Here is a 115,343-nt window from a genome sequence, read left to right on the forward strand (position 1 = left end):
CGTGATGGTTTGGTCGACGCGGTAGTTGATGGCATACATATCGGAGAGATAACCGTCGGGCGCTACGGAAATACGGGCAATGTGAAGATGGATATCCGGGTCGCCCTGAATAGACTTTTGGAAGTAGTCCGCATATGAATGGACATCCGTTTCTTCTGTCAATACCCGATAAACCTCGTCTTCCGTCAAAGTCAGCGTGACATCCAAAATGATTCCGAACAGCCCGTATCCGCCCAATGCCAGCGGGAATAAATCGGCATTTTCGGTACGGCTGACCTGTCGAATTTGGCCGTCTGCGGTAAGCAGCCGGAACGACTCGACGCTTTTGATCAACGAACCGTTGCGGATATCCCGACCGTGAGCGTTAATGCTGATGGAGCCGCCTACAGTGAAAATGTTTTGCGATTGCATCGTTTTCACGGATAAGCCGTACGGGTTAACGGCATCCTGAACATCCTTCCAGGTCGCCCCTGCCTGCACTCGTACCTTTCTCGCTGCCGGGTCGACGGACAAAATTTTATTAAAAGAAGTCATGTCGACGACAATGCCGTCTTTATAGTAAGTATGGCCGCCTTGGCTGTGCCGCTGTCCTGCGATCGAGACGGTCAATTTCCTTGCCTTTGCTTCATGCAGCAGAGCAATCAGCTGCTTCTCTTCCCTGCCCCTGACGATTTTCTCTACCTTAACCGGATGGAGCCGGCTGTAATCCGTGATTAGAAAAGGATCCTGGTCGGGGGTAGAATGCAGTATATATTGCAACAGGCACAAAGCGGCGAGCAGCATGATGGCGATTCCCTTTTTCATATCGGGTTCTCCATTCATTCGTTCATTGGAATTCAAGTCGCTTCCATCTTAACAAACGGTTAAGTTACTGTCCGCAACCTTCTTTTTCCACTGCCAAAAATCTCCCGCAATATAATCAATATCTTGTCACATCCAATAATCCCCTGTGTTCCTTGAAACAGAAATCAATAGAATGGAGCCGCTTCCTCAGCTTAGAGTAAGCGGCTCGTTGCTGCACTGACGTCATGCAAATATAGAGCAGACGCCCAAACTCCGCGCAGCGTCGGCACATCAAAAGATGATTATGACCGAGGATTCGTACAATTCGCGCGTGTGTCTCTCTTAATCACTAAAAAATAATGCCAATTAATACAAACATGATATTCATCAAGAAATGCATCATAATTGTAGGCAATAAACCTTGAGCCCTTATCGCAACTCCACCCATAATCATGCCGAAAATTGAAAAAAGCGCACAGACTAACCAAGGAATTCCTAATGAGTAATGATAAAAACCAAATCCTACACTCGTAATAATAAGTCCATATTTCTCACCAAAATGGCTTACAATTCTACTAAGTATATACCCTCTCCATAATATTTCTTCCAATATGGAATTGACTACTGAAAACATTACTGCACACATGAGCAATAAAATAAGGTCCGGTTGATTAAAATCAATGACAAAACTAAATGAAATTATAATAATACTTGAAGAAATAATGAGAAATCTCCAAATCGGATCCTTGAACAACCCCTTCCAAATGAAAGGAAAGTAAATCGTGTTACGAAACGACCCAACCGACAGATAATTAATTTCGGTTCTATTCAATTTATTCATGATGAAGAATGGCAGGATAAATCCAATAAGACTCATTCTTGATAAAATCACTCTCCACTCTGTGGACAAGGCAGAATCTAAAACTACCGAACTTAAATAATCTGAAATCCAAAATCCATTTATGTACATCATACATGTGATATAAATATTATGAGTTCGGAATGATTTATTCAAAAAAAGGAGCAAAATAAATATACCTAATAGAACAGCAAGAAGCGATGGAATAACTTGAATTAATATAACAATTGCAATAAAAGGAATACCTAATGCGTGTTTTTGAAAAGATTTAATTGAAGGAAACAATAAATATTCTCCTTAAATAATATTTGTTTGGTAATACGAACGCTTTAACAGATCTTTAATTTTCAGAAGCTTCTCATAGAAATGATAAATTGCCGTTTTTTCATTCGATCTATAATCTATATTTCTATAATCCCTTTCCGGATGATGTCATCCAATTGTGTTTTCATACTTTATGGTATCACCTCCTTTCGAAGGGATCCCACGGCCACCCAAGATTCAATTATCTTTAACTATTGTACCATCATCTACCAATATGATGAAAAGGCAAGGCCCACCATCTTAAATTGGAGATGTTTGTGCCTTGCCTGAAATGTTAATCAATTTAATTTAACAACGCTGTCCGAGATTGCTTTTTGTTCAGCAGCCGTTAACAGCCCAAGACGCCAGAAGGCGACGCCTTTTAAACCGTAACGTTTCGCTAAACCGATCTTCGCGGTGATCGTATTTTCCGTCTCGCTATGTACAGAGACACCAAGTATAAGTTTACTTTTAGGGACACCCAGACCAAGCATCATCCGAACGGCCTCATCGACTTTATCGTTCGGCTCGGGGCCGTCCGGCACATACTCGTAAGCCATAAGAATAAGTTTGTCGGCAATACGCGAAAGCGAAGTGTAGTCGTAGCCCTTATAAGCCCCATTCGGAGGCGGAACGGCAATTGATAACTGGACGCCTTTCGGCAGCTGGTCGTTAAGCAGCTTAACATAGCCGTTCAGCAATTTTTTTTGCTCTTCTGCCCCTTCCTTCCAACCAAGTCCCTCGTAGTCAATGACGACACCTTGAAACCCTTTTTCTTGAACGGTATTAACGATCGAAGTTATCGATGCGTTGCGCAAGGACGTGTCGCTGAGCATCTTCGTCAATTCACGTTTGCTGTCGCCGGAATAGACCATTAAATATGGAGAGGTGTTCCCTATCGCCGTATTCTGCACTATGGATTCTGGAGTAATTTCTCCCGCCGGCTGCGGCCATTTGTATTCTTTCCCGCTTGTCGTCCATACTCCGTCATCATTGATGCGGCTCCAACCGAAAGCGACTTCATTGAACTGAGGGATCAAAGAACGTTGATCGAAAGAAGAAAGCGCATAAAAAGCGAGCAGCTCTATCTTCTTCAGCGGCGACGCAATGACAACGGTACGGTTCAATCCGTCCCAGCTCACCTTTGCGCCGAATTGCTTTCCGAAGAATGCGAGCGGGATAAGAACTCTTCCTCCTTGAAAAATAGGCGGTCCGCTTAGCGCTGCTTTCCGGCCGTTTACGACTGCGGTTTTGCTGCCGATCCTTAACTCCACATCAATCTTATGACCGCTTCCATCCGTTCCTAACGCACGCATGGTTTGATTTGCGGCGTTCCATGTCACATTGATGCCCAGCGCTTCAGCTATGGCCCGAAACGGAACCAAAGTAACACCTTTCTCAATTCTCGGCTCGCTGTCAAATGGAAGAGGTACGTCGTCAAGCAGGATTGATACCGGTTTCGGCTGATTTAACGCACTAGCGCTCCCTTCCCCTATTCCACCAAATGTCAAAAGACCGGCTAATATGAGCATACTTGTGTTCTTCCAATACTTTTTCATTGTTTCTCCCAATCTATAACTAAATTAATATAAATAGAATTATAGCAAAAAAGATGTCGTAAAAACATAGAAAGAGTTTTTTTCTTTGTTTTACAATAAGTGGTATACGAAAGAGAGGTAATTTAAAGATATTCCAAATTTCTTCCACAGCGTTTGCGACATAATTTACTGAATTGCGGGAGATTGGTCACTGAAAAAAAGAGCTCCATCGGTCCAGCAATCGTTTGTCGTTTATAGCGCCGCGAGAGATGAATTAACCGACTGTTTTCATTGATCCTGACCCGTTACTAATAGACATGAATTTAAGAGCCTGGCGGCACTATCCCTTTTACTCAGGAAGATACTGTACTGTATGAAACCTTTATTCAAATGGGAGGAATCTATTCCAAGCGTTATCCTGAGCGAGCGGGATAGTATCCAAAAGATCGCAAACGTAAGTGTTGTTTCGCGGGAGTACCGGCACAAAGCAAATAAGAAAAACCCGGCTTTGGATTTCCCGTAAACCAAAAGGTTCGAGAAATCGGCACACGGCCAAACAAAGGGTAGCCAAAACCCATCAAAAAGTAGCGAGGCAACGAGTAGCGAGGCAACGAAAAGATTTTCTACATAAGCAGTCATACCGCATGGTTCGCGACCATGATCTGATCGCGGTGGAAAACCTGAAAGTCAGAAATAGGGTACGAAATCGCCGTCTGGCCAAAAGTATCTCCTCTGCCGGATGGAGACGGTTCATGACGTACTTAGGTTATAAAGCCGAAAAACAGGGAAAGCGATTCGTCCAAGTGCCCGCCCACGGCACATCGCAGACCTGCCTATGCGGCGCAGATGTTTCGAAATCACTAGCGGTCCGCATCCATGAATGCCGCACATGTGGACTTATTCAAGACCGGGACATCGTCTCGGCCAAGCTCATTTTGCAGAGGGCCTTGGAAATGTCAGCTTGAAAGACCGAACACCGTAGGGAGGGTTTGCCCCGAACGGGATGCGAAAGCATCGAACGCTTGTGGAGATCATGTAAGACCTTTCCCCATGGAAAGGCAGCGATCGTAGAAGCAAGAAGCCCCCGCCTCTCTGGTTTAGGTGGAGGGAGCATTCACTGATCGATTTCATAGATCGGGAAGGTTGCCCGATTTGGTTCCCACCCGGAACGGTGTCGTAATTCCCTCATAGTTCAACATCATGCTCATCCCCATCGAGGCGTGTCCGAGATTATGGCAGTGCGCCATCCATAAGCCGGGATTATTAGCCTCCAGGTACACCTCGTAGATTTCGTCTTTCTTCGTCAGAAGAGTATCCAGATAGACGGGGCTGCCCTTTAACGGAATACCGTTTTTGCTGAGCACGCGAAAGGTGTGGCCATGAAAGTGGAACGGATGATCGCCTCCTCCTTCATTGACGAGAGTAATGAGTACACTCTCACCCTCCTTCACGGTCATCGAAGGTATTTCGTGGAAAGAACGGCCGTTAATCGTATTGACGAAGAGAGATTGGCCGAGTTTTAGCTCGAAGCTTCTGTCAGGCTTGAGCTTTCGTAGCGGGTCGTCTTGCATCGGGGTGCCATAATCGACGAACGAGAACATCTCTCCGCCATTCGATGGTTCCGGATCGCTGCCGCTTCCGAGTGTAATCGGCAAGCTCTTGGCCGATTGGTTTCTTACGACCACTTTGCCCGATTCGGGGAGCCGGATGAGCAGATCGTAGCGTTGGCCGGCTCCAATCGGAATGAGAACGCCGTCCAAGAGGCCGGGTTCATGCACATCATGACCGTCCATCGCAAAAACTTGGAACGGAGCCCCGTCGACCGAGAAATTAATCGTTTCGTTGCCTCCATTTGTCAGCCTAAGTCTGACTTGATCACCAGCGTCACCCTGCACATTCAGTCCCTTGGTGCTGCCATTCAACAGAAAGGTTGAACCCAACTGCTGATAGAGGGCGGATACGTCTTTAACTGAAGAGAGCTGAGCGGACGGTTCCTTGGGTTCGACGATAATCGTTCCGAGAAGCCCTTTTTTCGCCTGAATCGAACTCATCTGATGAGAATGGTACCAATAAGTACCTGGAGCTGACGCGACAAAAGTATACGTAAACTGTTCCCCGGGCTGTACGGCGTTCTGCGTCACCCCCGCAATGCCATCCTGCGAACAAGGTACATTGATCCCGTGCCAATGAATCGTAACGCCGTCCTCGATGTCCTTGTTGCGAAGCATCACGACGACTCGATCGCCTTCCTTGACGCGAAGCTCCGGACCCGGTGAAGAGCCGTTGAAAGTCCACGCATCGGCCGTCTTGCCGTTGTCCAGCTGCAGAACGGTGCGTGCGGCCGTCAGATCGAACTGGCGGACCGGCCCCGAAGTCTCCCCGGCTACGATCGCCTCGCAGGGAACAGCTGTCGCGGAGTGATCATGCATTCCCGTTGCTGAGACAGCGCCTGAGCTATGCAGATGGTCGGCCATATTGATCTCTTGCGGTTTCTGAAGCCGTATTTGCCAGAAATAAACGCTAATCGTGATGCCGATCAGAAGTAAGAACAGCAATGGAACGCCGAATTTGAACAGACGTTTAGAACTTTTCTTCTTGGTCATGAGCGATTACCTCTTTTCCGCTTGATTATTGATCAATCGATAACTCGCCTTGATAAGGAAGGCCGAACAACCGTGAGGACAATAATCGCCCCTATCAAGGCGAAGGCGGCCGCCCCAAGGAATACCCACGCGAAGCCTCCGGTCAGCGCTTGCGGCTCGGTCATTCCTTCACCCAATAAATTTTTTGTTCGGGTTGATGATAAGGTGGATAATACGGCAAGCCCGATTGCTCCTCCGATTTGCTGGCTCGTATTGACAAGGCCGCTGCCATCCCCGCTTCGCTGTCAGCCACTCCATGGACCGCCAATTCCGTCCCGGCGACGAAAGCCCCTCCCAATCCGATTCCAATTGCGACACTGGGTCCAAGCAGATGTAAGGCAAAAGATGCATCGCTCGGAGCAAAAGACAGCCAGATCAACCCTGCGGCTAACAAGAATAACGAAGCGGCAACTGTCCGCCCTGTTCCGAGTTTCTTGATTACCGCCGGCGCCGCTCCCGCTATCGCGACAAGCGCTCCAGCCAATGGAAGCTGGGTAAGCCCCGCCTTCATGGCGTCATAGTGAAGCACCTGCTGCATATAGACCGAAAGCGCGAAGAACAGACCTGTGGTCGCTCCCCCGATGAGAAACATCGCCAGATTGCCTCCTAAGATCGACTTGTTGCGAAATACGCCCAGCGGCATAAGAGGATTTGTGACGCGTCGTTCGATGGAGACGAACGCGGCGATCAGTATGGTGGAGACGCCGACAAGCGTCAACGTCAGCGGAGATGTCCATCCGACTCGTTCGATTTCGGAGAGCGCGGCCACTAGCGTCGCAATGCCGGCCGTAACTGCGGCTGCTCCAGGCATATCCAGACTTGTTCGTTCGCCCGGCTTATCTTTGGCGATAAGAAACGGAGTCACCGTAATAACCAATAAGCCTATGGGAACATTCACATAGAACACCGACGGCCATCCGAAGGAAGAAGTTAACACTCCTCCGAGCAGAACGCCCGCGACGCTCCCTACGCCGGCGACCGCACCCCAGATGCCAAGCGCCTTTGCCCGGTCGCGCGGATCCGAGAACAGCCTTGTGACCAGAGCAAGAGCCGCCGGAGCGAGTAGCGCGGCCGCGGCGCCTTGTACCGCTCTAGCCGTCAATAGCCACGTTCCCGTACTCGCGAATCCTGCTGCCGCCGAAGCGACAGCGAATCCGGCGACCCCGGCAATGAACAACCGTCGATGTCCGTACCGGTCGGACAGTCTCCCGCCGAGGAGCAGCAGCCCTCCGAAAGGAAGCACGTAAGCCGTTATCACCCAACTGAGCGTATTCGTATCCAGATGAAGTTCCGCTCCCAGGGATGGAAGCGCGATGTTGACGATGGAGGCATCCAGAACGACGAGGAATTGGGCCAGCGCAAGTGCGATGAGCGCCCACCAGCGATATGGATTAACGCGCAATGACGTCGATATCTGACCCGTCGGTATCTGATGTGCGATGGAATTCATGATTCATTTCTCCTTTTTTAAGTTTAGTGATTGATGAATTAATTACTGGTGTTCCGCCGCTCCGTCCAGAATCGCGCGACTAAAACTTCTTTTTCTTGAATGTGTGTAGATAATCAGATGCTTCATTTCCTGTCCTCATCAATTTAGGGATTGATTGATCAATTACTATTAACCACTAAAAGAGAGTCCTTTTTTCTTTGCAGCGCGCGAACCGTAACGGTTAATCCTTCTTCAAATGCCGTCGCCCGTACCGGTCCGATCAAGCGCTCGTATTTGTCCCCGCTCAATACAAGCGGCTCTTCGGTTAAATAGAGCATCTCTACGACCTCCTTCATGACCGGCACGGCCATGCCGAGCAAAGATAACCCGCCTCTTCCGAGCGGAATGACCGGTTTGGTGCTTCCGCTTGCTTGCCGGGCTATTCGTACGATCTCCTTGCCCGAGATTAAGCCTGCGCCCGGAATATGCCAGTTCTCTCCATATGCCTCGTCCCGGCCAGCGAGCTCCGCAATCATGAACGCCGCATCCGGCAAGTAGACGAATTCCCGGGGGACTCGCATATTGCCAATGAAAAAAGCCATTTTCCCGGCCGCAATCGCTTCAAGCGTAGAGCCCAGATAAGAAGCTTCATTCGCCGTTGGGCCGAAATAATCCGGCAAGCGGACGATCATAACCTTGGCCCGGTTCCACCGGTTGTCGAACAGCATTTTCTCGTAAGCGAGCCTCGTCTTGCCCTTCCGTGTATGCGGCTCCTTCGGATGGTCTTCGGTTACCCGCTCCATCTGTCTTCTTCCATAGGGATAGATGCCGTCGATCACAACCACCTTCAAGCTCAGACGCTGGGCGGCTTCCATCACCGATTCGCCCAAAGGAATTAGCTTATTCACCATTTCGTGATACGGCACGTTCGCGCAGTGGAACAAGACGTCAGCGCCTACCGAAGCCAAGACGATGTCATCCGGACGAAAAGCGTCACCTACTGCAATCGATAAATGCTCCGGATTATCCAGACTAGCTCTAAGCTTCTCCAGCTTCTCGCGCGATCGCCCGAAAGCCACCGTTTGAATCCCCCGCTTGACTAGCTCCTCCGTAACCGAAGCGCCGGTGCCGCCAGTTGCTCCTACCACAATCGCTTTTTTCAATGGGATCACCTCATATAAAATTTGTAATTGGTCAATCACTAACTTGATTACAATGTACCATGTTGTGATTGATTAGTCAATCACAATTTTTAAAAAGTTTATCCTCCGCCTCCTACTTCAGACTAATCGGGCATCGTCAGCGCTGCCGAAATGTTGTATAGCGAAAGATATATCGGAACATGCTCTTATCTCATGCCAATGATCGAGATGTTCCGATCTATCGATAGCGCTGTTTTTTTCTTCTATCTCCTCTTTCCCATCATGCTTCTTCCTGCTTTTCCAAAGTGAGTCTTGTAAATAAGCTCTCAGGAACACGATTATTAAGTCATTAAGTTAAAGCTTTGGATAATCGACAACGACGACATTGTCCAATATCCCATTTAACGATTGAACGAACTGCTGGTGCACCGGGTGTGTAGCGTATTCGCGGAGCGATTGCTGATTCTCGAACGTAATGCGCAGCCCAAATGTATAATTATCTCCAGCAAATCGCACAAAAGTATACGACTCCTACCCGAACAGGATTGATTTTTGCTCTCGAACCGCTGTTTGCCGCATTGTTCGCATACTGGTTTGCGCATGAAATTTTGCCGCTTAGGTTTGCAAACTTTATCCACGATTTGGTTTGCCGGTCAGCCCGATTTCATCATCGTATGCGTCGAATATTTTGCGGGCGATCGGCGCCGCTCCCCAACCGCCGAAGCCGCCTTCCGGAACGACCACCGCTACGGCAAGTACCGGATTTTCCGCCGGTGCTGCCGCGATAAAGACGGCATTGTTTACTTTTTTTCCCGCGACACTTTGCTCGGAAGTGCCGGTTTTGCGCAAAAAGCGGTATGGAAATCCGTCAAATCCCTGTACGCCAACCTGCTGCATCCCCGTTTCAATTTCCTGCCAATAGCTTTGGGGAAAATCGACCGTATTAAGGATTTCCGGTTTGTAACTTTGGATCAGATCCCCGTTTGAATGACGGATTTCATTTACGAATTGCGGCTTCATCCGTTTTCCCCGGCTTGCGAGCGTCGCCGCATATTGAGCCAGCTGGAGTGTCGTATAGCGTCCCATCTGGCCAAACGAGGCGCGAACCAAGGCGGATTGGGCACTTGCATCTTCGGCTTCGTGGAAGTAGTCGACAACTCCGGCCGATTCACCGATTAATCCGCTTCCTGTCAAGACGCCCAGACCAAATTGATTCATATATCGATCCCAGACGTTGACGCCTTCGTCCCCTCTATACTTCATATACAATTTATTCCCAACCATAGCCGACATAAAAGGATTGGAAGACCGTGCAATTGCTTTTGCCGGATCCAATAATCCGTACGCATGTCCCCCCGCATTGCCAATACGAACACGACTTGTCCCCTCCCGGCCAAAATAGAACGCTCCGGTATCGTTGTATGTCGATGTTGTCGAAAATAATTTCTCGTTTAAGCCTACCAAAATGGAAAGCGGCTTTTGCGTCGATCCCAAGTAGACTAAAGAGGACGGATGTTTTCTTCTTTCACGGTCTTCTTTGTATGGCGGTTGAACGCCATTGATCGCCCCGTTTGGAATAAAATAAAAATTTTCAGCCCATTCCTGAGGTGAAATACTGCCTCCCGACCAGACATTCGGATCGTAATCCGGCATACTGGCCATCGCAATCACTTTGCCGGTCTTAACTTCCATAGCTACGGCATAGCCCGTACTGGCATTCCTTCCGTCTTTTTCCGCCGGATTGCCGGAAGAACGCAGATGGCGTATTTGATCCATGATCGCTTGCTCGGTCTTCAGCTGGACATTTTCGTTAATGGTCAAATACAAATCGCTTCCCTGCTCCGGTTTCGTAATTTGAGCGGGGCCGACAACCCGCCCGGATGCGTTAATCGGGTACGTCTTCAAGCCGTTCTTGCCGCGAAGGATGTCTTGATACATATATTCCAAGCCGTCGAACCCTACTTCTTCATCGTCCAAATATTGCAGCTTTAGATCGTCCTCTTCTGCTTTTTTCTTATAATAATCCAGGTCTTGCGCACCTTTATATTTCTTCAAGTATCCGATCAGCTGCGCGGCGACAGAACTAGTATCATATTGGCGGATGCTCTCCTCGACAATGTCGATTCCCTGGAACAAGTCACGGTTTTCGGAAAAATAGGCGATTTCCTTATTCGTCAACCCGGACTTGATCCGCCGCGGAACGGAGATGGTGTTTTGCCTGAACTCCAAATCCATATTGTCGATTATTTCATCAATGGTTAGCGCCTCTTTCGGATTGCCGTACTTAATGAAGACATCCTTTAACCGCTCTGCAAGCGCCTGTGCCTCCGAATTGTTAAACCCGGGTTCAATCGTAAAATAAAGCGACTGCGTCGAAGTCGAGTACGCGATCGGTTTACCCGTGGAATCATAAATATTGCCCCGGATCGGCGGTGTCTTCACGTTTCGCGAGCTGATCCTTTCCTGCACGCCGGCTAATGTCGGTCCTTCGACAAACTGCAATACCGCAAGTCGTATGATCAAAACGCTGAACAAGACAAACGTACCCACGAAAAACAAGTTAAGCCGGAACAGAAACTGCCTTCGGTTGATCATTTTCTTTTCTTGCTGATCATCCTGTTCTTTTTTTGGTAGTAGTTGCAAGCATGATAACCTCCTTAAGGTTTTGCCGGAGGCAAAACCACATCGTAAGCATAGGCTTATGGCGCACATCTCTATCCTACTGCCTATATTATACCAATTTTGAGAGAATGAAGGGGTTGTGAAGCTAAAATATGACTCCGGCGGTATGAACTATTCTATGAATTATTTCCGTGGGATACGCCTTAAAGAAAGTTGGCAGATAGGATGGCTTGAATCGGATGAAATCGCGGAGCGGCACTGATGCGGCTTTAATATAGGTACTTTTTGGTGCCTATATACCCAAAAGGTTTCTATGACACTTGAAAGTACGTACTTACCAAGAACGTCTTTATGACTTTATAATAACACTCGTGAACCGAAAGTAAAGTCCGGTGCAAATTCAAATTCAATGTTATCAGGAGGATTATGATGAGCCAATCAATTGGACAATCCGCGTCTCAACATAAAGTGACGCCAAAATCAGGAACCTGGGCACTGCTTGCCCTCGCGATCAGCGCATTCGGTATCGGAACGACGGAGTTTGTTCCAGTAGGTTTGCTGGCAGCCATCGCCGGCGACTTGAAAATCAGCATTACGTTAGCCGGCCTTCTTATTTCAGGTTATGCGATCGGTGTTGCAGTCGGAGCCCCAATCTTAACCGCACTCACTAATCGCATGAGCCGCAAATCATTGCTTATGTCGCTGATGATTGTATTTATCATCGGCAACGTTGTCGCCGCACTTTCCCCTTCATTTGAACTGTTGCTTATCGCACGATTCATTACCGCATTTTCACACGGCGTCTTTTTCTCCATTGGGGCAACCATCGCGGTTCAGCTAGTATCTCCGGAAAAAAAGGCCAGCGCCATCGCGCTCATGTTCACCGGACTTACGATTGCAATTGTGACAGGCGTTCCTTTAGGCACATTCATCGGGCAAGCATTCGGCTGGAGAGCGACTTTTTGGGGTGTTGCCCTGCTGGGTATCATTGCGATCATTTCCAGCGCCGCACTCATTCCGAATTATTTGAAGCAATCACCTCCGGCTAAATTTGCGGATATGTTCCGCCTGCTTACAAACAGCCGGCTGCTTCTTGGATTTCTTATCACTGCGCTCGGTTACGGCGGAACATTTGTAGCCTTCACTTTTTTGACCCCGCTCCTGCACGATGTTACCGGATTCAGTGAAGGCGCGGTTAACATTATCTTGATCGTCTATGGCATTGCTGTAGCATTCGGTAACTCTTTCGGAGGAAAATGGGCCAACAAAAATCCGATACGCGCACTGCTGATGATGTTTATTTTACAAGCCGCTGTTCTCATTCTTTTATCGTTCCTCATTCCATTTAAAGTGGCTGGACTGATTGGTGTAATATTAATGGGACTGTTCGCATTCATGAATGTACCGGGTCTCCAATTGTATGTCGTCCAGCTGGCTGAAAAATACGTTCCAACAGCAGTAGACGTTGCTTCGGCACTCAATATTGCAGCGTTCAACATCGGGATCGCAGTCGGCGCATTTATCGGCGGGGTTGTTGTCGATTCGATGGGACTCGTGCATACGGCTTGGGTCGGATCGATCATGGTTATCGTTGCGATCATTCTAACCGGCATTTCGGCCAAACTTGAACGGAATTAACCGTGATAAGAAAAAGAACCTTCATCCACTACTGTGGTTTTGAAGGTTCTTTTGCGATGAAGTTAAATGATTTTTTTTAAAGCTTCAATCATCATTTTTACATTTGGCAAGTTTCGATTCTTTGTTTTAACCGCGATATATAAATCATTCGTTACGATATAAGGCTCACATATTATTTTTACTTTATTGGTTTGCAAGGCGTTAGCCAACATGTAAGTAGGCAATAAACTTATACCGGCGCCATGCTCGATCGCAGACAAAATAATATGCAGATCTGGCAATACGTGCTGAGGTTTCATTTGAGGACGTTTTTGAAAGTTCTTCCTCCAAAACCTGCGAATAATAGGCAATTCAAGACCGTAACTAAGCCAAGCTTGTGAACATAGCCACGCTTCAAGTTGTTTCGGGTTATCGAAGTCAGGAATATCAAAGTCGTAAGGTGCCACGATTACAAACTCTTCTTCTACATAATGAACATATTCGATACCGGGCGCTGAATATTTTTGTGAGGTTACGATAATGTCGACCTTTTCTTCCGTTAATAATTCTAAAATATACGATGCAAAGCCGTAATAAGCGTTCACACGCATATTAAAGTCTCCGAGAGACGGAGCAATTTTTTCTCTGAAAAACTCATATGCTGAGCCGATTTTTATAATCGGAAGCGTGGGAGATGAGACCGCTTTTAAATTTAGCGTTGTCTCCTCCAATGACTCAATGAGAGGTACCAATTGCGAATACAGCTCTTTCCCCCTTTCGGTCGGAACCATCTTCCTTGATGTTCTTGTAAACAACGGTTCGCCAACCTCCGCTTCTAATGAAGCCAAATGCTGACTCATCGCCGGTTGCGTCATGATCCGTGTTTTGGCAGCTTCCGATACGGAACTATGTTTATAAATACTGATAAAGCTTCGGTACCATTCAAAATTGGCCATGAACAAATTCCTCTCGTACAAACCTAATGAACGACTTCTTGTAATCGATAGACCTGCCTTGTCTCAATAAGGGCTTCCGTATGATGGCGGTATTGCTTGTAATGGTCTGTTTCAATATGGAGATTTATTGATTCCTCATCTTTCCACGTTTCATAAAATACAAAAATTGCTTCATTTTCGACAGATTGATGAAGGATGTAGTTCAAGCAACCCTTTTCCGCTCTGGAGGGGGTCACTACTTTCAACAGCTCTTGCCGCAGAAGCTGCTCTTTGCCTGGTTTAGCTTGAAGAATTGCAGTTATCGAAATCGCGCCCATTTTCATCATTCCTTATTCTCTTTTATTTATTATATCTCCTAAATTTACTTAACCCAATCAGAGTCGCAATGTCATTTGCCGTCGGGTCCATAAGCGATCAGCGTCAAGCCTCCATCGACTCCGATTACCTGGCCGGTAATAAAGCTCGCTGCGTCGCTTGCCAAAAACAAAGCAAGCCCCGCCACATCTTCCGGCTGAGTAAGCCGCTGGAGCGGAGTGCGGCTGATGACGTTTGTTTTGAACGTCTCGAATGCATCCTTGGCATAGAATCGAACCGAGTCGGTTTCCACGACTCCAGGGGAAATCGTGTTGCTTGTAATGCCTTTGGGCCCGAGCTCGGTTGCCAAATAACGCGTCAGCGATTCTAAAGCCGCCTTGGCGGATCCGATATTCGAATAGAAGGGAAGCGTGAACTGGCTCCCCAAGCTGGATATCGTTATGATGCGCCCGTTTCTTCCTTCCATTAGCGGTACGGCGCGCTGAACGGCATGCAGAACGCTTTTGATGACGACCTGGTACGTTCTGTCAATATGATAATCTTTCGTCTCCATAGCCGGTTTAAATGCAGTAGCCGCAGCGTTGGCCATAAAGACGTCGAGCGCTCCCCATTCCGTTGTGATCGTATCGAACATCTCGTCGATCTCAGCTGGAGATTCCAGCTCGGCTTTGCAAATTAAAGCCTGTACGCCAAACTTGCGCACTTCTTCGGCCGCTGCGATTGCGGCCTCCTCATCTCTGCGGTAGTGAATCACTACATCCGCGCCCTCTTTTGCGAAAGCCAATGCAGTGGCACGTCCGATTCCGCGCGAGCTGCCGGTAATAAGCACTTTTTTTCCTTTTAACGATTGAGACAACGATATCGCATCCTTTCACAAAGAAGATAAGATTAGACGCCGGCAGCAAGTTCGTAAGCCTGGCGGATGGCCCGCGCGGCGTTCAGCTCCGAAGCATCGCTGGCCCCGCCTATTAAATCGGCATGAAGCTGTTCTTTCATGAATTCCGCCATTTCCGTCCGCGATCGCTGGCCCGTGCAAAGCACAACCTGATCAGCTTTCAAAAACCGTTTTTCCGAATCGTTCTCTACCCAGACGCCCTCCGAAGTTATAGCAGTGCAGCGGTAGCCTTTCACGATTTGAACCCCGCTTCGCTTCAGCTCTGCAAGGAGCACCCATCTGGAAGTTGGACCGACGCCCTTGGCTACTTTCTCCGAACGAGAAACGAGCGTAATAGTTACCGTCTCATGATGTTCAGATCCATAACCCCGTTCCGCAAAAAAAGTCTGCACATGTGGCTGAAGCTTCATTTTTTCGACAATGTAGTGGGCTACATCGCTGCCGATTCCCCCTCCGCCTACGATGACGATTTGCCGCCCCAAAGGCCTCGTTCCTGACAAAATATCGGCATACGTGCATACATGCGGTAAATCGACGCCTTCGAGTGTTTCAGGGATGTACGGCTGAACGCCGGTCGCCATAATGACGCGATCGAACGGGTTCAACTCTTGCATGGAAGGGGACGTGTTCAGCCGAATGGTTACACCCAGCCGTTCCAATGAAACCCGGAAATACCGGATCGTTTCACGAAAAATATCTTTGCCGGGAATATGCGAAGCGAGTCTGAATTGCCCGCCAAGCCGATTGTCAGCTTCGAATAACGTCACATGATGACCGCGTTCCGCAGCCGTCTTAGCCGCTTGCAGCCCGGCAACGCCCCCGCCAACGACGGCGATGGCAAGCGGCTTGTCCGCCGGCGGGATGGTTACGGCCTCTTTGCCCGCACGCGGATTTACCAAACAGCTGACCGGCTTCGGCGGATGTCCCAATGTATGGTCCAAGCATGCCTGGTTGCAAGATAAGCACAGATTTAAGCCGTCGCGGTCCGATTCGATGATTTTTTGCGCAAATGCAGGATCGGCCAGCCACGGACGTGCAGGGGCGACAAAATCAATGTCTCCCCGGGCGAGCAATTGCTCGGCCGTTTCGGGTGTATGGATGCGATTCGCCCCGATAACCGGAATCGAGACTGCTGCCCGGATGGAAGCGGCAATATGGGCGAACGCACCCGGCGGCACGATCGCTCCTACCGTCGGCAAGGACGATTCGTGCCAGCCGATCCCGACATTAAGCGCATCGACACCGCTCTGCTCCAATCGGCGGGCGAATTCCAGCGTTTCTTCCCGGGTCGTGCTTCCTTCCATAAAGTCGTCACCCGAGATGCGGTAAATGATAGGAGGATCGTTTCCGGCTTGCTTGCGGATTTCCTCCACGATCTCCAGGCATAATCTCATCCGCCCGTCCAAACTTTGACCGTATCCGTCGGTGCGTTTGTTCGTCAGCGGAGACACGAATTGGTTCAGCAAATATCCTTCGGAACCCATAATTTCGATGGCGTCAAAACCGGCGGAAGCGGCAAACGTTGCGCCTGCGGCGAACGCTTTCTTCAATTTTGCGATATCTGCGAGCGTCATTTCGGCCGGCGTTTCCTTCGTTAGCCGCGAAGCGATCGGGCTCGGAGCCCAAGGAGTACGCCCTGTCTCCGAACTTTTCGCATACCGCCCCCAGTGGGTGAGCTGCAGTGCCATTTTTCCCCCGGCGTTGTGAACGGCTTTGATCAATTCCGTCAGCTGGGCGAGATGATCCGCTTCGGTCAGGCAAAACATGCCGTGGCCCCCTCCCTCAGGGAGAACGGCGACATTGCCAGAAATGATCATCGCCGCTCCGCCTCGTACCCGTTCTTCATAGAACGCTTTGAGCTGGGGGAGCGAATCGCGCTGTCCCTCGATCCCAAGGTGCATGGCCCCCATCAAGATGCGGTGATTAAGATCTAGCGATCCGATGCGGCCCGGTCTGAACAATAAACTTTCTCCCATCGTCTGCTTCACTCTCCCGCCAACACATGCTTGGCGATAACTGCTTTTTGAATCTCGGCCGTTCCTTCTTCGAATTTTTGCGCCCGCGCATCGCGGTAAATCCGTTCGATTTCGTATCCCTTGAAGTAACCGATGCCGCCCCAGATTTGCTGCGATTTGTCTGTAACGCGCTGCAGCATCTCGAGCGCATACAGCTTCGCCATCGAAGCCGGCGGCGGCGTCAAAGCGCCTTCGTCCTTCAACCTTCCCGCATACATCACGAGCTGCCGGGCAGCTTCAATGTCGGTTGCCATTTCCGCGATCCAAGATTGCACCACTTGACGCTGGCTGAGCGATTTGCCGAACGTCACGCGTTCGCGGCTCCGCTGAACAGCCAAATCGAAAGCGCGTTGAGCCAAGCCGACGCAGGTCATGCCGACGCAAATCCGGCTCGGATCCAGAAAGCCGTTTAATGCACCGGCAAGGCCTTGTCCTACTTCGCCCAGCAAATTGCCCGCCGGAACCCGCGCGTCTTTAAGAACGATGTGAGCATGGCCGGTTCCCGTAAGACCAAGGGTTGGAGGCATCACATTGATCTCGACGCCGTCCGCCGTTCTGGGAACGAGCAGTGCGATAGTGCCTTCGTAGCCCCGGGTACCTTCCATACGCGCGTACAGCAGCAGATAATCGACCGTATCACCGAAAGTGATGAGCCATTTTACCCCGTTCAATATGTACTCATCGCCTTGTTTGCGCGCCGATGTCTGGATATCGGCTCCTGAACCCGCATTCGGTTCGGTCAGGGCAAAGGCCGCGGTGATCTCGCCGCGCACCAGCGGCTTCACGAACCGTTCCCGCTGCTCCTCGCTTGCCAAAAAGTCGATCGGGCGCCAAATGCCATTGATAACGTGCACGACCATGCGGATGGAGCCGTGCGACTGGGAAAACAGTTCGAGAATTTGCAGATATTGAGAAAAGCTGAGACCATATCCGCCGTATTCCGTCGGAGCAGCCAAGCGCAGGTAACCATGCTCCCTCAGCTCCTGCCAAATGTCCGATCCGCACTGTCCGGTTTCTTCGATCCGCTCGGAAAGCTCCCGCAGCCGGCCGTTTACATACGTTTTCACTTCATCTTTCAATTTCAGAAAGTCAGCTTCGTTCATCCCTGGATCTCCTCGCTCAATTAGTAGGATTAGTCTCGTTATGATCATCGATTATAGCAGCCGGGCATAAACGACTCCGACTCGTCATGATAACTTAATTGGAGCCCAGCTTATTCGCAATCATTTCTCTCAGAACATATTTCTGAATTTTCCCCGTTGTCGTACGGGGCATCTCCTCAATGCTTTCAAGCCGTTCTGGCCAATAAATTTTGGTGACGCCTTTTGCATGCAAATAAGAGGTCACATCGCTCAAAGTGATTGTATCTTGCGGATTTTTTAACGATACATAGGCACAAATACGCTCGTTCAACCGCGGATCGGGCATGCCGACTACCGCGACGTCCCGCAGCGCCTCAAATTGGTAAAGCAGATTTTCAATCTCGGAAACCGGAATCTTTACTCCGCCGCGGTTGATGATGTCTTTTATCCGGCCCGTCAATCGCACATTGCCCTGCTCGTCGATGACCGCCATATCCCCCGTATTGAAAAAGCCGACGGCATCGACAGCCGCTTCGTACCATTCCGGATGATCCAAGTATGCGGTAAACATCGCCGGAGTTTTAACTTTGAACAAGCCTTCCTGTCCAGGGGGAAGCGTGCGGCCGTCTTCACCCGTAACTTTCATTTCCCGGCCCGCAATAACCTGACCATCCGTATTCCAGGATGATTCCATATAACACGTTACGGATCCGACGCTGATCATGCAGGTTTCGGTCGAGCCCCAGCCACCCGCGACTTTGCATTTCAACCGGTCGCTTGCTTCCTGCGCCAGCTTGCGCGGTACCGGAGCGCCGGTGGCAATAAATATCCGAAGCCCTTTCGGCGGATGTTCTTCACGGGTTAAATCCGCAAGAAAAGGCATTGCCGCCTGAACAAACGAAACGCCGTGCTCTTCAATGGCGGTTCGAGCCGTTTCAACGCTCCATACCGCTTGGCCCACATGTTTGGCTCCAAGATAAAACGCCATTGACATGCCGTAGAGGAAACCCGTTTGGTGCGCCATAGGGGACGGAACCCAAATCGTATCCTCTGCAGTCAGTCCGAGCGTCTGCACATGAGCGGAAACGCCATGGCCAAGCGAACCGTGAGTATGAATGACTCCTTTCGGTTCGCCTGTTGTACCCGATGTGAACAGCAGCTGCGACGGACAACTGGAATCCGGCCGGCGGCGTCCGATTTCTTCCAGATCCGCTTCCTTAGAGGCCAGTCCGCCAAGTCCATCCTTTAAATCCCCGGGGTCTCTCGACTGGATTGTAATTACAGACCTCAGTTCCGGCAAGTCGGAGCGGATGCTTTCGATCATGGGGCCGTAATGAAAATTGCGGAACTCCGAAGGGATAATTAACAGCTTGCTTTTGGATCTGCTCATTATAAACAGAATTTCTCTCTCCCTTAAAGCCGGGAGCATAGGACAGGCAACCGCGCCGGCTTTCCAGATGGCAAGAGTCAGCACTGCAAATTCCCAGTAGTTAGGAAGCAAGTAAGCGACATTTTCACCTTTTTCCACCCCTAACTCGATAAGCCCTTGCGCGGCGCGATTCGCAAGTGCATTCAGTTCGCCGTAGCTTAAGGTGATTGGAGTCGGTCCGCTCAAGTCAACGATCGCATCTTTGTTGGGGTCGGCATGATCTATTTTGTTCAGAATCAACAATTCACTTTCTATGCGATTAGTCGTAATCATACACGCATAATCTCCTCTGCCAACGAGTTTCTCTTCAGCTGGGCTGTTTCCAGCCCGGAATTCCTGAGCACGTCCAGATGATCGAAAAATTCCGGATAAGAGATACGATAAGCGTTCGGAAAGGTCAATTGGCTGGCCTTATCTGCCGCCCTCATTGCGGCGATTGTGAACGCCATTTGGACGCGGTGGTCATTGTATGTTGAAATCGAGGCACCCGTCAGTCGTTCAACCCCTTTGATAATCAAGTCGTCGCCGATCTCCTGAATTTTGGCTCCCATTTTGTTTAACTGAAGCATGGCTTTGACCCGGTTGGACTCTTTCATGCGGCCCGGACCGATGTTTTTGAGAACCGTCGTCCCTTGAGATAGTGCAGCCAGTACGGACAACGCCGGGATCAAGTCCGGGATATGGCGCATGTCGATCTCGCGACCGCCGACCGGACGGAAGAATGGGTGGCTGATTCGAGCCCCGTTGATTTGTTTGTCGTACTTCAGCGAAACGCCAAACTCTTCTATTATATCCAGTATTTTGTTTTCCGGATGTGTTCCAACTCCCTCTAGACCCTGCAGTACGATATCCGAAGGATATAACGCGCTAAGAACCAGCAGGAACGCAGCGGAAGATAAATCCGGCTCGATATGTATTTCTGTCGGTTGATACTTCTGGCCGGCTGGTACTCTCCACTTTGTTCCGGATGGATCCTCTTCAATGTGGATGCCGAATTTCCTTTGCATCTCAATCGTCAATTGGACATATGTGAACTCGTTATGAGGGGGAAGGGCTTCAATAATCGTATCTTTCTCAGCAAATGGCGCGAGAATAAGCAGTCCCGATATCCATTGGCTTAGCGTTCCGGGGATTTGAATATGACCGCCTTTAGGTCTGCCGGGTTGAATTGTAACCGGCATTTTGTAGTTGTTTGCCTGCCACTCAACGCCCATGGCACCCAACGCTTCGAGCAGCGGGCCGATGGGTCTTTCCCTCAGCGCCTTGTGCCCATTGTATGTCGGCGCCACCCCTTCGGAGAGACTGCCCAAGCCGAGCATAAACTGCAGCGTCGAACCGGAGCTTCCGACTCGAATTTTACCGTTCGACGGATTGTACGTTCCTCCGCGGACTGCATAACCGTTATGCAAATGTTGCACATCAACACCGAAGTCACTGAGGGAATTCAGCGTATCACGGATATGAAGAGCGCCTGATTTTCCGTGGATGGTCGTTTCACCGTCGGCTAGCGATCCAAAAATTAAAGCACGATGCAAATGATACTTGGATGGCGGTACCTGAACCACCCCGTTGATCGAGCCGTAATGAGGATAAACTGTTATCTTGGACATCTACCCCACTCCACTTCTATAAATATTTTTATATCCAAACCTTCTTGCCGGCTTGCCATCACAGCCGGTTCGAATGGTTATGGGTGCTATTATAGATCTGCCTAATATTAATGATAAGTACGCACTTTCTTGTGATATAGTAACTTTTTCGTAATATAGGCACATAAATGTAACTATTTTTTGACAATGTTTGGGTTGTTATTAGGCTAATAAATGGAGTGTCGAAAGCAAATGGCTGTTTTGTTAAGGCTCTATCTCAACTTCACAACGTTAACAATGGTAAATCGTGGAGGTTAGTCTAGAATATGCGGGTAGCTGCAGAAAATTTCTTAGATTGTACTAAAAAAACATTCTTCCTTTCTTCCTCAAATCCTTCTTTTGAGAACGATAACATACCCCGATCCGTCCCGCCATTTGAAAAAAAAGAAATTGGCAACCTTGGCCCGTAACAAACGCGGGCGATGGTTGCCAATAAAAAAAAGATTATCAAGCTTGCAGCTTGGCAATGATTTCTTTTGCCACGCTAAGTGTCGATTGAGGGTTTTGACCCGTTATTAAATTTCCGTCAACTTCATAATGGTCCGACCAATCAGCCGCCGTAACGAAGATCGGGCCGGCTTCACGAAGCTTGGACTCCAAAAGAAACGGCATGTATTGATCCAAACCGGCCGCTTTTTCTTCCGAATCCGTAAAGGCTGTAATCCGTTTGCCTTCCACGAGATATTTGCCGTTCGATAATTTTGCATTTACTAAACCGGCAGGTCCATGGCATACCGCGGCTACGATTTTGTCGTTTTCATAGAATTGGCTCAGCAAGGATTGAAGCTTCTCGTTGTCCGGCAAATCAAACATCGTTCCGTGGCCGCCCGGCAAGAAAATAACATCGTAATCCGAAGCGATAATTTCATCCAGTTTAATCGTATTCGCAAGGTACTTCTGAGCGTCTACGATTTCTTGAGGCAAATCGGCGCTCAAGCTGTTTTGATCAACAGGAGTTTTTCCGCCCAAAGGACTTGCTACCGTAATATTATATCCTTCTTTGGTAAACTCAATATACGGCTCAGCAAACTCCGACAGCCAAAGTCCTGTAGACTTTTCACTGTTTATTTGATTGGCGGATGTTACGACCATTAAGATTTTTTTTGACATTTTTGATTCCTCTCCTCTGTTTGTTATTTGTTGTTGCAGTCCTATTGTATATTCACTTTTGCTATAAAACAAATTAGATTATTATCGGTTATATATAAATATATTTATATCAAATCTTATTCTCTGCTCAGAACGATTTTGCCTCTTGATCTCCCTGTTTGATTGGAAAGGTGCGCCTTTGCTACGCCATCAACCGTAAGCGGATAAACTTCGGTTACAATCGGCCTCACTTTCTGAGATTCCACCAGCTCCCGAATATGGTTCATATTTCTTCCGTCCGGACGGGTAAAAACAAACTTTATGGTCAACTGAAGCTCATCTTCCATGGCATCGACATAATCGGGACGTACGGCATCCCGCGCGCTAATGATTGTCGCCACGGTTGCATTCGGCTTCATCAATTTCAATGCATCGCCGTATGCCGCACCTCCAAGCGTATCCAGCATAAAGTCAAATTTCGTCGTTGTCTCGATGCGGCCCAAATCATAAACAAGAACTTCATCCGCACCCAAATCACGTACAAAATCTTGATTTTTCAAGCTTGTTGTCGCCGCCACATAGGCACCTCTTGCTTTCGCCAATTGAACGGCAAAAGAGCCGATTCCGCCGCTTCCCGCTAAAATGAGAACGTTATCCCCAGGCTGAATATTTCCTGCTTCTACAAGCGCCTGCCAAACCGTTAACCCCACCAATGGAAGCGAAGCAGCTTCAACGTAGGTCAAACCGCGAGGCATCGGGGCGACAAGATGTGCCGGAACGACGATTTCATCAGCGTACGTACCGTGTTTTTCCATTTCCGGTCTGAAAAAGACATCGTCGCCGACTTGAAATTGCTTTACGTCCGATCCGACAGCAGCCACTTTCCCTGCTCCATCCCAGCCTAAAATTAGAGGAAGCTGATATGGGAAATCTTGTTTTAAAAGTCCATCCCTTACTTTCCAGTCGACGGGGTTTACCCCGCTAGCTTTTATCGAGATCAATAGATCGTTCAGACCCACTTGTTCGGTTGGAACGCTGATCGTCTTTATTTGATGTTCATCTCCGTATTGTTCAATGCCAATTCCGATCAATTGTATACACCCTCCTAATTGAATCATTTGTATGAAGCCGAACTTCCGTATTCCAGTCCCGGCTGTATTTGCTGCTTGGGGAAATTATATATTTATACGATCGAAATAGTAAGTACGTACTTATAAGTGTCATAGGCACAAAAAAGTAATGGCTGCCGATCGTTCCTTTGGCAGCCTGATAAAAGTTATTATTTACCCGCAAAATTCAACATATTATAGCTTTTCAGTTACATTTAACCAAATAATTTATAATAGTAAACCGTCGAATGCAGCTCTCCGTTTGCAGATTTCGCATAATTGGGAATTCGTCCGGCCTCCTGATAACCGATCGAAAGATAGAGGTCATTCGAAGGATCTCCTTCGCGGGTGTCGAGAACGACCAGAGATCTCCCCTCCTGCTTCGCTCTTTCTTCAGCCTTGTGCATAAGGGAACGACCGATACCATTGCGCCGATAATGAGGATGGGTTATCAACTTAGCGATTTCTGCTCTATGGCCGCCGTTCTGCTTCGTACACAAATGCAGTTGAACCGTTCCGACGATCTGATCATTGATTAAAGCGACGAATAAAATCACTTCAGGGGATAACACATGTTCCCAATATTTTGCCGCCTCCAAAGGGCTTAATGGCGGTAAAAAACCAATCGACGCTCCATCTCCAACGACCTCAATCATAAGTTCCGAAAGATCATCAACATGCTCTGCAATGGATATTGATTGTTCGATTTTCACAACATCAACCATAAAATTCCCTCCAATATCGTAGTTGCCTTTAATGATCAACGGCTACCCATTCGGTATAGTGAAATATTAACTGAGCGTGTATAATTTGTATAACGAATTTTATGTATTACAATAATCAATTTTTCAAATCGTTGAGGTGTATGTTATGGACTTATCTCAATTAGAAGCTTTTTTAACCGTATGCAGAATTCGAAATTTTACAAAAGCCGCCGAGCACCTGCATATTTCACAGTCTGCAGTTACAGCTCGAATAAAAGCTTTGGAAAGCTCTATTGGCAAGGTGCTGTTTCTTCGTGATAACCGCAATGTAAACTTAACCCCGTCAGGTATCGCTTTTCTTCCTTATGCCGAGAGGATGCTGCGTTTGTTTGAAGAGAGCAAGGTTACCTTATCGGAGGATTTGGAGAATTATATTATACTTAGCGGGCCGGGATCCGTCTGGCATTATTATTACTTGCAGCACATCCTTTCGTTTAGGCGGAACCACCCGAAGGTTGCGATTAAATTCCTAAGCTATGTCGATCCCAGCTATATGGTACGCGATCTCTTGCTTGATGGAATTGTGCAAGTCGCGATTCGATACGACCCGCCGGATCATCCCAAAGTTACAAAAGAATTTCTATTTGAGGACGAAATAATACTTGTATCCGCTAAAAAAAGGGAATCCATCATAAGCAGGGCAGATTTCTTTTCCCAGGAGTATTGTCATATTGAGTGGGGTCCCCCGTTCCCAGACTGGTTCTCCAGTATTGTCGGTGCAGGATATGTCCCAACGCTTCAAACCGATCACTCCACCATCATGCTCACGATGCTTTTGCAAGGGGCCGGTTTTGGATTTTTACCCCGATCCATTGCACAGCCTTTTCTCGATTCCAAGAAGCTGTTTGAGCTTCGATCTGAGATGAATACGCCGATTACAAGAGCTTTTGCCCTTTACTTGACGGAGAATCGCGAACACATCAGTGTAAAACTAGGTTTAAAACTGCTTGGCATCCATTAATTGGATACTGCGTTTTAATAACAAAGATATAGCCCTCCATGAAGGAGGGCAATAATTACATTTAATGAAATTTTCTTTTGATATCCATTAGATACTTTAGAACAACTGCGACACCGCCAACGAAATAAAAAATGACAAGAATCCACCGAGTAGGGTCAATTGGACTCATGGATATAATAACGTTCAATGGCAGGACATAGTACAGGACATCCTTCAAATAACCTAATACAAATGTTGGATTGAAAGAGCCTTCCCAAAATAACCGGAAAAAGGCAATTAAGAAATCAATTATCATCAGCCCAAAAATGGCCCACATTGTGTAGATCATACAGTCTGCAAGAGATAAATGCATTTATCATCACCACCCTGCTACATACTATGCCAGGAATGCTGACAGGTGCGGATGTAGTTCAATTCAAGCCTAATATTGAGGCCGAATCAATCCTTACTGGTCTGAAGAGGAATGGAAAAAAATGCTTCATGAGCATCTGAAGCTTCTCAGCAGCGAAGTAGCCTCCCGTCTGGCCGGGAATTATGCGGAGAACGTCGCTATAAGCGACCGTATCGAAGAACAGGCGCTTGGAATGGCCGATGTGATGACGTCCGGCATCGTCCAGCAGTTCCCGAGAGCTTTTGCCAATTAGTTGAAAGTGATATGTAAGTTGCGAAGCAAAATGGAGTAATGTTCAATATACGAAAGCAGTTCGAGACTACATTCAATCCTCGACTGCTCTTACGGCAAAATGGACAAGCACCTGTTTCTGATTAAAATGTCCTAAATTCAGCTGCTCCATACCATCTTGCCTATCCCCCATCCATATCTGTACAACAAAAAACCGCGCTTTGCGCGGCTCAAGATAAAAATAAATATATTCCGTTACCAGAAACACGAATCTTATCCCTTTTCGGCCCCGGCCGTCAATCCGTCCACGAGGAAACGCTGCATCAGGATGAACAAAACGGTGATCGGAACCGCGACGAGCACGCAGCCGGCGGCAAAGGTGGTGAACTCGGTCGAGAACGGGTCGGTGATCATATCGAACAGTCCGACGGCGAGCGTCTTTTTCTCCGGCGTGCGCAGCACCAGCTTGGCGAAAATAAAGTCGGTGAACGCGCCGGTAAACGTCATGAGCGACGTGAACACGATCAGCGGCGTCGACAGCGGCATAATGATCCGGAAGAAAATGGTCAGATGCCCCGCTCCGTCAATGCGCGCCGCCTCGACCAGGCTTTTCGGAATCGTGTCGAAGTAGCTCTTCGAGAACAGGAAAAACAGCGGCGCCCCGGCGGCATAGACGATAATGATCGCCAAATGCGTATTGAGCAGGTTCATTTGGTTGAGCAAAATATAGATGGCGATCATGCTCATAAAGCCGGGAAAGAGGCCGAGCACGAGCAGCAGGCTCATCAGATTTTTGCGGCCGGCAAAGCGGAACATCGAGAAGGCGTATCCGGTCAGCAGCGTCAGAACCGTCCCGATGATCATGCTGGCGACCGAAATTTTCAGCGTGTTGACGTACCACCCGGCGAACAGATATTTGTCGAACAGGTTCGTGTAGTGCTCCAGCGTCAAGGCGGACGGAATGATCGTATCGCTGTAGAGCGCGTCTCCGACGCGCAGCGACGACATCGTCACCCACAGCGCAGGGTAAACGCAGAAGACTCCGATGATCGCGAGCAGCACGTAACTGAATGATAGCCACAGCGTCGTTTTGGCTTTGCGTGTCATAGTTAAGCATCCTCCTCTTTGAACGCTTTCGTACGGCGCACGTTCCAGATCGCGAAGACGGACAGCACGATAAAGATGAAGATTCCGATCACCGATGCGAAGTTGTACTGCCCCTGCTCCATCGACAGCTTGAACAGCCACGTAATCAGAATGTCCGTATCTCCCGCGAACTGAAAGTCCCCGTTAACCGGTTTGCCGTTGGTCAGCAAGTAAACGATGTTGAAGTTGTTGATGTTGCCGACAAACTGCATAATGACGAGCGGAGCCATCGCATGCATGACCGACGGGAACGTGATCAGGGCAATTTTCTGGAAGGCGCTTGCGCCGTCGATGTCCGCCGCTTCGTACATATCTTTCGGGATCGTCGTCAAGATCCCGATGATCATCAGCATCGAAACCGGGAAGGTTAACCAGAAGTTCGCCAGCACGAGCGTAAATTTCGCCCACATCGGATCGGTCAGCCACGGCATCTTATCGAACCCGAGCAGGCTCAAATATTGGTTGAGCGGCCCGAACTGCCCGTTGAAGATGTTGCGGAGGATGAGCGTCGACACAAACATCGGGATCGCAAACGGCAAAATGAAAAGCGTCCGCCAAAACGATTTGAACCGGATTCCTTTCTGCTGCACGAGCAGCGCGACGGCGAATCCGCCGAAATAACCGGTCAGCGTCGCCAGTACGGCCCAAACGAACGTCCACAAGGTAACGCTGTAGAAGGTGTGGCTCCACGCTTTAATCCGGAAAATATCCCGGAACGTTTCGAAGCCGTGCCAATCGATCAGATGCGCCGGCGGCATGTTCTCCCGGGTGAAGTTCGTAAAGGCAACCAAAATCATAAAGACGATCGGCATAACCGTAAAGAAAAAGACGCCGATCATCGGAATCGTCAGCACGATATGCGGGAAGCGGTAGGAAGCGACATAGCTCATCGTCTGGCGGAACGTATTCGGCTTCCCGCCTTCTTCCCGCAGCTTGCCGGTATGGTAGGCGTCTTTAACGGCGATGACGTACAGCCAGACGAACACGATCATAATAAAGACGGTGATCAGACCTTCGATCAGCAAAAAGATTGAATGGTCGCCCATCACCTGCTTGTACAATTTGCCGACCTTTCTCAGCTTCGTTTCCGTTTCGCCCAGCGTCACGATGCCCCAAAGCGCATGAGGCAGCCGGGTAACGGCCGTATAGATCCCGAAGCCGTAAAAGGCGAGCATCAGTAACCCTTTCATATATTGCCGGTTATAAAGCTGGCCCAGTCCCATCGCAAGCACAGACAGCAGGGCGGCTGTCCGGCTGTAACGTTTTGTATTGGGCGATCCGCTTCTCTCCATGGCGAGCTGCTGCATCACTCTCCACTCCTTTTCAATGAAATGCGATCACCCGCCGGGTGATCGCCTGTTATGCAACGCTGTTGTTTTTGTACTATTTTTGGTTTTCGATGTTCGATTTAATATTTGCGGCCGCTTTGTCCAGCGTTGTCTTGACATCGGCGCCGTTCCAGATCGCATCTACAGCAGGATCCAGGCTTTGCCATACGTATTGGGTTTCAGGCACGTTCGGCACGCGATGGCTGTTTTTGATTTGTTTCAAAAAACCTTGCGTCATTTCATCTTTGCGGATCCCTTCAACCGATTCGACATCTTTGGCTGCCGGGATGGCGCCGGTCAATTCATTAATTTTAACCTGCATTTCTTTTGTCGTGATGAAATGGGCAAGCAGCTTCGCCGCATTCGGATATTTCGAATATGCGCTGACGAAATACGATGTGTGGCCGGCAAGCGGCTTCGCGTTCTCTCCGCCCGGCAATGTCGGCATTGGCAGAACGCCCACTTCAAACGGAAGCTTGCTGTTGGCGCCAATTGCCCAGCTACCATCCAAATTGATCGCCAATTTGCCTTGCTGCCATAGCCCTGATTTAACGTCGCCTGTCATATCCGTCAATTTCATCGGCAAAATTTCCTTAAGCGATTGGAAAAACTGCAATCCTTTTACGGAGCCTTCATTATTCAGGCCGATATCGGTCGTGTCGGTTTCGTTATTGCCAAAGATATAACCGCCATATCCTGTCATAAATGCAAGATCGAAGAATGACTGCCTTCCTTCAAACATAAAGCCGAATTTGTTATTTTTGACGTCATTGAATTTTTTCGAGAACGCGATGATGTCGTCCCAAGTGTCAAACTTGGCGTCTTTCACGAGATCTTTATTGTAGTAAAGCGAAGTTGTATATACGTTCCACGGATACCCGTACAAAATGCCTTCATAAGTAGCTGCGCCGATCGCTTCGTCACGGTTGATCTGTTTCGTATCTTCTTCAAAATAGTCGTTCGGAATGACGAGGCCGCCTTTCACGGCTTGTGAAAGACCTTCGTTCTGAAGCCCGAACACGTCGGCGCCCGTTCCGGCCGGTCCGTCCGTCGACATACGAGCCACACTATCCCAGTAGGCCACATTTTCAACCTTCACTTTGATATTGTATTTCTTCTCAAATTCCTGCACGGCATATTCGTAGTACGGTTTCTGGTCTTCTAACGTCCACCATACCAGTGTAGCGCCTTCTTCCGGCTTCAGTTCCTCGTTCGCCGCTGCTTCGTTTTGCTGATTGGTTCCATTGCTTGCTTCATTGCCCGAATTGGCAGAATCCGTTTTGCCGCCGCATGCGGCGAGGGACATCGTCATAACGCTGGAAAGTGCAAGAAGAGCCAGTTTCTTTTTCATTGATTTTAACCCCCTTTAGTTAAATTTAGTCTTCAATGATGCAGTTGATTGAAACAAGCGAAAAACAGGAAGAAGCGGATTAAAGCGATACTTTTATGCAACTCCCCCTTATAATAATTTCATGCGGCAGAATTTTTGCTTCAGGAGCATAGTCTTCTTTTTGCCGGATTTGCTTGAGCAGCATTTGCGCCGCCTGAACGCCGAGTTCGTAGACCGGCTGGCGTACCGTCGTGAAGCCCGGCAAGTACGATTTGGCTATCGGGATATCGTCAAATCCCATGACCGAAATATCTTCAGGCACCCGCAGCCCGCTGTCATCCGCCGCCCGAATCGCCCCAATGGCCACCATATCGCTGATGCAGAAGACGGCAGTGGGCTTGTCATTCTGTCGGAACAACTTCATCCCGCTTTCATAACCGGATTCGATGGTGTAGTCCAGCGGATAATACAGTTTCTCATCGTACTCAATTCCGTGATCGGTGAGCGCCTGCTTATATCCTTCCAAGCGCCGAATGACCTGAACATACATCCGAGGCCCTCCGAAAAAAGCGATTCGACGATGTCCCAATTGAATCAAATACCGGGTTGCATCGTACGCAGCCTTGTAATCATCGATATTAATACTTGAAAATCGCCTCTGTTTGTCGGTATGGCTTGCAAAAACAACCGGAACGGCGTTGTTCTCAAAAAACTCGATATGTTTCGGTTTGGGAGCTGATGTTAGCAGCACAACTCCATCGACATATTTTTCCCTCAGCAATTTTAAATAATGTAGCTCGATATCCGTGTCACGTTTCGTATTGCATAGCAGCGTCGTATAATTGTGTTTGAAAAATTCCTCTTCAATAGCCTGTACAAAAATCGAAATGTACGTATTTTCAATACCTGGAATCAAAACCCCGATTAATTTGCTTTCCTTCATAATGAGACTGCGCGCAACCGAATTGGGATTAAAGTTGAGCTCGCCCACAACTTTCAGCACTCTTTCCCGCACAGCTTTGCTGACAGGCTTGCTCTGATTAAGTACACGCGAAACAGTAGCAATCGATACATTCGCTTTAAGGGCAACATCTTTTATCGTGATATCCATTCTCGTAAATCCTTTCCCAACATTAGGAAAACCTTTTCCTATACCATGAAAGTTAAGCTGATTTCTGTCTCCTAATAATAGGAAAACCTTTTCCGGACCAGAAAAAATAAAGTCAGGAGGTGCTTTTCAAAGAGAATGAACAAATGAAGACCCTATTATAACCGATATTCTGACAATGTGCACGATGAATCCTCGCTCATTGCAATTCAACATGCTTCGTTATAGCGAATGCCGATCTCTTGAATCCACTATATATTCCATCACACAATACGGTCAATAAAGTTAACGTCTAATTGTTAAACTCCATAAAATTAAACGTTGTTTCTATGCATCATGCACTGATTGTTCAGCATAAGTTGGTTATCATCTCGATTTCCGATGAATAATGTGTCACATTAATGTTATGTTTGGTCCCCCATCCCCCGTCACTTTAAGCCGGGCATGCCGCAAAGACTGCTCAATGGACTATGATATTTGCTAATTATTACCGGTTATCAAGCCTGCGGAAGATTTACCATGAAGAGTCATGACCCCTTTGTACAGGCGAAGCGTGCTGCGATAAGCGCGTCGGATCCTGACGCTTGCGAGTTGAGCGGAACCCGCCGATGCTCTTCTAACGGTCATTTTTTGACGGCAGCAAAAAAACTCAAGCATTGTCTCAGCTTGAGTTTCACCAATACGTTCAAATTGTCTGCTTTCCTTATGATGAACATGACGAGCCGCACGATGAACTGCTGCATGACGAGGATGACCCATCGCTGCCGGAAGATGAACCCGAACCGGAATCGTGAGATTCGCTGCTGCACGAAGAATCGCGGGTACTTTTACCGCCGTCATCATTAAAGAGGTTCCAAAACAGGATTGTGTTAAGCACGTCGCTGCCGGAACTATCCGATGTATTAGAAGCTCCGGCACGACGGCGTTCCGACTTGCTGCGGTTTTGAGGACGATTTTTAGCGGTTCTAAATTGTTCTATGATCTGACTAACCGTATCGGCTGCTGCCGCCTCAAACTCGCGGATTAAATTCGTCTTGAAATAATTGTCGAGAAGAAAAGCGCGATCGCAAGACAAAACGCGATTCAAAAATTTGGGATCGAGCTTATGAACGTTAAACTTGCCGAGCAGCGTTATATTCTCGTCGAACACTTCAAAAATGGTGGAATAAACGAGCTCAAACAACGCCCGATCGTGTTTCCCGGGTTTTACCGCATTTCCGACATGCGGGGCATGATGAACCATGGAGCCAAGCAGATCCTCACAAAACGTTTGGTATTGCTGCGTGAACATAAGGGCGGCATGCCAAACCTCATCGACGGAGGAACTGTACATCCCTACCTTCTTCAACAAAATGTTCATACCAAGAAAACGTTTAAATTCAAACAGCAGCCACGAGTACGTTTTCTCGGACATCCCCGGATGCTCTGCGAACAGCCGGTCTTTCACATTTTCCCAGTAACTCTCGTGCTTGCGGAATACTTGTTCAAAACGGACCTCTATTTGCCGCAGAGATTCGGCTTCGCGAAACTTCAAGCCTTCAGGTGCGAAGGTCGAAAACGATTTGCCTGAACGGGTCCGAAACGACTTTGCGGGTACCGGCGATATTCCAAATAACCTTTTTAGCAATTTCATTGAAAAAATCTCCTTATTTCGGTTGTATCAGAGAAACCGCCAACTTTCGCTTATTATTGCTAAATGGGGCATAAGACGGGACCGCAGAAATCAGTCCTGTTTCATTGAAAGACTTTGCGTTGAAGTGTCGGCCTATGTATGACAACCGCCACTGCCAAGTCTTTCTTTATTATGATCCAGTACCGGGTCCCTTTAGGATAACGCTTAAAAAAGTTGGGCAACCATTGTGGTCATTCGGTTGTTACTTCTTCTTTTTCGATTTAGCTTTTTCCATGTTGCTTGCAACTCTGTATTTAACGATTCGGCTTATAATTTCATATGGCAGCGGCTTACCGGTGGGGAATTGTATTGTCCCTTTCGATTTGTGATATTCCTTTAACTCCTCTTTGAATTCTTCGATTCCGCTCGGAGTCGGATTTTTGAAAGCCGCAAAATGCACTAAATTTCCATGGAGCTCGAATGTAGGCATCTGGTAGCTGATCTTCTCCTTTGCACCCGGCGCCGACTCTTTGATGACTTGCCTTAACGTTTGAAGAATATCCTGAATCTCCGGAGAAAACGTTGCAATATATTCGTCAATCGACCCATAAGTGATTTTGTTGTCTTTCATGGGAACGATTCTCCTTTCATGGGACAGGCTTTCATTCCCATTATAGCAGGTTGATCGGGCTGTTCCCTCAACCATTACGCTCCAAACCGCTGGCGATACCCGCATCTTCTGCATAATTCCTCAACAGCCTCCCTGCGGGAAAATCCTTCGACGATATTATTCGCCCGCTCGCCATTCACAATGTCAGAAAACGATGTCTGATTAATATTGCCCAGATTGATTACCCCTTCCCCATCTAGACAGCATGGTACGACAGTCCCGTTCTCGAGAATTGCCGCCTGGCTGCGAAGTGCATGGCAAAAGCCTTTGCCTTCATCCTCGGGCGCTGTCAAACTAGGCCACTGGAATTCAACATCTTGGTTCAAATAGACGCGGCTTGCGATTCTCACTCCGCTGCCCGGCACTACCTTTTCTTCGATCTTGTAATCAAGGCCAAATTCTTTTTCCACGATTTCGAGAGTCTGGCGATTTCTGCTTTTTTGAAGGTTTGTTGTGTTGTTCTGCGTCAAATTCCATAGTCGAAATGAAAAAATGATATTATGCTCTTCCGCTTCACGGACGAACGAGAGGATTTCCCGTAAATATCCTTCGCGGTCGGTTGATCCCTCATGCCCGTCAAAGCTGTGGAGTGAAAAGTTCATCTGTCTGAGGGCCGGCTTCCCCAGCAATTTATGCCGATTTTTCGCGATCAGTGTTCCATTCGTTGTAATATTGACCTTAAAGCCTTTCTCGTGGCTGATATCCAGCAGCTCATCGATCTTGGGGTGAAGAAGCGGCTCCCCCTTGACGTGCAAATAAATATAATTGGTGAACGGTTTGATCTCATCCAACCTTTTCGAGAAGTCGTCCATCTTAATAAAACTTGCCTTGCGCTCCGTTGGCGGGCAAAAGGAACAGGCGAGATTGCAAATACTCGTAATTTCGATATAAACCTTTTTAAATGTTCTCAACATTTTTCCCCGTTCCAGATGTCTGTGATTGTATGATGTTCACTAAATCTTCTCCCATATAGTAACATAGGAGGCCTGTTACAGGTAACGGTATATTATAGACAAAGATAAGCTGCGAGAAGGAAACTTAATAATTCCATCGAATATTAATTGTAAATTTTTATATAGAAAGGGATTTGGATATGAATATTATCAGAGAGATGACGATTAACGATTACGAACAAATGATTGAATTGTGGAACGGCATTGAGGGGTTAGCGTTAAGTGATGCTGATTCCAAGGAAAACATTGATATGTATTTAAACAGAAACAAAGGATTAAGTTACGTATGTGAACATGACAGTAAAATTGTCGGGACGATATTGTGCGGGCATGATGGAAGACGAGGTTTCATTTACCATTTGGCTGTACATCCGGACTACAGAAAACAAAAAATTGGCAACAAACTCGTGCAAATAAGTTTAGAAAAATTAAACAGAGAAGGAATTGATAAGTGTCACATATTTGTGATTGAAGATAATAGGGTTGGAAATGGCTTTTGGACTTCGATTGGTTGGGAGAAAAGAAGCGGTTTTTTTGTGTATTCAAAAAACACCTAACACATCCATTTTATCCGATCCGTTAGCTGGTAAATACAAAGGAAGGGGCTAAAACTCATCCCCTTCCTTTCTCTCTTGCCTGTGCAAGTATCGATCCGGAGCGGTTTTATTTTACGAACGAAATGATCTTACCTACCTAATTACCTCATTAACAGTGAAAATGTTACCTCCAACAACTCGATAAACTTCTTCATAGCGCTTGTCATAAACATGTCCCTGCGATAAATGAAACAAACTTTTACTTTCCGGTATTTTTCCGGAATTGGGTAACAATGAAGAGCGCCTTCCTCCACCAGTTTTTTGACCGACGATTTTGGCTGCACAGAGACTCCCAAACCACACGATACGCCTTTAATGATGGCATCCAGACTTCCAAATTCCATGATATTGGTCGAAGTCACATTTTCCTCTTTTAGCCACTGCACCATTCTTTCCCGGTGAATGCAACGAGGCCCGAAAAACAGAAACGGCTTGTTCAACAGTTGACGAGGTTCGGCCTCAACAGGCTCGGAAATCAAGACCAACTCCTCTTCGAGAACTAGTATTTGCTGCAAATCGGGATGATTCACCGGATCGTTTATAAAAGCCGCGTCTAAATGGTAATTCAATACCTTGTTCATCAGATCGTTGGAATAACCCGAAATCAGCGAAAGCTTTACATCCGGATAACTTTTGAGATAAGGCTTAAGCAGATCGGGCAGATGGGCCGCTGCCGTCGAATCTGTCGCACCAAGCGTGAGCGGTCCATTGGGATGCTCTGAATATCGGGTTGATATGAAGGCCTCATCCAACTGGCTGAGAATCCGGTCGGCATAGACTGCCAGATTTTTTCCCGCAGAAGTTAAACTTATTCCCCGATTCAAGCGGTAAAAGAGCGGTATCTGCAGTTTTTCTTCAAGCTGCCTGATACGGGCTGTCACATTGGATTGCACATATCCTAGTTGAGCAGCCGCCTTCGTAATGCTCCCTTCCCGGACGACCGCCTGAAAAATTTTCAAATCTCCGCTTTCCAATCTCACCTGCTCCTTTCAAATTGATATCATTTTTTCTAATGCGAAGCATCTTTTTTGTTCATTTTACATGATGCCTCTCGTTCTGTAAAATTCAGGTTAAAGTCAATCGATGCGAGGGAAAATCAATGAAAAATTCAATGTTTGCCGTACTGATCCTGTTTAATACACTGGTTGCCGGTTTGAACTTTCCCATTGGAAAAATGGGCCTTGAATTTGCGTCTCCGTTGCTGTTATTGGGTCTTAGATTCATCGCCGCCGGACTGCTGATGCTGCCTTTTGTCGTAAAGAGACCCCATCCGCACGAACCGGTTCGCTGGCTGCAAATCGGCATGATCGGGCTATTTCAGTCGGCGCTTGTTTTGGGTTTCATTTACTTGAGCATGAAAACGATCCCGTCAAGCACCTCTTCCATTCTTAGCTCAACAAATCCGATTTGGTTTATCATCTTCAGTACCCTGTTTCTCGGGATTCATTACAGGACGGTTCAATGGACGGGTGCGGTCCTCGGGTTCATTGGGGTTGTGGTGACGACGCAAGGATTTTCTTTTCAGTTTCACATTGGTGCCTTGTTGGCGCTGTTTGCAGGTATGACATGGGCAATGGCCACTCTCCTGACCAGCCGCTGGGGAAAGCATTTCGATACTTTGGTGATGACGACCTACCAAATGCTCATCGGAGGTGCGATCCTTCTGATCGCAAGCGTCTTTTTTGAACAACCATGGTTCGCACTTGACAAAACTCAATTGGCGAAAGAATTATTCGTTCTTGCATGGCTTGTGCTGATGAGCTCGATCGGCCAATTTGTCTCCTGGTTTTATATACTGAAAATAAGCGACCCCGGAAAAGCCAGCGCCTTCTTGTTCTTAGTTCCATTGTTTGGAGTGCTGTCAGGATGGTTGATATTGGGGGAAGAACTCCATTGGTATGTGTGGGCGGGTGCAGCGAGCATCGGGTTCGGCATTTATTTGATCAATAAGCCCCGGCAGACTCCCGTCTCTTCTATTTCTGCCGATTTAACTGTCCTTCCGCACCAACAGTGAGCAGCACTCCACATGAGTAGACGGAGTATGCATTATGAAGGGAAATACGATAACTCCCCACAAAGCCTACGCCGCAAATCAAAACGGCTGCCCTCTTCATGGCAGCCGTTTCTCTTTCCAGTCGGAGACCCGCTGCGTCCGGCGTAATCAAGTTAGTTTCCGAAATCGACTATTCGGTTCGGTATAACTGACCGCATGCCGCATTAATGTCCGATCCGAATTGAGTTCGGACCGTAACGTTCACACCATTTATCTTCAACGTCCGAACGAACGTTTTGACCCTATCGGGGTCAGACGGCAAGTAGCTTTGAGGCGTCACTTCTGTCGAATTGTAGGGAATTAGGTTCACGTGGTAGAGATGTTCCCAAGATCCCCTTCCCCTCAACAGAGCGGCAACCGCTTTCGCATGCTCCGTCGAGTCGTTGAACCCTCGAAGAAGAATATACGCGATATACACCTTTCTCCCCGTATGCCGGATATGGCAATCCAATGCATTCAGCACGTCGCGGAGCGGAAACTTCTTATTGATCGGCATCAGTTCGCTCCGTTGATCATCGAATGGCGAATGCAGCGAGAAGGTTAGATTAATCTGCGGAAACTCCCGCGTCAACCTATCGATTCCCGGCAACAGGCCGATGGTGGAAATCGTAATTCTTCGATGTCCTAAACCGAAGAGATGAGGGTTGGTCAAAATCGCCAGCGCATCGAAAAGGTGCGGGTTGGCGAGCGCCTCCCCCATGCCCATGAAGGACACGCTGTCCAAGGCGTGGCCGTTCATGTGAAAGTGAAGCAATTGGTCGGTAATTTCGTCGGCGGTCAGATTTCGTTTCAAGCCGATGGTACCAGTGGCGCAAAAGCGGCACCCGAACCCGCAGCCGCACTGAGTGGAAATACAATACGATTTCCACCCCCGTTCATAGGTAAGTCGTACGGCCTCTACGCGTTCGCCACCCCCGATGGCAAACAGCACCTTGCTGACCTGCTGCGATGTGAGTTCCTTTACTGGAATAACACTGGAGACGTGCGGACCCAGCGTCCGGGCCAACTCTTCCCGCAAAAATTTAGGCAGTATGGTGATCCGTTCGTATTCAGCAATTTTTTGTTTAAAAATAGCGTCCATAATTTGCTCATACCGGTACGCAGGCTGCTTGAAGTCGGACAAGATCTGCCCAATCGTTTCATATTTCGAGGTTGGTTTCATGTGTTCTCCTTACCGCCGGAGAAAATGCAAAAAAGCAACCGTCATCCGGCGCTTTAATGCGTCATTAACCAACTACGCAGGAAAAAACACGATGCGCTTGCGGACGTAATCGCTACGTGCATCTGTCGATAGATTGGTAAACCTCCGGCAACAGATTCGTTTTTTTGTGAACCGCTTCACCTAACAGGAACCGGTTCACATAATCATCTACAACCTCAATGTCCATCGCTTTCATCCTCCTAGAGTGGGTTAAACTTTCAGTTCCACAATTTTTGTTGCGATATGTTTGCAAAACTCGCTGTCGTGCTCTACAAAAAGGATAGTCGGCGAATGCTCCAGCAGCAGCTCTTCGATTTGCATCCTGGAAATGACGTCGACAAAATTGAGCGGTTCGTCCCAAACATGCAAATGAGCGCGTTCGCAGAGGCTTTTCGCGATCAGAACCTTCTTCTTCTGACCGCCGCTAAAAGAAGCGATGTCCTTTTCGAATTGCAAGCGCGAAAAATCGAGTTTTCTCAAAATCGCTTTGAACAAGCTTTCGTCAATCCCGCTGGATCTGGCGAATTCCGTCAAATTGCCCCGCAACTGCGAGGTGTCTTGTGAAACGTAGGAAATTTTCATCTGGCTCCCTCTTCGAAACGTGCCGGAATAAGGAATTTCCTCGCCGCAAATCAATTTGAGCAAGCTGGATTTGCCTGAGCCGTTCGGACCGGAGAGTACGATGCGGTCCCCTTGCTCGACAGTAAAGCTGATGTCGCGGCAAACGTTTTTCTCGCCATAATGAATCGAAACGCGGTCAAGCTCGAGCAATTGGTGTTTATGATAAGTCATCTGCGATATTTTCAGGCTTTCCGAGCTGTCGACGTTTTTTAGAAGCTGGGATCTTTCCTCGATCGCGGATTGCTGTCTTTGCTCGATCGACTTGGACCGCTTCATCATTTTGGCGGCCTTGTGACCGATGTACCCTTTGTCGACCTTTGAGCCGGAGTTACGGGTGCCGTTTTTCGTTTTTTCCACTTCGTTCGACCAGTTGCTCGTTCGCTTGGCCGCTTCGGACAGCCGCTTAATGTCCTTCCTCAGCTTATCGTTCTCGGCCAGTTCGAAATTGTCCTGTCGCTGTTTATTCTCCCACCAGTCTGAAAAATTTCCTTTCTGGATTTCGATATTGGTCTTGTTGATCGAAAGAACGTGGTCCACGCAGTTGTCGAGAAACGCCCGGTCGTGCGACACCAAGATAAACCCGCTCTTGTCGTTCAAATAATCGCTGACCAGCTTCCGGGCATGCAGGTCCAGATGGTTGGTCGGCTCGTCAATGAGCAAAAATCGGTCTTCCTTCAAAAACAGGGCCGCCAGCAGCACCTTCGTTTGTTCTCCGCTCGACAATGATTCGAACGGTCGGTACAACACATCTTCTGACAACTTCAGCAGCGAAAACTCGCGCATGAGTTGCCAGTGCTCATAGTCCGGATAGATGTCGGCGACCACATCGAATGTATGGTTCTCCTTGTGCTTGACGTGGAACGGGAAATACTCGAAACTGACGTTAGAGGAAATCGTTCCGCTGTATTCATACCTGCCGAGCAGCAGATTGAGAAACGTAGTCTTGCCCCGGCCGTTCCTCCCCGTAAAGCCCAATTTCCAGTTGGTATCGATTTGTAAACTTACATGTTCAAAAATGTTGTCGTAACTGCCGTCATAGGCAAACGTCAGGTTCGTTACCTTGATCAATGACATGTGTCGGCAACCTCCTTTGTCAAAATAAAAAAGAGCTACAAGAAAGTTACCTTTCTTGTAGCTCAAAAAATACGGCACATCCAACCCGGTGCAGGGTATGAAAAGGATATATTTTTTGAGTGAAAAGAATAAGGTAACTTTCTTGCCAATAAAGAATAAAACAAATGCTGCTTTATTCTTTAAAAAAGTGGCAAGAAATATTACATTATCCTCTTCAACTCCAATCGTTAAGTGTCAGCACGATCTTAACATACCCGCTTCTACATTGCAACCGGTAATGGTGGACTCCCACGACTACATAAACGGAGAAGCGGGAACATCGTTTGGCGCATGATTATCTATCCGCATGCAGCGACTTTGCGAGTTACTTCACCCGTCGCCTGAACACGTACGGATCTAATACCTCCTCTAGCGAACACTGACGCTATTCCATGCGGCTTCGATAAGACGTTTGATTTCTTCGTCCGATAGCGTAAACTTGCCATGCAGATTTCCTTTTATTACGTATACGAAAGAGCCGTAATGCATTTGAGCCATGAGCGACGGATCCATTTCAATGAACAACTTCTCCTGAATCGCCTGCGCATACAGCTTTTCCAAAGGGCCGCACCATCCGCCATCATACGCCTCTTTTTTAACGTCGTCGTGAATGTACGGCGAGAAAGAATATTGTTCAATAAACCGAAATCCTTGCGGATATTGAAGGGACAATCGAATCAAATTCTCCCAAGCGCGCTCTATGCGGACTCGTATAGGTTCGTCGGTGTAAAAGCCGTAAAGCACTTTTTCTCCATTAAACTCGACGATCGCTTTGTATAGTTCATTAATAATCGATTCTTTGCTATCGAAATAGTGATAGATGTTTCCTGTTGAAACACCTGCTTCTTTGGCAATCAATGACATGGAAGTCGCCTGAAGCTCCTTCTCGATAATGAGGGACAATGTAGTCTCCAGAACCGCCTTCTGGACTTTATGATATTTATCGAACACCGTTGATTTCCTCCAATAAAAATGATACTTCGTCCCATAAAACGAATGTTCATTCATGATTTTAGGCATTGATTTTGGATTTGTCAACTAAAGAGGGCCCGATCGTTAGTGCGGTAATAAGATCCGTTCCAGACGCCCGAACTGCGTTACATATAATTCTTTGCGATTGTCTCCAAATATTCTTCGATCGGCACGGAGTTTCTAAGAGCCATTAGATCGTTGCCTGCTGCTCCGATGACGGTACGGAATTTCTTGCTTTCTCCCGTTGCCAAAGCGCTAATAGCATCAACGATTATCTGAGGATCATCCAAGAGTCCGCTGGTTTGAGAGGTATTCATTAAATTTTGCACTTTTGTCATCAGATCATCGTAATCTTTAATGTTTTCATCTCTGTTCCAAGTAATACTTTCCCTAAAATTATTTCCTGAAGAGCCGCCCTGCTCGATCAATCTAAGCTCGATATTCAACGGTTTCAGTTCATAATAAAGTCCTTCCGTCAACCCTTCCAAAGCGAATTTAGACATGTTGTAAAGCGATCCGAGCGGCACCGCTGTCGTGATCCCCATGAAGGAGCTCACATTGATAAACATGCCTCCGCCATTGGCTCTATAATGCGGTAAAAATTTTCGAATGACATTGATCGGCCCCCGAGTATTAACGGCGAACTGCCAATCGATCGCTTCCTCCTTGGCTAATTCCAACGCACCGTAAGTGCCCATACCTGCATTATTGACGACGACGTCAATCTTCCCGAAAGCGGCTATGGCTTGATCCACGGCAGTTTGAACCTGCTCCACTTTTGTGACGTCCAGTTTGAAAATGTTAATATTGTCATAAGCCGTAAGTTCCGTTTCTTTCTCGGGCGTACGCATGGTGGCCGCTACGTTCCAGCCCATTTGAGCAAAACGTATCGCCGTTAGTTTTCCCAATCCTGAACTTGTTCCCGTAATAAAGACTGATTTACTCATGCTAAAACCTCCAGTTTTAAATTGAACGTTCAATCTAATTTTTTAGAAAAAAATAAAGATCGAACGTTCATTCTAATTATATTTGATGTGCAATTTATCTGTCAAATGGAACTTCAAACCGGGCAAAAATGCGACATTTTCATGCATTTCTGCCCAAGAGCGTTGAACTCATTTTCGAACCATCAATATGACCGACTCCACATGTGAGGTATGCGGGAACATATCAACCGGCTGCACCCATTCGAGACGGTAGCCGCTGCCGAGCAGCACCTGGCAATCTTTGGCCAGGGTGGCCGGGTTGCACGATACGTAAACGAGCCGTGCCGGCAGGGCTTGCGTGAGAGCGTTCAGCAGCGGGCGGTCGCAACCCGTGCGCGGCGGGTCGACGACGACGACGTCTGGTCGGATGCCGCGCGAAACCCACTCGGGCAGCAGTTGCTCAGCACGGCCCTCAAAAAAGCGGGCGTTCTCGACCCCGCTCGAGCGCGCATTGTCACGAGCATCCTGCACCGCCTCGGGGATAATCTCGATGCCCCGCACCTCCCGGGCATGCGGAGCAAGCCACAAGCCAATTGTGCCTGTGCCGCAGTAAGCGTCGACGACCAGTTCCGAGCCGTTAAGCGAGGCGGCTTCCCGTACGGCGTTATACAGTTTCACGGTCTGCTCCGGATTGAGCTGGAAGAACGCGCGCGGGGATAATGAGAAGCGGACATCGCCAAGCGTTTCCTCCAGCCGGTCCTCTCCCCAGAGCACAACAGTCTTCTCACCGAAAATAAGCGGCGATTTGCCCTTATGGATATTTTGGGCGATTGTGGTGACCATAGGCAATGCTTCACGGATTCGCTGCACTAACCGCCTGGAATCCGGCAGTCGGTCGTTAGCGGTGATAAGTGTCAGCTGTACATTTCCCGAAGCTTGACCGACCCGGGCGACGACGGTACGGACAACCCCTTCGCAAGTACGCTCCTCGTAGACAGGGATCCGCAGCTCCGCTAAAATCGCCTTCACCTGATCGATTACGCGATTAACAACAGGGTGCTGAACGGCACAACCGCTTATATCAAGCAAGCGATGCGATCCTGTCGCATAAAGTCCCGTTATGATCTCCTCACCTTTACGCCCGACTTGCAGCTGAGCTTTGTTGCGGTATCCCCATGGGTCGCTCATCCCAAAAATCGGGCGCAGCGGCAGCTCTTGAAGACCGGCGTAGCGCTGAAACGATTCACGTACGATCTCCTCCTTCGCCTTCAGCTGCGCCGAATATGTCATATGCTGCAGCTGGCAGCCTCCGCACGATTCATAGACGGGACAGGGCGGCTTCTGGCGGTCGCGCGACCGCTTCTCCAGCTCGATAATTTCCGCGCTCAGGTAACTCGGCTCCACCTTTGTTATTTTTGCTTTAACGACTTCACCGGTCAGCGCTCCACCGATAAATACGGCCTTGCGCCTGTAGTAGCCGACTCCTTCACCGTTTATACCAATCCGTTTGATCGTTATAATAATCCGGTCTCCCACTCGAACTTCCTCGGCTGAGGTTGCTGTTCCCGGTTGACCGGCTGGCTTCCGGGTCGTATTCTTCGGCTTATTGGCCTCGTGCGGTTTGTTCCCTTTGTGGGATTGAGCCGCCTTGTTCCCTGCCGAATTGACTGCTCCCGCTGCATTGTAACGCTTGTCCGGTCCGCTATTAGGCTTACGTTCCCGTTGCTGCGGCTTATTCACATCCTGCGCCATGTTTTGCTCGCTCCGTTTCCACTATAATTACTTCCACTATACCATAGTAGAATAGTTATCCCAATCGATAAGGATGACGATAAAAAACGAGGCAGCGCCGCAATGGCCTGCCCCGTTTATATTAAGCTTATGATTCCCATTCATTCATTAAGTGCTCTTCCGGGAAACAGCTTCGCTACAGTTTAGTCGGAATCCTCCGAATCATTTTCGGACTCTGCCGGCTGCTGTGCAGGAGCTGCCTGGGCATATGAATCGATAAATACACCGGGTTTTACTTCAGGAGGCTCAGGCCGGCTACGGCCATACAGCCGCATATAAATCTCCTCGATCTCTTCGCCGATCAGATCGCCCCGCTTCAGCAGCTCTTCCGCAATCGTATGAACGAAATCCGTATGTTCCAGTACAAGCGTCTTCACCTGAAGCATCTGGTCCTTCAGCAGCTCGTTGATCTTTGGCCGGAGCGCCTTGAGCGCATCGGGCCGCGAGCCTAACGCGAGCCAGCTGAACAGCTCATCGCCCATGCCGACCATACCAAGGTAGGCTCCGGCCAACTCAGTAGCCTGCTGCAGATCGGAGGTAACACCATTTAATTTTTTCCCGAGAAACTCTTCTTCCACCGCCCGGGCCGCCAGACAAACTTGGATCTCCGCCAAGATCTCGCTGTCGCTCCGGTTATACCGCTCATGCGTCGGTTTTGTTGCAGCTAGGCCGAGAGCTCCGCCGCGCCGGATGATCGTCACTTTCCAAACCCGGTCGTGAGGTTTCAACAGATACTGGACTACTGCATGGCCGGCTTCGTGGTAAGCGACATTGCGCTTCTCATCATCCTTCATGGAGCGGAGCGGCTGTTGGACACCCCACTCGTAAGTTTCCATAGCGGCCCGGAAGTCCTCGTAACTGGTTGCCTGAACGCCCCGCTGGTGGGCGATGACGACCGATTCGTTGACGATGTGCTTAATCTGTGCCGGACTGTAACCGATCGTGTCGAGCGCCGCACGCTCAGCAGTTAATGAAGAGTCACGCCGTACCTTCTGCAGGTAGTAGTCAAAGACATCTACCCGTCCGTCATAGTCTGGCCGATCGACCCAGAGCTGCCGATCGAAGCGTCCTGGACGAAGCAGCGCGGGGTCGAGCACGTCGGGCAGGTTGGTCGCTCCGACGGTAAGCACCGCCGGCCGTTCCGCTTTCTTGCGTCTCAGCCCGAGTGAACGAAGCAGCTTGACAAACCGGGAGTTGTCGATGTTCGGCGGGTCCATCTGCAGAAGCAGTTCGTTAAGCAGGCCCGCACCGCCCATGCCGAACATCCCTCCTCCGCCTTGACCGCCGCCGCTCATTCGGCTCATGCCGATCGCGTCGATCTCGTCGATAAAGATAATACAGGCTCCGTACACTTTCGCCAGCTTCCGGGCCTTCTTGTAAAGGCTCATCACCTTTAGGTTGCCGACGCCGAAGAACATGTTTTGAAAGCTTGGGGCCGAAGCGTAAGCAAAAGGCACCTGTGCTTCGTTTGCGATAACTTGGGCCAGATAGGACTTGCCGGTCCCGGGAGGCCCGCAGAGCAGCAACCCCCGGATCGCCTCGCCGCCCATCTCCTTGAACTCTTTGACACTCTTGAGCAGGGTGACAATCCGTTTAGCATTCTCAACGATTTCGGGGTTGCCCCTGTAATCGCTCCATGTAGCGCCGGTCTCCCCGGGCAAAATCCAGTATGTGCGTCCCCTAGCCAGAAACCAGAATAGGGCTGCGAATTGAATGATGATGAAAACTACGGCGAAGAGCAGCTGCATCAACAGGCTGACAATGCTCAACGCGATTCCCCAAGCTGTGGGCCCTCCTGCCCACAACAGCACGCCGATGATGACGAGGGCTGCTAGCCAGAGGAGGAATTTACGCCACTTTATCCATCGATATCTCCTCATGGCTTCACTTCCTTTTCGAACGGTTTGGATTATTCTATGAGTCGGTAACGTTAGAAATGCCTCGTATCCAAGCCGTCAAGCCGTAATGTATACGAGCAGGCCATGGCAGTCCTTTGTGATGAACCGTTGGGACATTGGAAAACATGCGTTTCTTAAGTATTATGAAACCATCTTGGAAGTTGATCAAGCCGTCTCCGGACTTGATATCCTTGCACAGTATCTGCATGTTTTATTGCATTGCAATGCGGACTTCTGTATTGCTTGCGATGTGCATGAACTGATTCTTGGACGGTATGTAGTCTCCTGGTCAAAAGAACTAATGGAAGGCGGATTCGGTCATCTGAACACCTCCTAAAGTTAGTTTCTTACATTATACCACGAAAAAGACAATTTCTCCTTCATTTAAGACTTAAGACGCACCGACCGGTTCGAAACCCCGCAACTGCTGTTTTATTGCGGAGATACTTCAAAGCCGACGATATGATCATTTAGTTAACCTGTACGGCGATTTATGAATCTGTGAAATCGGATTGCCGAATTGAGCAATGCGAAAAAACCGCCGGAGCGGCGGTTTTTTACACACTGGTAAAAACAAAGGGAATGCAACGTTGCCCTCAATAGATTTATACTACTATTCTGACAATTCTAGAGGCAAGAATTACATGATTCCCGAATATCCCAGCCGATTTTTAAGAAACGGGTTGGGAATCGCAGCTTGTTTGATGGTGTTCTCTGATTTTGAATTAGAGCTTAATTGTTCGGAAAGCTCCTTAAACCACGATTCATCTCGTGTTGACAACGCAAGGTCGATAAAATTTTGCAGGGCCCCCGCATCATCCAATGAACTTTCAGGAAGCAGTTTCAGCCACTGTTCACGCACGGCGACCTCTTTGCCGACTGCTTCTTCGTTATCGGAGCTAACGACATACACCTTTACGATTCCATGCATGTCAGCTTCCGCTTCAACAAATCCGTGAAATAACTCGCCATTGTTCGTTTTGCCTTTCACCCAATCGCTAATTTGAACTGTCATTGTTTATTCACCGCCTGCTCCAAAGTTTTTAACTGTAATCAATGTGGTTACATTTAGGTTTAAAAAATTGACGATCCGCCCGTACCCCCTGCTCATCGTCTTCTAATTTAAACTTGTTACTGTAATAATATTAGATACAGTTAAAAATGTCAAGCTTTGCTTCAATCTTCCCCCACATGAAACGCTCTTTCATCAAAATACAAAATACGCCAAGCCGTCAACCAACATAGGCTTAGCGTATTTTCACCGTTCACAGCCAATCGATTCAAATAAATATAGCGACTTGAGTTATAACAATTTAATGTTGTCCCTCTGTGTAAATTTGGAAGGTAACACCGTACTTATCCGTAACAATGCCGTATGATGGGCTAAAATGAGTTTCTTGCAGAGGCAAACCCACTTGGCCGTCCTGCTGCAACACTTCAAAAATTTGTTTTGATTTTTCCTTGTCGTCCGTTGAAATACAAATGGTGACCTGATTTCCCGATTGGTGAGGTTGTCCCGGGAATGCATCGGAAAACATAAGCTCCGACTCGCCAACTTTTAACGTTGCGTGTGCCACAAGATCCTTAGCTTCTGCCGGTAAAGGAAAGTCGGGGTTTTCCGGCATCTCTCCGAAAGTTTGGCTAAAAAGTAGTGTGGCATCCAATGCTTTTTCGTAAAAATCAATCGCTTCCTTAGCATTTCCGTTCAATACTAAATAAGGAATTAAACGCAGCGTCATCTTCACACAGCTCCTCGGTCCTATTATTTTCCTTACAACCACAACTTGATTATAATATATAGAACATATGTTTGCAAATTTTAATTTTTTATTAACGTTTAAACGAACGTGGAGGATTGGCCATTCGTACAGCGTGGAGCAAATGAACCTTCTCTACACATACTTGACGAGTATTGCATTGCTGATTTGTCGGCCGGGAGCCGTTATATATTTGCCGTCATAGTAGAGTCCGCTGGACGCGCCGCCGTCAAGATTCATGGCCTGAAAGGCGCCCGCTTGTTTCATAATGGAAGCCAGCTGTGGGATCGTAGCACCACTTGAGGTCAAAAGGATCAGCTTATGGTCACGGGTAATCCCGAGAGCGCTTCTGGCACCGCCGCCCGTCAAAATTTTGGGATCTCTAAACCCTTCTTGTTTCACATTCAGGTCAACTTTACCGTCGAGCAGGAGCCTCGGCCCTGCCTGCAGCGCCCCGTCAATCGTCCCCTTCCGGAAGCGGCCGGGGAAGTCGGCACCGGCAATAAGCTCAGCAAAGTTGTTCCTGTCATATAAGAAAATGGTTCGAAGATCACCGGAGCTTTTATGAAGCATCTTTCCGCTGTTTACAAGATATCCGTACGGATTTTTGTTTTCGGACGTTGTATAGGCATCGAAGAAGGTTCCGTTAATCGCCAGAATGGCTCCATTACGGCTCGCAATGCTTTTCAGCTCTTCTACTTTTCCGATTTCATTGCCAGCCAACGCAATGTCAAGATCAATGCGGGGATCTAACAACGAAACGGTTACCATATGGACCGGAACCGTTTTATTGCCTACTTTAAAGGTCCGCTGTTCAGCAATGATCGGATTCGCATCTTCCTGAATGGATCCTCGTTTGATAACCGGAAGCTGCATGGATTGACCATTCCACGTCATGAGCACGGCTGATATGTTCGCCTTCCATTCGAGCTGGATCCCGAGAGCAAAACTCACAAATTTCAAAGGCACATACGTAATCCCATCCTTCGTAAAAGGCGGACTTTCGAGCATGACAGCGGCACCGTTTATACTTGCTTTCATTTCACCGACAACAATTGTTACATTTTTATCGGCATTTACAATGTCGATCCGCTTCTCCTCTTCATTCCATGTTACTTTTGCGCCGGCATAGTCGCTTAGTAACCGAATCGGCACGAACGTTCGATTCGTTTGAGGATCGGTATAACCTAATTGTTTTTCCTTTGCGAAGCAAAGGCCCGCCCCCGTCAAGGAAAGTAAGACAGCAAGCAGATAGACAATGATCTTTTTCATGTAAATAAGACTCCTTTGCTCACATTCATCATTTCCTATGTAGTATCGGCTCGTTTAGTTGTTATTCGTATATTTTTCTCATCAAAAATTTTAATTTTTTCCTGCTGCAGGCATCATTAATGCGACAATCGCTTTGATCAAGCCGCACCGCGAATAGCGCACAGTGAAGAGAAAGATTTGTCTTGAAATGATGATGAGAAAACCACTCGTATGGCTTGCGAACCGAGTCATCGTTATTTGTGCATATTGAACCTCTTCCAAGCTCTAACGAATCGTAGCGCCACTATTCTATTCCTATCGACTCGGTTGGCTTGTTTTTTGATGAAATAATGATTGCAGGGTTCGTTATCGCTCTAGAGAGTCGAATGATTCCTGAAATAACGGTATTACGATTCTTTATAAAAAAAGCCTTCCCGGACTAAAAATCCGGAAAGGCTTGCTTACGGCTGTTTGCCGTTCATGCGTTCAGTTTGAGCTGTATCCCGTTACAATACTTTCGCGAGAAAATCTCGCGTACGGGGGTGTGACGGATTGCCGAACACCTGCTCAGGCGTGCCCTCCTCGACGATCAGGCCGTTATCCATGAAAATGATTCGATCCCCTACTTCGCGGGCAAAACCCATTTCATGCGTCACGATGATCATCGTCATTCCGCCTTCCGCAAGCTTCTTCATGACATCCAGCACTTCCCCGACCATCTCGGGATCAAGCGCCGATGTCGGCTCGTCAAACAGCATCACATGAGGCTGCATGGCCAAAGCGCGGGCGATCGCGATGCGCTGCTTCTGGCCGCCCGATAGCTGGTTCGGATAGACATCCCGTTTATCGGCCAAGCCTACCGTCTGGAGCAAATCAAGAGCGATCTTCTCGGCTTCCTTCGGCGACTTGCCTTTTACTTGAACCGGTGCAAGCGTTAAATTTTGCAGTACGGTCTTATGCGGAAAAAGATTAAAATGCTGGAACACCATTCCCATCTTCTCCCGGGTTGCGTTGATATTATGGCCGCGAGCCGTGATCGGTTCATTTTCAAATAAAATATCCCCGCCAGTAGGCTCCTCCAACAAATTGAGACAGCGCAGGAATGTGCTTTTCCCCGAACCGCTGGGGCCGATGACAACGACAACCTCGCCTTTGGCGATCGTAATGTCGAGCCCTTTCAGAATTTCATTCTTGCCGAACGATTTGCGCAGCTGTTTAACGGCGATCATGAACGGAGAGCCTCCTTTCCCAGACTCCAAGCAGCTTGGACAGAATGAATGTCAACATAAAATACATGGCCGCCGCGATCAAAAAAGGACTGAGTCCCTTGTACGTAATATTTTTGACGACCTGTGCCTGATACATAATATCGACCATGCCGATGACGGAAATGATCGACGATTCTTTGATAATGGTCACAAATTCGTTGCCGATGGCCGGCAGCACAGACTTGAATGCCTGCGGTAAAATGACAAGCCTCATCGCTTTGCCGCGGGTCATGCCTAGCGAGCGGGCGGCTTCCATCTGGCCGCGGTCGACACCTTGAATGCCGGCACGGAATATTTCCGCCAAATAAGCCGAGCTGTTCAAGGACAAGGTGATGATACCGGACTGCAGCGGCGAAAAATTAATATCGAGCGTTAACGCCAATCCGTAATGGATAATCATAAGCTGGACAAGCATCGGCGTTCCGCGAAGCAGCTCGACATATGCCGATCCGAGCCACTGTAAAACTTTAATTCCCGTCATTCGCAGCAAGCAAATCAGCAAGCCGATGACAAATCCGAACAATACCCCAAGCGCGGACAACAGCAGCGTGTAGCCGAGTCCAGCCGCATAGTAATTTCGATACTGCCAGAAGATGCTAAAAATGTTGTCAGAAGGAGGCACTCTATCCGCTGACAGAAGACTGGCTTCCGTAACCATCTTGTCAATGCTGCCGTCATTTTTCAATCGGCTTAACGTTTCATTTACTTTGCCGAGCAGCTCCGTATTGCCTTTACGGATTCCGATCGCCGCTTGAACGGGCGCTTCATCCGGAGTTGCCGCCGCAAGCGCCAGCGCCCCGTCCGACAAGTAACCTTTGGCGACGGTGTCTTCAATCACGACCGCGTTCACCCGTTGCGTCTGAAGCTGAAGCGCCAAATCTGAAATTTTGTCCAGAGAAGTGAGAACGGCATCCGGGATATTCTGTGCAATTTCTTCCTGGATGGATCCTTTTTGGACGCCGATCTTCTCCCCTTTCAAGCTGTCCATCGTCGGGTACTTGTCTGTATCCTCCGAACGGACCATGATGACCTGGTTGGATTGATAATAGCTGTCGGAGAAGTCGATACTCTTCTTCCGCTCCTCCGTTGGAGTCATACCTGATATGACAAGGTCCACTCTCCCGCTTTGCAGGGCGGGCAATAAGGCATCGAAGCTCATATCCTGAATGACAAGCTTTGCGTCCAGATCGTCTGCGATCTGCTTCGCGATTTCAATATCGAAACCGACAATTTTGTCCTCGCCGTCAATTGTCTTATGAAATTCATACGGCGCAAAGTCGGCGCTTGTTCCGAGTACTAACGTTTTCTGCGATTGGCTTTCCGCCCCGTAGGCGTTCAAGACCGGAAATCCCGCCACCGCCAGCAAAGCCAGTGACAGAAGAAAAGCCGTAATACGAAAGGCTTGTTTCAAAACTGTTTCTCTCCTTATTTCTTCATGTTCATATTTTGCATCGTGATTGCGAAAGTACATCGCATCAGCTGTGACAATCTGAACATTTTATTGCAGTTATCATTATAAGTCAAATAAAAAAAGATTGAAATTGGTATTTTTACAACTTCAAGTTTATTGCCAATCACGTTTATCCACGCAGCAAATAGGCGATAAATGTTCATATTGAAGGGAGGATGCTTATGACGAAAGCAACCGGCAGCTTTGCAGCGGGAACAGCAATATTGGCGGGCGGAGTTCTGTTTTTGCTGGCTACGGTGATGCATCCGCTTGTAACGGACCCATGGCTTGGCTTGAAAGTACTTCCGCATATCGCCCATTCGCCAGTCTACTGGCAATTCGATCATATTTTAATGCTTACAGCGATCCTGTTATTGTTCAGCGGGTTAGCGGCAGGAGCAAACGCTGTTGCAGACGAGGCTAAACCGGCCCGAATAACATTCGGTCTATTCATTGTCTCGATGACAATTTGGATCCTTATTCTCGTCATGGAACTGACGATAATCCCACATCTTGCTGAGAATTGGAGCGAAACGCAGTCACAAGAAACCGGCGTTATATTTACCGGACTGTTTGCATACGGCATCTTAGCAGGCGATATCGCGATGATGCTGGCCTGGATCGGTATCGCGCTGCTTGGAAACGCATTACTCAGGAGCAATGAAATGACCCGCACCCTCGCTTCAACCGGCATCCTTTTCGGCGCACTAGGCGCTCTTGGCATCGTTGCCATGCTGTTCGTATCGGATTGGAGCATCGTTATTTTGGCAGCAACATCAGGTCCCGTGTTCTTCTGGGTATTATATTTCGGTTGGCGCATGCTTCGTAAGGAAACTGAGCGTTGAGAGACATTCGAATATATCCCCGGATGTTTAACCGACCTTCGCTTTGTTTCGGGCGGCCGGGGAATTTTCCCAGCTTTCGATGTTTTCAAGTCCTTCGATGCTGTCCTTATAAAAGACCGGATCCTTCCCTGCTTTTTTCTGCGCTGCATAATCTTTCAATGCCAGAAATGCAATTTTGGACAGCAATGTGATCGCCACTAAGTTGACGACAACCATTAAGCCCATAAACAAGTCCGCCATATCCCATACAAGCTGAACTTTGGCCACCGAGCCGAACAATACGATTGCGAGCACGCTGATCCGGTAAATAAACAGCCACGTTTTATTGGTGTTGATAAATTCGATATTGGTTTCGCCGTAAAAATAATTGCCGATCAATGTGCTGAATGCAAACAAAAAAATCATGACCGCCAGGCAGGCCGATGCCCAGGAACCGATATGCTGGCTTAATGCAGCCTGCGTAAGTTCAATACCGCTAAGACCCGGCTGTTGATAGGTATTGGAAAGCAGGACGATAAAAGCGGTGCTTGTACAAATAATGAGTGTATCCGACAGTACGCCGAACGCTTGCACCAAACCTTGCTTTACCGGATGGGACGTGATCGCTGTCGCAGCGGCATTCGGAGCGCTCCCCATTCCCGCTTCGTTCGAGAACAGCCCGCGTTTGATTCCGTTCATCAATGCGGCGCCCAACGAGCCGCCGATGGCTTGTTCGATGCCAAAAGCGTTTTTCACGATTAAAGCAAGCACTTCCGGCATCCGGACGATGTTTGTCAAAACGATGTATAAAGCGACACCGATGTACATCACGGCCAGAACGATGACGATGTACTCCGACATTTTCGCAATCCGCTTCACTCCGCCGAATATGATTCCGGCTAACAGAATGGTGATCGCAATGCCGGCCGTTAAACGGTCCGTGCCGAAAGAATTTTCAAAGGCGACGGTAATCGTATTGGATTGCACCGCATTAAACACAAGCCCGAAAGAAAGTGTAATCAATACGGCGAACAGCGCGCCCAGCCAGCGCTTCTTCAGGCCTTGTTCCATATAATAAGCCGGACCGCCCCGGAACCCGCCTTTATCTTTTATTTTATAGATTTGGGCCAGTGTGCTTTCAACAAAACCGGATGCAGAGCTGATAATGGCAATAATCCACATCCAAAAGACCGCTCCGGGGCCACCCAATGAAATCGCAATTGCAACCCCGGTAATATTGCCGGTTCCGACGCGGGCCGCCATACTGATACAGAACGCTTGAAAAGGCGAAATCCCGTTACCCCCGCTCGTCCTTCCTTCTTTTAAAACACGAAACATCTCTCTTAACATTCGGATTTGCAGAAATCTGGACTTGAATGTAAAGAAAAGACCGATTCCGACGAGCAAAATAATGATGAGATACGACCATAAAAAATCATTGATTTGAAGAACAACATTTGATAACAGCTCTTGCATTACAGCACCTCTCCGATTAATGTTATTGCTTATCCCGCATCGACGCTTGAAGATTAGCCAATTTTCATAACATGGTGTTAAGATCTTAAATGGACACCTACTAAAATCTACAAAAACAGACTTCAAAAAATAAATCAGTGTCATCTTATGTGACGCATGCCTTCCGCAGCACTGTTTCATGAGATCCGCAAATGCTGTTGCTAGAGGCAAAGTTTGACGCTTTATTTCATTTCGAATATTGTTTTTAATCCTTGAAATTCCGTATAATAAAAATCCAATCTGAGATGCGAATCCTTAGTTGTGAAATCTTGACGCCACAGTGGAAGTTGGGAAGTGTACAATTGTTGAAAGCGAATACAGCTGCGTTAATTCTTATGCTGTTTGCCGTACCTGTTGCCGGAGAAATCAATTTCCATCCTTTTCAAGACCCATTCAGGTTCAGTCTGGCCACATCGGTATTTTTGTTTTTTTTATTATGGATTCAAAGGGTTCCCCCCTTATTATCCGGTCTTCTGGTCGGCATCGATGTGGTTGCGTTTCGCATCGGCTGGCAGTTCATTTACACGGGAGATGTTTCGTTTGCGGAGCTTTTTCAACTGCATTATCCAGCCTTTTTTTATTACCTGACTTACGCTGCTTTGTTTCAGTTCATGAAATTGAATCAGCTCCCGTACCGGCCGCTGCGGGTCGGAGTTCTCAGCATCGTCTCCGAATTTATCGCAAATGGGGTCGAGCTCTCTTTCCGCCAGTCCTTCAGTTTGAACACGCCGGAGCTCTATGCCATCGGTACGCTGCTATTAACCGCGGTCATCCGAACCTTTTTTGTTCTCGGTTTTTTTAATATCATTCAATTGCGCCAGTCGATCGTGAACGAAGAACTGCAGCGGAAAGAAAAAGAACGCATCCTTCTGCTCGTTTCAGATTTATACGAAGAGTCCGTACAGCTGCAAAAAACGCTGCGAGATTCGGAAGAAATAACGAGAGAATGCTATGATTTGTACCGCGGCCTGCAAAATGCCGGCTCATCCGACGAAATTGAACATTTTGCCCAGAAAGCGCTGCGAATTTCCGGACAAGTCCATGATATAAAAAAAGATAATCAGCGTATTTTGGCGGGACTATCGAAAATGATCGCCGAACAGAGCTCTGCGGACTATATGAATCCGAAAGATGTCGGGCATCTGATTGTCCGAACGAATGAAAAATATGCTGCCGTCTTGGGCAAACAGCTCCAGATTAATTTGCATGTGGAAGAGGCGCTGCCTCCCGTGCATGTATATACGATGCTGTCCTTGTTGAACAATTTGGTCGCCAATGCGGTAGAAGCGATCCGCTGCGACGGGACAATCAACATCTCTGTCCGCCGCTTGAACGAAATGATTGAATTTCGCGTCAGCGACAACGGACCCGGCATCCCCCTCAAGAAACGGAAGCTTATTTTCGCGCCGGGATATACTTCAAAGTATGATGATTCAGGACAACCTTCTACCGGAATGGGATTGTATTACATTCAGGAGGTCGTGAAAAGCCTTCAAGGGCAATTTGAATTACAGGATGACGGCGAAACCGGCGAAACGGTCTTTATGATCCAACTGCCTGTCGATAAGATTGTCGGGAAGGGATGAGAACAGATGCGGTTTTTTATTGTCGATGACGATCAAGGAGTCCGTTCCATGATCGCGGATATTATTGAAGAGGAAGGTCTCGGGAAAGTTGTCGGGGAAACGGATGACGGTTCTAATATAAACGGAGATCTGCTGGAGCTGAAAAAAGTCGATATTCTGCTGATCGATATGCTGATGCCGGTTCGGGACGGAATTCAGACCGTGCGGGCATTAGGATCGCGGTTTCAAGGAAAAATTATTATGATCTCCCAGATCGAATCGAAAAATATGATTGGCGAAGCCTACTCGCTCGGAATCGAGTATTATATTACGAAACCCGTCAACCGGCTTGAGATTTTGGCGGTCATTCGCAAGGTAGAAGAACGATTGAGGCTGCAAAAATCGATCTCCATTATTCAGCAGACGTTACAAGGAATTCAAATCGAGAAGCCGCAGGAGAGCCAGGAGCCGCCGGTTACGGAAAATAAAATCGTTACGTCCGGTCATTTTCTTTTGTCTGAGCTTGGGATGATCGGGGAAGCGGGCAGCAATGATTTCTTGGATATGCTGGCTTATCTGCACCAAAAAGAATCCGAATCGGTTGAATTTCCGGCGGCCTTCCCTTCCCTGAAGGAAATATTTATCAATATCGCCGCAAAAAAGCTGGGAAGCTCCGCAGCAGCCGCGGAACTGAACAAGGAGATCAAAGCGTCGGAGCAGCGGGTACGCAGGGCCATTTTTCAAACGATAACGCACGTTGCATCTCTAGGCCTTACCGATTATTCCCATCCAAAGTTTGAAAATTACGCTTCGAAATTTTTCGACTTCACCGAAATTCGCAAACGGATGCTGGAATTGCAAAACGATCTGGAGCCGTCGCAATCCCAGGTTCGGATCAATACGAAAAAATTTGTACAGGTGCTTTATTTGGAAGCGAAACGAGGATAAGACTTGCTCGAAACGATCATCCCTGTTTGCTTCGATTTACAACCAAATGACCGGAGACCCGCTCTCTTTCCCGCCCGAACTGGAAGTAATAAAACACCAGAATGGCGACATGCAGTGCAGCAAGGACGAAATAAATATTGCTGAATACAACACCGCCCGTGTAGAAGTATACCGGGTTCAAGCGGAAATCGGAACCGAGATCCACCATCCTGCTGTACAGGCCGGCAGCCATTGCGGACGAAATGAAATTCAGCAGCGAGAATATCCCCATGCCGACTCCTGTGTGTTCCTTCGGCAATGTCGTCGAAATCGATTTGGACATTGCAATGAGCATGGAGGATTGACCGACATTGCCGAAGATCAGAAATACAGCAATGATAAAGGGTGAAATGGCGGTAAAGGTTGAAAGCAGCCCAAAACTGGCGATTAACGATCCCGACGCCAAATAAAATACATAAACGTGCCCCCGCGAGTCGGCCATTGTGCCGGTTGTCTTCCCGAGTAAGGCCATCGCGATCGCTGCCGGAACCATGGCAAAGCCGATTCGTTCGGGCGGCAGTTCATGGACTTGGGCGAGAAGCTGCGGAGTAAGGAATACTAGCGAGAACCCGATTCCGCTTACGAGAAAAACGATCGATAAACCGAGCGTATACCTTCTGTTCCTGAAAAGCCGGGGCTCGATGAACGGTTCGTCCGCGGAGCGAGTGCGGGCGATGAATAACGCCAGTGTCAGCAAGCCGCAGGCCGCAAACGACCACGTTCCGTTTGTCACACTAAGCAGCAGCATGGCCACCGTTACAGCTAACAACCCTCCGCCAATCCAGTCCATTTTAACGGGCCGGCCTTGTTCGTCATCCAAATACTTTCGGTAAAAAGGCAGTGTAAGCAAAATAAGAAGCGGCAGAGCAAATAACCAGCGCCAATTTGTGACACTGACGACAAAAGCTGCGATAACGGGAGCAAGAGCATTGCCAAGAGCCATGCCTACCGTTGCGGTGCCGATCGCGGCGCCTCTGCGCTCCGGAGCGAAGTAACGCACGGGAATGAGCATGGCGGTTGCGGGGACTACGGCCGCCCCCATAGCCTGCAAGCACCTGCCGAATAGAACCATTCCAAAGGTTTGAGAGAACAAACCGATCAGTGAACCGAAAGCAAAGAGCAGCAGCCCGAACGTAAGCAGGTTCTTAAGCCTGTAACGATCCGCCAGCTTCCCGTACGTCACGCTACCGATCGCGTAGATCAGCGTATAAGCGGAAGACATCCAACTGACCTCCGATGTCGTCAGATCAAATTCGTCCCGAATCTGGGGAAGTACAATATTGAACATAAATGCGCTGATCACGGACAGTGTGAGCGTCATCATCAGGATTCGAATCAGCTTCTCTCCGTTTTGCTGCCGGATTTCCTCTTCCATCCTTATCGCGTCCTTTCAATAAATGTATGCAAGTAATTACTTGCATGGAGGTGGTAAAAAAACTAGGGCGTTAATGCCCTAGCAAACAGCCGCACGCTCTCTTCAATAAAGTCTTCCATCGGCACGCCCGGAAATGTTTCGTCGGCACCCAGGCTGCTTACGAATGCGCCGTAATTCATCCACATGAAGGACAACGCCTGCAGTTCCGGGTTCGTCCGGATCAATCTTCCTTTCTCAACCATCGCTGTAAAATATGCCGTCAGCAATGTTTTCAATTGCTGCGGCCCCCGTCTTGCCCGCTCATGAAATCCGGGGAGGTTGTTGCCTTCCTTAATGCCGATCTGGATCATCTTCCGATTGCGGTTCATGATGTCGTGATACGTGCGGCTGATCAGAAGTAAATCCGTATGCAGCTCCCACTCGAGCTTCTCGTTAAATAGCTTGATCATCTCTTCCGTGTAATGATAGCGTTCAAATGCAGCTTCAAGAAGCTTCTGCTTGCTGCCGAATTGACGAAACAGCGTCACTTCGTTCAGCCCGGCTGCGGCCGCGATTTCTCTGGTCGTAACGCCGTGATAGCCTTTTTCCGCCATCAGTTCGATCGCCGCCGACAGCAGCTTATCGCTGCTGCTCAATTGGTTAATAACGATAATTGATCCTCCTTCCAAATTGAATGCAAGTACTTGCTTTCATTTTAATCCATCATATTCCAGCTTACCCGAATACGTCAAGGGGATAGATGTGCGATATTCACAAGCCGTTTAATCCCTTCCCGCAATTGCCCTTCATTGACAAAGGAATAACATAAACGGAGGGAAGATTGCATCTCCATAAGCGGATCACAGATGGCACCTGGCACGAAGGAGACGGATTGCCGAATGCTCTCCGCCAGCAGCGCTTTCATATCAATCGTTTTGGGCAAATGAACCCACAGGTTAAGACCGCCTTTGGGACTGACCCAATTCCATCCGGCAGCGGCCAATTCCTCCTCCATAATGTCTTTGCGAATTTGCAGAGCGATGCGCAGCTTATCCAAGTGCTGCTGCATCCGTGCCGATTCAAAGTAATGCAAAAAGATTTTTTGATTAACGAGCGGCGTACCGTTGTCCGTTAACGATTTGGCGGTTACGAGCGGCTCGATTACGGACCGCCGGCCTGCAACGGCGCAAATCCGCAATCCGGGCGCCATATATTTGCTGAAGCTTCTGAGGTACACGACCCACCCCTCGGAATCGTAACTAAATAAAGGTTGCGGAGGCGGCTCTTCGAAATACATCTCGTGGAACGCATCGTCTTCAATCAAGAGACACCGGTACTCCTCGGCCAATTCGACCAGCCGCTTGCGCTGCGAAGAAGGAACGGTATAACCGGTCGGATTATGAAAGGTAGGATTCATATAAAAGAAGCGCGGCTTGAACTGTTTCATTAACATTTCGACCCTTTCGAGGTCATAACCGTCCGGATGAATCTCAACCGGAAGAATCCGGCAGCCCTGCTGCCGGAAATTGTCCAGCGCCGCACTATACGTCGGCCGTTCCACCAATATAACATCGAGCGGCCTGATAAACGTGCGGGAAAGCAAGTCGATCGCCTGTGTCGCCCCGGTCGTAATCAGCATCTCGCCCTCCGTCAGCTGAATTCGGGAATGCTTCGCCAAGTACCGGCAAAGAACTTGGCGAAGCTCCTCATCCCCCTCTACGGGAGAGTAGCTTCCCATTAATTTCGGGTAGGTATCGAATACCTTCTTGACATATTCGGACAGATATAGATTCGGCAACAGGTTCGGATCAATCAGCGCTTGCGAAAATTGATAAACGACCGGCAGCCGCTGGATTTCGGACAAATCGTTTTTCAGCAGAACAGAAGCGGCAATCGGACGGCTCCCCGCATACTCCGGCGCTTCCTCTTTCGGATCGCCGGGGCTTACGTAATAACCCGCTTTCTCTTTTACATAGGCTTTTCCGTCCTGTTTCAACATTTGATAGGCCCGAAAAACCGTCAGCCGATGAATTTGAAATTGATCGGCAAGCTGACGAATAGAGGGGAGTTTATGATGGGCTTTCCACTCTCCGCGCTCGATTCCGGTAAGGATGTACTCGTATACTTGCCTGAATAGATGGCCGGAATCCCTGGATGTCATCGGTGCATTTTTCACAGCTGGACCTCCTTTTACCGTTAATTGTACACGAAGCTGTTTTCACCTGTTCTATCTCTTTCCATCTGTTCTATTCTCTACCTTGTATGATACATAAATAAAGGGGGAATCAGCTATGATTATTTTTAATTACTTGCTTGTATGCACCATTTTCGGCACAACCTTCCTGGCCATTAAGATCGGTGTCGATGCCTCCGCACCGCCATTCTTCTCGGCAGGGATACGATTTTTCATCGCCGGGCTGCTTCTGTTTGTTTGGTCGGTGTGGAGAAAAAAAGCCGCCTTCGCTTTACTGCTGCGCAAAGAAATGCTGCTTACCGGAATCGGGCTGACGTTTGGCACGTTCTCGGCTTTATACTTTGCCGAACAATATGTTTCCTCCGGCATCGCCGCCGTGTTATCGGCAACGGGACCGCTCATCATTCTGATTTTGCAGAGCGTTGTGCTGCGGCAGCAATCAACGGTTACCTCCGCCATCGGCTGCATCATCGGATTTGCAGGCGTTATATTGCTGCTGCTTCCCACTCTTACCGTTGCAGCCGGCGGATGGCAGGTCGTCGGAAGCATCGCGATTCTGATCGGCGAGCTTTTCTATGCTTCAGGCGCTTTATACTCCAAAAAGGTGATTCAACGCTACCCTCAGTCATCGCCGATCGCGTTGAATGCCACCCAAATGATGTACGGAGGGCTGCTGCTGCTCCTTCTGTCGGCGTTTACTGAACACGTGCAGATGACGAGCTTGCTCTCGACGAGCGCGCTCGGTTCGCTTCTTTATTTAATCGTCATCGGCTCCATGATCGGCCACAGCCTCTTTTATTGGCTCATCTCGAAAACAAATCCCGTCTTTCCGTCGACCTGGCTCTACGTTTCGCCGCTTATTGCCCTTGTGATCGGAGTGCTGTTTTACCGCGAAACGGTCACCTGGGTGATGGCGCTCGGAGCTGCAACGATTATCGCCGGAACGATATTGGCGAACCTGGACAGCCTGAAGCAGCTGGTCCGCAAGCCAAGAGCGACCGTTTCCAGCGCTGCTAAAGGATCGTTTTCTCTTCACAAACGGTAAACCGGCCCGAACAAAAAACCAGTCCAAAACGCGGCAGCGTTTTAGACTGGTTTTTTGTTCGTAGCGACAAGGATAGTTTTGACAGGACACCAAAATCCGACGATTTGAAGATCACGGCATCACTGTTCCCATTAAGCATGCCAGCAACAGTGCAGCGGCGATCCAGTATCCCGAAATGCATCTGGATATGATTCGGGCTGGCATCGCCCTATATAGGCTTTATCCATCTCCCGTCATTCGGCATCCAATAATCAATTCGATTATCCAAGGGATAAATCGGTCTGTTAATCCTCTTATAATCGACGGTTGACAGTTTGCCTGTGGTCAATCCAGGTGAATCAACCGTAATAATCTCCTTTGCAACGGACTCATAATAAGCCCGGAAATGATTGGCGGACTTTAACGCAACGATCTTATATTTTGTTACATCAATTCCATGCAAGAGGAAAACCTGCTCATCAAAAGTTTGCATTTTGATTGAACAAACGATGATATCGACATTGCCTACTTGAAGTCTGGCTGATTTCCCTAAATTATGTTTGAGGCCTTGCCACATAGGTGATGATTGGATAATTTTTCCATCTGAGAGACATTTAACGTAGCCTTTAATTAACAAAGGTTCGCCATGCAAGGAATCCGTTTTTCCTCCCAGTTTCACATCAATAGTAGAACCGATACCTGCTTTATGAGCCTTGTCCGCCACTTCCGGGTCGCAAATAAAACCGAAGCAGGTATTTGGAGCATTTTGTTCAATCATTGCCTTCAACAGGTGTGTACCGTCCCCAGGACCTCCTCCACCGGGATTATCCGAATATTCATTAATGACAATCGGACGTCCCTCAAGCGTTAATGCCTGTTTAATCCCTTGTTCCGGTGTCGGATAGACGGATTGAAATTCATCCCTTTTTCTCCATATGATTCGAGCAACATGCTCACTTACTTGTTTGGCCAAGTCCAGATTATCATTTGAGATCGTCAAAACAGAAACGCCCGCATCCGGTACATCAGAACGAGAAAACCCATGGAAGAAAGTACAATCTATAATATCCGGCGCCTTCTCCCATTCCCAACAAATTTCATTGATATCTTTAGCCGGGGATTTATAAGTCGTAGTTGCGGGAATCAACAAAGGCAATTTAACCAGGTTCATTACGGGATGAACCGTGCCCTGAATGATTTGTACAAGTAAGCTGATCGCTTCGATAGCCCTATCATAAGAATCCGTATGGGGATAATAATTATCGCCAATAAGGGCGTTCGATTCCTGAATCATTTTCTGTGTAACATTCGCATGAAGATCCAGGGTTGCGACAATAGGAATCTCATATCCCACAACCTCACGTATGGCTTCCAATAGACTTCCTTCTACATCGTCAATACCTTCAGCGATCCCAGCTCCATGCAAGTAAAAACATATTCCATCAAGTTCGCCCGCATTTTGTATGCTGGCAACAAGTTCATTTTTCAATATTTCATACGTTTCTTTCGTAATAATACCTGAGGGTTGAGCAAAAGCCGAAAAGGCAGGTACTATTTCAACCCCTAGTTGGTTGCATTGATCTATCATCCCGCCTAGAAAGTCTTTCACACCAAGATGCCTTTCAATGATCTGTTGACCCTGGTCCCATTCATGAAAATGATTAACCGTAGTTTTTACGTTTGAAAAAGTATTCGTTTCATGTTCAATTTGACCAATTGCAACTCTCATTTTCATTCTCCTCGCACCTTCATCAGATATTCTCCGGGAACCTCAACCATGTTCAACCCCCTTTACCAGTATCGATACACGAGTCAAGGATGCTTGGGAGAGAAGATAGCAGCGTTCGAGTATAAAGATGATTCGGATTTTCGAACAATGATCGGGAAGGACCTGTTTCCACAATCTCCCCTCTGGACATGACAGCCACCCGATCGCACATATAACGGATGACGGCCATATTATGGGAAATGAATAAATAGGTTAAATTCCGTTCTTTTTTTAATTCTTTGAGCAAATTTAACACTTGGGCTTGAACCGAGACGTCAAGAGCCGAAGTAGGTTCGTCTAGAACGATAAAAGAAGGATCCGTAATGAGCGCGCGGGCGATCGCAATCCGTTGTCTTTGACCGCCGCTGAATTCATGCGGGTATCGCGAGAGGTGTTCTTCTTTCAATCCAACCCGTTTCATCAAGGAATGAAGCCTGGACGGCCCCCCCCTTGCTTGGCGTTCGCTTCGGGAAAGTGCGTACAATGGCTCAAGAATAATATCTCTTACCGTCATTCTAGGGTCAAGTGAAGATTGCGGGTCTTGGAAAACGATCTGAATTTCTCCGGCGCGCGGATTTTGAAATCGCCCTTTTTTCCATAAAGGGCTGCCTAGATAAGAGATGTTTCCGCTTGTCGGATCTTCCAGGCCGATCAGCATCTTGCCGATCGTGCTTTTCCCGGAACCGGATTCTCCCACGAGTCCGAACGCTTCTCCTTGAAGGATGCTCAGATTGGCCTCCTGAACGGCTGTTACCGTCTTCTTCCCTTTGCCATACCTCTTTTGGACTTGCTGAATTTGTATAAGCTCATTCATGGCTTCCTTCCCTTTCCAACCAACATGCGACCGACTGATCGGCCGTTCGCCGTTCCAATATAGGCTTTTGAACCCGGCACCTATCAACGGCCTGAATGCAACGCGACGCGAAGCTGCAGCCCTTCGGACGATTGCGCAAATCGGGCACCTCTCCGCCAATGGCGAGCAAAGGCTCGTCCGGATCTGCCAAATCTGGAAGGGCGCTCAGCAATGCCCTTGTATATGGATGCTTCGGGGAGCGAAGAACCTCCGATGTGATACCTGTCTCCACGACTTCTCCCGCATACATGACCACAATACGATGGCACATTCGGGAGACGACGCCTAAATCATGCGTAATGAACAGAATCGATGTTCCGCGTTTATCTGAGAGTTCTTTCATCATCTTCAGAATCTCGTGTTGAATCGTGACATCTAAAGCTGTGGTCGACTCGTCGGCAATGAGCAGATTAGGTGGAGCCGCCATCGCAAGCGCAATCACCACCCGCTGTCTCATCCCGCCGCTTAATTCAAACGGATATTTGCGGGCCACGACCTCCGGGGCGTGGATATGGACTTCTTCCAAAGCCTCTACGGCTTTCCGGTACGCCTCTTTCCTGGACAAGCCCCGATGTCTCTTGATGACTTCCGCCAATTGGCTACCCACCGTCATCGTAGGATGAAGGGCTGTCATCGGTTCCTGAAAGACCATGCCGATCTCTTTCCCCCGAAGCGCCTGTATTTCCTTTTTGTTGAGGGTAAGGACGTTTCTTCCGGCATATCTGATTTCGCCGCCCGTGATCGTAGCGTTCTTCTCCAGCAGGCCAAGAATCGATAATGCCGTAACCGATTTCCCGGAACCCGACTCCCCCACGACGCCGACGATTTCGCCTTTTTGAATGGAATAGCTAACGTTTTGCAATGCCTTGACCGTACCCCGGATTCCTTGAAATTCCACAGAAAGATTGTTGATTTCGAGCAGCATCTTTTCTCCTCCTATCGAGCGGATTTGGGATCGAGAATATCCCGAATGCCATCCCCAATCAGATTCAACGCACCGGATGCCAAAAAAAGAAATAAACCGGGGAATGTCGCATACCACCAATAATCCAGCAAGTATTTCCAGCCAATGCTAATCATCGCCCCCCACTCCGGGGTCGGCGGTTGCGCACCCAAGCCGAGAAAACCAAGCGTTGCGACCAACAGGATCGTATCCCCGACATCAAGCGTAAGCTGAATCACAATAGGAGAGACGACATTGGGGACGATGTGACGGGCAATAATCCGCCATGGTTTGATCCCGAACGTAAGAGCCGCTTTGACGAACAGCTTCTCCCGCAAGGCAAGCGTTTCTCCCCTTGCCAAACGGACGTAAACGGGTATTTTCACAATCGCGATCGCGATCATGGCGTTTTGCAGGCTCGGTCCGAGCGAGGCCGCTAATGCCATGGCCAAAATAAGAGTAGGGAAAGCAAGAATCATATCCATAATCCGCATCAGGATTTGATCGATTTTGCCTCCGAAATAACCGGCAACGGTGCCGATAACCGTACCGCAAGCAGCGGCGACAACTACCGAAACGATCCCTATGCCTAAAGAAAGACGCGCACCGTATAAGATACGTGAAAAAATGTCCCGGCCCACTTCATCCGTCCCAAACCAATGTTTCATCGTCGGCTCTTGAAAACGGTCGAGAATATTGATTTTGTTCGGATCGTAGGAAGTGAGCAGCGGGGCTGCCAACGATAGCAGGATAATGACCCCCATAACGGAAAGGCCGATCAGCGTCATCGGATTTTTCTTCAGCTTATACCAGAGCGGATTGACCTCTTTAACGGGGAAGTTGACTTCATTCGTTTGAATTTGCAACGCGAATCCCCCCTATTGTTTAATTTGCGGATCCAGGATGTAATAGATCAAATCGATCAGCAGATTAATGAGCGAATACCCGATTGATATGACCAAGGTAAACCCCATAATCGCCGGAAAATCCAGATTCGCAATGGAGTCAACGACGTATTTGCCCATTCCCGGCCATCCGAAAATGGTTTCGGTTACAACCGCTCCGCCGAGCAGGGACCCGAAGGACAATCCGACCACCGTAACGGTCGGGATAAGCGCATTTCGCAACGCGTATCGGAAAAGAAGAAATGCGCCGCTGATCCCGTTGGCGAGCGCCGTACGGATATACTCCTGTCCCAACACTTCCAGCATGCTGGCCCTTACCTGACGGGTAATGATCGCCAGCTGTGCGTACGAGAGCGTGATCGCCGGAAGCAGGATGTGCCATAAACTGTTTTTAAACGCCGGCCAATTCCCCGTCAGCAGGCTGTCTATCAGGTACAACCCTGTTATTTTCGAAGGAGAGGTTGTCGTTAAATCCAATCGTCCGCCGGAAGGAAACCAGCCCAGATAGCCATAAAAGATGAGGATGACGACCAATCCGCTCCAGAAGACGGGTGTGGATACGCCGGCGATCGAAAAAACACGCGCCCCGTGATCCCATCCGGTATCTTTTTTCACTGCGGACAGGACCCCAAGCGGTATGCCAACGAGAATCGCAATCAAAAAGGCAACCAAAGCAAGTTCAATCGTTGCCGGAAAAAATACGAGCAAATCATGAACGACCGGCTGCTGCGTACGTATCGAATTTCCAAGATCGCCCGTTAATAGTCCTTTTAGATACATCCAATATTGGACCCAGACCGGTTGGTCCAGGCCCAATTGATGGCGGACTAGGTTTAAGGTCTCCTCATTCGCTTTCTCGCCGACCAACATTCTCGCGGGATCGCCCGGAATAATGTGGGAAAGCAGAAAGGTCAGCAGGGTGACGCCAAAAACCACGAGCAGAAGCATGGAGACCCGTTTAGTAATCATCCGCTCCATGTGAAAACAACTCCCGTCCAACTCCTATTTTGACATCTCTTGCAGATTATAAATCCCATTCAGCATCGGATTGTCAATATATCCTTTTACGTTTTTATTCATCGGAAGGAGAAAATCCCTTTGATAAAGATACAAATACGGCGCCTCGTCAATGACGATTGTTTGAGCTTCTTTGTAGAGTTGCTCTCTCTCCGCTCTATCGTTGCTCATTGCGGCCTTGCGAACGAGTTCATCCACCTTGTCGTTCTTGTAAAAGGCGCGGTTTCCGGACAAACCGAAATTGTTGGAATCAAACCAATAGTTCATGTACATGAACGGATCGGCAAAATCCGGGCTCCAAACTCCGAGAGCCAGATCAAAATTGCCTTTGTCGATCATTTCGCGTTGGGTAGCGTAGGCCACTTTTTTCAACTCGACTTTGATCCCGACATCTGACAAGAACGCCTGAATGGCCAACGCTTCTGTCTCCCACCAAGGCCATCTGTCAGAATAGAGAAGGCTTAAGTTAAGATTACCTGCTCCGGCTTCGGACAGCAGCGACTTGGACTTGGCGGCATCGAGCTGATATTGTTTAGCCTGATCGTCATGGCCCCATATTCCTTTCGCAATGGGTCCGCGCATTTGTGTGGCGTAGCCTTGCTGCACCGTCTTCGTAAGGCTTCCGTAATCGATTGCGTAGCTGATCGCTTGCCGTATCTTCGGATTTTGCAGGGCAGGGTTGCCTTTGCTGGAATTGATGTAAACATAGTCTACAAATAAGCTTGGTTTTTGAACGATCTGTACGTTTTCAAACGCTTTTACCGCGCTTAACTGTTCAACCGGTATCCCTTCGGCGATATCGATCTCGCCTTTCTCCAACTGTAAGCGTTGGGCGGATGAATCGGCAACAATTTTGAAATAAACCGTTTTGATCGCAGGCTTTGCGGAATAGTTTGGGTTCGTTTCAAGCTTCAGATACTCTCCCTTTTTCCATTCCGTCAGTTGGTAAGGTCCGCTCCCCATCGTATGGTTTGCCATATAGTTTTGGCCTAGGTCTCCGTTTTCTTCATGATCCATAACTTTAGGGTTTACAATTCCTCCATAGTTTGCTGCCAATGTGGATAAAAAGGGAGGGAAGCTATTTTTCAAAGTGAAGACAACGGTATTGGAGTCTAGAACTTTAATTTCTTGAATGACTCCAAATACATCCACAGGTCCTTTAGCTATTTTCAGAGTTCGGTCAAAGGTGAACTTGACTGCATTCGCATCTACCGGCGTTCCGTCCGTGAATTGATGGCCCTCGTTCAAAGTAAACGTCCACGTTAACCCGTCAGGGCTTACCGTCCATTCTTTAGCCAGCCCCGGCTTCACTTCCGTCGACTCTCCGTCGTAATCAACGAGCCTTTCGTAGGTCGGATACGTTATTTTCCAAGCGGCGTTATCCACCGTTACGGCCGGATCAAGGGTTCCCTCATCCGCCGTCATGGCAACGATTAAAGTGTCTTTCCCGCTCGTATTCGTTCCTGACGGCGAGCTCGCAGGCGTCGTTGTGGAAGCCGGCTGAGAGGAGTTATTGCTGCAAGCGGATAAGGCAATGACCAGACTTACGGTTAACATGATCGAGAAAATCTTGTTTTTCAATTTCATAGTTTCTCTCCACCCCAATGTATTTTTGTTTAATTCAATTACTTCACTTGGATTGCATAATTTTTTGATTTTTCCGAAAATTAATCGAAATCCTTCCCCATATTCAAATTCATTTCGTTTTCAGGACAGAAAGCATTTCAAAATCTTTGGATCATCGTCTTCAACTGCTCATAGAGGGCTCTTGCAACAGGACCGGGTTCACCGCTGTTGATTTCTTCGTCATTAATACGGACCACCGGCATAATCTCGCTTGTTGTACTCGTAATAAAAACTTCATCCGCCCGGAGCATGTCCTCCGGAGTAAAATAGGCTTCAACAAATGGAATGTGAAGCTCCCCGGCTATTTGTTTGACTGCCATTCTCGTAATTCCGGGTAAAATACGGTTGGAAAGCGGCGTTGTAAGGATGGAACCATCTTTCACCATGTATACATTGGAGCTTGTCCCTTCGGTAACTTTACCGTCTCGCACCAGAATAGCTTCAAAACATCCTTTTTCATAAGCGGCTTGTTTGGCTAATATGTTGGGCAGCAGATTGAGTGATTTAATATAGCAATTTTCCCAGCGCTCATCAGGATGCAGCATAACGCTTACGCCGTTTTCCCTTGCCTCAGCCGGAGGTTCCCGGAAAGGTTTAGCGGTCATCGAGACGGAAACGGGACAATCCGGAAACAGATGATCTCTCGATGCGATCCCTCTCGTCACTTGTAAATAAATAACAAGGTTCGTTAAACCGCTTTTGTCCATCAATTCCGAGATCGTATGTTTCAATGATTCCCGGTCTTGCTGCAGAGGCAGCTTAATAGCGGTAGCGCTCTGATATAATCGATCCAAATGTTCATCCAACATAAAAGGTACGCCGTTATAAATTCTCATAACCTCATACACGCCGTCTCCGAACTGATGACCTCTCTCCTCAATAGGGAGGGCAGGTTCATCCGATTCAATAAAATTTCCATTGAAATAAGCCACACTCATGAGAAGCCCTCCTTATCCAGTGACTTTTTGCCATGTTGGAACCTCTCTTAAGTTCATCATTAGGCAAACAGCTTGATCGTTGATGTTGCCAATATCGCAACGCCATCTTGCAAAGACGCAAGATTAAACGCCATTTTCGGATGATGCAGCCCTGGCTTCAGGTCTGACCCCAATCCGACCATCGTCGCGGCGATATGCCCTCTCTCTGCCATGTAAAAATGGAAGTCTTCCCCACCCGGGGTGACCGGCGGCGGACTGACTGCCGAAGGCCCGAGTACTTCGCCGATTGCTTCGCCGACTATTCGCTCCATAAAAGCATTCGGAATAGCGGCAGCTGTCCGGGACGCCGTTTCTACTTCCACCTGAGCGCCGTTTGCTCCGCCAGCGTACAATACGGCCTTCGTCACTTTATCGATCAAATCGGTCATTGCTTCATTTGTCTGCGCGCGCAGGTCAATGCCAAAATGGGCCTCATCAGGGATAATATTCAGATTGCCGCCCCCCGCCTGCGCTTTCGTCACTTTAGCGGACATCGGGACGGTCGGATCCACCTTGACAGCATTGACCGCATGAATGATGGCTGCTAACGAATCGACTGCATTAATCCCGAGATTCGGCCTAGCCGCGTGAGCCTGTTCTCCCCGGATTTTCCCGGTCAGTTGCACTGTTGCGCCGTGATAAATCGCAGCAGAAGCCATCCCATAAGGCATCTCCTGAACGGGTCGAAGATGAATGCCCAGCAAGTAATCCACATCATCGACTACACCTTTTTCTATGAGCAACTTGGCTCCTTGACCCGTCTCCTCGGCTGGTTGGAAAATGAATTTAAGGCGTCCTTTAGGAGTAAACCCGATCTCCTTCAAACAACGCATCGTGAGCAGCAGCATCGTCATATGAGCATCATGACCGCATGAATGGTTGGCCTTCCATTCCCCGTCTACATGTTGATACAAAGCGTCGATGTCCGCGCGCAAGGCGACCGTCGGCCCTTCCAGCTTTTCATCCCACACCGCAGCTACTCCTGTTTGATCCGTTATCGTCTTATAGGAAAACCCCATCTTGCCGATTTCCTGACAAAGAAATGCCGTTGTCTGCTTTTCCTTCCAGCTTACCTCGGCCAAATCGTGCAGTTTGCGGTAAAGATCTATGAAATGTTCGTTATTTTCCTTTATCCACGCCTCTATCGTTTCCAACATCGCCCCGTTGCTCCCCCCTTCTCATCAATAAGTGCTAATCAAGTGCTATTAGACCGGTTCCTCATTTTCAAGAACATAGTAATTCACAGGCCCATCCTCGCGTAATAAACCTACAACAAAGTATCCTTGGGAAAGCGCCCGCTCCATATGGTTGCGGATATGAAAACGCCAAGAGCGGACCAGTTCAAAATCCGTCTGCTTCATGTCATGAATCGCCTTCGGAACCACGAGGAGATAACCTTTGCCGCCATCCGGGGAGCGCTCCTTGTCCGGATGCGGGAAATTTCCCTCCAGCTTCCAGTCGTACAATTTCTCGTACGTTTTCCAATCGTCCGTCTCCAGCGTCTTGCCGGCGAGCGCCTTTTCGACACGGGACGAATTCAGCTTCCATTCGAGAAGCAGCCGATCCGAAGGAAGACCTTTGTTGATCAGATCGTTCATCTCGCCGTAGTAAGAAGGGATGTATGTTTTTACATATCCCCCCAGCTTGCAAAGGTTCAAGAAGGCGTTCCGGCTTTCCAGCGGATCGAACGTCCAGACGATTTTGCCGTATCCATAACCGACCGCCCACTCCCGTTGTTTTTCTTTCAAGCTTTTCCCTAATCCCGCATTGCGAAATTCAGGAACCACCGCCGCCATTTGTGAGACGATATAAACTTCTCCGCCGTCAAATCCGGGAAATCCGTAACAAAAACCGACGATTTTATCCCCATGCAAGGCTGCGATAACCGCCCCCCCATGATGAATAGCCGCAATCAAGTGCGGCATTGGGGTAATCGATCCCGCACCCCATACCACTTGTTGAAGTTCGATAATCCCTGGCAATTCTTCGGGTTTTGTGATATTTTTGTACGTTATTTCGGTGTCCATAAGATCCCTCTCCGCCTTTATCTCGACGTCCATTCAGCTTCACGCACCACATAGTTGCGGACATTCCGCTCATTGACTTCGTAGCCGATACCGTCACCGGCGGGCACGGCCAACATTCCCGGCGCAATGAACGCCACGCTCGGCTCAACGATATCTTGCTCCCAATAACGGCTGGAAGCCGACGTATCTCCCGGTATCGTAAAATTGCTAAGCGATGTGAGAGCAATGTTATGAGCGCGTCCGACGCCCATTTCCAACATGCCTCCGCACCAAACCGGAATGCCGTGCCGCTCGCATACATCGTGGATTTTTTTAGATTCCGCATGCCCACCGACACGGCCTAATTTAATATTGATAATTTTGCAGCTTCCAAGCTCGATCGCCTTTCTGGCGTCTTCTGCGGAATGGATGCTTTCATCGAGACAAATCGGGGTTTTTAACTGTTTTTGCAGTTTGGCGTGATCGATGATGTCGTCATGCGCAAGCGGCTGTTCAATCATCATCAGGCCATATGAATCCAGTTCTTTCAACAAATCGGCTTGTTCCAGCGTGTACGCCGAATTGGCATCCGCCATAAGCGGAACATCGGAGCCAAACCGCTTGCGAATCGCTTCGATCACTTGAATATCAAAGCCCGGCTTTATCTTTACTTTGATCTTTTTGTACCCTTCAGCCAAAAAACGCTCCACATTTTGCAAAACCTGCTCTACCGTCGCCTCGATTCCGATGCTGACCCCGACATCAATCGTTTGTTTGACCCCACCTAAACGGGAGGCCAGAGAAATCCCTTGCTGTTTGCAATGCAAATCCCAGACTGCTTCCTCAATGGCCGCTTTGGCCATGTAATTGCGGCGAATAGGGGCAAATAATCGCGAGACGTCCTCGGGTTCCGTCACATCGCTTGCAAACAGTTTCGGGATCAGGAAGTTCTCCAGCATGTACCATACGGTACCGCTTGTTTCCTCATTATAAACGGGATGGGACATCGCTACGCTTTCCCCGTACCCGATAGCACCATCGCCATATACGCTCACCAAAATAAAATCTTTTTCCTCCGACCGGCCGAAGCTCGTTTCAAACGGCGCCTTATACGCCACTTTCAATTGCTGCAACCGCACACGCTCGATTATCATCAACTTATCTTTCCTTTCCGTGAATTATTCGACGAATACATGATGTTTTGCATAAAATTGTTCCATACTTTGATGACGGGCCCGAATTCGCTCTTGATCTTTCAAGTTGACGCCAATCATAACCGCATGCAATAAACTGATCACAGAAGAAGTGGAACCTATCCCAGTATCTGCATCCATGTTGACGTCGGTAAGAAGCGTAATGTCTGATATGCGCCCAATCGGAGAAAGTAGTCGGTCGGTAACAGCGATGATCGTTGCTCCCTGACTTTTTGCATGTTCAGTTACCATAAGAGTATCCCTGGAATATCGGGGAAAGGAAATCGCCACAACTGCGGACTGATCCGTAAGATAGAACAGTTTTTCGTTGTTTCCTCCGACAGAAGGACATAAATGAACATTTTCGCGCATCTTGCCAAGCATAAAGGAAAACCAGTACGCTTCCGTATACGCAGCTCGGTTTCCGACAATTACAACTTGATCGGCTTTATGAATGGCGTCCGCCATTTTACAAATTTCCGCTACATCCAGTTGATGAAGCGCTTGTTTTAAAATAGCAATCTCATTTTCTACGACTCTGGCGAACATGTTACTTTCATTTACAGGAATATCTTTCCTTTCATATTCCACAGAATCATTTGCGCTTTGCAGAATCTTTTGCTTAATTGTTTGCTGCATGGCGGAGAAACTGGAAAATCCAAGAGCATAGGACAATCGAATAACAGTTGTTTCGCTTACTTCTACTTCGCGCGCGATTTGAACAGCCGTGCTAAGCGCGGCCCTTTCCAGGTTTTCCAGAATATATTCGGCCACCTTTTTTTGCGATACTGACAGCTCATTAAATTTTTCTTTGGCGAGATTCTCAAATGCTGACGTTTGCATAACATCCTCCTATCGGAAAAACCGAAGAATTATATCCTTCATTATAAGATATGAATGAATTAAATACAACTGTTTTATGTCACGTTATATAACAAGTCGTTAAGTAAACTTAAAGACTAAATTGTAAATGTATATTAATATGACATTCAAGTAACGCCATTCCGAGTATTTTCAACCATGAGGTCGTAACCAAAGTACGCAAAGGAATTATTGAAGCTGCCATCCTAACCGGTGTTGCACGGGGAATTCCGCCGGATTTTAGATAATCGTAGACAAGCAGTCCGCAATGATCCCTTTGCTTAGCCTATATCTTTCTTTTTCAATCTAATATTTTATTTTCCTTGAACAATTTATAAAGCTGTAATGATAAAGCTCTTGTCATCAGCAATGACAGAGCTTTATCACATTAAACAAAAATACCGAAATTTCTCGGCATTTAATGCGGTCAAGGTGTCGCACCCCCGCATGCGCTGAGAAGTGTATTCTTCGTGGCCAAGAGTACAAGTTCTTGTCCTCAAATGGGAAAGGATATATGTTCTTGTCCTGAGCAAAAGACAAGAACATATATCCATAAAATAAAAAAGCCGCGCAGCGCGCAGATCTTAATGAGTGTATGTTCTTGTCCTCCGACAATTAAAGCTTGATCCGACGAAGTCAATTTTAAAGATCAACGTCGTAGTTAAACGAAATGCTGAAGATTTTGAACGGCTATCCGCGGCCTTTTTTGCCGAGATCGAAAGTAAATATTTGTAATCCGAAGCAACGGGTTACGTTAATTAAACAAAGAAGCGGCAGTCCAGGACAACTTTTTTCTTCCCAGACTGCCGCTTCTATTTCGACAAGTTAGTCTTCCATATTAACATTTTATGTTTCCAAAATTATAGATGAGGTAGGGCATCAACTTTTCGGCTTTCTGTCAGCATCGGGGCTTTCGTCTGCAATGGAGGACGGCGGTGCCGGGTCGGCAAGTCCGGTGCCGGGCTTCAATGTGTGCAACGGTCTGCCGCGGAATGTCCGCCGGAAGAGCCAGAGCAGCGCTAATCCGATAAGAAGCAGGATCAGCACGGGCAGCGCGCCTGCTGCGAAGACGAGCACGCCTTGAAAAATGGCGCTGATTCCTTTTGTGCTTGCGGTCAGAGCATCGCTCATCCGGACACCAAGCGCTTTAGGTCCGTCCGGAACAACCGGAGCAGCGGTCACCGGCTGGTACATCCTCAGCTCGATCGTCGAATAGGCCACGTTCGTATCCAGATACCGCATCCGTCCTTTGATCCGCTCGATATCGCCTTGCACGGAAGCGAGCTGGCTGGAGAACTCGAGCAGGTCGCTGGCACTCTGCGCTTTATCCATGAAGGACAGCAGGCGCGCTTCAACGACCTGCTTCGCTTTCAGCCGCGCCGTAAGATCGACGTATTCTTCCGTTACATCAGTCCCTGTCATTTGCCGTTCGAACAGGCTGTGCTCGATCTGCTCCAGACGCGTCAGAAATGACATGAACCCGTCAGCCGGCACTTTCAGCGTGTAAGCCGCTCCATTTTCGGCGCTGTTTTTGCTGTCGCTGAATTTGAGGATATAACCGCCGCTTTGATGGAGAACGTTTTGCAGCGCGACGCTCGCCTTCGCAAAGTCCTTCACTTCCATCGTCAGTGTCGCTTTGTATACGATTTTGCGATCGAACGCGACATCGCCTTCTGTCTCTGTTTCCGAGGTGGAAGTTTCCTGTTGCGAGGAAGCCTTATTCCCCGCTGGAACCGTACCGGTCGATGCTTGATCGCTCAGTGCAGGAGCTTCCGGCGACGAGGCGGATTCGGCTTTTCCTTCCTCCGCTGGAGATGCTGCTTGAAACATGTCCTTGTCGGCTGAGCTGGTCACCGCGGCTGAACTTCCGGCAGTGTCCGCGCTCCCGCTATTCTCCGCCGAGCATCCTGCCAGCAGCGTCAGCGCAATTAGCAGCAGTACTGCGGCTGCCGTTATCCACCTTACTCCTCTTCTGCGCATTGTCTTTCCCCCTTATACGTTTTCCCATTAGACGATCGTACCGTTGGGAATGTTGCCAAAAGAGGAAATATTAGAACAATTTTTAGGACCCTTCATAGAAATCTTGATGCTTTTCAAGTCGGAAATATCAATCCAGGTTGTTTAGCAAACGGCATTTCGCCAGCCTCCAAAGGAGGTAATATCGGCCGAACCGGCTTCGCCGTAGCCTTCACATATAAATCCGGGCACCTCCGTGCCGTCCGCCAGCTCAACCTTGCCGATGCCGAGCGGTCCGGGAATCGAAGCCGCAAAGCCGCCAAATGCGGCAAGCGGCATTTCCCACACTTCGAGCGAAATGGAACGGCCGCCGGCAGTTTGCTTGAGCAGGCCGGGCTTGGCCGGAGTAGTCGCAAGCTTGATCAGGCGGTATTTTGCCGCCGTTATATCCTCGCGGATAAATTTCGCGCCGCAGGCAATCATTTGCTTCTCCAGCGGAAAGCCCCGCATGTGCAGCCCGCATACGGCGACAAGCGTCGTCTCCGGCGAAGCCGCTGTTTCGGCTTGCGCCTCGCTTTGTAAGGAATGAACTGTTGAATGTTCTTCTGAATGATCTGCTTCGCTTTGACCGGTAATTCTCATGAATACAGCCGCCGCACCGCGCAGCAAGTGCTCCTGCTGCGGCAGCGAGAACAACGTGATGCCAAAAGGGAGATCGTCTCCGGCAACGCCAGCCGGCAGCGCGACCGCGCTCAAATCGAGCAGATTGCAATGATTGGTGTAGCGGCCCATATCCGAGTTGGCTCCCACCGGATTCAGACGGACCTGCTCGCGGGTCCACGTTCCGCCGCAGGTCGGCATCAGGAGCACCGCATCCTGAAGCAGCTTCGCCGCTTCAAGCTTAAGCTCGCTAAGACGATGGATGGACCTGAACAGCGAGGCTGCAGTCAGCTTCCCGTCGCCGCCCGAACGAAGAATGGCTTCGGTCACCGGCAGCGCCGAACCCGGATGGGCTTGGGTGAAGCCGCCCAAGGAGGCCCAGCGCTCGGCGATCCAAGGCCCTTCATAGAGAACGGCCGCCGCTTCGGCAAACAGCTCGTCGTCTGCATACGCAATCGGAATATTTGACGACTCCACGCCTTCAACCGCTTTCCTCCAGGCGCTGCGGTATTTGTCCGCATAGGGACCGTAAAATTCCGGTTCACGCTGCGGAAGCAATATTCGCGACGGCAGTCCCTTTTGTCCGACCGGACGATGCTGCGATGCCGGATCTTCTGGATTAACTCCCCGTGCGCAGCGGTCGACCGCTTCCGCATCCTCCAGGCAGTGCGCGAAAACGGTCACACAGTCCAAGCTTTTGCAAGCCGGAACAACACCGCTCGAAGACCACGCCCCGACTGCCGGCTTGTAGCCCACCAGTCCGTTGAGCGCTGCCGGAACGCGTCCGGAGCCGGCCGTGTCGGTTCCAAGCGAAAAAGCGGCCTGTCCGCGCGCAACCGCAACGGCAGATCCGGAGCTGGAGCCGCCGCTGATCAGCTCCGGACGCAGCGCATTGTGCGTCTCGCCGTATGGACTGCGGGTGCCGACAAGTCCGGTGGCGAACTGGTCGAGATTGGTTTTGCCTACCGGAATCGCTCCTGCGCCGATCAGCCGCGCCACGACAAACGCGCTGCTTTCGGGAGTATAAGCAAAATCCGCACAGCCCGCAGTCGTCGGGATGCCCGCCAAATCAATATTGTCCTTGACCGCAAACGGAATGCCCCACAACGGAAGCTCTTCGGGCGGGATTGCCTCCAGCCGCTGTAAATAAGGCTCCAGCAGCTCGAGAGACGGCGGGGTGATCCAGATGTTATACGACTCGTCCGACGCTGCGCGGCGAACGATCTCATATGCGATCTCGCGGGGAGTAAATTCCCCGCTCAAATAAGACGCTCTTAAACCGTTTATCGTAAGCTCCTTTGGAAATGTGCTGTTCATCCGATGACCGCCTCCCGCTCTTCTTTTATTATATCAGCCAGCAGCTTGCCGGCATGCACCTCGTCGCCCGGCTTCACATGTATCGTTCCGACTGTCCCGTCGCAAGGCGCCAGCTGGTTGAACTCCATTTTCATACTTTCCTGAATTATGAGCGTATCTCCTTTTTTGACGCGCTGGCCCGGCTCGACGAGCACTTTCCATACGCTTCCCGGCATCGAGCAGCGTACGGCTACCGCCCCTTCGGGCAGCTCGTAATCGTCGGCTCCGCGAACAGGATCGGGGTCCGACACATATTCGGCAAGCCCCAATCGCTTCCAGCTCTCCCGTTCCTCGCGGAACGCATCCCGCTGCACACGGCGGAAATCTTCGATCGTCTGCCGGTTTTGTTCGAGAAAAACCAAGTAGTCGCCCAAATTAAACGTCGTTTCCGTAATGTCCGCTTCATAGCGCCCGCGCAGGAAATCCTCGCGCAGCTGCAGCAGATCGTCGGCTTCCACCGGAAAGAATTGTATTTGGTCAAAAAACCGAAGCAGCCAAGGCTTGCCGGGCTTGAAGCTCTCTGTCGACCGAAGCCGGTTCCACATTTGAATCGTACGGCCGACAAATTGATACCCGCCGGGGCCTTCCATACCGTAGACGCACATATATGCGCCGCCGATGCCGACCGCATTTTCCGGCGTCCACGTCCGGGCAGGATTATATTTGGTCGTCACCAGCCGATGACGCGGATCAAGCGGCGTCGCCACCGGCGCGCCCAAGTAGACATCGCCAAGACCGAGCACCAGATAGCTGGCGTCAAATACGATGCGCTTCACGTCCGCCAGACTGTCCAGTCCGTTCACGCGGCGGATGAACTCCAGATTGCTTGGACACCATGGCGCATCGGGACGAACCCCCTGCTGATAGCGCTGAATGGCCAGCTGCGTCGCCGGGTCGTCCCAGGAAAGCGGCAGCCGCACGATGCGGGATGGAACTTGAATGGACTCCGGGGACGGAAGCTCCCAGTCGATCTCCAGCACCTTTCGGCACGCTTCCTCTACCGTCATCAAAGCCGGATCCAGATGAATTTGCAGCGAGCGGATGCCCGGCGTCAAATCGCGGACGGGGATAGCACCGGAAGACACGATTGCTTCCATCAGCGCATGGACGCGGAACCGCAGCACCAGATCGAGCTCCATTTCGCCGTATTCCACGAGCAAATTGCGATCTCCGCTGCAGCGGACCGTGATGCGGAACCGCTCTCCTTCTTCTCCCTCCGCAAGCACCGGATACGAAGGCGGCAGCAGCTTCGCTTCCGGCAGCGCCTCCGCAAAAAGTCCGCTGCGCTTGCCCTCGCCAAGCTCGGTCAAGCTCCGTTCCTGCTGCTGCAGCAGCTCGCGCGCTTCCTCCAATGTGATAAGTCTAAAACGAACGGAATCGCCCGGGCGCAGCTGCCCGATTTTCCAAAACTCGGCGGTTGCGGTTGTAACCGGACACACGAACCCTCCCAAGCTGGGGCCGTCCGGTCCGAGCAGAATCGGCATATCGCCGGTCAGATCGAGCGCGCCTATGGCATACGCGTTATCGTGAATGTTCGACGGATGCAATCCCGCTTCTCCGCCGTCTTCCCGGCTCCAGAGAGGCGCCGGACCAATGAGCCTGATTCCCGTGCGGGAGCTGTTGAAATGAACCTCCCACCGCGTGCCCTCCAGCTGCTTCAAATATTCCGGCTTTAAAAATTCAACCGTAGAGTGCGGTCCGGGAATAACGCCGATCGTCCATTCCTTCGTCATGCGCGGACGGCTTGAAGCCTGAAGCTCGGAACCGGAGTCGGTCTGCTGTCCATCCTCGGCGGTTACTGCGAACGGTTCACTTACACTGAAACGGGCGGAATCGTCTTGCGGGAAACCGGATTCCGTAACAAACGCCGGTTTTTCGCCGGGAGCCGCCGCCTCACGGACACGAATGACATCTCCCGGGCGCAGCGCGCGTCCGCCGTGGCCCCCGAATTCGCCAAGCGTGAAGGTTGAGGCGCTGCCCAGCACAGCCGGAACGTCAAAACCGCTTTCCACCAGCAAATAGCCGCGCATCCCTTCTTTCGCTTCACCGAACGTAAGCATATCTCCCCGGTTTGCCGAAATTACACGGTACATCGGAACAGGGCTGCCTTCCAGCTCCGCTCCCATATCCGCTCCCGTCAAACAAAATTTCATCCCGCTGCGGAACCGGTATGAGCCGCCGCGAAGCGTCATTTCAATACCTGGCGCATCTTCGCGATTGCCCAGCAGTATGTTGCCGATCCGAAAGGAAAGCGGGTCCATCGGTCCGCACGGCGGCACCCCGACATCCCAGTGACCGACGCGGCCGGGAAAATCCTGAATCGTGCTCTGAATTCCCCCGTCAAGCACCTCGAGCGCATGCTCCAGGGGCGAAAAACCTCCGAGAAGCCGGGTAAACACATGCCCTTCCCGCACGCTTCGTTCACCGAGAAGCGCCTGCAAATATTGAATGTTGCTTGTAATCCCATAAATTCGCGTGCCCGCAAGCGCATCGGCCAGCTTGTCGATCGCTTCCATCCGGTCTTTGCCGTGAACGATAATCTTCGCCAGCATCGGATCGTACAAGGTCGTAACCGTAATGCCGTCCCGAATCCAGGTCTCGACACGCGCTTCTTCGGGGAACACTCCGCGGTCGATGCGTCCGGCGCTCGGCCTGAAATCGTGCAGACAATCCTCGGCGTATATCCGGGCCTGAATGCTGTGGCCCTGCGGCTTGGCGAACAGCGATTTCAAATCGGTCAGCTCATCTGCAGCTTCGCGCACCATCCATTCCACCAAATCGATGCCGAGCACCTCTTCAGTTACGCCGTGCTCCACCTGCAGCCTTGTATTGACCTCCAAAAAATAAAAGCCGCACGTTTCCGGATCATAGAGAAACTCGACCGTTCCCGCACTGCGGTAACCGACTTCCGCAGCCAGGCTGCGCGCGGCCGAATGCATCGCTTCGCGCACATCCTGCGGCAGATTTGGCGCCGGGCTCTCCTCGATGACCTTCTGGTTGCGGCGCTGAATGGAGCAGTCCCGCTCGCCGAGCGCGACGACTTCGCCGAACCCGTTGCCGAAAATTTGAACCTCAACGTGCCGTGCGCGCGCGATATATTTTTCAAGGAAGACGCCGCCGTTGTTAAAGTTCGTCTCGGCCAAATGAGTAACGGATTCGAAGGCACCGATCAGCGTTTGCTCGTCTTCACAGATCCGCATGCCGATACCGCCGCCGCCGGCCGTGCTTTTCAGAATGACGGGATAACCGATTGCGCCTGCCTGCTCCACTGCGTCGCTCAGCTCGGTTATCAGCTCCGTACCGGGAAGGAGCGGAACGCAGGCTTTGCCCGCCACTTCGCGGGCGGAATGCTTCAGGCCGAACACTTCCATCTGCTCCGGAGTCGGCCCGATAAACGCGATGCCTCGTTCCCGGCAGGCGCGGGCGAAGCCGGCATTTTCGCTGAGGAAGCCGTAGCCCGGATGAACGGCTTCAGCGCCGATCTCGACGGCCAGCTGCAGGATGCGCTCGGCATCGAGGTAGCTTTCCTTGGCGGGTCCGGCTCCAATCAGCACGGCTTCGTCCGCTCCGTCAACATGCAGGCTGTCCTGATCGGCGCTCGTATACACGGCAGCGGACGCAATTCCCATCCTGCGCAAAGTCCGCTCGATCCGAACGGCGATCGCGCCGCGGTTGGCGATAAGAACTTTTTTGAACATTTTTGTCCTCCTTCAGGTTTTGCCAAAGGCAAAACCACTTCGTAAGCATGAACTTAGGTTTTGCCTCTATTCATTCCAGATAAGAACGCGGACAGGCGTCGGATTATAGGCGTTGCATGGATTATTCAACTGCGGACAGTTACTGATCAGTACGATCGTGCGGATATGCGCGGTCATCTCGACATAAGCGCCCGGCGAGGAAACGCCGTCTTCGAACGTCAATCCGCCTTCCGGCGTAACCGGCACATTCATGAAAAAGTTAATGTTCGGCGCCAGATCGCGCTTCAAATATCGTTCGTCGTCACTCTGCGCCAGCTGAAGCATGAACGTATCGCGGCAGTTATGCATGTGCAGCTTGTCGTGCGCGTAACGCACGGTGTTGCTCTGCGCCGAACAGGCGCCGCCGAGCGTATCGTGACGGCCGCACGTATCGGCGACAATTGTCAACAGCTCTTTTCCGGATTCGGTCAGAAGTGTCGTTCCGGCTGTCAAATAAATGTTTTCCTGCCTGGCAATCGTTGCGATGGCGCTGTAATGATCTTCCGGATTGTCCGCATCGTAAAATAACGTATCTGCGGCCTGATTTCCTTCCAAATCAACGATGCGCAGCACCTGTCCCGGCTTCAACTCGTGTATCCAGCCGTCTCCGGCCAAAATCGTCTTGTCGTAAACGGCATCCTCAGCTTTGCGGTGACTTTCCACCCGGTTAAATACAGTCATCTCTTTTTCATCCTCCTTAAGGTTTTGCCGGAGGCAAAACCACTTCGTAAGCATAGGCTAGGTTTTGCCGGAGGCAAAACCACTTCGTAAGCATAAGCCTGATTCGATTCGTTATCCTCTCAACGCGTGATAAGCCCATGTATTTTCAAACGCGCGCCGATTCTCGCTGCAATGGTTGACGCATGCATCATCGCTTAGGCTAACCGGCTCGGCAGCGCTAACCTCGATTTGAACCGGGACGGACGGATAGCCGGTCCGCTTGTCAAACGGATTCGGCGTATTCGACACGATCAACAAAAGATCAAGCTCGGTGCGCAGCGAAACCGCATCGCCCTTTTTGCAGTGGCCGGGAACATGGTGCATCCGGCCGTTCTCGTCGCAATACACCTTCGCAAACAAGTTAAGCGGCGGCATAAGATCGCGGACACTCAGTCCGCTGCGCACCAGTTCCACGGAGAAATTGTCGCGGCCGTTCCGGTACCGTTCGTTCCTTTTTTCCTGATAGGTTGTCACCCCGTATTTCCGGTCGGTCTGCTCTTTGGTCGTATATCCGCCGATAGGGTCGTTCCAGCCGGTGCTGTCCTGTACAATGCTGGCAAGAACGCGACCGTTGTCGCTCATTAGCACGTTTCCGGTTGTCAAATGCGAGGTGTGCTGGGCTTTAAGCGTATCGGGCATATTGTAGCGCTCGCTGGGATCGTGGGCATGGTACATGAGCAGAGACAGGTTTGCCCCATCTTCCAGCGCGGTGAACGTAATCCTTTTGCCCCGTCCGACCGTTCCCGACCATTTGCCGCCGCCGGCGATTGTTGATCTCCAAAGTGCAGTCATTGTCAATTCCTCCTGTTCGGGCGTATCGATTCCATGGCCCGTTGATTTTGTTGTACAAAAAAAGCCCGGGAGATTAGATCTCCCAGGCTTTTGTCCTTCCGTGTCATACAGCAGCTGCGGTTACCGCGCCATCTGCCGTAGCCTATCTCTTGGACCAGTCCTCAGAAACCATATGAACGGAAGCCGAGCGGAACCCTAGATAGTTGTCGTTCCTACCTGTATTGAAATAAATGGAGGAACCTTTATGAAGTTGTGAAGTGAACTGGCGAATTGCTGCGAATTGCTTTCTTGAACGTAGTATAATCATTTGCATTTCGATCTGTCAATACATTTGTTAGCTATCATAACATCGAAAAAATTGAGGCTTTACAATCTGAAATCGAGATGTTATATTAGCTGACGTAAAGGCCCTTACACTTGTTTGACAATGTTGTTAACCGGCAATGCTTAAAACTGAATCTATAAATTGTTTTCTAGGGTTCCGCGGATAATCCGGACAGGTCCGAGAGAAAACGCACAGTGCGCTGTGTACACGGAGGGATAAAAGCCCGGGAGTCGTCATTTTTATTGTGACAACTCCCGGGCTTTTTTTCTTCACAAAAAAAGAAGAGTTCATAAGGGAGATGAGCTGCCATGAAGTCAAATGTTAAGCTGACAAAATCGCTGCGGTTGTCCGATATCGTCTTTATCGGATTGGCCTGGATGACTCCAATGGTCTACTTTACCGTTTTCGGCATTTCGTTCGAAACGTCCGGGGGCATGATCACGCAAGCCTATTTGCTCGCTTTTGTCGCGATCTTTTTTACCGCCTGCAATTACGGGATAATGTCCAGAACGTTCCCAACCTCAGGATCGGCCTATACTTATGTTGCCAAAAGCATGCATCCCAATCTCGGGTTTGTCGTCGGATGGGCGGTACTGCTCGATTATTTCTTCTCGCCGCTAATCGCTTCCTTGAGCTTCGGGATATATTTAAACGCCCAATTTCCATCGGTACCCGTGTACATCTGGATTACGCTGCTCAATGTCGCGATTACGGTCATTAACATCATGGGCATAAAAATTTCGGCAAACATCAGCAAAATTTTTGTTTGGATCCAAATCTTATTTATTCTGCTGTTCAGCGCATTCCTTATTCGGAACCTAAACGGCGGCATGAATGTTTTCCAGCCGTTCCAGACCGATGCGCCTTTTTCCGCTGTTCTTGCGGGCTCGGCTCTGATCTGCTTTTGCTTCTTGGGCTTTGACGCCATTACAACAATGTCGGAGGAAGCGATCGACGCCAAACGGACCATTCCAAAGGCCGTCATCGTGATGATTTCGATTGCGCTCATCGTCTATTTCATCCCGTCTTATTTGACCCAGCTTGTATTTCCGAACGTGACTTTCTCGAACGCGGACACCGCAGGCTTTGAAATTGTGAAAATGGCAGGCGGCGCTTTCCTCTCCGCAGTTTTTATTACCGTCCTCATCCTGGCCACCTTCACCCAGGGGTTAACGTCCTTAACGAGCGTCTCCCGTTTGCTGTATGTCATGGGGCGCGATTCCGTATTGCCGAAACGCTTTTTCGGTTACCTGCATCCCAAATACAAAACACCGGTCATCAATATCGCAATCGGCGCCATTTTCTCGATGCTTGCGATCGTTATCAGTCTGGAATCAGCTGTTAAATTTGTCAGTTTTGGCGCTTTGACCGCTTTTACGTTCGTCAATCTTTCCGTAATCTTTCAAAAATTTATTAAAGAAAAGAAACGTTCCCCTAGACAAACGGTGCTCTATCTCATTTTCCCGCTGATCGGCGCGGCCTTTATCGGCTGGCTGCTCACTCTGCTTGATCTCGACGCTTTAATGATGGGCGGGATCTGGCTTGTTTTCGGCATAGGTTACTATTTGATTCGCAAGAAACGGATCGGTGCCGGAGAAGAACATAGTGCCATTGCGGAAGAAAACAGCCCAATACCAAATCCAGTCGAATTATAAGGCTTCTTAAAAAAAACACTCCCTCGCAAAATGGAGCACGAACCGCATGCCCAATTTGCGAGGGAGGAGTTCAATCGTTCAAGCTTTTCGGCTGTTGAATGAAGGCGTTGCCGTCCATTTGCCGACGGTCAATCGTATTCGTGCCATCGGTCGCTTGCCGCAAACCGGGATCATTTAAAACGCCCGTATCGGTGGATGTGTCCTGGTCTGCTCCCCCGGATAATTCGCCCGTAGTTTGATTCTGCTTCCCATTGCCCGGGTGGCTGTCCGATTCGCCGTGCTCGGCAAACAGCTTGTCAACTTTTGCTTTTTGCGGATCCTTATCGATGAAAATCATGGACCAATACTGCAGCGATGGCAGATCGATGATCAGATTGGTGCCGTCCCAAGCATAATTCAGCTCTTTGAACATGCCGTGATCGGCATCCGGCGTCGCCGCAAACACCTTCAGCTTTTTCGCATCCTTCTCAGAAATGCCGATCGGGTACGTGACCTTCAAATTCGTCTGCTCCGTCGGATCGTCAGCCGCATTTCTCCAGTTGTCGTCATTGTTAAGCATATTGATCAGATGAATGACATCGTAACGTTCAAAGCCTTTGTTGTCATCGTTTTTGCGGACCGTGTACCAAAGCGTATTCCGCGCTCCGTCCTGGCTGAGTGGAAGTAAGCTGCCGTTCTGAGCAACCTCAAGCTTCGCTGCCGTATCTTCCCGGCTGTCAAAAAGCAGATTCTCGTAAGCGGCGTTAAACTTGAAGTAATCCATCATGTTCGCTTTGGTCGAATTCAGCAGCTTCTTGCTGCGGTTCGGATAGTATTCATGGGCCAGCATGTTCGGGCCGTCCGCGATGTTCTCCGCTGTCCCGAGCTCGATGTGCGTCGCGCCCAGCGCCGCGAGACCCGCATCCATCAAGCGGAGCGACGGCTCGTTGAAATAGCCGAGCGTCAGCTGCTTAATGCGGATATTCCCCTTCTCGCTCAGCTCATCCGCCTTCAACGTCACGCGATGCGTCCCTTTCGCCAGGAACGGCACGATGAAATATCCGTCCTCGCTGTATGACTCCGTGCTGCCCGTGCCGTCAAAATAAATTCTTCCCGGCTGCCCGCTCAGATCGTTCTGTCTGACTCCGTCGATGAACACGGCCCGGCTTGTCGTCGACCCCGGATTGGAATACGTATAGATCAGCGACGCTTCTCCGTCCTGCGGTACGTCGATGTCGAACGATACCGAATCGCCGATATGGCCGAAATTCAAAATCGTGTCTTTATAAAAGGTCATTGGCGGCAGGAAATCCGCTTTCTCCGCCTCGTAAATCTTCGAGAATGCCGAAGCCGCCTGCTCCACCTTCAGCGCGTCCAGCTTAATGCCGTCGTCTTCGGCGCCGGCGACCTTAATCGTCACCTGGTTGAGGCCGGCTTTCAGCTCAACGCCGCTCATCGTCACGTCAGACCAGGATGCATGAACCGGGAATGCGGCCGTCTGCGGCGCTGCGTCGTTCACAACGACTTCGCGGGAGACTTCGCGCGTTTCATTGACATATTTCCAAACGAGATTGTAGCTGCCCTCCGCCGGCACTTTCACGTTAAACGTAACAAAGTCGCCGTCATCGTTGAAGTCATCCGCATATCCGATCTTTGTCTTGACCGGCGTTCCGCCGGCTTCGGTTAACGCTGCGTTCGCTACCGCGTATTCGTCTCCGCCGACAACGATGCTGCTGACATTAACGTATTGGCCGTCCGATTCCATCTTCAGCGTAACGGTATGCTTGCCGGCCGCGATCTTCGCCTTTACGGTCTTAGCCGCAAACGCCCCGCCCCAGCCGCCACTTGTCTTCGACAACGGCACGCTTGCCGCAGCTGTTACCCCATCAATCAATACCGAGACGACCGGGTTGTTATCCGTCCGGTACAGCACATCGAAATGATCGACGTCTTCCGCCGCATCGATCGTAAAGGTAACTGATTGACCGGCTTTGCCGAAATCGTCCGTTTGTCCGATGACAGGCGTAATGCTGCCCGTGCGCGGCACGACAGGCTGCCAACCGATGGCGCCGTCTTCGGCTTCCAGCGTCATGCCGCCGACGACGAGCTTATCGATCTGAATACCCGCTTCTTCGGTCTTGCCGTCTTCCTTTTTCACCATGATCTCGTTGTCCGTCGCTGAAGACTTCAAGTAAACATTCACCGTTGCCGTACTCCAGCTGTCGCCGGTGGAAGGAAGCTCGATCGATCCTGCTTTGCGGCCGTTGACGTATACGCTGCGCACCGCAGCGCCTCCGCTGTTTTTGTACGTCACGGTTAACGGATAAGCACCGGATTCGGTCACATTGGCAAGCTGCAGTTGAACGTAGTCTCCCTGCTGCTTGAAGCTGTCGATATAGCCGGCGGATGCGGCGTCAGCCGCAACTTCCGCTCCTCCTGTCAGCTTCACGGCGGGATCCTCCGCTTCTATCGTTGTACCGCCAACATCGATCTTGTCCAGCTGGATCGAATCCGTCAGGTTCGCTTCCGGCTGCAGCCGGATCGTGCTATCTCCCGGCGGCAGAGTGACGTTAAGCGTGTGCTCGCCCTGCGCTCCGCCCGTGCCCGGGAAGTCCGCATCTACGGGCGCCTGATTATCGCCAGCGAATAGTTGATAATGCAGATCCGCGTTTGATTTGTAGTGGAATACAACTGGCGTATCCCCTCCTGTCGCCCCCGTGACCGGAATCGTGGCCGTATCGTACATGCCGCCGAAGCCGTCCGTAAACGGCTTGCTGTTATCGATGCCGTTCACAGCGGCCGCTCTCGAATCGAACTTGTTCGAAAGGAGATCAATGCCGTGAAGGTTGGCATAACCGTTCGTCACTTCCGCTTTGATCGTATTGCTGCCCGCGTTCAAATGAACCGGCAGATCGGCAGATTTCCACCAATCGTCGCCGTACCAGCCGTTTTTGGACGTGCTTAAGCTTAATTCCGTTCCCGCAACGGTTAATTTCCAGGTCAAATCCATATCGCTGCGGTAGTACAGACGGAGCGTCGCATCCTGATCCGTGTCGCTTTCCGCGGTAAAGGTTACGCTGCCCGCACCGAAATTGTCCGTTTTCGCTTTATCTCCCGTATTGACAATTTGCACTCCGCCCGTAACGACGACGGACGGATCGTCGACGAGAATCCGCTTACGGTTCAGGTAGATGCTTTCCAGATTGAGGTAATTGTTCTCGTTCTCCAGCGAGAGACGGACCTTATTTTCTCCTTTAATCAACGGAAGAGAAACGGGCTTCACATTTAGTTTACCGTCACCCGACCACCCGCCGCTTGACGCGAAAGAAACGGGCGCCGGCGTAGAGCCGTTGATCTGCAGCGTACCGTTCACATTGTTCGCCGTCGCATACGAAAAATAAACCGACTTCGTAACGGCAGCATCCGATGGGATTGTAAATTCGATCGTATCGGGACCGTTCTTCAAGTTCTGCACTTGTTTGCCCGCTACGACGGCAGGCACTTTCGTGATCAGAGCCGGCTGCGTCGGCGCCCAGCCGGTATCGGCGAATTCCGCCATGTAACGCTCCCCGTTCAGGCTCAAATACTGCAGCTTAACCCCGGTATCGTTAGAACCTTCATCTTTCAGCGTCACGGTGTTGTCGCCGGCTTGCAGGTGAACGGTCACCGGCGCCGTTTCACGGAAATCTTTCCAGTCGCCGGTGGATGGAAACGCCACCTCCTGTTTGCTGTTCGCATCTCCGTTTACGTACAGATTCCGGCTCACCGCTTCCTTGTCGACGCTGTAGCTGACCGCAATCGGGTAATCGCCTTCACTCGGCACATTGACATGAAAAGTTACATAGTCGCCGTCCGTCTCGAAATAATAGACGTTGCCGTACTGATCCACTTTGCAGCTTATCAAGTTTGCAAAAACCGCCTGGTACATCTTGTCCAGCCCGTGTCCGGCCGCCTCAAGCCTGGCGATGTTCAGCCACAAGTCGTTCGAATGGAGCTGCAGCTTAATTTTGTTCTCGCCGGCCTTCAGCGGTATGCCGGCAAATTCCTTCACGGCAACCGGATTTCCCCAGTCGGTCTTCTGGTCGAAGGCGATATGATCGGCCTGCAGCACGCCGTTGACCGTCAGGTAGCCTTCCGGGCTTCCGGCATCGTTACCATGCCCGTAATACAGCTTCAAGTTATAGTCGCCTGCTTCGGGAGCATCGACGGTAAATTCGATTTGATCTTCGTCCTTCTTGCCGAAATCGCCGACCCAACCCGGCGCTTTATTGATCCGGGACTGGAACGTGACCGTATGCGGGACATCCAAGGCGGAAGCCGCGTCCACCGAAATGCCCGTCGCCTGCTTGTAGTTCATATAACCGGCAATGACCATTGCCTTGTGGCCGTTTTTGGAACGCGTGTCGTTGATCACCTGCTTCAAATCTTTGTAACGGTCTTTGTCCTGCCAAATTTCACTGTAATCAAAATCGGTCTTTGTGCCCGGGGCCGGCACGGTGCTGTACCCCGCGTTGCCGCCGACCATGTTGAAGGTGACGTCATTTTTTTTGCTGTTATTTTCGGTTAAAGCATCTTTCGTATCATTGATGATTTTGTTGAAATCAAGCGAATAGTAACGTTTGTTCCCTGTATAATCGAGCAGGTAATCGTTATCGGAGGCTCCCCATTGGTCCAAATGGATGCCGTCGAAGCCATATTCGTTGACCGCGCGGTTGAACTCCTTCGTAATGTAAGCCCTCCATTCCGGATTTCCCGGATCCTGCAGGTACAAGGCCGTCGGGTTCGGCTTAACGCCATCGAAGAAAAACCCGACCTGGTCTTTGAGCGGATCGAAAGGCGCCTTGGCGTCCTTGTTATATAAACCCCATTCCGGTTTGACGCCGAATTTCTCGTAATTTTCCCGGGCGGCGTAGTTCATCTCGTACGCCATCGCCGCGGAGCCGTATTTCTGCGCCGCCGCGACCTCCTGCTTGATCGTAAGCGGGTACAGCGAGCGGCCGAGCAAATCGGTAATGCTCGTGTTCTCGTCGACCGGGGCCGAAATGAAGCCGCCGTTCTCATCTCGGAGCGGATTGCCGTTGTCATCCGTCTTGGAGTAAACGGAGACGTCGTGCCGCCACATCCAGTCATAAAACTGATAGCCGTTCAAGTAATAGTCCTGCGACAGCTGCTTAAGCTTGGCATCGCTCTGCCCCAGCGGTTCCTTCGGAAATTCCGTTACGTAGCCGTAACGGGGAAAGTGCGTCCAGTCGCTGGAAACGTCGACCGCAGCGGTCATCGCTTCATCGGGAGCGTCATCAAACCATGCTTTGGCCAAGTAGCCCCGATAATCGGTCGATGGAGGCGTCCACCCAACTTCGAGACTGCCGGATCCGGACGATAGCACCGTAACCGGTTTGCTGCCTTCGGCTACGAGCGTGTCCAGCTGGTAAATCCGGATGTTCAATTTGCCGCTCCAATCTTTGCTTTGATCAAACTGCAGCGTAAACGTAACTTTTTCTCCCGGATTATACCTTGCTTTTCCCACGGCGAATTTTGTAATCGGTTTCAATGGGATGGATGAAGCTTGCTTTGCATATGCGATGGAGCTTTCATTGCCCTTGATTCCCGGAACGACTGCTTCAAAAACGAGCAGTGCAGCGGATAAATATAACCATGCCTTGGTGCGTCGCAACATTTGATTCCCTCCGCGTCTTGGTTTGGTGAAACGCTTTCATTGTTGTATATTACCATTCCAATTCGCAAAAGGCGGTGCAATAGATTCACGAGAAGGTGGACAATATTCCGGGAAATTCACCGGATTGCAGACTCGATTTCCGCCGCCGCCCGATCGAGGCCCTCTTTCACCGGAAGCTTGTTCGTAAATATGAGCAGCATGTACTTCGTAAAGATCGTTTCGACATCGTTCAGCTTTGGAATCGGCGGCCGCAGATAAGGATTTTTTATTCCTTCCATCGTCGCCATCACAAACGGATTTTTTTGCATCTCTACCGGCGTTGCGGCATCGATGTTCGTCGGGATTTGCCCGACCTTGAACATCATCTGCTGCGCCTCTCTTCCCGTCATCCATTTCATAAACGTCCACGAAGCCTGCAGATGCCGGGTATTTTTGAGAATAACCAAATTTTCGCCGCCGATGATGGATTTCCCCGGAAAGGGCGCAGCAACCGTATCGTCCAGCAGGTTGTATTTGTTGTCTTTGGAGCTGGACAGAATGGAATAGAACCAGGGTCCTTCATCAATCATGAGCATTTGACCCTTCAGCAGACTTGTCCAGCGGTCTCCTTTGCCCAGGATCAGACTCCGGTTAAACACGCCCTTCCACGATAACAATAGGATCCGGTTCATCGCCTGAACGCTGGCCTGACTGTTCAGATAACCTTCTGCATGCGTATAAGAGTCATCAAGCAGCTTGCCTCCGAACGCGACGAAATAAGGCAGCAGCGACCAGGTCGACAAGCCGTCCAATCCAAGCTGGCTCTCATTGCTTTCAGCAGTTTGCACAAGCTGCGCGAACGTTTCAGGCGGCCCGGAAAGTCCCATCGCCCCAAGCTGGAGCCGATTATAGACCGCAATCTTCGTGTTCACGTCAAGCGGCAGACCGTAATAACGGCCTTGATACAGGTTGGTCTCCATCGTTACCGATTTCAGCGGCTTGACGGCTTCGGCAAAATCCGGCAGGTCGCTGACCGGGTACAGAACGTTCAGACTGGACAGCTCAGGCACCCACGAAATGTCCATGCGCACGACGTCGGGGGGTTTTCCGGATGAAGCTCTGGAAATAATGGTCGATTTCAACTCCGAGCTGTACGGCTGCCTAACCGGTGTTACTTTAATATCGGGATGGAGCTTCTCGAAGGCCGGAATGACCGCATTTTCGAAAATTCGCGTTTCCTCGTCGCTGTATGTATGCCAAACGACGATTTCTTCTTTCATTACAGATGCAGCTTGATTCTCCAAGGGGCCTTCGATAAAACGGGAGCTCCCGCAGCCGGTTAGCAGCAAAAATATCAAACCGGCAATAATCCGTTTGTTCACGTCTTTCGTTCTCCCTTCTTCAGATCTGCTGCAGACTTCGCTCCCGATATTCGACCGGCGTGCATCCGGTAATTTTCTTGAACAGTTTGCTGAAATATTTCACGTCGTTAAACCCGGTCCGCTCGGCAATTTCGTATATTTTGTTTGTTTTGTCCAAAAGCAGTTCCTTGGCACGATCGACCCGAAGCTGAATCATATAGTCGATAAAGTTATAGCTCGTCTGCTTCTTGAACAATACGCTGAAATAGTTTTTGCTGATGTGCACATGATCCGCCACCATCTGAAGGGTAATTTCCTGCGTATAGCGCTCCCGGATAAAATCCATCGCTTTGTTGACCGCCAGCTGATTGGAGCTCACCTTTTCCATGAACGCCTGCTGATCTTCACATTCCCGGATGCCGGACTCCAGCGTTTCGGCTAACCCGTCCAATGTTTCGGCCTTTACCAGCTGATTGTAATATTCCAGCAGCACTCCGGGCTCCAGCCTCCGGACAAACAGGCTGGAGAACAGTTCGCACGCTTCATTTTTCACCCGCTGTGCATCATATTTCAATTTGGCCCACTGCCGAACCTGATCCTGGAAGGGCAGACTCGTCTCCCCTGTCTGCATCGCCTGCGGAAACCTTCGTTTCTCAAGCCTGACTTCGCCGTCCGGCAAGATGCGGTACAATCCGCCGGAACCGTCGAAGAACCTGCGGGAATAGATATGCGAAGTCCGTTCATAGCTGGATAACCAGCGCTTAGGTTCATGCTCCTCCGTACAGATGAAGGTCAGCTCAAGCGCCCCCTCCCGTTCCAGCTCTTCCTTTACCGCCGTAATCCGATCGGAACCGCCTCCCCTCCCGGTAAAAAGCATGACCAGCTCCGCTTCGCCCGAAACGAATGCAACCCCCTCCGGCTGGAGGGCGTAAAACCGTTCTTTCAGCTCGTCCAGCAGCATGCTCACATGCAGATTTCCAGACTTCATCTGCAACGCGTCCGCTTTGTCAATGACCGCCCGCACGAGCACATACCCTTCTCGAAACCGGTCGGCATGCTTCGGCGAAAGCTGCGCATCGTTCTGTTCTTGCGATAAGATCCGTTTGATGTCCTGCTCAAGCTGTTTGCGGTCCAGCTCGTGTTCATTCTTCCGGAAGCGGTCCAGCTTCCCTTTAATGTCGGTTTCTCTCTGGATGTTCCGGACACAGCGCCCGATAACGTCGTTCAGCTCTTCAGGTTCCATCGTCGGCTTCAATATATAATCCGTCGCCCCGAGTACGATGCCTTGACGGACAAACTCAAAATCGTTATAGCTGCTGATCAGGATAACTTGGGTAGCGGGACTAAGCTCTCTCGTTCGTTTGGTCAGTTCCAGTCCGTCCATGACCGGCATCTTAATATCGGTGATCAGAATATCGGCAGCCGACTGCTCCATCGATTTGAACGCCTCGGCGCCATTGGAGTATTCCCCTGCCAGCTCCAAAGACAGCCGCTCCCATAGGATGGATGCCTTGATGCCCATCCGGATAATGGGCTCATCATCGACAATAACGACCTTCAGCATACTTTACCCCCCTGCTCTCCCTGTTGTTGCGCAGCTTGCGGCGCGGCTTTCATCAATAAGAGTGAAATAACGGCTCCTTCCCCCGGGGTACTCTCGATATCCATTTTGGAGCCGGGCGGATAGTACAGCTGTAGACATTCATAAACATGGCGCAGTCCGATGCCGGCTTCGTTCGACTCCGGCGCGCGGCCCTCTAATTTGCCATGCTTGGCGACTTCCATCCCCATTCCGTTATCCGCGATTCGGATCGAGACGGCATACCCCAAATCAAGGACCGCTATTTGAATCGTTCCATTCCGGTTTTCCGGAACAAAGCCGTGAAAGATTGAATTTTCCACCACAGGCTGCATCAGCATGCGGGGAATGAGGAACCGGGAAGCCTCCGGCTCCATTCTCACATCAAGCTTAAACGTCAAATTGTACCGCAGCTGCAAAATGGCCAAAAACTTAACGATGATATCGACTTCCTCTTCGATCGTGACCATATGTCCCTTTTTCCCCATGTTCGCTTCCAATAAGCGGGTAAACGCCGATATTCCTTCATACGCTTTGTCATTCTCGCCGAATTTGATTAACCATTTGACCGTGCTTAACGTATTAAACATGAAATGAGGGTTGATCCGGTGCATCACCGCGCGCATTTCCGCCCGCTGTTTCTTTTGCTGCTCGTCCCGGACCTGGGCCATAAGCTGATCCAGCTTGTACAGCATCCGGTTGAACTGTTTGCTCATCAGACCGATCTCATCCGACGAATCAACCGTCGTCCGCACGTTCAGATCGCCTCCTCCCGCCAATTTCATTTGCTCCGTCAGCTTCTGAATCGGGTTGGTGATGCGGCGGGCAAAAAACAATCCGATCGCCACGGCAATCAGAGCAAAGGCGCAGCTCCAAATAAAGACGGAGTTATGCAGCCATTCCAACTGTCCCGTAATTTCGTGAAGCGGCACGACACCGACGATACGCCAACCATTTGAAAGCGGTTGCATAACGCCGTAATAACGAGTTCCGTCCTGTTCGTATTCGAATTCGGCAAGCGACTCCGACTGCAGCCGCTTCTGAAGAGCCTCGCTTGCGACGGGAAAGCCGATTTGCGCGAAATTTTGATCGATCATTATATTACCCTGCTTGTCGACGACGAAAAATCGGCCGGTCTTTCCGAGGCGAATCTGGCTGATCTTGTTCAATACGGATTTTCCGTCGATATTAATGACGACATAACCGATGTTCTTCATCGTATTGAAGTCCTTCAGCACGCGTGCGGCAGGGATGACCAGATCCGTATTATCCCCCGCACCGCTGAACTTGTCGTACTGGAGCCCGGTCCAGGCGAGCTGTCCGTCCAAGCGCTCCGCTTCCAGAATCCAGGAAAAATCGCGGAGATTGTAGAGATCCACTTTGGCTTGGTTAAAAATCCCGCTGCCCCAGCTCGTCCCCTGCTCCTCCAAAATATAGATGATTTTCACAAATGAACTCGAATAGATGATATTGTTCAAAAAATTGCTGATATAGTTTTTGTTCTCCATTTTGGCATCGTCCGAAATGCCGCGGAATTCCTGCATGACCATCTTCTGGATCGTTATTTGGCTGTAAACCAAATCCGACGTATCGCTGCCGACGTTAAGAATATTCGATAATGAATCGGCCGCCTGCTCCGCAACCTGCAGCGAGGATTGCCGGACACTGTTCTTCACGATCGCGGATGAGGCGTGATAGAACGCGACCCCGATGAAAACGGTCGGAATCATAATTACAGCCAGCAGTGCCGCAACCATCTTTGTCGCAATGCGATGGGTCATTTTGATCCTGATCATGGATGGTGCACCTGCTTTCGAATGCCTGTCTATTTCCAATTGTAACCGCTTTTACAATTACGTAAAGTGAATTTATTTCCAATTTCGAAATATAGTGCACTTTACCACGGCAGCATGCGGATCGCCACCGGCAGCGTCCATTTCTCCGGCTCGCCCAGAAACGTAAGCGCACTATGAATGCGTCAATGAAAAAAATACCGCTGTCTCTCCAACAAGTTGAAGGACACCGGTATTGTTAAGACCGCTTACTTTCCTACCCTCTCGATCGGTTCGGTGCGGCCGTACGAAACTTTCGCGCCTGCCGTCGGCGAGGCCCAGTGTACCGCGTTGTTAATGACCTTCAGCACATCCGGGTGATGGTAAATCGGGAACGTCTCGTGCCCCGGCCGGAAGTAGAACAGCTTGCCTTTGCCTCTACGGTAGCAGCAGCCGCTGCGGAACACTTCGCCTCCCTCGAACCAGGAAATGAACACCAATTCGTCCGGTGCCGGAATTTCAAATCGCTCGCCGTACATTTCTTCCTTCGGAATTTCGATGTATTCGCCCAAGCCTTCGGCAATCGGATGCCCGTGCTCGATGACCCACAGGCGCTCCTTTTCCCCATCGTCCCGCCACTTCAACGAGCCCGTCCGCGTACCGAGCAGACGTTCAAATATTTTGGACCCGTGGCCGGAGTGAAGAACGATTAAGCCCATCCCGTCCAATACCCTGCCACGGACTTTCTCCACAATGTCGTCCCGCACCTCGCCGTGCGCCAGATGCCCCCACCATATGAGGACATCCGTCCCTGCAAGCACTTCATCGGTCAAGCCGTGTTCCGGCTCATCCAACACGGCCGTTCTGACTTCCACCGCATCGTCCTTCATCAAATAACCCGCGATCGCATGGTGGATGCCTTGCGGATAGATGCTGGCCACATGCTCGTTTTGTTTCTCATGCCGATACTCGTTCCATACGGTTACGCGGATATTAGACAATTTGCGATACCTCCTTTTTGACTTCCATCCATCTCTCCTCCGTAAACGATTCGATAACGGCGTCGATCGTCAGCTGGTTAACGTATCCGTCTTCAATCGTCGCGTCGAGACCGTCTCCCCTGCCGTTCAGCAGATTGAAGAAAGACTGCATCTGATCGGCCTTGAATTCGTCCGGAATATCGACCTTGCGGAAAACTTCGTCATTCTCCTCTTCAAACTTCACATATAATGTGTCTTCCTCGTCTAGGCTGTAGACAAGGGCGCCTTTTGTGCCATAAATCTCTACCCGCTGATAATTGCCGCGACCGTAGGCAAACCGGGTGATCGTCATGGAAGAGGAAATACCGCCCTCCAGCCGGGCCAACACATGGCAGTAATCGTCGACATCAACCTCACCGTTGCCGCTGCCGGTTAATTGCCGGCGTTCCTTGACGATCGTGCCCGCATCGGCGATTACGCGGCTGATATCGCCAACGAGAAAACGTTCCAGATCGAAAATGTGCGAGCCGAGATCGCCCAGCGCTCCCGAGCCGGAGAGCTCTTTCCGAAACCTCCACAACAGCGGAAGCTGCTCGTTGATCGCCCAGCCCTGGAGGTACTGGCTGTAGACATGATGAACTGTGCCCAGTTTTCCTTGCCCGATCAGCCATTTTGCATATCGTGCAGCCGTTTTGTAGCGATACGAAAAACAGATCATGTGCGGGATCCGACCCGCTTCCAGCAGCTCCTTCAAAATAGCGGCTTCCCGGACATCGATTGTAAGCGGTTTCTCAAGTGCGAACGGCTTGCCGTTTTTGATCGCTTCATTGGCGATCGCAAAATGACTCCCATTCGGCGTGCCGATCATCACCGCGTCCAGCTCCGGATCCTGCAGCAATTCCTCGTAATTGAGATACTGGCGCGCTTCCGGAATATCAAATTCTTCCGCCCGTTTTTTCAGTGCTTCTTCGTTGCAGTCGCAGATGGACCAGAGGACCGCATCCCCGCTTGCCAATATGCCCGCAATATGGAAATTCGCGATTCCGCCTAAACCAATGACTCCGATATTCAGCTTCTTCATGGACACCATCCATTTCTTGGCTCGATTAAATTTCTTCCCTAGTATAGTTCGTGTTACAATGATCGGGAATGTTGAATCGAGACTCTTTTTGTATAAAAGCGACTTTATACTTTCGAAGGAAGGTTACGTATGCTTGCGATCAATTTGGAGCATGTTCCGAAAATCAAGCTGTTAGGTTATGTTTCCTACAAAAACCCTTGGATCCATTTCAAGCGGAACACCGATGAATACATATTGTATTTCATCAAAAGCGGCGAGCTGCATCTGCACGAAAACGGAACGCCTTATCGATTGATGAAAGGCGACGTGCTGCTCCTGGAACCGCAGCTGGAGCACGAAGGGCTGGAGAAGCACCCCTGCGATTATTTCTTTATCCATTTCCAGCACCGCGATATCCGGCCGCTGCAAATTGACGATGTGCTTCCGCTGGCCAAGCATGTTATATTCGAAAGCATCCCGTCGCCGCTCCCGCAGGACGCTTCCGGTCTGAGCGACGTATGCTACTTTCCGAAGTATTACCGGTACACGAACAAAAATAACCTCCATCATGCCCTGCATGACATGAATGAATTGCTGCAGTTGAATCGCCGGAAACAATATAATCGCAGCTTGACGGCGCTCAAATTCGCAGAGTGGATGATCGGCGTTTCGCGGGAAAATTTGATCTCCGAGCTTCAGCATAACGATAAGCGGTCAACCCGGTCTTTCATGAAAGTAAACGAGCTGCTCGATTACATCCACCAGAACTATCCGGACAAAATTACGGGCTCCGCGATCGAAACGAAATTTGAATGCAATTATGATTACATCAATCGGATTTTTCACGAAGTGACCGGCTACCCGATTACCCGTTATGTGAATCTGGTCCGAATCAATCATGCCAAGGAGCTGATCGAAGCCACCCATCTCAGCATGAATGAAATCGGTTACTTAACGGGCTTAAACGATCCTTATTATTTCAGCAAGGTGTTCAAGAAATATGTCGGCCTCTCACCAAGCCAATATGATAAAAAAGTTCGGGAAGAGGCACAGCACCTCCCGTAACAGGCAAAATGAAACCCCAAAGGAACTTGGATCATTGTTCCTTTGGGGCCCATTCTCCTCAAGCTTGAGCTTGAGAAGCGACGGTGCTTGCTTTCGAAATCCGAATCGCCATCAGTGCCGCAAACATACAGACCAATCCGGCTGCAACGAACGGCATGGTATAGCTGCCGAGCCAGTCCCTCATTGCGCCTGCGGTGTAAGCGGCAGTGGAGGCTCCGATCTGGTGGGCAACGACGACCCAGCCGAAGATCATGCCCGCCTTTTCCTTGCCGAATTCCTGTGAAGCCAGCTTTACGGTAGGCGGAACCGTCGCGATCCAATCCAGGCCGTAGAAGACGGAGAAGATAATGAGCATGGCGGGACTTGCGCCAAGCGCAAAAGGCAGGAACAGCAAAGACAATCCGCGCAGACCATAATACCAGAACAGCAGCTTCCTGCTGTCGAACCGGTCCGAAAGCCATCCGGAAGCCGTCGTGCCGACAAGGTCGAACAATCCCATGAAGGCCAGCAGACCGGCGGCCGTCACTTCGGGAATTCCGTGGTCATGGCCGGCAGGTATGAAATGTGTGCCAATCAAACCGTTGGTGGAAAACCCGCAGAAGAAAAATGTTCCGGCGAGCAGCCAGAAGGTCGCGTTTTTCATCGCGGAACGCAGCGCAATCAGTGGAGCAAGAAACAGATTGCCCTGGAATGGTGCGGGCTTAACCGGTTCTTCTCCCCCGTATGGAGCGATCCCCAAGTCGTAAGGATCGTTCCGCATCCAGATGGCTACAACCGCGAGCACAACCAGAATGATAATAACAGCGGTATATATCGCATATCTCCAGCCCATATCAACCGTGATTTTTGCGAGCAGGGGCAGAAATAACAATTGACCGGTCGCCGCGCTGGCCGTCAACAGGCCGACCACAAGTCCTCTGCTCTTCACGAACCAGCGGCTGCTGACGGTTACGCCAAGCACATTCGCCATCATGCCGGTAGCAAGGCCGGATACAATTCCCCACAAAATTTCAAACTGCCACAGCGCTGTCATCAGCGGCGTCACCGCCATGCTGCCGCCCAGAACCGCAAGCGAAATGACAACGACGCGGCGGATTCCATACTTCTGAAGCAGTGAGGCAGAGAAAGGTCCTACCAAGCCATACAAAAAAATGCCGATCGAAATGACACTGGAAATGCCGCCCCGGCTCCAACCGAATTCATCCTGGAACGGCAGCATGAGGATGCTCGGCATGGAGCGGACACCCGCTGATACGATCAGCGTAATAAAAGTGACAAAGACGATGACCCACCCGTAATGCAGCCCCGACGTTTTTCGAATCGCGTTCACTCGGCTCACTCCTAATTCATTGATGTACATACATCTAACCGTGTAAAAAAATTAATGTTTCTCCAGCTTCTCGCTAGATCGCTCAAGGTTCTCCGTCAATTGATCGGCAAATTCCTTGCCAAGAATCTCATCGTAGCGAAGATGAAGGTTTTTCGATGCGTTTCGGATCGTATGGAGCAATTCCTTGCTTTTATCGGTCGGGTATAGATAAACATTTTTTCCCTGCACATTCCGTTCCACCAGCTGCTTACCCTCCAGCTTATCGATGAAACGCGTCAGCGTGGATGAAGTAATGGCCAGCTTCTCGGACAATTCCTTGTGCGAAATGCCGGGGGAGCCGATCACCAAGCGAATCAAATACCCGTACATGGGCGACAATCCCGTTATTGCGAACTCTTCCTCAGCCATCTTTGTAATCGCGCGGCTGAGCCGGTTCACAGTGAAAAACAAGCACTGATGCAGAAAAGCGTCGTCTTTCGAATCTGCTGCAGCAGATTCCGCTGCGTTCTCCGCAGCTTTCGTTGTCGATGCTTTATCCATACATGTTTCTCCTTTCCATTATCGTTGTATGTACAACAATATATATCCATTTTCTTTTATTGTCAATATCGCAGTCTGCATCAAAAAACGCTCCTTATCAGGGAGCGCTTTCGGTTCAACCGCCAACCTTGCTTCGAACCGGACCCGGCTTAATGCCGGGTATTATTACAATGGGAGATTGCTTTTGCCGTGTCCGGTCAACGCTTGCTCAAACAGATCAATAATCATTAGAAACCGTTCGGCCTCGCGAAAAACATGATCGGCTAACAAAGGATGAATGATGCTTTTGATCCGGCAGGCTTCGATCAAATCCCGGGCTGTTTTCTTGAAATCCCTGAGGCTCACAACCGATACCCTGTTTTGATCCAAAAATTGATCCAGCAAAGGGACGGTTTGAGATTGAGGCCGCATGGAGCTTAAATCTTGCGCTTGAAATAACAGCTGATCGAAATCATGGCTGAACTCACTCGCTTGCTGGACCAGCTTTCGCTCTGATGGATCCAGCAAATGACCGATAAATTTCGCGTGATCCGCCATAATTTTAAGAAAAAAGACGTTCTCGTCAATAATAGCGTCTGGTAACGGCTCAAGCTGCCCGGTGTTCAGCTCCTCCAGCCGATTGCGAAAATAATTGGCTTCACGGCTGACATGGTCTACAAGCAGCGGAAAGTTGTTTGCACCCGGTAATTTGCACGTCAAGATCAGCCCCAATACCTTCCTTTTGAAGGCCCAAATATTCGCGGCGGCATTACGAACCTCAGTATTAAACGATTTAATTGTCTGAGGATCAGTAGATACATTGTAACCGTATGAGCGGGCTTCGATTTGCTCAAACAACGAAAAAAAGTAATTCGCCTCATTGATGAGCTGGGTATCCTCGCAGCGAAAGCCGAGCTTCAAAAAAAGAGAATGTTCTTTCATGATCCTGGACCAGAAACGAATTTCATCCAACGACCGCAGAACAAAGTCATTTGACATGCTGAGACCTCCCATAGCTGCTTCATTCACTGTCTCTACGATATGAGTGAAGTCTATGGAAAATGCCACCGGTAAAATATTTACATCACGTCAAAGCTAACCTCTTCCTGCTTCTCGTCGAAACGAATATGCAGGTCCTTGTTGTCCAAATACCACAAATGGTCTTCCAGCATATAGAACTCGACGTCTTCTGCAGTTTGTCTGATCCTTGGCGCATTCGATTCCGCTTTTATTACGCCTAAAGAGAGACCGGGCTGTACGCTTCCGCATCCGCCGAGACGGACGAAGATTTGCAGCTGATCCCCGGCATTTAAAGCCAACTCGTTTTTATACCAGCGCGCAGCAGATTGTTCGACGGTTATTTTCACAGCTATCTCTCCTCGCAATCATGAATGCTTATGTTTTCATCTCCTTCCATCATACTACAAAAACACTCATCGCCGCTCGCGGATCTCGTTTGTTTTAATGGCAACCTGAAGCAGCAATTTGGTTTCGGGATCGTCAAGACGAAGACCCAGCTCGTTTTTGATCCGTTCAAGCCGGTAATTGATCGTATTGTAATGAACAAACATCCGTTCCGCTGTTTCTTTGGCGTTGCAGTTGCAGTGAAAGTACGTTCGCAGCGTATTTAATAGCTCTCCCTGCTGATTTTTGTCCAGCTCGATCAATGGTTGTAAGTACAGCCGCTTATATTCTTCGAGTTCCTCCGTCCCCTGCAGGCGATAAAGCAGCAAATAAATCCCGAGATCGTTATAACGAACGATGTCGTCTTCCATTTGACAGGCGCGCCTTACTTCCACGGCCCTCTTGGCATCAAGGTAGCTGTCCGGAACTTCGCCCTGCCCGGACACTTCACGTCCTAGACATAACGATATTTTCCGCTCGTGAAGGCTCGACTGAAGCATCGATCTGGTACGACCGATAACATCGTTCCGATTGAAAGGACCTTTGTAGGGACCTTCACCTTCGTGTTGAAACGTTAGAAGAACCGTCAATTCCCCTTCCAAAACAGTCCATTTGATCTCGCTATTTCGGGATGCGCTTTCCCAATTTAGTCTTGCGGCCAAATCTAGCAGTTCTTTCACTTCCGCTCTACCGTCCCGGAACGAAACGATGCCCGCCATATAAGCGGCGTCGGCGGCCAAAGGCCACCCGCAGGCTTCCGCTCTGAGACGAAGGTCTACGGCGGAGACAATGCGTCCGGCCATCCAATCCTGCAGAAACTGGTCAAAGTATTTCGCCTCGATCTTTTTGCGTGCCTGCATGTTGCTGATTTCAAATCCGAGCAAGCGGCCCGCCCAGTTTAATGTCAATGTGTCCACAATATCGTTCTCTTGTTCATGTTCGACGACCAACAACAGATAGGAGCTTCGTTTGCCATCGTGCACTTTAGTCATATGAACGCGGACAGGATGTTCACCAATTTGCAAAATGTACGTTTCGAGGTCCCGCTGCGACCGTAATTTTTGCCATTCCTTCTCCTCGATTCGGGCGCACAGCTGCTCCGCTGCCGGAGAAGCCGTCCACTGATCGTGAGGATCCAGCAGAACGACCGGATTTCGAATCATGAACTGCAAGTGAAGCAAAAAAGCAGCAAGCCCGTCTCCGTGCAGCAGCACGTGAGACAGGCGTTGAACGCGTCCTTGCAGGATGGACAAATCTTTTAATTCGGATACGAGCACCCGTTCCATCACTTCGCGGACAACATCCGAAAAAGCGGTGCTGGGCGGCAGTTCGATCAAAGGAAATCCGAATTGATCGGCCGCCTCAATCGCGGCGCGCGGAACGGTTTCAAAGAATCGTTTCGTCTTGACACCGAGTGCCACTACGCCCTTCTGCACCAACTGGGCGATCAGCGTGACCAGAATTTCCGGATCATGCTTGAACGTATACCCGGTCGTCATCAAAAATTCGCCGGGTCTCACCCAGTCGATGACGTCCGGAACTTCCATCACATTGATCCGGCTGATCGTTCGTTCCAATCCCGCGCTGCCGCCGAGAAGAACCGCTTCTTTGAAATAGGAGATGTCAAACAGATCTTTTACCATGTACCCGTCTCTGTTATCTTCTTTCATAGCTTCCTCCCCTTCCCGGCAGGAACGACCGATTTCCTACTTCCGCAACGTATGGATCAAAGATATTGAAGCCGACGTCCATCCGAAAATTCCGCCCTGCTGTCTCACCATATGAATTGCCGCCGCATGATCGTCCGGATCGAAAGCGGCTGTCGCATCCTCGAGCACCAGGCAGCGATAGCCGCGGTCATTCGCTTCCCGCAGCGTCGTATGAACGCAGACGTGGGTCGTGACGCCGCACAAAATGAGCGATTCGATCCCATATTCGATCAGGATGTCATGAAAATTCGTCTGGTAAAAGGCGCCTTTACCCGGTTTATCGACGACCGGTTCACCCGGGATCGGCGTTAATTCCGGAATAATCTCATGACCCGGTTCCCCGCGGATAAGGATTCGGCCCATAGGACCGGCATCGCCGATTCCGGCGCCCTGTCTGCGGCTTCGCTCCTGCTTCGATGGAGGGCAGTCGGAGAGATCCGGCAGGTGACCTTCCCGCGTATGAATAATTAACAATCCGGCGGATCTTGCCGCGTCAAGCACCCGCGATATTGTCGGGATGATGGCTCTGACGGCGGCGATGTCGTTGCCGAGCCGCTGGCCGAACCCGCCCGGCGCGCAGAAATCGTTTTGCATATCAATGACGACCACCGCCGTTGACGCCGGATCGAAACCAAACGGGTACGGCAGCGCATTCTCCACCTGCATCGAGGGAACGTAAGCGTTCATCTTATCACCCGCCTCCGCTCTCCAATGTTTTCTCCAGCGCCGCTTGAACCTGGATCGTTTCAAAAAAACGGTTTGACGGCGTTTCTTCCGTTACGGGAAGAAAAATACTGATCTGTTCGGTCGGCGCCGTGTCGTCATTTACGACGGAGTGGACGACTCCTGCCGGAACGTGAAACGTATCGCCCGCCTGGTATGACATCCAAACTCCGTTGCACAGCAAGCGGACTTTGCCGACCGTAATGTGGATAATCTCCGCCACATCGTGATAGTGGGGAAGCACGGCGCCGCCGACGCCGATTTTTTCCCATAACACCGAGCTCAAGCGAACGTTTAAGCCGTCGGCCTCCGCTGCTGTGACAATCTCCCGATGAAAGAGGGAGACATGGTCAGGCATGAGCGACCATTCCATCGAATCCGAGGTTTTCACCGAAGTTTGCGTTGATTGTTTCATCATTTTATCCTCTTTCCGAATGTCATTTAGGGATGTTTCCGATCACGCCTTCTACAAGATAATTGGTCGCTTCCAACTGCTCGACCGTTGGCGTTTCGCCTTCCTTGATCTGCACATTTCCCGCCTGGTCCTTCAAGGGGCCTTTGAACGGCTGCAGCGTTCCGTTTAGCAGTTCCTCTTTTTTCTGCTCATCAAACTGCTTGACATCATCGGGTACGCCGGCTCCAAAACCTGTCATCTGGACAATATTGTCTTTCAAGGTACCGCGGTATTTGCCGTCGTACTTGCTGCCTTTGAAATTGCCATCAACCGCCGTTTTGACCATATCGACGTACAGATCCGACCAGTTCCACACCGATCCGACGATCCAGCCTTTCGGAGCGAGAGAAGAAGCGTCCGCATGGTAGCCGACTGTCATCATGCCGCGCCGCTCGGCGGTTTCGATTACCGTCTTGGTGCAATCCTGATGCTGGGATAAAACGTCGGCCCCGTTATCGATCAGCGAGTTGGCGGCATTCGCCTGCTGGCCCGGATCGCACCAGCTTCCGGTAAAGACGACCGACGTCGTCGCGTTCGGGTTAACCGATTTCGCCCCGAGCTCAAACGCATTGACGTTGAGCAGCACCTGAGGGATCGGCACCGAGACGATGTATCCGAGCTTTCCGGTCTTGGACATTTTTCCGGCCGCGATACCGGCCAAATAAACAGGTTCCCAGATCGTCCCGAAATACGTTCCGAGATTGTCCGCGTTTTTCAAGCCGCCTTGATGAAAGAAAACAACATCCGGGTGGCGCTTGGCGACATTGAGGGCCGGATCGAGATGTCCGTATGATGTCGGGAAAATGACTTTGGCGCCGTCCTTGATCATTTGCTCCATAACCCGTTCGGCTTCGGCCGTTTCGGGCACGTTCTCCGCGCGCAGCACCTTCATATTCGGAAACGCTTTCTCAACCCCAACGCTGCCAAGATAGGCTGCCTGATTGTATCCGTAATCGTCCTTCGTTCCAACAAAGATGAAGCCGACCGCGCTGCCGCCCGTTCCGGGAGCGTTCGTATCGGATGAGGCCGCCGCTTCGCCGGTTTGATCGGTCGAAGCCGTCTTGTTGCCGGCGCCCGGCTGACTGCACCCGGTAAGAATCAATACGATCGTCATCGTGCAAAGAACGATACCGTTTACGAACCTGTTCATTTTCTTTCTCATTCCGGTTCCCCTCCATCTCGATTCGTAATGCTGGATACTCTATTCGGCGGTCTTTCATATTCGCCCGCCTTGCCGGCGCACGTTATGGCGCTTCAATGTTGGCGGTCTTGCCTTACCCGCCGGCATCCCCTGTAAACACTTTTCCGAGCGCTTCAGGGGTTAAGCTTATCTTCTTGCGCTCAACAAACAGCAGTGCCGCAAGCGTCAGCAGATACGGCAGCATAAACAGAAAGAACGGCGAAATTGGAAGCCCTTGCTGCTGAATCGTAAGCTGCAGCGCTTGCGCCGCTCCGAACAAATACGCCCCGATCATCGCCCGCGCCGGCTTCCAGGAAGCGAAGATCACGAGCGCGACCGCCACTACGCCGCGTCCCTGCGTCATATTTTCGACCCAGCTGTGCGTATAGGCTACAGAGAGCTGAGTCCCTCCGACTCCGGCCAGAAATCCCCCTGCCAGCACCGCCAAATAACGGACCAGCTTCGGGTTAATGCCGCTCGCAAACAGCACTTCTTCCCTCTCGCCCGCAGCCCGGAGCATAATGCCGAGCCGGGTACGAAACAACAAATACCACAAGCAGGGGACTAGCAGCATCGACAGATAAGTCAGCGGATCGTGATTAAAGAGGATCCCCCGATGAACGGAATATCGGAGAGCAGCGGGATCGGAACGGGATTAAAACCGACGATTTGTCGGCTGACGAAATCCCGGCCGAAAAACGACGTCATGCCCATTCCGAAAAACATGATGGTCAGTCCTGTAGCCAGCTGGTTCGCCCGGCATGTCAAGACGAGGAAAGCGTGAATCGCGGCGATCAGCAACCCGCACAAGCCGCCGGCGAGCGTACCCAGCCATGGATTGCCTGTCCATACCGTAACGATGAACCCGCCAAGAGCGCCGGCGAGCATGGAGCCCTCCGTACCGAGATTGATGACCCCCGCCCGCTCGGACAACAGCTCGCCTTGACTTGCCAGCATGACGGATGTTCCCGACCGGAGCGCTCCGGTCAAAATGTCCGAAATCATCGCGCGGCCCTCCTTCTGCTGCCAAGAATAAAGAACAGAACAAGCGCCATCAAAATATGAACGGAGGACGAAGGCAGACCCGAGCTGATTTCAAGCGTATTGCCCGCGACAGTGATCATGCCAAGGAGAAAGGACGTCAGCACCAGACGCAGAGGATGATTCCACGCCATCATCGCCGCCAAAAAGCCGAGATAGCCGTAATTGACGCCCGTAGACGGACGAAGACGGCCTTCAGTCCCGGTGATTTCGATCATGCCCGCAATGCCCGCCAGCACGCCGCCGGCTATCAGCACCCAGAAATACATTTTGTTAAGGTTGAAACCCGCCCGCTCAGCGGCAAACCGGTTGTTGCCAAGCACACGGATACGGAAACCAAGTCTCGTTTTAGCCAGAATGTACCAGACTGCAAGCGCCAGCACGAACGCAATGACAAACCCGAAATTTAGGCGGGTCCCGTTCACGATCGGAAGCCGCAGCCACGGGGAAATCTCCGGCGAGAAAGGCCAGTTAAACGATTCGGGGTCCTTTAACATTCCGTGAACGAAGAAGCCGACCGTGAAGGTGGCGACATAATTGAGCAGCACGCTGGTGATCGTCTCGTTGAGACGGCCTTTTACCTTCAACAAGGCGGTTAACGCCGCCCATGCCGCTCCTCCAAGCGCGCCGGCAAGCAGCATGACCGGTATGCCGATCCATGCGGGAAAGCTCTGCAAATAAAACACCCCGAACCAAGTGGAAAATAACGCTCCGATGGCCAGCTGTCCTTCCCCGCCGACGTTGACCAGACCCGCTTTCGCGGGAAGAGCGGCTGCAAGGCCGGTCAGAACAAACGGGGTAGCCTTGAGCAACACTTCTCCGAATCCGTACAAATCTCCGAAAGTGGACTTCAGCATCGAAATGTACAAGTCCAACGGATTCACCCCGTATACCATCAGAAACAGTCCATAGATGACAAATGGGGCGGCCAGAAGCCCGGCTTGGATGCCGAATGGCTTCGCTCTGGTTCGAAAAGATACGCCGCCTGCCGGCAGAACGACTGTTCCGGTCGGTTGTTTCATGCGGGTTCTCCCTTCAGCATGCGGTAACCGATTTGCGAAATGTCGGTTTCGGAAGGCAGGTAGGGTCCAAGCATTTGTTTGCCGGACAAAACGACCAGCCGGTCGGACAGCTTGAACAGCTCATCCAAATCTTCCGAGAACAGAAGAATGGCCGTTCCTTGCTTAGCCAGCTCGATCAAATTCTGCTGAATCGTCCGGGTCGTTCCGATGTCCAGCCCCCGGCTCGGATAACTGATGATGAGGATGTCCGGCTTCCGGATGAGCGCCCGGGACAGTACCATTCGCTGCACGTTGCCGCCGGACAGCTGATCGGCTCTACGATCCGGCTCTGCGAGCGCAAGCGCTTTCGCCTCGCCGCTGTCGTCCAGTACGGACCGGATATGCCGCCAATCGATGCCTGCGCCTTTTTCCCGCAGCGGAATGCCGTCGAGCACCATATGCTCCAAAATCGTAAATCCCGGGATGACCGACTCCTTGATCGGATCCTCGGAGACAAAACTGATACCCGCTTCCATAAAAGCCCGCGTTCCGCCAATGATTGCTCTTCCGCCGACCGTGAGCGACCCGGACGAAAGCTTTCGCAGCCCGTAAAGCACTTCGGACAGTTCCCGCTGCCCGCTTCCGGAAATTCCCGCAACACCGATGATCTCGCTTTTTTGCAGTGTCAGTTGAATATTGTTCAGCACCTCTTCCCCATGATCCCCTTTAATCGTCCCCTGTTCGATTTGCAATACGGGAGAAGTGTCCCGATCCGAATCCGGAACCGGCTTTACGACCGGCTTCAGCGACTTATCGCCCATCATGGCCGCAATAAGCGTATGACTGTCCAAACCTTGTTCGCGGCTTGCCGAGTAGGTGATTTGACCCGATCTCAGCACGGTGACTTGATCGGCAACAGCGAGCACTTCGTTGATTTTGTGAGTGATAAGAAGTATTCCGTAGCGGTCTTGCCGGAGGAGATTCAACATGTTCAGGAAAGCTTCGACTTCTTGAGGAACAAGCACACTGGTGGGCTCGTCGAAAATGATGATTTTTGTAGAGGGTACGAGCAGCGTCTTTACAATTTCCAGCCGCTGCCGCTGACCAAGATCCATCTGCCAGACGTACGCATCGGGATCGACCGACAAACCGTATTTCGAAGAAATCCCCATAATTCGCTGGCGGAGCCTTTTTCTTCGAAGCCTCCATCCGCCCTCGACGGCCAGCGCGATATTATCGAGCACGGTCATCGCGGGAATGAGCCGAAAATCCTGAAACACCATTCCGATCCCTTTTGCTCTCGCCTTTGTAGGTGGATGAAGGGTAACCGGTTCTCCGTCCATTATAATCTGCCCTTCATCCGGCTCGTAAACTCCGTACAGCATTTTCATCAGCGTGCTCTTGCCTGCCCCGTTTTCCCCCAGAACAGCATGGATCGTTCCCGGCTTGACCTCGAGATCAATCCCCTGATTGGCGGTCAGTGAACCGAACCGCTTCGTTAACCCTTTCGCCTGCAGAAGGCAGGTAACATGACCGATTGATTCCACCGCTGATTCATCCCCTTTACGTCATTATTCATGACATTTCAGATGAGTTATCTTTACAAGACCGATTATAATACAGATGCGGGCATTTTTCTTTATTCATAATCCACACATTTTTAAGGTGAGATTTGTTTCCAGATTACAATGATGACATACAATTAACAGAAAAAGCGATGATTTGGTTCGTGAAAAAAGGGAACTACCTTATCGATAGCTCCCATCGGATCCTTTAGCTTCCTTCATTGGCGAGCGTTCGAAGGACCGGAAGAACATGCTCCGAGCGGGACACACTTCCAAATACCCCTCCCTGCATCGTGACCATCTTTAAGGCTGCCAAATGGTTCTGGTAATCCGTAGCCCCGGTGCAATCCTCCAAAATCAGGCACTCGTAGCCGCGATCGTTCGCCTCACGCATCGTCGTATGGACGCAAACGTCCGTCGTAATTCCGGTCAAAATCAAATTTTGAATCCCTTTGGTTCGAAGCAGGAGATCCAGATCGGTCGCATAAAAGCTTCCTTTTCCGGGCTTGTCGATCACGATTTCGCCTGCTTGCGGGGCCAGTTCCTCGATAATATCCCAGCCCGGTTCCCCACGGATCAAAATTTTTCCCGCCGGTCCGTCCGAGCCGATTTCCGCTCCGATTTGCTTGCTCCTCCATCTTTTGTTGGCCGGGAGATCGGATAAATCTTTCCGGTGACCTTCACGGGTATGAATGATCGTAAATCCGGGGATCGATCTTGCGGCTTCAAGCAGCAGCTTGATCGGTTCAATCGCACTTCGGGTCAAGGAGATATCGTACCCCATCCGATCGACATAACCTCCCTTACCGCAAAAATCAATCTGCATGTCGATGATGACGAGTGCGGAATTGCCGGCCCTTAAATCCCGGTTGTAAGGAAACGGATACGGATTCCCTTCAATGAACATCGTGACACCTCCAATTGTTAAATTGATGTAAGGTAATTAGGTATGTTTGTTATATTATATAACGTCAATTTATTTGTATCATTGTCTTTCGATAACAGATCTTCACTGATGCGATTGTTCTTAACTAACAATAATCAACTCTAGCCCTAGCCGCGCGCCCTTGGGTCAAAATAAAAAAACCGCGCTTGGCGCGGTTTTTGAAGTCTGTTTACTTTATTAAACTCATTCTTCTACATCGCGGCGTTTTTCTTTCGAATGCCCTTTGCCAGCTTCTCGTACTCGTCGACGATCTGCCTGTGAATCGGATGATCCTCTTCGATCCCTAAATATTGGCCGATCACATGATGAATCCCGCGTTTACGCAGCACTTCCTGCAATTTGACGGCCTCCGGGTCTTTCTTGTAATCAAACAGTAAACCGGCCGCCATCGCCGATATTAACTGAGGAATCTCGATGCCGTACTGATAGGCTAACAATGCGGGCCGAACGAGCCGGTCGTTCGCGGAAAGCTTTCGGATTGGAGAACGTCCCACCCGAACGATACTATCCTTCAGATTCGGATTTGCAAACCGGTCAATCGTTTTATCGATGTACCGCTGATGCTTTTTTTCATCCAATTGATGCTTTCGGATCAACACCTTGCCTGTCTCCTGCAGCACTTCCTTTACCTTTTGCCTCAGCCGGGGGCTCGCCATCACTTCTTGGATCGTCCTGTAACCTTCCAAATAACCAAAATAGGCTGCGCAGCAGTGGCCCGTATTAACCGTAAACAGCTTTCTCTCAATATAGGGCTCGAGCGATTCGACATAATGAGCCCCTTTAATCTCTTTCGGACCTTCCTTCATCGCCGGACGCAGGATGACCCACTCATAGAAAGGCTCTACCGTAACTTCCAGCGGATCTTCATTATCTTGGGCCGGTACGATCCGGTCGACTGCGGTATTCGGAAAAGCGAGCAGCCGGTCAGCTTTTTCATGCAGTTCGGCAGGCAGCAGCTTGTAAACCATCTTTTTTAGATGCGTGCTGGCGCCGATCGCATTTTCGCATGCCATAATGTTCAGCGGCCGATCGTTTGTTTTGAATCGGTGCTCGATTCCTGTGGTGATGGCAGGCGCAATATGTTTCAGGTTCGAAACACCGACGGCTGTCGTAATTAAGTCCGCTTCCGCAATCGCTTCGTTTACCTGCCTGCTGTCATTGCCGTTGATCGCCGTCACATTTCGCACAATGGACGTATCTTCGTTTTCATTTGCCAACGTGACGGGGTACTGCTTTCGCTGCTGCAGCATCGCAATCTGTTTCTTATTGCGGGCCACAAAACAAACATCATACCCCGATTTGGATAAAAGCAGCCCGATAAATCCTCGTCCGATATTGCCCGGGCCAAAATGAACGGCTTTCATGACCGCACTCCACCGATCAATTTGCCTTTTGGATTAGCAATGACATCGTTCAGATTGAGTTTGCTGAAGCATTCTACTCTATGGTGGGATTGAACGATTTCAAGATGGCGGGTTGTCGCATTCGGGCTTACGACCGTATTAAGCCCTGCTTCCATTGCCGCCTTTGCCCCGTTCGGAGAATCCTCTATTGCGATTGCTTCTTCCGCATGGACTCCCAGACAAGCAAGCGCCTGCAAATACAATTCGGGATCGGGCTTTACGTTTTTGACATCGTCCTTCGTGCGGATGCAGTCGAAGTAATCCAGAATGCCCAATTGGTTTAAATATTTATCGATCCAGGCCCGGTCAGAACTTGTTGCAAGACCGATTTTTAGACCCGCTTCCTTGGCCAAGTTCAAGTAATCCATAATGCCCGGCCGCATTTTTTCCTGCTCCATCAGTGAAGAATGGTGAGCCTGTACCGATTTTCGAAACTCTTCCCGGTCAATAGGAAGGTTCAGCTCCGTGATCAAATATTCATACGGATTAAATGAATTCAAGTTCGTTCCGATGCACTGCGAATACTGCTCTAGCGTAAGGTCAACGCCGTGCTTTTTGTACGCATCGCGGAACGCCACATACCAGGCGGTTTCCGTATCGATGATCGTGCCGTCAAAATCGAAAATAATAGCTTTGATCTTCTTGTTTGTACTGCCGCTGCTCTTTGATTGGTCACGTATCGTTGTCTCCATTGCCCTACCCCTTTTCTTTTCTAATTGATTAGAACACATAATTGTAGACTACCCATTGATCGCAAATTCAACACACATAAAGCAAAAAAATGAAGAAACCCGCGAAAAATCGCGGGTTTTGGAACTCATTCTATCGTCACTTGTCGGCAAGTCATCCTCTGGCATGCTCGGCGGCTTGCTGTATCAATTCATCATCCGGACGGACGCCGGTATAAAGAACGAATTGCTCCAGCGCCTGAATCGCAATGACTTCAGCTCCCGTAATGACCTTCTTATCTTTCGATCTTGCATGGCGAATCAGAGGCGTTTCGGGCGGAAGCGCGACGACATCAAATACGGTATGAGCCCCATCGATCTCCTCGGGACTGAACGCAAGCTCGTCCGACTCGGGTCCGCCCGCCATTCCAATGGGCGTAACATTGACGAGCATATCGGCGCTTACCGAGCTCATATCCGCTTTCCACTCATAATCGCACATTTGTGCCAGCGCACGTCCGGCTTTTTCATTTCGGGCAATAATGAATCCGTTTCGAAACCCTGCGTCGCGCAGCGCGCATGCGACCGCTTTCGCCATTCCGCCGCTGCCTCGTAGAGCAAATACCGCGTCGCGCGGCACTTGATGCTGCTCGATCAAATTGGAAACGGCAATATAATCGGTATTGTAGGCACGAAGCCGGCCGTCATCGTTCACGATCGTATTGACGGATTCAATGGCTGCAGCAGAGGCGTCCAGCTCATCCAAAAACGGAATGCAAGCCTCTTTAAACGGCATGGAAACGGCGCATCCGCGAATTCCGAGCGCGCGGATACCGCCGACAGCCGCCTGAATATCGGTCGTTGTAAAAGCTTTGTAAATAAAGTTAAGATCCAACGCTTCATAAAGATAGTTGTGAAAACGGGTGCCGAAATTTCCTGGTCTGCCCGCCAGCGACATGCAGAGCTTCGTATCTTTATTGATTGCGATCGCCATTGTTTCCTCCATATGAATGAGAATATGTAAGCCTGGTAATAAGAATAATTCTGCTATATTTATAGTATCACACAAAAATTGGTTTCGTCTAATTAACAACCGCAGCTTCAATTGGGCGGCAAAGGTTCCACCGATCGAAGCTTCCGTATCTGATCGTAACCGGAATACTAGTCGACAAACGAGCCCGCAGCTTTTTACGGGGTTAATCTGTGAAATTAAGACAAGCTGTTATGAAGCGTTTTACGGGAATCGGCAAAATAATTCTCTACGACTTTTTGAATAACCGTCACATCTGCCGATTTCAATCCGGAAACAATCTCACGGTGCTTTTCAACGACCATCGCCAGCTTTTGCTCCCCCTCAGAGAACACCTCATCGGTGGTGATCAGCATCACCGTCAGTACGATATGACGAATACTGTTCCATAGATGCATGATCCGGGAATGGTTAGCTGCGGCAATAATGGTTTCATGAAACGAAAAATCCAAATAGGAGAACTCCACAATATCGTGATGTTTGACAGCCAACGTCATCTTATCGATGATCCGGTTCAAATTGATCAGAAGCCCATCAAGGTTGCAGCCCGCCAGCCGCTGCTGCGCAAAGCTTTCGATAATAAAACGGACATCGTACAGTTCCACGATATCCTTCAAGCTCATTCCGAGCACTACGGCCCCCATTCTCTCCAGACGGATGAGCCCTTCGTTTGACAACGTTTTCAATGCTTCCCTAACCGGGGATCTGCTCGTACCGAATTCAGCGGCAACCCGGTTTTCGGAAATGACTTCTCCCGCCCGGATACTGCCTTTAATAATTTGCAGTCTTAATTCACTGGCAATCGATTCCCCAAGAGACATGCCGTGCAACCATGAAGCAGGATAACGCATACTGTCCGACTCTCCTATTAACCTGTATTCACTCTACAACGATCCAATTCAAGTAAGCGTTTCCTAGAAAACTCAAAAGATCATTTGCATGATCTTCTGTTGCGTAATATGATACTGCGTTCCTATATCTTTGTAAAGCGAATTTGATATTATATCCCACCTTTCGCTGCCAGATCGGCCAACGCAAGTAACCGGCGCTGCGCCATGTTTAGTCGCTAATGACCTGCTCCTGCTTTTGACGAAGATAGTGTTCGAACAATGCCGGATTGACGATCTTCCGGAGCAAGTGCATCGTTCCGTCGCCATTCCCTTTGTCGAAAGCGCGAATTCGCTCGTAGCCCCTCCTCTCGTACATAGGCAAAAGCCAAGGATGCTTCTCTGCCGTTGCCAGAGTGACGGCCGGCGCACCCAGTTTGTCTCTAATAATGGTCTCCTCGATCCAATTAAGCAGCTTGCCGCCCACTCCTTTACCTTGGAAGGCGGGATCAACGGCAAACCATTTGACGAACGGCAGATCGGTTACCCATTTGATATCATCGCTTTTCGACAGCGTGATCGTCGCTTTAATTTCGCCGTCTACCTCCAGCAAATAGCACTCATTCGTCGTGATGTTCTCTTGAATCAGAGCAAGAGTCGCGTTTGCCGCCGGCCAATGCAGATTGAGTTCCCGAATCGTAACATAAGCATCGTATGTAATATGAAGCAGCCTTTCGGCATCGTTAACCGTTGCCAGCCTAAATACTTCTCCCATCTTTATCACCTCTGTTGGGAATTTAATAATCAACAATTCTTATCGTTATAGTCGAATTAAAATCAAGGATACTTTATCATAATCTGCCGCGTGCCGCTAATCGTTTTTTTCTATTTATCAATCAAAATTATGAATGCAAGTCCGACCATTAAAATCCGCGAAAAATTTTATCTTCCTTTAACGTGCGAACGTCAAACCCTTTCGCATCCTTGGCCGTTATCTTTTGATGAACGAATATTTAAGGAGGGTGTGGAGTGAACTTGAAACGGGTTAAAAAGGTGATTCTGTCCGCTATCTTAAGCTCCGGTCTGTTAATCTCGGCATCGGGAGCCGCTGCCGCCGACGCCGCCCCAGTCATCGAATCCGACGCCGACACGGCGGCCGGTCTCGGCCTGCTGATCGGGGAAGGACGCGGCGTCGATGCCGTCTATCTGAACAAAGCTTCAACCCGGCTGCAGGCCGCGATCATTTCGCTGCGGCTGCAAGGGCAGCTGCAAGCGGCGCTGGATTATACCGGCAAAACGACGTTTGCAGACTCCTCACAAGTCGGCAAGGCCAATCAGCCTGTTCTCGCTTATTTGAAAAACCATCCGGAATTGGGCTGGCAAGGTTCGGGAGGGAACCGTTTCGATCCGAGTGCGGCCATCAGCGCGAAGCAATTTTACAAGGTGGTGCTTGAAAACATGGGTTTCAAATCGGGAGCGGACTTTACATACGAGCAGACAGAATCGTTTGCCGCCTCCAAGGGTTTAACCCAAATCGCTGGCGCGTCCTCCCTGCTTAACGGGCACATCGCTACAGCACTCGTAGAGGCTTTGTCGGCCAACACCGCTAACGGCACAACGCTTTTTTCATCGCTTCAATCGAAAGGCGTTATCGCAGCGGGAGCCTCCTTGCAGACGGGTGAGAGGATCGGACTGAAACAGGATTCAAAATTAGGAACGTACTTCACCGACAGCAGCGGAAAAACGTTATATTTTTTCACGAAGGATGCCGAAAATCTGAATGCATGCGCAAGCAGCTGCATCGCCAACTGGCCGATTTATTATTCGGATCACCTGCAAATTCCGTCTTCGCTGAATAAAGCGGACTTCTCCGTTTTGATCCGTACAGACGGCACAAAGCAGCTGACGTATAAAAATTGGCCGCTCTATTATTTTGTGAAGGATAAAGCGGCGGGCGATCTGAACGGCGAAGCGGTTGGCGGCGTATGGTTTACCGCTAAACCGGATTACGCTCTCATGCTCGGCACCTCGTCTACTGCCGGCAATTACTTAACCGACGATTACGGACGCGCGCTTTACTATTTTGATAAAGATACGCCGCAAAAGAGCGTCTGCGAAGGGACGTGCATCGCCAACTGGCCGGCTTATTCATCCTCCGGTACCCGCGTGCCTTCTACAGTAACAGAAGCCGACTTCGGAACGATTACCCGTCCGGATGGCAGCAAACAGAGCGCATTCAAAGGATATCCGCTCTATTATTTCATTCAGGACAAAGCCCACGGCGACTTGAAAGGACAGCAAGTCAACAAAGTCTGGTTTACGGTGGATCCCGCCAAATTCAACGGAACTACGGCTGCCTCTGCACCCGCAGAAGTTAAGACGTACCGGATCGACATTAAAGAATTTTCATTCG

At 49.8% G+C, this 115,343-nt stretch carries 96 protein-coding genes, 1 pseudogene and 2 riboswitches (2 of these 99 cut by a window edge); of the genes and pseudogenes, 16 read left to right on the forward strand and 81 right to left on the reverse strand.

All coding sequences use genetic code 11. The features are described 5' to 3' along the window. The 3 genes from VN24_RS23190 to VN24_RS23200 all read right to left on the reverse strand — a co-directional run. On the reverse strand, positions 1-804 hold the 5' portion of the coding sequence (locus VN24_RS23190; RefSeq protein ID WP_045672359.1) for an FAD-binding oxidoreductase. It extends 636 nt beyond the left edge of the window; 804 of the gene's 1,440 nt are visible here — the first part of the coding sequence; its start codon is at positions 802-804; its stop codon lies beyond the left edge, outside the window. 328 nt (positions 805-1,132) lie between these two features. Continuing rightward, a complete protein-coding gene (locus VN24_RS23195) occupies positions 1,133-1,927 on the reverse strand; it encodes a CPBP family intramembrane glutamic endopeptidase (protein WP_045672360.1) in 795 nt (264 codons plus the stop codon). 317 nt (positions 1,928-2,244) lie between these two features. After that, positions 2,245-3,504, reverse strand: a complete 1,260-nt coding sequence (locus tag VN24_RS23200; RefSeq protein WP_045672361.1) for a stalk domain-containing protein — start codon at positions 3,502-3,504, stop codon at positions 2,245-2,247. Between the two features lie 437 nt (positions 3,505-3,941). Here VN24_RS23200 and VN24_RS28745 point away from each other — a divergent pair, with 437 nt between their 5' ends. Beyond that, a complete protein-coding gene (locus tag VN24_RS28745) occupies positions 3,942-4,448 on the forward strand; it encodes an RNA-guided endonuclease InsQ/TnpB family protein (protein ID WP_420798584.1) in 507 nt (168 codons plus the stop codon). A 162-nt stretch (positions 4,449-4,610) separates the two neighbouring features. Here the strand turns inward: VN24_RS28745 and VN24_RS23210 are convergent, their stop codons facing one another. The 4 genes from VN24_RS23210 to VN24_RS27170 all read right to left on the reverse strand — a co-directional run bounded on the left by VN24_RS23210 (position 4,611) and on the right by VN24_RS27170 (position 9,212). After that, positions 4,611-6,086, reverse strand: a complete 1,476-nt coding sequence (locus VN24_RS23210) for a multicopper oxidase family protein (RefSeq protein ID WP_045672362.1) — start codon at positions 6,084-6,086, stop codon at positions 4,611-4,613. 160 nt (positions 6,087-6,246) lie between these two features. Continuing rightward, entirely contained in the window at positions 6,247-7,575 is a 1,329-nt protein-coding gene (locus VN24_RS23215) for an MFS transporter (RefSeq protein ID WP_202967402.1), read from the reverse strand. A 158-nt stretch (positions 7,576-7,733) separates the two neighbouring features. After that, a complete protein-coding gene (locus VN24_RS23220) occupies positions 7,734-8,717 on the reverse strand; it encodes an NAD-dependent epimerase/dehydratase family protein (protein WP_193790083.1) in 984 nt (327 codons plus the stop codon). A 333-nt stretch (positions 8,718-9,050) separates the two neighbouring features. Continuing rightward, entirely contained in the window at positions 9,051-9,212 is a 162-nt protein-coding gene (locus tag VN24_RS27170) for a Dabb family protein (protein ID WP_082084085.1), read from the reverse strand. Between VN24_RS27170 and VN24_RS28305 the strand changes: the two are divergent. Then, positions 9,200-9,316, forward strand: a pseudogene (locus tag VN24_RS28305) (DMT family transporter); the annotation flags it as partial. The gene VN24_RS27170 and the pseudogene VN24_RS28305 overlap by 13 nt on opposite strands. Before the next feature lie 10 nt (positions 9,317-9,326). Here the strand turns inward: VN24_RS28305 and VN24_RS23230 are convergent. After that, positions 9,327-11,339: a peptidoglycan D,D-transpeptidase FtsI family protein gene (locus VN24_RS23230; protein WP_338012196.1), complete on the reverse strand. Its 2,013-nt coding sequence runs from the start codon at positions 11,337-11,339 to the stop codon at positions 9,327-9,329. A 405-nt stretch (positions 11,340-11,744) separates the two neighbouring features. On the opposite strand from VN24_RS23230, the gene VN24_RS23235 reads away from it, so the two are divergent. After that, a complete protein-coding gene (locus VN24_RS23235; protein WP_169751051.1) occupies positions 11,745-12,956 on the forward strand; it encodes an MFS transporter in 1,212 nt (403 codons plus the stop codon). 62 nt (positions 12,957-13,018) lie between these two features. Here VN24_RS23235 and VN24_RS23240 read toward each other — a convergent pair whose 3' ends face one another. The 10 genes from VN24_RS23240 to VN24_RS23285 form a co-directional block, all read right to left on the reverse strand. Then, positions 13,019-13,891: a LysR family transcriptional regulator gene (locus VN24_RS23240; protein ID WP_045672364.1), complete on the reverse strand. Its 873-nt coding sequence runs from the start codon at positions 13,889-13,891 to the stop codon at positions 13,019-13,021. A gap of 23 nt (positions 13,892-13,914) precedes the next feature. Continuing rightward, positions 13,915-14,217: a putative quinol monooxygenase gene (locus VN24_RS23245; protein ID WP_338012197.1), complete on the reverse strand. Its 303-nt coding sequence runs from the start codon at positions 14,215-14,217 to the stop codon at positions 13,915-13,917. Positions 14,218-14,279: 62 nt separating this feature from the next. Beyond that, positions 14,280-15,062: an SDR family oxidoreductase gene (locus tag VN24_RS23250; protein WP_045672365.1), complete on the reverse strand. Its 783-nt coding sequence runs from the start codon at positions 15,060-15,062 to the stop codon at positions 14,280-14,282. 32 nt (positions 15,063-15,094) lie between these two features. Then, on the reverse strand, positions 15,095-17,077 hold the full coding sequence (locus tag VN24_RS23255; protein ID WP_045672366.1) for an oxidoreductase: 1,983 nt from the start codon (positions 17,075-17,077) through the stop codon (positions 15,095-15,097). Positions 17,078-17,085: 8 nt separating this feature from the next. Beyond that, positions 17,086-18,219: an acyl-CoA dehydrogenase family protein gene (locus VN24_RS23260; RefSeq protein ID WP_045672367.1), complete on the reverse strand. Its 1,134-nt coding sequence runs from the start codon at positions 18,217-18,219 to the stop codon at positions 17,086-17,088. A gap of 94 nt (positions 18,220-18,313) precedes the next feature. Continuing rightward, on the reverse strand, positions 18,314-19,900 hold the full coding sequence (locus tag VN24_RS23265) for an AMP-binding protein (RefSeq protein WP_045672368.1): 1,587 nt from the start codon (positions 19,898-19,900) through the stop codon (positions 18,314-18,316). Beyond that, positions 19,897-21,237, reverse strand: coding sequence for a 3-phosphoshikimate 1-carboxyvinyltransferase (aroA, locus tag VN24_RS23270; protein ID WP_052703110.1), 1,341 nt, complete (start codon positions 21,235-21,237; stop codon positions 19,897-19,899). Before aroA ends, VN24_RS23265 begins: the two co-directional genes overlap by 4 nt. A gap of 486 nt (positions 21,238-21,723) precedes the next feature. Continuing rightward, complete coding sequence (locus VN24_RS23275; protein ID WP_045672369.1) at positions 21,724-22,386, reverse strand: type 1 glutamine amidotransferase domain-containing protein; 663 nt, start codon at positions 22,384-22,386, stop codon at positions 21,724-21,726. A gap of 116 nt (positions 22,387-22,502) precedes the next feature. Continuing rightward, a complete protein-coding gene (locus VN24_RS23280) occupies positions 22,503-23,456 on the reverse strand; it encodes an NADP-dependent oxidoreductase (protein WP_045672370.1) in 954 nt (317 codons plus the stop codon). A gap of 233 nt (positions 23,457-23,689) precedes the next feature. Further along, positions 23,690-24,199 carry a GNAT family N-acetyltransferase gene (locus tag VN24_RS23285; RefSeq protein ID WP_045672371.1) on the reverse strand — a complete coding sequence of 170 codons (510 nt, stop codon included), beginning with the start codon at positions 24,197-24,199 and terminating at the stop codon, positions 23,690-23,692. A gap of 145 nt (positions 24,200-24,344) precedes the next feature. Between VN24_RS23285 and VN24_RS23290 the strand changes: the two genes are divergently transcribed. Both VN24_RS23290 and VN24_RS27510 read left to right on the forward strand, forming a co-directional pair. Beyond that, on the forward strand, positions 24,345-25,199 hold the full coding sequence (locus tag VN24_RS23290) for a LysR family transcriptional regulator (protein WP_045672372.1): 855 nt from the start codon (positions 24,345-24,347) through the stop codon (positions 25,197-25,199). Between the two features lie 473 nt (positions 25,200-25,672). Beyond that, positions 25,673-25,843: a hypothetical protein gene (locus VN24_RS27510; RefSeq protein WP_193790084.1), complete on the forward strand. Its 171-nt coding sequence runs from the start codon at positions 25,673-25,675 to the stop codon at positions 25,841-25,843. Between the two features lie 251 nt (positions 25,844-26,094). On the opposite strand, the gene VN24_RS23305 is transcribed toward VN24_RS27510, so the two are convergent. From VN24_RS23305 to VN24_RS23335, 7 genes are all read right to left on the reverse strand, one after another. Next, positions 26,095-26,928, reverse strand: coding sequence for a sugar ABC transporter permease (locus tag VN24_RS23305; protein WP_045672374.1), 834 nt, complete (start codon positions 26,926-26,928; stop codon positions 26,095-26,097). A 2-nt stretch (positions 26,929-26,930) separates the two neighbouring features. After that, a complete protein-coding gene (locus VN24_RS23310) occupies positions 26,931-28,274 on the reverse strand; it encodes a carbohydrate ABC transporter permease (RefSeq protein ID WP_082084090.1) in 1,344 nt (447 codons plus the stop codon). Between the two features lie 76 nt (positions 28,275-28,350). After that, positions 28,351-29,646 (reverse strand): sugar ABC transporter substrate-binding protein, encoded by a 1,296-nt coding sequence (locus VN24_RS23315; RefSeq protein ID WP_045672375.1) that lies wholly within the window; start codon positions 29,644-29,646, stop codon positions 28,351-28,353. A gap of 79 nt (positions 29,647-29,725) precedes the next feature. Then, positions 29,726-30,736 (reverse strand): LacI family DNA-binding transcriptional regulator, encoded by a 1,011-nt coding sequence (locus tag VN24_RS23320; RefSeq protein ID WP_045672376.1) that lies wholly within the window; start codon positions 30,734-30,736, stop codon positions 29,726-29,728. A 700-nt stretch (positions 30,737-31,436) separates the two neighbouring features. Then, entirely contained in the window at positions 31,437-32,366 is a 930-nt protein-coding gene (locus VN24_RS23325) for a glycine-rich domain-containing protein (RefSeq protein WP_045673624.1), read from the reverse strand. 241 nt (positions 32,367-32,607) lie between these two features. Beyond that, entirely contained in the window at positions 32,608-32,976 is a 369-nt protein-coding gene (locus VN24_RS23330; protein WP_045672377.1) for an iron chaperone, read from the reverse strand. A gap of 74 nt (positions 32,977-33,050) precedes the next feature. Next, positions 33,051-33,926 (reverse strand): radical SAM/SPASM domain-containing protein, encoded by an 876-nt coding sequence (locus tag VN24_RS23335; RefSeq protein ID WP_045673625.1) that lies wholly within the window; start codon positions 33,924-33,926, stop codon positions 33,051-33,053. A 182-nt stretch (positions 33,927-34,108) separates the two neighbouring features. Between VN24_RS23335 and VN24_RS23340 the strand changes: the two genes are divergently transcribed. After that, positions 34,109-34,525 (forward strand): GNAT family N-acetyltransferase, encoded by a 417-nt coding sequence (locus tag VN24_RS23340; RefSeq protein WP_045672378.1) that lies wholly within the window; start codon positions 34,109-34,111, stop codon positions 34,523-34,525. Between the two features lie 140 nt (positions 34,526-34,665). On the opposite strand, the gene VN24_RS23345 is transcribed toward VN24_RS23340, so the two are convergent. Continuing rightward, positions 34,666-35,538, reverse strand: coding sequence for a LysR family transcriptional regulator (locus VN24_RS23345; protein ID WP_045672379.1), 873 nt, complete (start codon positions 35,536-35,538; stop codon positions 34,666-34,668). 125 nt (positions 35,539-35,663) lie between these two features. Here VN24_RS23345 and VN24_RS23350 point away from each other — a divergent pair, with 125 nt between their 5' ends. Continuing rightward, positions 35,664-36,578, forward strand: coding sequence for a DMT family transporter (locus tag VN24_RS23350; protein ID WP_045672380.1), 915 nt, complete (start codon positions 35,664-35,666; stop codon positions 36,576-36,578). Positions 36,579-36,747: 169 nt separating this feature from the next. On the opposite strand, the gene VN24_RS23355 is transcribed toward VN24_RS23350, so the two are convergent. The 6 genes from VN24_RS23355 to VN24_RS23380 form a co-directional block, all read right to left on the reverse strand. Further along, a complete protein-coding gene (locus tag VN24_RS23355; RefSeq protein WP_045672381.1) occupies positions 36,748-37,779 on the reverse strand; it encodes a Cfr family 23S rRNA (adenine(2503)-C(8))-methyltransferase in 1,032 nt (343 codons plus the stop codon). Between the two features lie 249 nt (positions 37,780-38,028). Next, entirely contained in the window at positions 38,029-39,513 is a 1,485-nt protein-coding gene (locus VN24_RS23360; protein WP_045672382.1) for an Lsa family ABC-F type ribosomal protection protein, read from the reverse strand. A gap of 408 nt (positions 39,514-39,921) precedes the next feature. Next, on the reverse strand, positions 39,922-40,503 hold the full coding sequence (locus VN24_RS23365) for a TetR/AcrR family transcriptional regulator (protein ID WP_045672383.1): 582 nt from the start codon (positions 40,501-40,503) through the stop codon (positions 39,922-39,924). A 146-nt stretch (positions 40,504-40,649) separates the two neighbouring features. Beyond that, positions 40,650-41,471: an SDR family oxidoreductase gene (locus tag VN24_RS23370; RefSeq protein WP_045672384.1), complete on the reverse strand. Its 822-nt coding sequence runs from the start codon at positions 41,469-41,471 to the stop codon at positions 40,650-40,652. 168 nt (positions 41,472-41,639) lie between these two features. Further along, positions 41,640-43,202, reverse strand: coding sequence for a 23S rRNA (uracil(1939)-C(5))-methyltransferase RlmD (rlmD, locus tag VN24_RS23375; protein ID WP_082084093.1), 1,563 nt, complete (start codon positions 43,200-43,202; stop codon positions 41,640-41,642). 182 nt (positions 43,203-43,384) lie between these two features. Then, positions 43,385-45,121 carry an AAA family ATPase gene (locus VN24_RS23380; RefSeq protein ID WP_052703111.1) on the reverse strand — a complete coding sequence of 579 codons (1,737 nt, stop codon included), beginning with the start codon at positions 45,119-45,121 and terminating at the stop codon, positions 43,385-43,387. Positions 45,122-45,239: 118 nt separating this feature from the next. Here VN24_RS23380 and VN24_RS23385 point away from each other — a divergent pair, with 118 nt between their 5' ends. Continuing rightward, a complete protein-coding gene (locus VN24_RS23385; protein WP_045672386.1) occupies positions 45,240-45,476 on the forward strand; it encodes a hypothetical protein in 237 nt (78 codons plus the stop codon). A 303-nt stretch (positions 45,477-45,779) separates the two neighbouring features. Here the strand turns inward: VN24_RS23385 and VN24_RS23390 are convergent, their stop codons facing one another. The 5 genes from VN24_RS23390 to VN24_RS23410 form a co-directional block, all read right to left on the reverse strand. Then, entirely contained in the window at positions 45,780-46,154 is a 375-nt protein-coding gene (locus tag VN24_RS23390) for an IDEAL domain-containing protein (RefSeq protein ID WP_045672387.1), read from the reverse strand. 298 nt (positions 46,155-46,452) lie between these two features. After that, the gene (locus VN24_RS23395; protein WP_045672388.1) at positions 46,453-46,878 is read right to left on the reverse strand and encodes a VOC family protein; all 426 of its coding nucleotides are present in this window, start codon (positions 46,876-46,878) and stop codon (positions 46,453-46,455) included. Between the two features lie 153 nt (positions 46,879-47,031). Further along, positions 47,032-48,168: a phosphodiester glycosidase family protein gene (locus VN24_RS23400; protein ID WP_045672389.1), complete on the reverse strand. Its 1,137-nt coding sequence runs from the start codon at positions 48,166-48,168 to the stop codon at positions 47,032-47,034. Positions 48,169-48,653: 485 nt separating this feature from the next. Next, the gene (locus VN24_RS23405; RefSeq protein WP_045672390.1) at positions 48,654-49,376 is read right to left on the reverse strand and encodes an amino acid ABC transporter ATP-binding protein; all 723 of its coding nucleotides are present in this window, start codon (positions 49,374-49,376) and stop codon (positions 48,654-48,656) included. After that, entirely contained in the window at positions 49,363-50,826 is a 1,464-nt protein-coding gene (locus tag VN24_RS23410) for an ABC transporter substrate-binding protein/permease (protein ID WP_045672391.1), read from the reverse strand. The genes VN24_RS23405 and VN24_RS23410 overlap by 14 nt, the downstream gene beginning before the upstream one ends. A 221-nt stretch (positions 50,827-51,047) precedes the next feature. Between VN24_RS23410 and VN24_RS23415 the strand changes: the two genes are divergently transcribed. Continuing rightward, positions 51,048-51,710: a hypothetical protein gene (locus tag VN24_RS23415; RefSeq protein ID WP_045672392.1), complete on the forward strand. Its 663-nt coding sequence runs from the start codon at positions 51,048-51,050 to the stop codon at positions 51,708-51,710. 27 nt (positions 51,711-51,737) lie between these two features. Here the strand turns inward: VN24_RS23415 and VN24_RS23420 are convergent, their stop codons facing one another. Continuing rightward, on the reverse strand, positions 51,738-53,165 hold the full coding sequence (locus VN24_RS23420; RefSeq protein ID WP_045672393.1) for an alanine/glycine:cation symporter family protein: 1,428 nt from the start codon (positions 53,163-53,165) through the stop codon (positions 51,738-51,740). A gap of 344 nt (positions 53,166-53,509) precedes the next feature. Here VN24_RS23420 and VN24_RS23425 point away from each other — a divergent pair, with 344 nt between their 5' ends. Both VN24_RS23425 and VN24_RS23430 read left to right on the forward strand, forming a co-directional pair. Next, positions 53,510-54,790, forward strand: a complete 1,281-nt coding sequence (locus tag VN24_RS23425) for a sensor histidine kinase (protein ID WP_045673627.1) — start codon at positions 53,510-53,512, stop codon at positions 54,788-54,790. A gap of 6 nt (positions 54,791-54,796) precedes the next feature. After that, positions 54,797-55,717, forward strand: coding sequence for a response regulator (locus VN24_RS23430; RefSeq protein ID WP_045672394.1), 921 nt, complete (start codon positions 54,797-54,799; stop codon positions 55,715-55,717). A gap of 16 nt (positions 55,718-55,733) precedes the next feature. On the opposite strand, the gene VN24_RS23435 is transcribed toward VN24_RS23430, so the two are convergent. The 3 genes from VN24_RS23435 to VN24_RS23445 all read right to left on the reverse strand — a co-directional run bounded on the left by VN24_RS23435 (position 55,734) and on the right by VN24_RS23445 (position 59,271). Further along, the gene (locus tag VN24_RS23435; protein WP_045672395.1) at positions 55,734-57,131 is read right to left on the reverse strand and encodes an MFS transporter; all 1,398 of its coding nucleotides are present in this window, start codon (positions 57,129-57,131) and stop codon (positions 55,734-55,736) included. A 62-nt stretch (positions 57,132-57,193) separates the two neighbouring features. Beyond that, positions 57,194-57,799 (reverse strand): TetR/AcrR family transcriptional regulator, encoded by a 606-nt coding sequence (locus VN24_RS23440; protein ID WP_274520397.1) that lies wholly within the window; start codon positions 57,797-57,799, stop codon positions 57,194-57,196. Positions 57,800-57,858: 59 nt separating this feature from the next. Next, on the reverse strand, positions 57,859-59,271 hold the full coding sequence (locus VN24_RS23445) for an aminotransferase-like domain-containing protein (protein WP_045673629.1): 1,413 nt from the start codon (positions 59,269-59,271) through the stop codon (positions 57,859-57,861). A 130-nt stretch (positions 59,272-59,401) separates the two neighbouring features. On the opposite strand from VN24_RS23445, the gene VN24_RS23450 reads away from it, so the two are divergent. Together VN24_RS23450 and VN24_RS28605 are read left to right on the forward strand one after the other, a co-directional pair. Beyond that, on the forward strand, positions 59,402-60,349 hold the full coding sequence (locus tag VN24_RS23450; protein WP_045672396.1) for a DMT family transporter: 948 nt from the start codon (positions 59,402-59,404) through the stop codon (positions 60,347-60,349). A 94-nt stretch (positions 60,350-60,443) separates the two neighbouring features. After that, positions 60,444-60,659, forward strand: a complete 216-nt coding sequence (locus VN24_RS28605; protein ID WP_082084095.1) for an alanine racemase — start codon at positions 60,444-60,446, stop codon at positions 60,657-60,659. Here the strand turns inward: VN24_RS28605 and VN24_RS23455 are convergent. The 16 genes from VN24_RS23455 to VN24_RS23530 all read right to left on the reverse strand — a co-directional run bounded on the left by VN24_RS23455 (position 60,558) and on the right by VN24_RS23530 (position 81,698). After that, positions 60,558-62,057, reverse strand: a complete 1,500-nt coding sequence (locus VN24_RS23455; protein WP_045672397.1) for a M81 family metallopeptidase — start codon at positions 62,055-62,057, stop codon at positions 60,558-60,560. The genes VN24_RS28605 and VN24_RS23455 overlap by 102 nt on opposite strands. 52 nt (positions 62,058-62,109) lie before the next feature. Beyond that, positions 62,110-62,910 (reverse strand): ABC transporter ATP-binding protein, encoded by an 801-nt coding sequence (locus tag VN24_RS23460; protein ID WP_045672398.1) that lies wholly within the window; start codon positions 62,908-62,910, stop codon positions 62,110-62,112. Beyond that, positions 62,903-63,874 (reverse strand): ABC transporter ATP-binding protein, encoded by a 972-nt coding sequence (locus tag VN24_RS23465; RefSeq protein WP_148505293.1) that lies wholly within the window; start codon positions 63,872-63,874, stop codon positions 62,903-62,905. The genes VN24_RS23460 and VN24_RS23465 overlap by 8 nt, the downstream gene beginning before the upstream one ends. Positions 63,875-63,885: 11 nt before the next feature. Beyond that, on the reverse strand, positions 63,886-64,758 hold the full coding sequence (locus VN24_RS23470) for an ABC transporter permease (protein ID WP_045672399.1): 873 nt from the start codon (positions 64,756-64,758) through the stop codon (positions 63,886-63,888). A gap of 12 nt (positions 64,759-64,770) precedes the next feature. After that, positions 64,771-65,775 carry an ABC transporter permease gene (locus tag VN24_RS23475; protein ID WP_045672400.1) on the reverse strand — a complete coding sequence of 335 codons (1,005 nt, stop codon included), beginning with the start codon at positions 65,773-65,775 and terminating at the stop codon, positions 64,771-64,773. A gap of 24 nt (positions 65,776-65,799) precedes the next feature. Next, complete coding sequence (locus tag VN24_RS23480; RefSeq protein ID WP_052703112.1) at positions 65,800-67,401, reverse strand: ABC transporter substrate-binding protein; 1,602 nt, start codon at positions 67,399-67,401, stop codon at positions 65,800-65,802. Positions 67,402-67,538: 137 nt separating this feature from the next. Further along, the gene (gene dat / locus VN24_RS23485) at positions 67,539-68,378 is read right to left on the reverse strand and encodes a D-amino-acid transaminase (protein ID WP_045672401.1); all 840 of its coding nucleotides are present in this window, start codon (positions 68,376-68,378) and stop codon (positions 67,539-67,541) included. A gap of 59 nt (positions 68,379-68,437) precedes the next feature. Then, a complete protein-coding gene (locus VN24_RS23490) occupies positions 68,438-69,574 on the reverse strand; it encodes a M20 peptidase aminoacylase family protein (protein WP_045672402.1) in 1,137 nt (378 codons plus the stop codon). 48 nt (positions 69,575-69,622) lie between these two features. Next, complete coding sequence (locus VN24_RS23495; protein WP_045672403.1) at positions 69,623-70,444, reverse strand: GNAT family N-acetyltransferase; 822 nt, start codon at positions 70,442-70,444, stop codon at positions 69,623-69,625. A 17-nt stretch (positions 70,445-70,461) separates the two neighbouring features. Continuing rightward, entirely contained in the window at positions 70,462-71,577 is a 1,116-nt protein-coding gene (gene menC, locus VN24_RS23500) for an o-succinylbenzoate synthase (protein WP_045672404.1), read from the reverse strand. A 24-nt stretch (positions 71,578-71,601) separates the two neighbouring features. Continuing rightward, a complete protein-coding gene (locus VN24_RS23505) occupies positions 71,602-72,459 on the reverse strand; it encodes a MurR/RpiR family transcriptional regulator (RefSeq protein WP_045672405.1) in 858 nt (285 codons plus the stop codon). An 897-nt stretch (positions 72,460-73,356) separates the two neighbouring features. Continuing rightward, positions 73,357-74,457, reverse strand: a complete 1,101-nt coding sequence (locus VN24_RS23510) for a DUF4349 domain-containing protein (protein WP_052703113.1) — start codon at positions 74,455-74,457, stop codon at positions 73,357-73,359. A gap of 141 nt (positions 74,458-74,598) precedes the next feature. Beyond that, the gene (gene atzF, locus VN24_RS23515) at positions 74,599-76,410 is read right to left on the reverse strand and encodes an allophanate hydrolase (protein WP_045672406.1); all 1,812 of its coding nucleotides are present in this window, start codon (positions 76,408-76,410) and stop codon (positions 74,599-74,601) included. Then, positions 76,407-80,147 (reverse strand): urea carboxylase, encoded by a 3,741-nt coding sequence (gene uca, locus VN24_RS23520; RefSeq protein WP_045672407.1) that lies wholly within the window; start codon positions 80,145-80,147, stop codon positions 76,407-76,409. Before uca ends, atzF begins: the two co-directional genes overlap by 4 nt. 66 nt (positions 80,148-80,213) lie before the next feature. Next, positions 80,214-80,867, reverse strand: coding sequence for an urea amidolyase associated protein UAAP2 (locus VN24_RS23525; protein WP_045672408.1), 654 nt, complete (start codon positions 80,865-80,867; stop codon positions 80,214-80,216). Between the two features lie 111 nt (positions 80,868-80,978). Continuing rightward, entirely contained in the window at positions 80,979-81,698 is a 720-nt protein-coding gene (locus VN24_RS23530; protein WP_045672409.1) for an urea amidolyase associated protein UAAP1, read from the reverse strand. A gap of 77 nt (positions 81,699-81,775) precedes the next feature. Continuing rightward, positions 81,776-81,908, reverse strand: a riboswitch (guanidine-I (ykkC/yxkD leader). Positions 81,909-82,160: 252 nt separating this feature from the next. After that, positions 82,161-82,255: riboswitch (guanidine-I (ykkC/yxkD leader) on the forward strand. Between the two features lie 76 nt (positions 82,256-82,331). On the opposite strand from VN24_RS23530, the gene VN24_RS23535 reads away from it, so the two are divergent. Continuing rightward, positions 82,332-83,678 carry an APC family permease gene (locus VN24_RS23535; RefSeq protein WP_045672410.1) on the forward strand — a complete coding sequence of 449 codons (1,347 nt, stop codon included), beginning with the start codon at positions 82,332-82,334 and terminating at the stop codon, positions 83,676-83,678. A 70-nt stretch (positions 83,679-83,748) separates the two neighbouring features. Here the strand turns inward: VN24_RS23535 and VN24_RS26605 are convergent, their stop codons facing one another. The 6 genes from VN24_RS26605 to VN24_RS23570 form a co-directional block, all read right to left on the reverse strand. After that, on the reverse strand, positions 83,749-89,334 hold the full coding sequence (locus VN24_RS26605; protein ID WP_052703114.1) for a glycoside hydrolase family 66 protein: 5,586 nt from the start codon (positions 89,332-89,334) through the stop codon (positions 83,749-83,751). 116 nt (positions 89,335-89,450) lie between these two features. Continuing rightward, positions 89,451-90,695, reverse strand: a complete 1,245-nt coding sequence (locus tag VN24_RS23550; protein ID WP_045672411.1) for an extracellular solute-binding protein — start codon at positions 90,693-90,695, stop codon at positions 89,451-89,453. Between the two features lie 19 nt (positions 90,696-90,714). Next, positions 90,715-92,238 carry a response regulator transcription factor gene (locus tag VN24_RS23555; RefSeq protein ID WP_045672412.1) on the reverse strand — a complete coding sequence of 508 codons (1,524 nt, stop codon included), beginning with the start codon at positions 92,236-92,238 and terminating at the stop codon, positions 90,715-90,717. Continuing rightward, positions 92,232-94,049 (reverse strand): cache domain-containing sensor histidine kinase, encoded by a 1,818-nt coding sequence (locus VN24_RS23560; protein WP_045672413.1) that lies wholly within the window; start codon positions 94,047-94,049, stop codon positions 92,232-92,234. Before VN24_RS23560 ends, VN24_RS23555 begins: the two co-directional genes overlap by 7 nt. 245 nt (positions 94,050-94,294) lie before the next feature. Beyond that, positions 94,295-95,026 carry a ThuA domain-containing protein gene (locus tag VN24_RS23565; RefSeq protein WP_045672414.1) on the reverse strand — a complete coding sequence of 244 codons (732 nt, stop codon included), beginning with the start codon at positions 95,024-95,026 and terminating at the stop codon, positions 94,295-94,297. Beyond that, a complete protein-coding gene (locus VN24_RS23570; RefSeq protein ID WP_082084101.1) occupies positions 95,019-96,086 on the reverse strand; it encodes a Gfo/Idh/MocA family protein in 1,068 nt (355 codons plus the stop codon). The genes VN24_RS23565 and VN24_RS23570 overlap by 8 nt, the downstream gene beginning before the upstream one ends. Positions 96,087-96,215: 129 nt before the next feature. Here VN24_RS23570 and VN24_RS23575 point away from each other — a divergent pair, with 129 nt between their 5' ends. After that, entirely contained in the window at positions 96,216-97,130 is a 915-nt protein-coding gene (locus VN24_RS23575) for a helix-turn-helix transcriptional regulator (RefSeq protein WP_045672416.1), read from the forward strand. A 58-nt stretch (positions 97,131-97,188) separates the two neighbouring features. On the opposite strand, the gene VN24_RS23580 is transcribed toward VN24_RS23575, so the two are convergent. From VN24_RS23580 to VN24_RS23660, 18 genes are all read right to left on the reverse strand, one after another. Then, positions 97,189-98,460: an MFS transporter gene (locus VN24_RS23580; RefSeq protein ID WP_238590762.1), complete on the reverse strand. Its 1,272-nt coding sequence runs from the start codon at positions 98,458-98,460 to the stop codon at positions 97,189-97,191. A gap of 51 nt (positions 98,461-98,511) precedes the next feature. Then, the gene (locus VN24_RS23585) at positions 98,512-99,000 is read right to left on the reverse strand and encodes a MarR family winged helix-turn-helix transcriptional regulator (RefSeq protein ID WP_082084104.1); all 489 of its coding nucleotides are present in this window, start codon (positions 98,998-99,000) and stop codon (positions 98,512-98,514) included. A gap of 165 nt (positions 99,001-99,165) precedes the next feature. Continuing rightward, the gene (locus VN24_RS23590; protein ID WP_045672418.1) at positions 99,166-99,978 is read right to left on the reverse strand and encodes a DUF2935 domain-containing protein; all 813 of its coding nucleotides are present in this window, start codon (positions 99,976-99,978) and stop codon (positions 99,166-99,168) included. An 80-nt stretch (positions 99,979-100,058) separates the two neighbouring features. Beyond that, positions 100,059-100,346: a HesB/YadR/YfhF family protein gene (locus tag VN24_RS23595; protein WP_045672419.1), complete on the reverse strand. Its 288-nt coding sequence runs from the start codon at positions 100,344-100,346 to the stop codon at positions 100,059-100,061. Between the two features lie 66 nt (positions 100,347-100,412). Continuing rightward, on the reverse strand, positions 100,413-102,053 hold the full coding sequence (locus tag VN24_RS23600) for a PucR family transcriptional regulator (RefSeq protein WP_045672420.1): 1,641 nt from the start codon (positions 102,051-102,053) through the stop codon (positions 100,413-100,415). A 36-nt stretch (positions 102,054-102,089) separates the two neighbouring features. Then, the gene (locus tag VN24_RS23605; protein WP_045672421.1) at positions 102,090-102,779 is read right to left on the reverse strand and encodes a cysteine hydrolase family protein; all 690 of its coding nucleotides are present in this window, start codon (positions 102,777-102,779) and stop codon (positions 102,090-102,092) included. A 4-nt stretch (positions 102,780-102,783) separates the two neighbouring features. Beyond that, positions 102,784-103,233: a cupin domain-containing protein gene (locus VN24_RS23610; protein ID WP_238590763.1), complete on the reverse strand. Its 450-nt coding sequence runs from the start codon at positions 103,231-103,233 to the stop codon at positions 102,784-102,786. A 19-nt stretch (positions 103,234-103,252) separates the two neighbouring features. Beyond that, a complete protein-coding gene (locus tag VN24_RS23615; RefSeq protein WP_052703115.1) occupies positions 103,253-104,431 on the reverse strand; it encodes a BMP family ABC transporter substrate-binding protein in 1,179 nt (392 codons plus the stop codon). A gap of 112 nt (positions 104,432-104,543) precedes the next feature. After that, positions 104,544-104,993, reverse strand: a complete 450-nt coding sequence (locus VN24_RS28490) for an ABC transporter permease (protein ID WP_274520398.1) — start codon at positions 104,991-104,993, stop codon at positions 104,544-104,546. A 41-nt stretch (positions 104,994-105,034) separates the two neighbouring features. Then, positions 105,035-105,454: an ABC transporter permease subunit gene (locus VN24_RS28495; RefSeq protein ID WP_202967404.1), complete on the reverse strand. Its 420-nt coding sequence runs from the start codon at positions 105,452-105,454 to the stop codon at positions 105,035-105,037. After that, positions 105,451-106,512 carry an ABC transporter permease gene (locus VN24_RS23625; protein WP_052703116.1) on the reverse strand — a complete coding sequence of 354 codons (1,062 nt, stop codon included), beginning with the start codon at positions 106,510-106,512 and terminating at the stop codon, positions 105,451-105,453. The genes VN24_RS28495 and VN24_RS23625 overlap by 4 nt, the downstream gene beginning before the upstream one ends. Further along, positions 106,509-108,038, reverse strand: coding sequence for an ABC transporter ATP-binding protein (locus VN24_RS23630; protein WP_045672423.1), 1,530 nt, complete (start codon positions 108,036-108,038; stop codon positions 106,509-106,511). Before VN24_RS23630 ends, VN24_RS23625 begins: the two co-directional genes overlap by 4 nt. 226 nt (positions 108,039-108,264) lie before the next feature. Further along, entirely contained in the window at positions 108,265-108,963 is a 699-nt protein-coding gene (biuH, locus tag VN24_RS23635; protein WP_045672424.1) for a biuret amidohydrolase, read from the reverse strand. A 230-nt stretch (positions 108,964-109,193) separates the two neighbouring features. Further along, complete coding sequence (locus tag VN24_RS23640) at positions 109,194-110,366, reverse strand: mannitol-1-phosphate 5-dehydrogenase (protein WP_045672425.1); 1,173 nt, start codon at positions 110,364-110,366, stop codon at positions 109,194-109,196. Then, positions 110,363-111,097 carry an HAD family hydrolase gene (locus tag VN24_RS23645; RefSeq protein ID WP_045672426.1) on the reverse strand — a complete coding sequence of 245 codons (735 nt, stop codon included), beginning with the start codon at positions 111,095-111,097 and terminating at the stop codon, positions 110,363-110,365. Before VN24_RS23645 ends, VN24_RS23640 begins: the two co-directional genes overlap by 4 nt. A gap of 151 nt (positions 111,098-111,248) precedes the next feature. Continuing rightward, positions 111,249-112,067: a shikimate 5-dehydrogenase gene (locus VN24_RS23650; protein WP_045672427.1), complete on the reverse strand. Its 819-nt coding sequence runs from the start codon at positions 112,065-112,067 to the stop codon at positions 111,249-111,251. A 215-nt stretch (positions 112,068-112,282) separates the two neighbouring features. Continuing rightward, positions 112,283-112,954: a GntR family transcriptional regulator gene (locus VN24_RS23655; protein ID WP_045672428.1), complete on the reverse strand. Its 672-nt coding sequence runs from the start codon at positions 112,952-112,954 to the stop codon at positions 112,283-112,285. Positions 112,955-113,162: 208 nt separating this feature from the next. Then, a complete protein-coding gene (locus VN24_RS23660; RefSeq protein WP_045672429.1) occupies positions 113,163-113,705 on the reverse strand; it encodes a GNAT family N-acetyltransferase in 543 nt (180 codons plus the stop codon). Between the two features lie 254 nt (positions 113,706-113,959). Between VN24_RS23660 and VN24_RS26610 the strand changes: the two genes are divergently transcribed. Then, on the forward strand, positions 113,960-115,343 hold the 5' portion of the coding sequence (locus VN24_RS26610; protein ID WP_052703117.1) for a plastocyanin/azurin family copper-binding protein. The gene runs 215 nt beyond the window's last position; the window shows 1,384 of its 1,599 coding nt (coding positions 1-1,384); it begins with the start codon at positions 113,960-113,962; its stop codon lies off the right edge, out of view.

The organism is Paenibacillus beijingensis (assembly GCF_000961095.1).
Classification (GTDB): domain Bacteria; phylum Bacillota; class Bacilli; order Paenibacillales; family Paenibacillaceae; genus Paenibacillus_O; species Paenibacillus_O beijingensis.

Excerpts from the sequence above, each read along its gene's own strand:
- VN24_RS23200 (WP_045672361.1), bottom strand. The coding sequence starts at position 3,504 with ATGAAAAAGTATTGGAAGAACACAAGTATGCTCATATTAGCCGGTCTT.
- VN24_RS23210 (WP_045672362.1), bottom strand. The coding sequence starts at position 6,086 with ATGACCAAGAAGAAAAGTTCTAAACGTCTGTTCAAATTCGGCGTTCCA.
- VN24_RS23215 (WP_202967402.1), bottom strand. The coding sequence starts at position 7,575 with ATGAATTCCATCGCACATCAGATACCGACGGGTCAGATATCGACGTCA.
- VN24_RS23235 (WP_169751051.1), top strand. The coding sequence starts at position 11,745 with ATGATGAGCCAATCAATTGGACAATCCGCGTCTCAACATAAAGTGACG.
- VN24_RS23240 (WP_045672364.1), bottom strand. The coding sequence starts at position 13,891 with ATGGCCAATTTTGAATGGTACCGAAGCTTTATCAGTATTTATAAACAT.
- VN24_RS23245 (WP_338012197.1), bottom strand. The coding sequence starts at position 14,217 with ATGATGAAAATGGGCGCGATTTCGATAACTGCAATTCTTCAAGCTAAA.
- VN24_RS23255 (WP_045672366.1), bottom strand. The coding sequence starts at position 17,077 with ATGGGAGAAAGTTTATTGTTCAGACCGGGCCGCATCGGATCGCTAGAT.
- VN24_RS23260 (WP_045672367.1), bottom strand. The coding sequence starts at position 18,219 with ATGAACGAAGCTGACTTTCTGAAATTGAAAGATGAAGTGAAAACGTAT.
- VN24_RS23265 (WP_045672368.1), bottom strand. The coding sequence starts at position 19,900 with ATGATTACGACTAATCGCATAGAAAGTGAATTGTTGATTCTGAACAAA.
- aroA (WP_052703110.1), bottom strand. The coding sequence starts at position 21,237 with ATGTCCAAGATAACAGTTTATCCTCATTACGGCTCGATCAACGGGGTG.
- VN24_RS23275 (WP_045672369.1), bottom strand. The coding sequence starts at position 22,386 with ATGTCAAAAAAAATCTTAATGGTCGTAACATCCGCCAATCAAATAAAC.
- VN24_RS23285 (WP_045672371.1), bottom strand. The coding sequence starts at position 24,199 with ATGGTTGATGTTGTGAAAATCGAACAATCAATATCCATTGCAGAGCAT.
- VN24_RS23290 (WP_045672372.1), top strand. The coding sequence starts at position 24,345 with ATGGACTTATCTCAATTAGAAGCTTTTTTAACCGTATGCAGAATTCGA.
- VN24_RS27510 (WP_193790084.1), top strand. The coding sequence starts at position 25,673 with ATGCTTCATGAGCATCTGAAGCTTCTCAGCAGCGAAGTAGCCTCCCGT.
- VN24_RS23305 (WP_045672374.1), bottom strand. The coding sequence starts at position 26,928 with ATGACACGCAAAGCCAAAACGACGCTGTGGCTATCATTCAGTTACGTG.
- VN24_RS23310 (WP_082084090.1), bottom strand. The coding sequence starts at position 28,274 with ATGCAGCAGCTCGCCATGGAGAGAAGCGGATCGCCCAATACAAAACGT.
- VN24_RS23315 (WP_045672375.1), bottom strand. The coding sequence starts at position 29,646 with ATGAAAAAGAAACTGGCTCTTCTTGCACTTTCCAGCGTTATGACGATG.
- VN24_RS23320 (WP_045672376.1), bottom strand. The coding sequence starts at position 30,736 with ATGGATATCACGATAAAAGATGTTGCCCTTAAAGCGAATGTATCGATT.
- VN24_RS23325 (WP_045673624.1), bottom strand. The coding sequence starts at position 32,366 with ATGAAATTGCTAAAAAGGTTATTTGGAATATCGCCGGTACCCGCAAAG.
- VN24_RS23330 (WP_045672377.1), bottom strand. The coding sequence starts at position 32,976 with ATGAAAGACAACAAAATCACTTATGGGTCGATTGACGAATATATTGCA.
- VN24_RS23340 (WP_045672378.1), top strand. The coding sequence starts at position 34,109 with ATGAATATTATCAGAGAGATGACGATTAACGATTACGAACAAATGATT.
- VN24_RS23350 (WP_045672380.1), top strand. The coding sequence starts at position 35,664 with ATGAAAAATTCAATGTTTGCCGTACTGATCCTGTTTAATACACTGGTT.
- VN24_RS23355 (WP_045672381.1), bottom strand. The coding sequence starts at position 37,779 with ATGAAACCAACCTCGAAATATGAAACGATTGGGCAGATCTTGTCCGAC.
- VN24_RS23360 (WP_045672382.1), bottom strand. The coding sequence starts at position 39,513 with ATGTCATTGATCAAGGTAACGAACCTGACGTTTGCCTATGACGGCAGT.
- VN24_RS23370 (WP_045672384.1), bottom strand. The coding sequence starts at position 41,471 with ATGAGTAAATCAGTCTTTATTACGGGAACAAGTTCAGGATTGGGAAAA.
- rlmD (WP_082084093.1), bottom strand. The coding sequence starts at position 43,202 with ATGGCGCAGGATGTGAATAAGCCGCAGCAACGGGAACGTAAGCCTAAT.
- VN24_RS23380 (WP_052703111.1), bottom strand. The coding sequence starts at position 45,121 with ATGAGGAGATATCGATGGATAAAGTGGCGTAAATTCCTCCTCTGGCTA.
- VN24_RS23385 (WP_045672386.1), top strand. The coding sequence starts at position 45,240 with ATGAACCGTTGGGACATTGGAAAACATGCGTTTCTTAAGTATTATGAA.
- VN24_RS23390 (WP_045672387.1), bottom strand. The coding sequence starts at position 46,154 with ATGACAGTTCAAATTAGCGATTGGGTGAAAGGCAAAACGAACAATGGC.
- VN24_RS23395 (WP_045672388.1), bottom strand. The coding sequence starts at position 46,878 with ATGACGCTGCGTTTAATTCCTTATTTAGTATTGAACGGAAATGCTAAG.
- VN24_RS23400 (WP_045672389.1), bottom strand. The coding sequence starts at position 48,168 with ATGAAAAAGATCATTGTCTATCTGCTTGCTGTCTTACTTTCCTTGACG.
- VN24_RS23405 (WP_045672390.1), bottom strand. The coding sequence starts at position 49,376 with ATGATCGCCGTTAAACAGCTGCGCAAATCGTTCGGCAAGAATGAAATT.
- VN24_RS23415 (WP_045672392.1), top strand. The coding sequence starts at position 51,048 with ATGACGAAAGCAACCGGCAGCTTTGCAGCGGGAACAGCAATATTGGCG.
- VN24_RS23420 (WP_045672393.1), bottom strand. The coding sequence starts at position 53,165 with ATGCAAGAGCTGTTATCAAATGTTGTTCTTCAAATCAATGATTTTTTA.
- VN24_RS23430 (WP_045672394.1), top strand. The coding sequence starts at position 54,797 with ATGCGGTTTTTTATTGTCGATGACGATCAAGGAGTCCGTTCCATGATC.
- VN24_RS23435 (WP_045672395.1), bottom strand. The coding sequence starts at position 57,131 with ATGGAAGAGGAAATCCGGCAGCAAAACGGAGAGAAGCTGATTCGAATC.
- VN24_RS23445 (WP_045673629.1), bottom strand. The coding sequence starts at position 59,271 with ATGACATCCAGGGATTCCGGCCATCTATTCAGGCAAGTATACGAGTAC.
- VN24_RS23450 (WP_045672396.1), top strand. The coding sequence starts at position 59,402 with ATGATTATTTTTAATTACTTGCTTGTATGCACCATTTTCGGCACAACC.
- VN24_RS23455 (WP_045672397.1), bottom strand. The coding sequence starts at position 62,057 with ATGAGAGTTGCAATTGGTCAAATTGAACATGAAACGAATACTTTTTCA.
- VN24_RS23460 (WP_045672398.1), bottom strand. The coding sequence starts at position 62,910 with ATGAATGAGCTTATACAAATTCAGCAAGTCCAAAAGAGGTATGGCAAA.
- VN24_RS23465 (WP_148505293.1), bottom strand. The coding sequence starts at position 63,874 with ATGCTGCTCGAAATCAACAATCTTTCTGTGGAATTTCAAGGAATCCGG.
- VN24_RS23475 (WP_045672400.1), bottom strand. The coding sequence starts at position 65,775 with ATGGAGCGGATGATTACTAAACGGGTCTCCATGCTTCTGCTCGTGGTT.
- VN24_RS23480 (WP_052703112.1), bottom strand. The coding sequence starts at position 67,401 with ATGAAATTGAAAAACAAGATTTTCTCGATCATGTTAACCGTAAGTCTG.
- dat (WP_045672401.1), bottom strand. The coding sequence starts at position 68,378 with ATGAGTGTGGCTTATTTCAATGGAAATTTTATTGAATCGGATGAACCT.
- VN24_RS23490 (WP_045672402.1), bottom strand. The coding sequence starts at position 69,574 with ATGTTGGAAACGATAGAGGCGTGGATAAAGGAAAATAACGAACATTTC.
- VN24_RS23495 (WP_045672403.1), bottom strand. The coding sequence starts at position 70,444 with ATGGACACCGAAATAACGTACAAAAATATCACAAAACCCGAAGAATTG.
- menC (WP_045672404.1), bottom strand. The coding sequence starts at position 71,577 with ATGATAATCGAGCGTGTGCGGTTGCAGCAATTGAAAGTGGCGTATAAG.
- VN24_RS23505 (WP_045672405.1), bottom strand. The coding sequence starts at position 72,459 with ATGCAAACGTCAGCATTTGAGAATCTCGCCAAAGAAAAATTTAATGAG.
- VN24_RS23510 (WP_052703113.1), bottom strand. The coding sequence starts at position 74,457 with ATGCGCAGAAGAGGAGTAAGGTGGATAACGGCAGCCGCAGTACTGCTG.
- atzF (WP_045672406.1), bottom strand. The coding sequence starts at position 76,410 with ATGAACAGCACATTTCCAAAGGAGCTTACGATAAACGGTTTAAGAGCG.
- uca (WP_045672407.1), bottom strand. The coding sequence starts at position 80,147 with ATGTTCAAAAAAGTTCTTATCGCCAACCGCGGCGCGATCGCCGTTCGG.
- VN24_RS23525 (WP_045672408.1), bottom strand. The coding sequence starts at position 80,867 with ATGACTGTATTTAACCGGGTGGAAAGTCACCGCAAAGCTGAGGATGCC.
- VN24_RS23530 (WP_045672409.1), bottom strand. The coding sequence starts at position 81,698 with ATGACTGCACTTTGGAGATCAACAATCGCCGGCGGCGGCAAATGGTCG.
- VN24_RS23535 (WP_045672410.1), top strand. The coding sequence starts at position 82,332 with ATGAAGTCAAATGTTAAGCTGACAAAATCGCTGCGGTTGTCCGATATC.
- VN24_RS26605 (WP_052703114.1), bottom strand. The coding sequence starts at position 89,334 with ATGTTGCGACGCACCAAGGCATGGTTATATTTATCCGCTGCACTGCTC.
- VN24_RS23555 (WP_045672412.1), bottom strand. The coding sequence starts at position 92,238 with ATGCTGAAGGTCGTTATTGTCGATGATGAGCCCATTATCCGGATGGGC.
- VN24_RS23560 (WP_045672413.1), bottom strand. The coding sequence starts at position 94,049 with ATGATCAGGATCAAAATGACCCATCGCATTGCGACAAAGATGGTTGCG.
- VN24_RS23570 (WP_082084101.1), bottom strand. The coding sequence starts at position 96,086 with ATGAAGAAGCTGAATATCGGAGTCATTGGTTTAGGCGGAATCGCGAAT.
- VN24_RS23575 (WP_045672416.1), top strand. The coding sequence starts at position 96,216 with ATGCTTGCGATCAATTTGGAGCATGTTCCGAAAATCAAGCTGTTAGGT.
- VN24_RS23585 (WP_082084104.1), bottom strand. The coding sequence starts at position 99,000 with ATGGATAAAGCATCGACAACGAAAGCTGCGGAGAACGCAGCGGAATCT.
- VN24_RS23590 (WP_045672418.1), bottom strand. The coding sequence starts at position 99,978 with ATGTCAAATGACTTTGTTCTGCGGTCGTTGGATGAAATTCGTTTCTGG.
- VN24_RS23600 (WP_045672420.1), bottom strand. The coding sequence starts at position 102,053 with ATGAAAGAAGATAACAGAGACGGGTACATGGTAAAAGATCTGTTTGAC.
- VN24_RS23605 (WP_045672421.1), bottom strand. The coding sequence starts at position 102,779 with ATGAACGCTTACGTTCCCTCGATGCAGGTGGAGAATGCGCTGCCGTAC.
- VN24_RS23610 (WP_238590763.1), bottom strand. The coding sequence starts at position 103,233 with ATGATGAAACAATCAACGCAAACTTCGGTGAAAACCTCGGATTCGATG.
- VN24_RS23615 (WP_052703115.1), bottom strand. The coding sequence starts at position 104,431 with ATGAGAAAGAAAATGAACAGGTTCGTAAACGGTATCGTTCTTTGCACG.
- VN24_RS28495 (WP_202967404.1), bottom strand. The coding sequence starts at position 105,454 with ATGATTTCGGACATTTTGACCGGAGCGCTCCGGTCGGGAACATCCGTC.
- VN24_RS23625 (WP_052703116.1), bottom strand. The coding sequence starts at position 106,512 with ATGAAACAACCGACCGGAACAGTCGTTCTGCCGGCAGGCGGCGTATCT.
- biuH (WP_045672424.1), bottom strand. The coding sequence starts at position 108,963 with ATGTTCATTGAAGGGAATCCGTATCCGTTTCCTTACAACCGGGATTTA.
- VN24_RS23640 (WP_045672425.1), bottom strand. The coding sequence starts at position 110,366 with ATGAAAGCCGTTCATTTTGGCCCGGGCAATATCGGACGAGGATTTATC.
- VN24_RS23645 (WP_045672426.1), bottom strand. The coding sequence starts at position 111,097 with ATGGAGACAACGATACGTGACCAATCAAAGAGCAGCGGCAGTACAAAC.
- VN24_RS23650 (WP_045672427.1), bottom strand. The coding sequence starts at position 112,067 with ATGGCGATCGCAATCAATAAAGATACGAAGCTCTGCATGTCGCTGGCG.
- VN24_RS23655 (WP_045672428.1), bottom strand. The coding sequence starts at position 112,954 with ATGCGTTATCCTGCTTCATGGTTGCACGGCATGTCTCTTGGGGAATCG.
- VN24_RS23660 (WP_045672429.1), bottom strand. The coding sequence starts at position 113,705 with ATGGGAGAAGTATTTAGGCTGGCAACGGTTAACGATGCCGAAAGGCTG.